Annotated in this window: 105 protein-coding genes, 1 tRNA gene and 2 pseudogenes (1 of these 108 running past the window's edge); 53 read left to right on the top strand and 55 right to left on the bottom strand. The window is 63.4% G+C overall.

The genetic code is table 11. From position 1 onward, the window contains the following. Nucleotides 1–32: 32 nt before the first annotated feature. From paaY to paaA, 16 genes are all read right to left on the bottom strand, one after another. On the bottom strand, nucleotides 33–647 hold the full coding sequence (gene paaY / locus O3301_RS20880) for a phenylacetic acid degradation protein PaaY (protein ID WP_099666450.1): 615 nt from the start codon (nucleotides 645–647) through the stop codon (nucleotides 33–35). 9 nt (nucleotides 648–656) lie between these two features. After that, on the bottom strand, nucleotides 657–1385 hold the full coding sequence (locus O3301_RS20875; RefSeq protein WP_305057475.1) for an ABC transporter ATP-binding protein: 729 nt from the start codon (nucleotides 1383–1385) through the stop codon (nucleotides 657–659). Beyond that, nucleotides 1385–2140, bottom strand: a complete 756-nt coding sequence (locus tag O3301_RS20870; RefSeq protein WP_289903418.1) for an ABC transporter ATP-binding protein — start codon at nucleotides 2138–2140, stop codon at nucleotides 1385–1387. The genes O3301_RS20875 and O3301_RS20870 overlap by 1 nt, the downstream gene beginning before the upstream one ends. Before the next feature lies 1 nt (nucleotide 2141). Beyond that, nucleotides 2142–3125, bottom strand: coding sequence for a branched-chain amino acid ABC transporter permease (locus O3301_RS20865; protein WP_305057380.1), 984 nt, complete (start codon nucleotides 3123–3125; stop codon nucleotides 2142–2144). After that, nucleotides 3122–4000 (bottom strand): branched-chain amino acid ABC transporter permease, encoded by an 879-nt coding sequence (locus O3301_RS20860; protein WP_034780386.1) that lies wholly within the window; start codon nucleotides 3998–4000, stop codon nucleotides 3122–3124. Before O3301_RS20860 ends, O3301_RS20865 begins: the two co-directional genes overlap by 4 nt. An 81-nt stretch (nucleotides 4001–4081) precedes the next feature. Continuing rightward, nucleotides 4082–5233 carry an ABC transporter substrate-binding protein gene (locus O3301_RS20855; RefSeq protein ID WP_289917439.1) on the bottom strand — a complete coding sequence of 384 codons (1152 nt, stop codon included), beginning with the start codon at nucleotides 5231–5233 and terminating at the stop codon, nucleotides 4082–4084. 77 nt (nucleotides 5234–5310) lie between these two features. After that, the gene (pcaF, locus tag O3301_RS20850) at nucleotides 5311–6516 is read right to left on the bottom strand and encodes a 3-oxoadipyl-CoA thiolase (RefSeq protein ID WP_305057379.1); all 1206 of its coding nucleotides are present in this window, start codon (nucleotides 6514–6516) and stop codon (nucleotides 5311–5313) included. 22 nt (nucleotides 6517–6538) lie between these two features. Continuing rightward, on the bottom strand, nucleotides 6539–7867 hold the full coding sequence (gene paaK, locus O3301_RS20845) for a phenylacetate--CoA ligase PaaK (protein ID WP_305057378.1): 1329 nt from the start codon (nucleotides 7865–7867) through the stop codon (nucleotides 6539–6541). Nucleotides 7868–7935: 68 nt separating this feature from the next. Beyond that, nucleotides 7936–8382: a hydroxyphenylacetyl-CoA thioesterase PaaI gene (paaI, locus tag O3301_RS20840; protein ID WP_305057377.1), complete on the bottom strand. Its 447-nt coding sequence runs from the start codon at nucleotides 8380–8382 to the stop codon at nucleotides 7936–7938. Then, the gene (gene paaH, locus O3301_RS20835) at nucleotides 8372–9940 is read right to left on the bottom strand and encodes a 3-hydroxyacyl-CoA dehydrogenase PaaH (RefSeq protein ID WP_305057376.1); all 1569 of its coding nucleotides are present in this window, start codon (nucleotides 9938–9940) and stop codon (nucleotides 8372–8374) included. The genes paaI and paaH overlap by 11 nt, the downstream gene beginning before the upstream one ends. Before the next feature lies 1 nt (nucleotide 9941). Then, entirely contained in the window at nucleotides 9942–10733 is a 792-nt protein-coding gene (paaG, locus tag O3301_RS20830) for a 2-(1,2-epoxy-1,2-dihydrophenyl)acetyl-CoA isomerase PaaG (protein ID WP_305057375.1), read from the bottom strand. A 50-nt stretch (nucleotides 10734–10783) separates the two neighbouring features. Further along, nucleotides 10784–11863: a 1,2-phenylacetyl-CoA epoxidase subunit PaaE gene (paaE, locus tag O3301_RS20825; protein ID WP_305057374.1), complete on the bottom strand. Its 1080-nt coding sequence runs from the start codon at nucleotides 11861–11863 to the stop codon at nucleotides 10784–10786. Between the two features lie 40 nt (nucleotides 11864–11903). Continuing rightward, nucleotides 11904–12431, bottom strand: coding sequence for a 1,2-phenylacetyl-CoA epoxidase subunit PaaD (paaD, locus tag O3301_RS20820; RefSeq protein ID WP_305057373.1), 528 nt, complete (start codon nucleotides 12429–12431; stop codon nucleotides 11904–11906). Further along, nucleotides 12431–13183 (bottom strand): 1,2-phenylacetyl-CoA epoxidase subunit PaaC, encoded by a 753-nt coding sequence (gene paaC, locus O3301_RS20815; protein ID WP_369812222.1) that lies wholly within the window; start codon nucleotides 13181–13183, stop codon nucleotides 12431–12433. The genes paaD and paaC overlap by 1 nt, the downstream gene beginning before the upstream one ends. 14 nt (nucleotides 13184–13197) lie before the next feature. Further along, nucleotides 13198–13482: a 1,2-phenylacetyl-CoA epoxidase subunit PaaB gene (gene paaB / locus O3301_RS20810; protein WP_034746356.1), complete on the bottom strand. Its 285-nt coding sequence runs from the start codon at nucleotides 13480–13482 to the stop codon at nucleotides 13198–13200. Between the two features lie 26 nt (nucleotides 13483–13508). Next, nucleotides 13509–14498, bottom strand: coding sequence for a 1,2-phenylacetyl-CoA epoxidase subunit PaaA (gene paaA, locus O3301_RS20805; protein ID WP_305057371.1), 990 nt, complete (start codon nucleotides 14496–14498; stop codon nucleotides 13509–13511). Between the two features lie 267 nt (nucleotides 14499–14765). Between paaA and paaX the strand changes: the two genes are divergently transcribed. Continuing rightward, on the top strand, nucleotides 14766–15695 hold the full coding sequence (gene paaX / locus O3301_RS20800) for a phenylacetic acid degradation operon negative regulatory protein PaaX (protein ID WP_289917452.1): 930 nt from the start codon (nucleotides 14766–14768) through the stop codon (nucleotides 15693–15695). A gap of 112 nt (nucleotides 15696–15807) precedes the next feature. On the opposite strand, the gene O3301_RS20795 is transcribed toward paaX, so the two are convergent. Next, nucleotides 15808–16062: a hypothetical protein gene (locus tag O3301_RS20795; protein ID WP_077408596.1), complete on the bottom strand. Its 255-nt coding sequence runs from the start codon at nucleotides 16060–16062 to the stop codon at nucleotides 15808–15810. A 141-nt stretch (nucleotides 16063–16203) separates the two neighbouring features. Between O3301_RS20795 and O3301_RS20790 the strand changes: the two genes are divergently transcribed. Continuing rightward, complete coding sequence (locus tag O3301_RS20790) at nucleotides 16204–17328, top strand: M14-type cytosolic carboxypeptidase (protein ID WP_034746346.1); 1125 nt, start codon at nucleotides 16204–16206, stop codon at nucleotides 17326–17328. Between the two features lie 279 nt (nucleotides 17329–17607). Next, nucleotides 17608–18717 (top strand): cytochrome-c peroxidase, encoded by a 1110-nt coding sequence (locus O3301_RS20785; protein ID WP_305057370.1) that lies wholly within the window; start codon nucleotides 17608–17610, stop codon nucleotides 18715–18717. A gap of 46 nt (nucleotides 18718–18763) precedes the next feature. Here O3301_RS20785 and pmbA read toward each other — a convergent pair whose 3' ends face one another. After that, entirely contained in the window at nucleotides 18764–20116 is a 1353-nt protein-coding gene (pmbA, locus tag O3301_RS20780) for a metalloprotease PmbA (protein WP_305057369.1), read from the bottom strand. A 92-nt stretch (nucleotides 20117–20208) separates the two neighbouring features. Between pmbA and yjgA the strand changes: the two genes are divergently transcribed. From yjgA to O3301_RS20765, 3 genes are all read left to right on the top strand, one after another. Beyond that, nucleotides 20209–20808: a ribosome biogenesis factor YjgA gene (gene yjgA / locus O3301_RS20775; RefSeq protein WP_305057368.1), complete on the top strand. Its 600-nt coding sequence runs from the start codon at nucleotides 20209–20211 to the stop codon at nucleotides 20806–20808. A gap of 90 nt (nucleotides 20809–20898) precedes the next feature. Beyond that, the gene (gene mog / locus O3301_RS20770) at nucleotides 20899–21531 is read left to right on the top strand and encodes a molybdopterin adenylyltransferase (protein WP_099666433.1); all 633 of its coding nucleotides are present in this window, start codon (nucleotides 20899–20901) and stop codon (nucleotides 21529–21531) included. Then, the gene (locus O3301_RS20765; protein WP_289917459.1) at nucleotides 21528–22196 is read left to right on the top strand and encodes an alpha/beta hydrolase; all 669 of its coding nucleotides are present in this window, start codon (nucleotides 21528–21530) and stop codon (nucleotides 22194–22196) included. Before mog ends, O3301_RS20765 begins: the two co-directional genes overlap by 4 nt. A gap of 56 nt (nucleotides 22197–22252) precedes the next feature. Here O3301_RS20765 and O3301_RS20760 read toward each other — a convergent pair whose 3' ends face one another. The 5 genes from O3301_RS20760 to O3301_RS20740 all read right to left on the bottom strand — a co-directional run bounded on the left by O3301_RS20760 (nucleotide 22253) and on the right by O3301_RS20740 (nucleotide 27974). After that, complete coding sequence (locus O3301_RS20760) at nucleotides 22253–23812, bottom strand: S1C family serine protease (protein WP_289903398.1); 1560 nt, start codon at nucleotides 23810–23812, stop codon at nucleotides 22253–22255. Nucleotides 23813–23907: 95 nt separating this feature from the next. Next, nucleotides 23908–24474 (bottom strand): carboxymuconolactone decarboxylase family protein, encoded by a 567-nt coding sequence (locus O3301_RS20755; protein ID WP_289917464.1) that lies wholly within the window; start codon nucleotides 24472–24474, stop codon nucleotides 23908–23910. Beyond that, nucleotides 24474–25322 (bottom strand): fumarylacetoacetate hydrolase family protein, encoded by an 849-nt coding sequence (locus tag O3301_RS20750; RefSeq protein WP_305057367.1) that lies wholly within the window; start codon nucleotides 25320–25322, stop codon nucleotides 24474–24476. The genes O3301_RS20755 and O3301_RS20750 overlap by 1 nt, the downstream gene beginning before the upstream one ends. Next, nucleotides 25267–26607, bottom strand: a complete 1341-nt coding sequence (locus O3301_RS20745) for an MFS transporter (RefSeq protein WP_305057366.1) — start codon at nucleotides 26605–26607, stop codon at nucleotides 25267–25269. The genes O3301_RS20750 and O3301_RS20745 overlap by 56 nt, the downstream gene beginning before the upstream one ends. A 2-nt stretch (nucleotides 26608–26609) precedes the next feature. After that, complete coding sequence (locus O3301_RS20740) at nucleotides 26610–27974, bottom strand: KamA family radical SAM protein (RefSeq protein ID WP_305057365.1); 1365 nt, start codon at nucleotides 27972–27974, stop codon at nucleotides 26610–26612. 282 nt (nucleotides 27975–28256) lie between these two features. On the opposite strand from O3301_RS20740, the gene O3301_RS20735 reads away from it, so the two are divergent. Both O3301_RS20735 and O3301_RS20730 read left to right on the top strand, forming a co-directional pair. Then, on the top strand, nucleotides 28257–28715 hold the full coding sequence (locus tag O3301_RS20735) for a cache domain-containing protein (protein WP_099666427.1): 459 nt from the start codon (nucleotides 28257–28259) through the stop codon (nucleotides 28713–28715). 68 nt (nucleotides 28716–28783) lie between these two features. After that, entirely contained in the window at nucleotides 28784–30490 is a 1707-nt protein-coding gene (locus O3301_RS20730) for a methyl-accepting chemotaxis protein (protein WP_305057364.1), read from the top strand. Here O3301_RS20730 and O3301_RS20725 read toward each other — a convergent pair. Further along, nucleotides 30487–31065 (bottom strand): DNA-3-methyladenine glycosylase, encoded by a 579-nt coding sequence (locus tag O3301_RS20725; protein WP_305057363.1) that lies wholly within the window; start codon nucleotides 31063–31065, stop codon nucleotides 30487–30489. The genes O3301_RS20730 and O3301_RS20725 overlap by 4 nt on opposite strands. A 290-nt stretch (nucleotides 31066–31355) precedes the next feature. Here O3301_RS20725 and O3301_RS20720 point away from each other — a divergent pair, with 290 nt between their 5' ends. Together O3301_RS20720 and O3301_RS20715 are read left to right on the top strand one after the other, a co-directional pair. Next, nucleotides 31356–32222 (top strand): HDOD domain-containing protein, encoded by an 867-nt coding sequence (locus O3301_RS20720; RefSeq protein ID WP_099666424.1) that lies wholly within the window; start codon nucleotides 31356–31358, stop codon nucleotides 32220–32222. A 107-nt stretch (nucleotides 32223–32329) separates the two neighbouring features. Beyond that, complete coding sequence (locus O3301_RS20715; protein ID WP_305057362.1) at nucleotides 32330–33538, top strand: hypothetical protein; 1209 nt, start codon at nucleotides 32330–32332, stop codon at nucleotides 33536–33538. Nucleotides 33539–33569: 31 nt separating this feature from the next. On the opposite strand, the gene O3301_RS20710 is transcribed toward O3301_RS20715, so the two are convergent. Continuing rightward, nucleotides 33570–34094, bottom strand: a complete 525-nt coding sequence (locus O3301_RS20710) for a DNA-deoxyinosine glycosylase (RefSeq protein ID WP_305057361.1) — start codon at nucleotides 34092–34094, stop codon at nucleotides 33570–33572. Between the two features lie 95 nt (nucleotides 34095–34189). Here O3301_RS20710 and O3301_RS20705 point away from each other — a divergent pair, with 95 nt between their 5' ends. Both O3301_RS20705 and O3301_RS20700 read left to right on the top strand, forming a co-directional pair. Next, nucleotides 34190–34618, top strand: a complete 429-nt coding sequence (locus O3301_RS20705) for a DUF962 domain-containing protein (RefSeq protein WP_305057360.1) — start codon at nucleotides 34190–34192, stop codon at nucleotides 34616–34618. A gap of 135 nt (nucleotides 34619–34753) precedes the next feature. Next, nucleotides 34754–35203 (top strand): glycine zipper 2TM domain-containing protein, encoded by a 450-nt coding sequence (locus tag O3301_RS20700; RefSeq protein ID WP_034780449.1) that lies wholly within the window; start codon nucleotides 34754–34756, stop codon nucleotides 35201–35203. Between the two features lie 22 nt (nucleotides 35204–35225). Here the strand turns inward: O3301_RS20700 and O3301_RS20695 are convergent, their stop codons facing one another. Continuing rightward, a complete protein-coding gene (locus tag O3301_RS20695) occupies nucleotides 35226–35357 on the bottom strand; it encodes a hypothetical protein (RefSeq protein ID WP_257218848.1) in 132 nt (43 codons plus the stop codon). A gap of 182 nt (nucleotides 35358–35539) precedes the next feature. Between O3301_RS20695 and O3301_RS20690 the strand changes: the two genes are divergently transcribed. Then, nucleotides 35540–36484 carry a DMT family transporter gene (locus O3301_RS20690; protein ID WP_305057359.1) on the top strand — a complete coding sequence of 315 codons (945 nt, stop codon included), beginning with the start codon at nucleotides 35540–35542 and terminating at the stop codon, nucleotides 36482–36484. Beyond that, nucleotides 36481–36987 carry a GNAT family N-acetyltransferase gene (locus O3301_RS20685; RefSeq protein ID WP_305057358.1) on the top strand — a complete coding sequence of 169 codons (507 nt, stop codon included), beginning with the start codon at nucleotides 36481–36483 and terminating at the stop codon, nucleotides 36985–36987. The genes O3301_RS20690 and O3301_RS20685 overlap by 4 nt, the downstream gene beginning before the upstream one ends. A gap of 225 nt (nucleotides 36988–37212) precedes the next feature. On the opposite strand, the gene O3301_RS20680 is transcribed toward O3301_RS20685, so the two are convergent. Further along, nucleotides 37213–37350 (bottom strand): hypothetical protein, encoded by a 138-nt coding sequence (locus O3301_RS20680; RefSeq protein WP_289900206.1) that lies wholly within the window; start codon nucleotides 37348–37350, stop codon nucleotides 37213–37215. 218 nt (nucleotides 37351–37568) lie between these two features. On the opposite strand from O3301_RS20680, the gene O3301_RS20675 reads away from it, so the two are divergent. Continuing rightward, on the top strand, nucleotides 37569–37748 hold the full coding sequence (locus O3301_RS20675; RefSeq protein ID WP_034746290.1) for a hypothetical protein: 180 nt from the start codon (nucleotides 37569–37571) through the stop codon (nucleotides 37746–37748). Nucleotides 37749–37759: 11 nt separating this feature from the next. Here the strand turns inward: O3301_RS20675 and O3301_RS20670 are convergent, their stop codons facing one another. The 9 genes from O3301_RS20670 to O3301_RS20630 all read right to left on the bottom strand — a co-directional run bounded on the left by O3301_RS20670 (nucleotide 37760) and on the right by O3301_RS20630 (nucleotide 49002). Next, on the bottom strand, nucleotides 37760–39190 hold the full coding sequence (locus O3301_RS20670) for a glycine betaine ABC transporter substrate-binding protein (protein ID WP_305057474.1): 1431 nt from the start codon (nucleotides 39188–39190) through the stop codon (nucleotides 37760–37762). Between the two features lie 84 nt (nucleotides 39191–39274). Next, complete coding sequence (hutI, locus tag O3301_RS20665) at nucleotides 39275–40501, bottom strand: imidazolonepropionase (RefSeq protein ID WP_305057357.1); 1227 nt, start codon at nucleotides 40499–40501, stop codon at nucleotides 39275–39277. Nucleotides 40502–40513: 12 nt separating this feature from the next. Then, nucleotides 40514–41089, bottom strand: coding sequence for a HutD family protein (locus O3301_RS20660; RefSeq protein ID WP_289917490.1), 576 nt, complete (start codon nucleotides 41087–41089; stop codon nucleotides 40514–40516). Then, complete coding sequence (locus O3301_RS20655; RefSeq protein ID WP_305057356.1) at nucleotides 41089–42465, bottom strand: formimidoylglutamate deiminase; 1377 nt, start codon at nucleotides 42463–42465, stop codon at nucleotides 41089–41091. Before O3301_RS20655 ends, O3301_RS20660 begins: the two co-directional genes overlap by 1 nt. After that, nucleotides 42450–43238, bottom strand: coding sequence for an N-formylglutamate deformylase (hutG, locus tag O3301_RS20650; protein ID WP_305057355.1), 789 nt, complete (start codon nucleotides 43236–43238; stop codon nucleotides 42450–42452). The genes O3301_RS20655 and hutG overlap by 16 nt, the downstream gene beginning before the upstream one ends. A gap of 20 nt (nucleotides 43239–43258) precedes the next feature. Further along, nucleotides 43259–44818, bottom strand: a complete 1560-nt coding sequence (hutH, locus tag O3301_RS20645; RefSeq protein ID WP_289900202.1) for a histidine ammonia-lyase — start codon at nucleotides 44816–44818, stop codon at nucleotides 43259–43261. Between the two features lie 19 nt (nucleotides 44819–44837). Then, on the bottom strand, nucleotides 44838–46541 hold the full coding sequence (gene hutU / locus O3301_RS20640) for a urocanate hydratase (RefSeq protein WP_305057354.1): 1704 nt from the start codon (nucleotides 46539–46541) through the stop codon (nucleotides 44838–44840). Nucleotides 46542–46647: 106 nt separating this feature from the next. Next, nucleotides 46648–48321 (bottom strand): amidohydrolase, encoded by a 1674-nt coding sequence (locus O3301_RS20635; protein ID WP_305057353.1) that lies wholly within the window; start codon nucleotides 48319–48321, stop codon nucleotides 46648–46650. Between the two features lie 66 nt (nucleotides 48322–48387). After that, nucleotides 48388–49002 carry an N-acetyltransferase gene (locus tag O3301_RS20630; protein ID WP_305057352.1) on the bottom strand — a complete coding sequence of 205 codons (615 nt, stop codon included), beginning with the start codon at nucleotides 49000–49002 and terminating at the stop codon, nucleotides 48388–48390. 118 nt (nucleotides 49003–49120) lie between these two features. On the opposite strand from O3301_RS20630, the gene O3301_RS20625 reads away from it, so the two are divergent. Together O3301_RS20625 and O3301_RS20620 are read left to right on the top strand one after the other, a co-directional pair. Further along, nucleotides 49121–50191 (top strand): hypothetical protein, encoded by a 1071-nt coding sequence (locus O3301_RS20625; RefSeq protein ID WP_305057351.1) that lies wholly within the window; start codon nucleotides 49121–49123, stop codon nucleotides 50189–50191. 19 nt (nucleotides 50192–50210) lie between these two features. Next, the gene (locus O3301_RS20620) at nucleotides 50211–50645 is read left to right on the top strand and encodes a hypothetical protein (protein WP_305057350.1); all 435 of its coding nucleotides are present in this window, start codon (nucleotides 50211–50213) and stop codon (nucleotides 50643–50645) included. 7 nt (nucleotides 50646–50652) lie between these two features. Here O3301_RS20620 and O3301_RS20615 read toward each other — a convergent pair whose 3' ends face one another. The 3 genes from O3301_RS20615 to ada all read right to left on the bottom strand — a co-directional run bounded on the left by O3301_RS20615 (nucleotide 50653) and on the right by ada (nucleotide 54125). Beyond that, nucleotides 50653–52308, bottom strand: coding sequence for a mechanosensitive ion channel family protein (locus O3301_RS20615; protein ID WP_305057349.1), 1656 nt, complete (start codon nucleotides 52306–52308; stop codon nucleotides 50653–50655). 75 nt (nucleotides 52309–52383) lie between these two features. Then, entirely contained in the window at nucleotides 52384–53073 is a 690-nt protein-coding gene (locus O3301_RS20610) for a 2OG-Fe(II) oxygenase (RefSeq protein WP_305057348.1), read from the bottom strand. Next, the gene (gene ada, locus O3301_RS20605) at nucleotides 53070–54125 is read right to left on the bottom strand and encodes a bifunctional DNA-binding transcriptional regulator/O6-methylguanine-DNA methyltransferase Ada (protein ID WP_305057347.1); all 1056 of its coding nucleotides are present in this window, start codon (nucleotides 54123–54125) and stop codon (nucleotides 53070–53072) included. The genes O3301_RS20610 and ada overlap by 4 nt, the downstream gene beginning before the upstream one ends. A 180-nt stretch (nucleotides 54126–54305) precedes the next feature. On the opposite strand from ada, the gene hutC reads away from it, so the two are divergent. The 8 genes from hutC (at nucleotide 54306) to O3301_RS20565 (ending at nucleotide 64876) form a co-directional block, all read left to right on the top strand. After that, nucleotides 54306–55025 (top strand): histidine utilization repressor, encoded by a 720-nt coding sequence (gene hutC / locus O3301_RS20600; protein WP_099666405.1) that lies wholly within the window; start codon nucleotides 54306–54308, stop codon nucleotides 55023–55025. Nucleotides 55026–55355: 330 nt separating this feature from the next. Next, complete coding sequence (locus tag O3301_RS20595; RefSeq protein WP_305057346.1) at nucleotides 55356–58679, top strand: PAS domain-containing hybrid sensor histidine kinase/response regulator; 3324 nt, start codon at nucleotides 55356–55358, stop codon at nucleotides 58677–58679. Nucleotides 58680–58749: 70 nt separating this feature from the next. Then, nucleotides 58750–59208 (top strand): response regulator, encoded by a 459-nt coding sequence (locus O3301_RS20590; RefSeq protein WP_251350167.1) that lies wholly within the window; start codon nucleotides 58750–58752, stop codon nucleotides 59206–59208. A gap of 302 nt (nucleotides 59209–59510) precedes the next feature. Further along, a complete protein-coding gene (gene trxA / locus O3301_RS20585; protein ID WP_077408631.1) occupies nucleotides 59511–59837 on the top strand; it encodes a thioredoxin TrxA in 327 nt (108 codons plus the stop codon). A gap of 156 nt (nucleotides 59838–59993) precedes the next feature. Further along, nucleotides 59994–61256, top strand: coding sequence for a transcription termination factor Rho (rho, locus tag O3301_RS20580; RefSeq protein WP_034746249.1), 1263 nt, complete (start codon nucleotides 59994–59996; stop codon nucleotides 61254–61256). 293 nt (nucleotides 61257–61549) lie between these two features. Continuing rightward, nucleotides 61550–61819, top strand: coding sequence for a type B 50S ribosomal protein L31 (locus O3301_RS20575; RefSeq protein ID WP_034746247.1), 270 nt, complete (start codon nucleotides 61550–61552; stop codon nucleotides 61817–61819). A gap of 152 nt (nucleotides 61820–61971) precedes the next feature. Further along, the gene (locus O3301_RS20570) at nucleotides 61972–63696 is read left to right on the top strand and encodes a glycosyltransferase family 39 protein (protein ID WP_305057345.1); all 1725 of its coding nucleotides are present in this window, start codon (nucleotides 61972–61974) and stop codon (nucleotides 63694–63696) included. Nucleotides 63697–63895: 199 nt separating this feature from the next. After that, entirely contained in the window at nucleotides 63896–64876 is a 981-nt protein-coding gene (locus O3301_RS20565; protein WP_251350165.1) for a choice-of-anchor A family protein, read from the top strand. Between the two features lie 73 nt (nucleotides 64877–64949). Here O3301_RS20565 and O3301_RS20560 read toward each other — a convergent pair whose 3' ends face one another. Then, nucleotides 64950–66629, bottom strand: coding sequence for an AMP-binding protein (locus tag O3301_RS20560; protein WP_305057344.1), 1680 nt, complete (start codon nucleotides 66627–66629; stop codon nucleotides 64950–64952). Nucleotides 66630–66761: 132 nt separating this feature from the next. Here O3301_RS20560 and O3301_RS20555 point away from each other — a divergent pair, with 132 nt between their 5' ends. The 14 genes and pseudogenes from O3301_RS20555 (at nucleotide 66762) to O3301_RS20500 (ending at nucleotide 81387) form a co-directional block, all read left to right on the top strand. Next, a complete protein-coding gene (locus tag O3301_RS20555; RefSeq protein ID WP_305057343.1) occupies nucleotides 66762–69125 on the top strand; it encodes a DNA polymerase II in 2364 nt (787 codons plus the stop codon). Nucleotides 69126–69399: 274 nt separating this feature from the next. Next, nucleotides 69400–70716: a hypothetical protein gene (locus tag O3301_RS20550; RefSeq protein ID WP_152282894.1), complete on the top strand. Its 1317-nt coding sequence runs from the start codon at nucleotides 69400–69402 to the stop codon at nucleotides 70714–70716. A gap of 154 nt (nucleotides 70717–70870) precedes the next feature. Continuing rightward, nucleotides 70871–70957: transfer RNA gene (locus tag O3301_RS20545), tRNA-Leu, on the top strand. A 173-nt stretch (nucleotides 70958–71130) separates the two neighbouring features. Then, entirely contained in the window at nucleotides 71131–72339 is a 1209-nt protein-coding gene (locus O3301_RS20540) for an integrase arm-type DNA-binding domain-containing protein (protein WP_305057342.1), read from the top strand. A gap of 319 nt (nucleotides 72340–72658) precedes the next feature. Beyond that, nucleotides 72659–73051: a plasmid mobilization relaxosome protein MobC gene (gene mobC, locus O3301_RS20535; protein WP_152257874.1), complete on the top strand. Its 393-nt coding sequence runs from the start codon at nucleotides 72659–72661 to the stop codon at nucleotides 73049–73051. Further along, nucleotides 73041–73760 (top strand): annotated as a pseudogene (locus O3301_RS28610) (relaxase/mobilization nuclease domain-containing protein); the annotation flags it as partial. The gene mobC and the pseudogene O3301_RS28610, both read left to right, overlap by 11 nt. Nucleotides 73761–73782: 22 nt before the next feature. Next, nucleotides 73783–74283: an IncQ-type mobilization protein MobB gene (locus tag O3301_RS28605; protein ID WP_369812221.1), complete on the top strand. Its 501-nt coding sequence runs from the start codon at nucleotides 73783–73785 to the stop codon at nucleotides 74281–74283. Continuing rightward, entirely contained in the window at nucleotides 74280–74879 is a 600-nt protein-coding gene (locus O3301_RS28600) for a DNA-primase RepB domain-containing protein (RefSeq protein ID WP_369812220.1), read from the top strand. The genes O3301_RS28605 and O3301_RS28600 overlap by 4 nt, the downstream gene beginning before the upstream one ends. 598 nt (nucleotides 74880–75477) lie before the next feature. Next, nucleotides 75478–75786, top strand: a complete 309-nt coding sequence (locus O3301_RS20525; protein WP_305057340.1) for a hypothetical protein — start codon at nucleotides 75478–75480, stop codon at nucleotides 75784–75786. Nucleotides 75787–76186: 400 nt separating this feature from the next. Further along, complete coding sequence (locus tag O3301_RS20520) at nucleotides 76187–76591, top strand: hypothetical protein (RefSeq protein WP_305057339.1); 405 nt, start codon at nucleotides 76187–76189, stop codon at nucleotides 76589–76591. A 76-nt stretch (nucleotides 76592–76667) separates the two neighbouring features. Further along, nucleotides 76668–77090, top strand: coding sequence for a hypothetical protein (locus tag O3301_RS20515; RefSeq protein WP_099667459.1), 423 nt, complete (start codon nucleotides 76668–76670; stop codon nucleotides 77088–77090). Nucleotides 77091–77848: 758 nt separating this feature from the next. Further along, the gene (locus O3301_RS20510) at nucleotides 77849–78910 is read left to right on the top strand and encodes a radical SAM protein (RefSeq protein WP_305057338.1); all 1062 of its coding nucleotides are present in this window, start codon (nucleotides 77849–77851) and stop codon (nucleotides 78908–78910) included. Nucleotides 78911–78914: 4 nt separating this feature from the next. Beyond that, the gene (locus tag O3301_RS20505) at nucleotides 78915–80345 is read left to right on the top strand and encodes an MBOAT family protein (RefSeq protein ID WP_289913021.1); all 1431 of its coding nucleotides are present in this window, start codon (nucleotides 78915–78917) and stop codon (nucleotides 80343–80345) included. After that, a complete protein-coding gene (locus tag O3301_RS20500; protein ID WP_305057337.1) occupies nucleotides 80332–81387 on the top strand; it encodes a hypothetical protein in 1056 nt (351 codons plus the stop codon). The genes O3301_RS20505 and O3301_RS20500 overlap by 14 nt, the downstream gene beginning before the upstream one ends. Here O3301_RS20500 and O3301_RS28595 read toward each other — a convergent pair. The 3 genes and pseudogenes from O3301_RS28595 to O3301_RS20490 all read right to left on the bottom strand — a co-directional run. Continuing rightward, nucleotides 81384–81470, bottom strand: a pseudogene (locus O3301_RS28595) (GNAT family N-acetyltransferase); the annotation flags it as partial. The gene O3301_RS20500 and the pseudogene O3301_RS28595 overlap by 4 nt on opposite strands. Nucleotides 81471–81478: 8 nt before the next feature. After that, nucleotides 81479–82057 carry an NnrU family protein gene (locus O3301_RS20495; RefSeq protein ID WP_305057336.1) on the bottom strand — a complete coding sequence of 193 codons (579 nt, stop codon included), beginning with the start codon at nucleotides 82055–82057 and terminating at the stop codon, nucleotides 81479–81481. A gap of 68 nt (nucleotides 82058–82125) precedes the next feature. Next, a complete protein-coding gene (locus O3301_RS20490) occupies nucleotides 82126–82518 on the bottom strand; it encodes an Imm10 family immunity protein (protein ID WP_289917520.1) in 393 nt (130 codons plus the stop codon). Between the two features lie 147 nt (nucleotides 82519–82665). Between O3301_RS20490 and O3301_RS20485 the strand changes: the two genes are divergently transcribed. From O3301_RS20485 to O3301_RS20475, 3 genes are all read left to right on the top strand, one after another. Then, nucleotides 82666–83082: a GNAT family N-acetyltransferase gene (locus O3301_RS20485; RefSeq protein ID WP_289917522.1), complete on the top strand. Its 417-nt coding sequence runs from the start codon at nucleotides 82666–82668 to the stop codon at nucleotides 83080–83082. 7 nt (nucleotides 83083–83089) lie between these two features. Continuing rightward, a complete protein-coding gene (locus O3301_RS20480; protein WP_305057335.1) occupies nucleotides 83090–83836 on the top strand; it encodes a M56 family metallopeptidase in 747 nt (248 codons plus the stop codon). A gap of 64 nt (nucleotides 83837–83900) precedes the next feature. Further along, the gene (locus O3301_RS20475) at nucleotides 83901–84401 is read left to right on the top strand and encodes a hypothetical protein (RefSeq protein ID WP_034780522.1); all 501 of its coding nucleotides are present in this window, start codon (nucleotides 83901–83903) and stop codon (nucleotides 84399–84401) included. A 3-nt stretch (nucleotides 84402–84404) separates the two neighbouring features. On the opposite strand, the gene O3301_RS20470 is transcribed toward O3301_RS20475, so the two are convergent. Continuing rightward, on the bottom strand, nucleotides 84405–85211 hold the full coding sequence (locus O3301_RS20470; RefSeq protein ID WP_305054108.1) for a class I SAM-dependent methyltransferase: 807 nt from the start codon (nucleotides 85209–85211) through the stop codon (nucleotides 84405–84407). 297 nt (nucleotides 85212–85508) lie between these two features. On the opposite strand from O3301_RS20470, the gene O3301_RS20465 reads away from it, so the two are divergent. The 4 genes from O3301_RS20465 (at nucleotide 85509) to O3301_RS20450 (ending at nucleotide 91960) form a co-directional block, all read left to right on the top strand. After that, the gene (locus tag O3301_RS20465; RefSeq protein ID WP_305054109.1) at nucleotides 85509–88862 is read left to right on the top strand and encodes an MHYT domain-containing protein; all 3354 of its coding nucleotides are present in this window, start codon (nucleotides 85509–85511) and stop codon (nucleotides 88860–88862) included. Then, nucleotides 88859–89872, top strand: coding sequence for a two-component system response regulator (locus O3301_RS20460; RefSeq protein ID WP_305054110.1), 1014 nt, complete (start codon nucleotides 88859–88861; stop codon nucleotides 89870–89872). The genes O3301_RS20465 and O3301_RS20460 overlap by 4 nt, the downstream gene beginning before the upstream one ends. Before the next feature lie 312 nt (nucleotides 89873–90184). Next, entirely contained in the window at nucleotides 90185–91021 is an 837-nt protein-coding gene (locus O3301_RS20455; protein ID WP_305057334.1) for a universal stress protein, read from the top strand. Between the two features lie 69 nt (nucleotides 91022–91090). After that, nucleotides 91091–91960, top strand: a complete 870-nt coding sequence (locus O3301_RS20450) for a hypothetical protein (protein ID WP_305057333.1) — start codon at nucleotides 91091–91093, stop codon at nucleotides 91958–91960. A 53-nt stretch (nucleotides 91961–92013) separates the two neighbouring features. Here the strand turns inward: O3301_RS20450 and O3301_RS20445 are convergent, their stop codons facing one another. From O3301_RS20445 to O3301_RS20430, 4 genes are all read right to left on the bottom strand, one after another. Further along, the gene (locus O3301_RS20445; RefSeq protein WP_099666388.1) at nucleotides 92014–94332 is read right to left on the bottom strand and encodes an NADP-dependent malic enzyme; all 2319 of its coding nucleotides are present in this window, start codon (nucleotides 94330–94332) and stop codon (nucleotides 92014–92016) included. 192 nt (nucleotides 94333–94524) lie between these two features. Beyond that, nucleotides 94525–94893: a hypothetical protein gene (locus tag O3301_RS20440; RefSeq protein WP_305057332.1), complete on the bottom strand. Its 369-nt coding sequence runs from the start codon at nucleotides 94891–94893 to the stop codon at nucleotides 94525–94527. Then, nucleotides 94877–95470, bottom strand: a complete 594-nt coding sequence (locus O3301_RS20435; protein ID WP_305057331.1) for an SMI1/KNR4 family protein — start codon at nucleotides 95468–95470, stop codon at nucleotides 94877–94879. The genes O3301_RS20440 and O3301_RS20435 overlap by 17 nt, the downstream gene beginning before the upstream one ends. Nucleotides 95471–95510: 40 nt before the next feature. Beyond that, on the bottom strand, nucleotides 95511–96698 hold the full coding sequence (locus O3301_RS20430; RefSeq protein ID WP_305057330.1) for an MFS transporter: 1188 nt from the start codon (nucleotides 96696–96698) through the stop codon (nucleotides 95511–95513). A gap of 125 nt (nucleotides 96699–96823) precedes the next feature. On the opposite strand from O3301_RS20430, the gene O3301_RS20425 reads away from it, so the two are divergent. Further along, a complete protein-coding gene (locus O3301_RS20425; RefSeq protein WP_099668348.1) occupies nucleotides 96824–97345 on the top strand; it encodes a MarR family winged helix-turn-helix transcriptional regulator in 522 nt (173 codons plus the stop codon). A 2-nt stretch (nucleotides 97346–97347) separates the two neighbouring features. On the opposite strand, the gene O3301_RS20420 is transcribed toward O3301_RS20425, so the two are convergent. Then, a complete protein-coding gene (locus O3301_RS20420; protein ID WP_305057329.1) occupies nucleotides 97348–97941 on the bottom strand; it encodes a hypothetical protein in 594 nt (197 codons plus the stop codon). A gap of 88 nt (nucleotides 97942–98029) precedes the next feature. Between O3301_RS20420 and thiL the strand changes: the two genes are divergently transcribed. Further along, nucleotides 98030–99010: a thiamine-phosphate kinase gene (gene thiL / locus O3301_RS20415; RefSeq protein WP_305057328.1), complete on the top strand. Its 981-nt coding sequence runs from the start codon at nucleotides 98030–98032 to the stop codon at nucleotides 99008–99010. A 3-nt stretch (nucleotides 99011–99013) separates the two neighbouring features. Here thiL and O3301_RS20410 read toward each other — a convergent pair whose 3' ends face one another. Genes O3301_RS20410 through O3301_RS20400 form a run of 3 tightly spaced genes read right to left on the bottom strand, consistent with a single transcriptional unit; the run spans nucleotide 99014 to nucleotide 104235 of the window. Next, nucleotides 99014–101590 (bottom strand): EAL domain-containing protein, encoded by a 2577-nt coding sequence (locus tag O3301_RS20410; RefSeq protein WP_305057327.1) that lies wholly within the window; start codon nucleotides 101588–101590, stop codon nucleotides 99014–99016. Beyond that, complete coding sequence (locus O3301_RS20405; RefSeq protein ID WP_289900163.1) at nucleotides 101587–103617, bottom strand: ATP-binding protein; 2031 nt, start codon at nucleotides 103615–103617, stop codon at nucleotides 101587–101589. The genes O3301_RS20410 and O3301_RS20405 overlap by 4 nt, the downstream gene beginning before the upstream one ends. Continuing rightward, nucleotides 103618–104235, bottom strand: coding sequence for a YfiR family protein (locus O3301_RS20400; RefSeq protein WP_305057326.1), 618 nt, complete (start codon nucleotides 104233–104235; stop codon nucleotides 103618–103620). 223 nt (nucleotides 104236–104458) lie between these two features. Between O3301_RS20400 and O3301_RS20395 the strand changes: the two genes are divergently transcribed. After that, nucleotides 104459–104941 carry a CinA family protein gene (locus O3301_RS20395; protein ID WP_305054120.1) on the top strand — a complete coding sequence of 161 codons (483 nt, stop codon included), beginning with the start codon at nucleotides 104459–104461 and terminating at the stop codon, nucleotides 104939–104941. Here the strand turns inward: O3301_RS20395 and O3301_RS20390 are convergent. Further along, nucleotides 104931–106703: a diguanylate cyclase gene (locus O3301_RS20390; protein WP_251350145.1), complete on the bottom strand. Its 1773-nt coding sequence runs from the start codon at nucleotides 106701–106703 to the stop codon at nucleotides 104931–104933. The genes O3301_RS20395 and O3301_RS20390 overlap by 11 nt on opposite strands. Nucleotides 106704–106915: 212 nt before the next feature. Here O3301_RS20390 and O3301_RS20385 point away from each other — a divergent pair, with 212 nt between their 5' ends. From O3301_RS20385 to O3301_RS20375, 3 genes are all read left to right on the top strand, one after another. Further along, nucleotides 106916–107644 carry a hypothetical protein gene (locus O3301_RS20385; protein WP_077408658.1) on the top strand — a complete coding sequence of 243 codons (729 nt, stop codon included), beginning with the start codon at nucleotides 106916–106918 and terminating at the stop codon, nucleotides 107642–107644. Further along, nucleotides 107645–107995 carry a hypothetical protein gene (locus tag O3301_RS20380; RefSeq protein ID WP_305054121.1) on the top strand — a complete coding sequence of 117 codons (351 nt, stop codon included), beginning with the start codon at nucleotides 107645–107647 and terminating at the stop codon, nucleotides 107993–107995. Between the two features lie 78 nt (nucleotides 107996–108073). Continuing rightward, nucleotides 108074–110908 (top strand): pitrilysin family protein, encoded by a 2835-nt coding sequence (locus O3301_RS20375; protein ID WP_305057325.1) that lies wholly within the window; start codon nucleotides 108074–108076, stop codon nucleotides 110906–110908. 2 nt (nucleotides 110909–110910) lie between these two features. Here the strand turns inward: O3301_RS20375 and O3301_RS20370 are convergent, their stop codons facing one another. Next, on the bottom strand, nucleotides 110911–111312 hold the full coding sequence (locus tag O3301_RS20370; RefSeq protein ID WP_289903329.1) for a DUF2809 domain-containing protein: 402 nt from the start codon (nucleotides 111310–111312) through the stop codon (nucleotides 110911–110913). A 100-nt stretch (nucleotides 111313–111412) separates the two neighbouring features. Beyond that, complete coding sequence (locus O3301_RS20365; RefSeq protein WP_305057324.1) at nucleotides 111413–112318, bottom strand: LysR family transcriptional regulator; 906 nt, start codon at nucleotides 112316–112318, stop codon at nucleotides 111413–111415. A 99-nt stretch (nucleotides 112319–112417) separates the two neighbouring features. On the opposite strand from O3301_RS20365, the gene O3301_RS20360 reads away from it, so the two are divergent. After that, nucleotides 112418–113350: the 5' portion of an SGNH/GDSL hydrolase family protein gene (locus tag O3301_RS20360; protein ID WP_305057323.1), read on the top strand. 360 nt of this gene lie beyond the right edge of the window; 933 of the gene's 1293 nt are visible here — the first part of the coding sequence; its start codon is at nucleotides 112418–112420; its stop codon lies off the right edge, out of view.

Raw genomic sequence — 113350 nt, 5'->3', positions numbered from 1 at the left:
CCCCACGCAATCCGACCTAGGCCCATGCTGGCTTACTGCGCTGCTGCGTTCTTGTGCAGATGCAGCGGCAAGGCCGATTCGAAATTCAGGCGCTGGCGGTTTGCCTCGACTTCCGTCAGGGCTTCCACTTCGCGCATCGTGTGCATGGAGCGCACGGCCAGTTCGTGGTACTGGCCCGTGCCCGAGCTTTTCCATTTGATTTCATCGTCGGTGAGCGCGCGCATCACCTTGGCCGGCGTGCCCACCACCATGCTGCGCGGCGCGACGATCATGCCCGCCTTGACGAAACTCATGGCCGCGACGATGGACTCCTCGCCGATGATGGCGTTGTCCATCACCACCGCATTCATGCCGACGAGCGCATTGCGACCGATGCGGCAGCCGTGCAGCACGGCGCCATGGCCGATATGGCCATCGACTTCGACCACCGTGTCGCAGCCGGGAAAACCGTGCATGACGCAGGTGTCCTGCAGGTTCGCGCCCTCTTCCAGGATCAGGCGGCCGAAGTCGCCGCGGATCGAGGCCAGCGGGCCGATATAGCAGCGCGGGCCGACGATCACGTCGCCGATCAGCACGGCCGACGGGTGCACATAGGCGCTGGGGTGGACGACGGGGGTGACGCCGTTGATTTCATACACTTTGACCATACAGACTCCTTACATGCCCAGATAGGCGCTTTGTACCTGTTCGTTATGCAGCAATTCAGGGCCTGGACCGGACAGCGTGATGGCGCCCGTCTCGATCACGTAGCCCACGTCGGCGATCGACAGGGCCGCATGCGCGTTCTGCTCGACGAGGAAGATTGTGATGCCCTGGTCGCGCAATTCGGCCACGATGCGGAAGATTTCCGCGATCAGGAGCGGCGCCAGGCCCATGCTCGGTTCGTCGAGCAGCAGTAGTTGCGGGCGGCCCATCAGCGCGCGCGCCATGGCCAGCATCTGCTGCTGTCCGCCGGAGAGCGTTCCGGCCAACAGCAGACGCTTTTCCTTCAGGATCGGGAACAGGCCATACATGCGCTCCATGTCGCCCGCCACGTCCTGCGCAGGGCGGGTAAAGGCGCCCAGGCGCAGATTGTCTTCCACCGTCATGGGGCCGAACACTTGCCGCCCTTCCGGCACCTGGCAAATACCGCTGCGCACGCGCTTGTCCGCGCTCATGCGGCTCACGTCCTGGCCCGCGAAGGCGATGCTGCCGGCGCTGATCGGCTGCACGCCGGAGATGGCGCGCAGCAGGGTCGTCTTGCCGGCGCCATTGGCGCCCACCAGCGCCACCAATTGGCCCTGGCGCACCTGCAGGTCGATGCCGTGCAGGGCCTGGATGCGGCCATAGTGGCTGGTCAATCCCTGGATGTCGAGCACCAGCGGAGCCTGAATTTCATTTTGCATCATGCCGCCACTCCCAGATATGCCGCCACCACGTCGGGATTCGCGCGCACTTCGGCGGCAGTCCCTTCGGCCAGCTTCTTGCCATAGTCGAGCACTAGGATATGGTCCGACAGATTCATCACCAGTTTCATGTCATGCTCGACCAGCACCACCGTCACCCCCGATTGCGCCACCTTGCGGATCAGGGCTTCGATTTCGCCCGTTTCCGTGTGGTTCAGGCCCGCGGCCGGTTCATCGAGCAACAGCACTTTCGGCTTGGCCGCCAACGCGCGCGCGATTTCCAGGCGTTTCAAGGCGCCATACGACATCTGCCCTGCCTCGTCGTCGATATGCCGGCCCACGCCGACAAACTCCATCAGGCCGGCCGCCTCGTCGCGGCAAGCCGCGTCCGCGCGGCGCACGGACGGCAGGCGCAGCATGGAGGCGAACAGGTTCTGGTTCAGGCGCAAATGCGCACCCACCATCACGTTGTCGATGGCCGTCATGTTCATGCACACTTGCAGATTCTGGAAGGTGCGGCTCATGCCGCGCCGCGCCAGCGCATCGGGCGGCATGGCAGCCACGTTCTCGCCATTGAGCAATATCTCGCCCTTGCTCGGCGTGTAGACGCCCGTGATCAGGTTGAACAGGGTCGTCTTGCCGGCGCCATTCGGCCCGATCACGGAGTGGATATTGCCTTCCTTGACCGTGAAACTGACATCCTGCACCGCGTGCACGCCACCGAAGCTTTTGCTCAAGTTCTTAATCGTCAGCATCTCACACCTCCTGCGCGGATTTGACGGGCGCCTTCGGCACGGCTGCCCGCTTGCGCGAACGGCTGGCCAGGCTGGGTACCAGGCCTTTTGGCATGAAGATCATGGTCGCCATCAGGATCACGCCAAACACCACCGTTTCCCAGCCTTCAAAACTGGACAGCAATTGCGGCAAGATAGTCAGCAACGCTGCGCCGATGATGGAACCGAAGATCGATGCCATGCCGCCCACCACCACCATCGTCACCAGTTCGATCGAGTGGAAGAAACCGGCCAGGTTGGGGGTGATGAAACCGATGTAGTGGGCACTGATGCTGCCCGCGATGCTGGCAATCACCGCCGACAGCACGAACACGCGCACCTTGAAGCGCGTCGTGTCGACGCCGACCACACGGGCCGCCACTTCCGAGCCGTGAATGGCCTGCAACGCTCGGCCGACGGGAGAATCGATCAGGTTCAGGGCCAGCCACGTCACCAGCAACAGCAGCACGGCGCACACCAGGTACCACGATTTCTCGCCGGCGATTTCCAGGCCGGCGACCGTGAAGGCGGAGACGCCGATACCGTCCGGGCCGCCCGTCCACTGCGTCTCGTTGTTGATAACGATGGAAATGATGATGCCCAGTCCCAGGGTCGCCATGGCCAGGGTATGGCCCTTGAGTTTCAGCACGGGACGGGCCAGCAGCAGCGCCAGCAAACCCGTGGCGACGGCGCCCGCCGCCAGCGCGGCCAGCGGCGGCCAGTTGTAGTGCGTGGTCAGCACGGCCGACGCATACGCGCCCAGGCCATAGAAACCCGCGTGGCCCAGGCTGATCTGGCCCGTGTAGCCCATCAGGAGGTTCAGGCCGATGACGACGATGGCGTTCAGGGCGATGCGGATCGCCACGTCATAATAGAACGCGTTGCTCAGGAACAGGGGCAGGATGGCCAGCACCAGGGCCAGCACCAGCAAGCCTCCGTGGCGCGAGCGTGTGAAAAAGTTGGTCATACACGCTCCGAATTTTTAGCGCCAAACAAGCCTTGCGGCAGGAAGAACAGGATCAATAAAATCAGCACAAAGGGCACCGCGTCCTTGTAGGCCGACGAGATGTAGCCGGCCGTCATGGCTTCGGCGATGCCGAGGATCAGGCCACCGGCAATCGCACCGGCGCCGCCGCCCAGGCCACCGAGGACAGCGGCGACAAAGCCTTTCAGGCCCAGCATGATGCCAGCGTCATATGAAGTGTAGGTGATCGGTGCAACGAGGATGCCGCCGGCAGCACCCAGCAAGGCCGACAGGCCGAACGAGAACAGCAGCACCTTGCGCGTGTTGATGCCCACCAGTTGTGCCGCCAGCTTGTTGTGCGAAGTGGCCAGCATGGCCTTGCCCATCAGGGTGCGGCCAAAGAACCAGCCCAGCACCAGCACGATGACCACCGTGACGCCCAGCACCCACAGGCTTTGCGGTAGCAGGCTGGCGCCCAGGAATTCGATCGGCGCATCGCCGGAAAAGGCCGGCAGCGAATGCGTATCCTTGCCCAGCCAGATTTGCACCAGGCCGCGCAGCACGAGGGAGGCGCCGATGGTGATGATCAGGAGCGTGATGACCTGCGCATTTTGCGCCGGTTCGATCACGGTCTTTTCCATCAACAGGCCCACGATACCGGTGGCGATGACGGCCAGGATGATGGCCAGCGGCAGCGGCACGCCGGCAGCCGACATCACGGCGGCCAGCATCCCGCCCAGCATGATGAATTCGCCCTGGGCGAAATTGATCACGCCGCTGGTGTTGTAGATGATGGTAAAGCCCAGCGCCGCCAGCGCGTAGGCGGAACCGACCGTCATCCCGGAATACAGAAATTGTAGAAATTGAGCGACTTCCATGGTGTCTCCATTATGTTCGGCTGCGCGCGAACCGCCTTCGAGGGTGGCCCGCGCGGGTACTTCTGGCTTACCTTCTCGAACTTATTTAGACAATTGCCATTCGCCATTCTTCACTTCGACCATGCGGAAAGCCGACAGGTCCAGGCCCATGTGGTCCTTGGCCGACATGTTAAACACGCCGGTGGTACCGACAAAACCCTTGGTCTGCTCCAGCGCTGCCCGCACTTTTTCGCGGTCCGTGCCGCCGGCGCGCTTGATGGCGTCCACCGACAGGTTCAGGGCGTCGAGCGCATAGCCGCCAAAGGTCGACGGGTCGATCTTGTAGCGGTCTTTATACGTCTTGTCGTAGCCGACGACGACGGCCTTCTGCGCGTCGCTGTCGGGCAGCATGGCGCCGATCAGCAGGGCCGGCGTCGGCAGGCGCACGCCTTCGGCGGCCTTGCCCGACAATTTCAGGTATTCGTCCGACGCCACGCCGTGCGACTGGTACAGCGGCAGCGCGGCCATGCCCAGCTGGCCATAGTTCTTGGTCACGACGGCCGGGCCCTGGCCCAAGCCGAAGACGAACACGGCTTGCACGCCGGCGGTGTTCTTGATGCGCGTGAGCTGCGCCGTGATGTCCGTGTCTTTCGGGCCGTAGGTTTCATCGGCCACCAGGGTGATGCCGTATTTGGAGGCGACGATCTGCGATTCCTTGCGGCCCGAGGCGCCAAAGCCGCTCGTTTCCGACAGCAGGCCCACCTTGCTGATGCCGCGCTTCTTCATGTCCTCGAACACCTTCTCGGCCGCCATGCGATCCGTGTGCGGCGTCTTGAACACCCATTTCTTGACCGGATCGATGATGACAACGGCACCGGCCAGCGAAATGAACGGCATGCTGGCGCGATCCACCAGCGGCGCCATCGCCATCGTCGCGCCCGTGGTGGTGCCGCCGATCAACACGTCGACCTTGTCCGATTCGATCAGGCGCTTGGTAAAACCGTTGGCCTTGGCCGCGTCGCTGCCGTCATCGTAATGCACCAGTTCCAGCTTGCGTCCCAGGACCCCGCCGGCCGCGTTGATCTTCTCGATATACAGCTGCAGGGTTTTCAGCTCCGGGTCGCCCAGGAAGGCGGCAGGACCCGTAACGGACAGCACGGAGCCGATCTTGATGTTATCGGCCGCATACGCGCCCGCAGCGGACATGGCCAGCACGCCGGCGATCAGGGTTTTCTTGAAGATATTGGCAATCATTGTGGTCTCCACCAGGTTGGCACTACGGTCTATGTATGGTTGGCGCTTTTTTAACAGCCTGCGCCTTTTTTGCTTTTTTATACGCGTTCAATCACTACAGCTATACCCTGCCCCACGCCGATGCACATGGTGCACAAAGCATAGCGCCCGCCCGTGCGTTCGAGCTGGTTCAGGGCGGCCATCACCAGGCGCGCACCCGATGCGCCCAGCGGATGGCCGATGGCGATGGCGCCGCCATTCGGGTTCACGTGCGCGGCATCGTCCGCCAGGCCCAGGTCGCGCGTGACGGCCAGCGCCTGCGCGGCAAACGCTTCATTGAGTTCGATGACGTCCATCTGCTCGATGGTCAATCCCGTCTGCGCCAGCACCTTGCGCGAAGCAGGCGAAGGGCCGAAGCCCATGATGCGCGGCGCCAGCCCGGCCGTGGCCATGCCCAGCACCTTTGCGCGCGGCGTCAGTTTGTATTTATCGATGGCGGCGGCGGACGCCAGCAAGATGGCGCAGGCGCCATCGTTCAAGCCCGAGGCATTGCCGGCCGTGACCGTGCCGTCCGGCTTGACCACGCCCTTGAGCTTTGCCAGCATTTCCAGCGAGGTGTCCGGACGCGGATGTTCGTCGCTGGTGACCATCTTCGGATCACCCTTTTTTTGCGGCACGGCGACGGGCACGATTTCGCGCTCGAACACGCCGGCCGCGTGGGCGGCGGCCCAGCGCTGCTGGCTGCGCAAGGCCAGTGCATCCTGGTCGGCGCGGCTGATGCCAAATTCCACGGCCACGTTTTCCGCCGTTTCCGGCATGGTGTCGATGCCGTACTGCGCCTTCATCTTGCCGTTCACAAAACGCCAGCCCAGGGTCGTGTCCTCGATCTTTGCCGCGCGCGAGAACGCGCTATCGGCCTTGCCCATCACGAAAGGCGCGCGCGTCATGCTTTCCACGCCACCGGCGATGATCAGTTCCGCCTCACCCGCCTTGATAGAGCGGGCAGCCATGCCGACGGCGTCCAGGCTGGAACCGCACAGACGGTTGATGGTGTTGGCCGGTACTGCCGCCGGCAAACCGGCCAGCAGCGCAGCCATGCGGCCCACGTTGCGGTTGTCTTCGCCCGCCTGGTTGGCGCAGCCGTAAAATACGTCGTCGATGGCGGTCCAGTCGACGGAAGGGTTGCGGGCGATCAGCGCGGCAATCGGCAGTGCGCCCAGGTCGTCCGCGCGCACGCTGGCCAAGGCGCCACCATAGCGGCCAAAGGGAGTGCGCACGGCGTCACAGATAAAAGCGTCGTTCATGTCTGGTTCCTTGTTCGGGCTATCAGGAGAAGATCTTCGGGCGCTGGTCAACCACGCGGCGGGCCTTGCCCGTCAGGGTGCGTTCGATGCCGGCGGCGGCCACCAGGCGCACGCGCGTGCTCACACCCACGTGCGTCTTGATACGGTGTTCCAGCTCGCGCGCCACCGCGTCCGTTTCGCTGGCCGAGATCGTGGACGTCAGGTCGATGCGCAATTCAGCCACCACTTCCAGCTTGTCGAGGTGGCCGTCGCGCGTGACCACCAGCTGGTATTGCGGCGCCAGCTTCGGCATTTTCAGGATCAGCTCTTCGATCTGCGTGGGGAAGACGTTCACGCCGCGAATGATCAGCATGTCGTCCGAGCGGCCCGTGATCTTGCCGATGCGACGCATCGAGCGCGAGGTCGGCGGCAGCAAGCGGGTCAGGTCGCGCGTGCGGTAGCGGATGATGGGCAGCGCTTCCTTCGACAGCGAGGTAAACACCAGCTCGCCCTCTTCGCCGTCCGGCAGCACTTCACCCGTTTCCGGATCGATGATCTCCGGATAAAAATGGTCTTCCCAGATGACGGGACCGTCCTTGCTCTCGATGCATTCGGACGCCACGCCAGGGCCCATCACTTCGGACAGGCCGTAGATATCGACGGCGTCGATGCCGGCGCGCGCTTCGATTTCCGAGCGCATCGCATCTGTCCACGGCTCGGCGCCGAAGATGCCCACCTTCAGCGAGGACTCGGCCGGATCGAGACCCTGGCGCGTGAATTCCTCGATGATGTTGAGCATGTACGATGGCGTAACCATGATGATCGACGGCTTGAAATCCTGGATCAGTTGCACCTGCTTTTCCGTCTGCCCGCCGGACATCGGAATGACCGTGCAACCCAGGCGCTCGGCGCCATAATGCGCGCCGAGGCCGCCCGTGAACAGGCCGTAGCCGTAGGAGATATGCACCATGTCGCCCGCGCGGCCGCCGCCGGCGCGGATCGAGCGCGCCACCACGTTGGCCCAGGTATCGATATCGTTCTGCGTGTAGCCGACCACCGTGGCCTTGCCCGTGGTGCCGCTGGACGCGTGGATGCGCACCACTTGCTCGCGCGGCACGGCGAACAGGCCGAACGGGTAATTGTCGCGCAAGACCTTTTTATCGGTGAACGGGAATTTGGCCAGGTCGGACAGGGATTTCAGGTCGTCCGGATGCACGCCCGCTTCGTCAAAAGCGGCGCGGTAATGGGGCACGTTGTCATACGCGTGCTTGAGCGTCCATTTCATGCGTTCGAGCTGCAGCGCCTGCAGTTCATCCTTGCTGGCGCGCTCGATCGGCTCGAGGTCATTCGGTGCTGGGGTTCTCTGGACCATCTCTGTCTCCTGATTCGGTTCTATAACTATGTAATTCGTTCCGGCAGTTCAAGCCTGCTCTTGTAACTTCAATTGCTGATGACTTCACCCGCCACGCGAATCGACTTGCCGCGGAAGAGCGCGATGGCGCGCCCGTCCTGGTTGCTGACCTTGACGTCATAGACACCACTCTTGCCGGCCAGCGCCTGTTCGACGGCGTGCGCCGTCAGCACGTCGCCTTCGCGACCCGGCGCCAGGTAATCGATGGTGCAGCCGGCGCCCACGGTGTTCATGTTGTAGCTGTTGCAGGCAAACGCGAAGGCGCTGTCGGCCAAGGCAAAGATAAAACCGCCATGGCAGGTCTGGTGGCCATTGAGCATGTCTGCGCGCACCGTCATCGTCATGCGGGCATGACCGGGGCCCACGTCGGCCAGGGCGATGCCCATGGCGGCGGTGGCGTTATCGCGCGACAGCATGGAGGCAGCGGCCGCTTCGGCCAGGGCTTGTGCGGTCATGTTGTAGTCTTCATTCGGCATGGAAGCGATCTCCATTGGCAAGTTTGCGGCGCAGCAGCGGCGAGACCCTGTAGCGGTCTTCGCCATAGCCTTGCGCCAGGTGGTGCAGCACGGTCACGATGTGCTGGACGCCGACGGCATCGGCCCAGGCCAGCGGTCCGCACGGATAGTTGACGCCCTTCTGCATGGCGATATCGACGGCAGCCACCGTGCACACGCCCTGGTTGACGGCGTCGGCCGCTTCGTTGGCCAGCATGGCCACCGTGCGCATGACGGCCAGGCCAGGCACGTCGTCCAGGCGCGTGACGATGAAACCGGCCTGCTGGAAGAGGCCAACGACGGCCGCGTAGGCGGCGTCGCTGCACTGGTCGGCGCGGGCCACGGCGATGCGCTTGGCACCGGCGTAATCGAGCGCCAGGTCGAACAGCACCGTGTCCGGATGCTGGTTGTCGTGCGCACGCTGGGTGGCACTGCGGCCATCGGTCAGGTAAATCGCGGCGCCATGGCAATGCAGGGCGGGCGCCTCGTCGTGGGCCTGGCCTTCCTGCGTCACGCGGCGGCTGACGGTGATGCCGGCCTGCTCCAGGCGCTGCACCAGACTGCGGATGATGCCGCTGTGGCCACGGCCATCGCCGCCGATGGCGGCCGACAGGGCAACGAATTCCGGCTTCGCTTGCGCGCCTTCCGCCTGCGCCACGGGGGCAGCGGCCCCTTCGCCGTACAGGTAAAAACCCCGGCCCGATTTACGGCCGAGGAAACCGGCGTTGACCATTTCCTGCTGCAGCACGGACGGCGTAAAGCGCGGATCGTTGAAATAGGCGCTGAACACGGATTGCGTGACGGAGAAATTGACGTCATGGCCGATCAGGTCCATCAGCTCGAATGGGCCCATGCGGAAACCGCCCGCTTCGCGCAGCACGGCGTCGATGGTGGCGGCGTCGCCCGCCTGTTCATTCAACAGGCGCCAACCTTCCGCGTAAAACGGACGGGCGACACGGTTGACGATAAAGCCGGGCGTCGATTTCGCATGCACGGGATTCTTGCCCCAGGCGATGGACGTATCGTAGATGGTGGCGGCGACTTGCTCGCTGGTGGCCAGCCCGCTGATCACTTCCACCAGCGCCATCAGGGGCACGGGATTAAAGAAGTGCATACCGACCAGGCGTTCCGGGCGGCGCAGCTTGGCGGCAATCGCCGTGACGGAAATCGACGAGGTGTTCGTCGCCAGGATGCAGTCGTCGCCAACCAGCGCTTCGAGTTCGGCGAACAGGCCGCGCTTGACGTCGAGGTTTTCCACGATGGCTTCCACCACCAGGGCAGCATCTGCCACATCAGCCAGGCTGCCGGCCGCCTGCAGGCGCGCCGTGGCGGCCGCGGCTTCGTCGGGCGTCATACGTCCCTTTTCAGCCAGCTTCGCATACATCTTGCCAATGTCGGCCAACGCCTTGCTGACGGCTTCCGTGCGCGTATCGTACAGTTTGACGCGGTAACCGGCGGCTGCGGCCACCTGCGCGATGCCGGCGCCCATGGCGCCGCTGCCGATGACGGCGACGATACTGTTGTTGTCCAGAGCTGCCATATCAATGTCCCTTGAATTGCGGTGCGCGCTTTTCCATGAAGGCGGCCACGCCTTCGCGGTAATCGTCGCTGTTACCGAGATCGCTCATCATGCGCGCTTCCAGCGTCAGCTGCTGCGGCAGAGTATTCGCGCCGCTGGCGGCCAGCGCCTGCTTGGTATAGGCCAGGCCCTTGGTGGGGGCTGTGGAAAAGTGCACGGCCAGCTTGCGCGTTTCGTCGGCCAGCTGGGCATCCTCGACGCATTTCCAGATCAAACCCCAATCTTCCGCTTTTTCCGCCGTCAGTTTTTCGCCGAGCATGGCCAGGCCCATGGCGCGCGCGGAACCGATCAGGCGCGGCAGGAAGAAGGTGCCGCCCGTGTCCGGGATCAGGCCCAGCTTGCAGAATACTTCCACGAAACTGGCCGACTTGCCGGCAATGACGATGTCGCACGCCAGCGCCAGGTTGGCGCCCGCGCCGGCAGCCACGCCATTGACGGCGCAGATCACGGGCATCGGCAGCGCTTTCAGGGCCAGCACCAGCGGCGCATAGTTCTTTTCCACGGACTCGCCCAGGTCCACGCCCTTCGAGCCCGGTTCCACGGCGCGGTCGGACAAGTCCTGGCCCGCGCAAAAACCGCGGCCTGCCCCTGTCAGCACGAACACGCGCACGGAACTGTCGGCATTGACTTTCGCAATCGCGTCGCGCACTTCCTCGTGCATGGCTTGCGTAAAACTATTGAGTTTTTCGGGACGGTTCAGGGTGAGCGTGGCAATGCCCTGCTCGATGGTAAAGAGGATGTTTTGGTAGCTCATGGCGTCTCGCTTGTGTAATAGGTAAGGCAGGGCCCGTGCCCTGCACCGGCTTATTCAGCCTGGTCGAAGTCGACCACGACCTTGTCTGTGAGAGGGAAACTCTGGCAGCTAAGGATGAAGCCGCGCGCCACTTCATAGTCTTCCAGCGCGTAGTTGACGTCCATTTCAACCTTGCCGTCGAGGATCTTGCAGCGGCAAGTCGAGCATACGCCGCCCTTGCACGAGTAGCGCATGTCGATGCCCTGCCGCAGGCCCGCGTCGAGGATGGATTCCTTGTCCTTGTCCATCGTGAAGGTGGTGTGGTTGCCATCCAGGATGACGGTCACTTCCGTTTCCTGCACGGCATCGGCGGCCAGCTGGGCGCGCGGCTTGTGGGCGTTTTTCGGGATGCTGGCGGCGAACAGCTCGATCTTGATATTCTGCTTGGGCATGCCGGCTGCCTGCAGGGCAGCGGAGACGCCCAGCATCATGTCTTCCGGACCGCAGATGAAGGCATTGTCGTAGTCTTCGATCTTGATCCAGTGCTGCAGGAACTGCTCGCATTTTTCCTGCGTGATGCGGCCGTTGAACAGTTCGATGTCCTGCTGTTCGCGGCTCATCACGTAGACCAGGTTCAAACGCTCCAGGTACACGTCCTTCAAGTCCGTCAATTCTTCCTTGAAGATGACGGACGACGAGGCGCGGTTGCCGTAGAACAGGGTAAAGCGGCTCAGGGGTTCCGTCAGCAGGGTCGTCTTGATGATGGAGAGGATGGGCGTGATGCCGCTGCCGGCCGCAAACGCCAGGTAGTGCTTGCGGTTGACGCAGTCGAGCGGCACGTTGAAGTGGCCCATGGGCGGCATCACCTCGATGGTGGCGCCGGCTTTCAAAGTGTCGTTGGCCCAGGTGGAAAAGGCGCCGCCCGGCGTGCGCTTGATGGCCACGCGCAGGATGCCGTCCTGCACCGCCGAACAGATGGAATACGAGCGGCGCACGTCTTCCGCATTGATATGGGCGCGCAGGGTCAGGTGCTGGCCCTGCTGGAAGCGGAACTGCTGCTGCAGTTCGGCTGGCACGTCGAACGTGACGGCGATGGTGTCGCGCGTTTCATTGCGCACGTTCGCCACGCACAGCGGATAAAATTTACTCATGCTTCATCTCCAGTTTCTTCGGAACGTGTGCCTGATTTTTTTAGTGGCACTTGAAGTAGTCAAACGGTTCGCGGCAAGCCAGGCATTTGTACAGGGCCTTGCACGGCGTGGAGCCGAACTGGCTGGTCAGCTGCGTATGCGTGGAACCGCAGTTCGGACAGATCACGTCCAGTTTCGGCATGGCCTGGCGCTTGACGCCGCCGCGCAAACCGCTGATGTCGATCACCTGCTGCTGCGGCGGGGCGATGCCATAGCCTTTCAGCTTGGCCTTGCCCGTCTCGCTCATCCAGTCCGTGGTCCAGGCGGGCGCCAGCTGGTTCACCAGCGTCACCTTCGCTACGCCATGGCTGCGCAAGGCATCCGTGACGGCGTCGGCGATCACCTGCATGGCCGGACAGCCCGAATACGTGGGCGTGATCGTCACGGTGCAGGCGTCGCCGCCGGTGACTTCGACGGCGCGCACGATGCCCAGGTCCACCACCGAAATGACGGGAATTTCCGGGTCCGGCACGTCGCCCAGCCAGGCCCAGACCTGGGCGGCGTCCAGCGCTGCCGCAGCCGTGTTCATTACCACTCCGCCCCGGGATAGGCGCGCTGCAGGAACTGCATCTCGGCCAGGATAAAACCCAGGTGTTCCGTGTGCGTGCCCTGCTTGCCGCCCTTTTGCATCCAGGCGTCGGGCGCCGGCATGACCAGCGTCGCTTCGGCGAAGATCTCGGCCACGTGTTCGAGGAAAGCCTGGCGCAGGATGTCCGATGGGGGCGCGATGCCGGCGGCGACCATGGCCTGGTCGACGGCGTCGTACCGGAACATCTCGCCCGTGTACATCCACAGCTTGTCGGCCGCGGCCTGCGTTTTCGCATGGCTTTCCGCCGTGCCGTCGCCGAGGCGCACGATCAGGTCACCGCTGCGGCGCAGGTGATACGTCACTTCCTTGATCGATTTTTGCGCCACCTCGACGATGCGCGCATCCGTCGATTTCGCCAGTTCCAGCAGCTGGAAGTAGTGCCAGCTGTCGAAGAAGAACTGGCGCATCATGGTGTCGGCGTAATTGCCGTTCGGCTGTTCGACCAGCAGGCAATTCTTGAAATCGTGGGCATCGCGCAAAAAGGCGATGTCGTCTTCGTCGCGGCCCGCATTTTCCAGTTCGGCCGCATAGCTGAACCACAAACGCGTCTGGCCCAGCAGGTCCAGCGCCACGTTGGTCAGCGCCATGTCCTCTTCCAGCGCGGGACCCTTGCCGCACAGCTGCGACAGCTGCTGGCTGAGGATCAGGGCGTTGTCGCCCAGGCGCAGCAAGTAGTTAACCTTGTCATCCATTGCCGGTGCTCCCATCACAGGTTCTTGACTTCTTCCGGCATCGGGAAGAAGGTGGGATGGCGGTACACCTTGCTGTTCGACGGTTCGAACAGGGCGCCCTTGTCGCCGGGGCTGCTGGCGACGATATCGGCCGCGCGCACCACCCAGATGCTCACGCCTTCATTGCGGCGCGTATAGACGTCGCGCGCATGGTTGACCGCCATGGTGGCGTCGGAAGCGTGCAGGCTGCCCACATGCTTGTGCGCCAAGCCGTGCTGGCTGCGGATGAAAACTTCCCACAAAGGCCATTCTTTGCTCATGTTGCTATCCCCTTTTATAGATGTTTTCAGGCTGCCGCTTTGCTAGCGGCTTGCTTGTCGGCGTAGGCGACCAAGGCATCGCGGAACCATTCGCCGTCTTCATACGCTTTCACGCGCGTTTGCAGGCGTTCGCGGTTGCACGGGCCATTGCCCTTCAAGACATTGTTGAACTCGGACCAGTCGATCTCGCCGAATTCATAGTGGCCCGTTTCCGCATTGAACTTCAGGTCGGGATCGGGCACGGTCAGACCCAGGTATTCGATTTGCGGCACGGTCTGGTCGACCATGCGCTGGCGCAATTCATCGTTCGAGAACAGCTTGATGCGCCATTGCGCCGACTGGGCGCTGTTGACGGAAGCGGCGTCCGATGGACCGAACATCATCAGCGACGGCCACCACCAGCGGTTCAAGGCATCCTGCGCCATGGCTTTCTGTGCCGGGGTGCCCTTGCACAGCGACATCATGATGTCGTAACCCTGGCGCGCATGGAACGATTCTTCCTTGCAGACGCGGATCATGGCGCGCGCATACGGACCGTACGAGCAGCGGCACAGGGGAATCTGGTTGATGATGGCGGAACCGTCGACCAGCCAGCCGATGGCGCCCATGTCGGCCCACGACAGCGTGGGATAGTTGAAGATGCTGGAATACTTGGCTTTGCCCGAGTGCAAGGCGGCCAGCAAGTCGTCGCGCGACACGCCCAGGGTTTCCGCGGCGCTGTACAGGTACAGGCCGTGACCGGCTTCGTCCTGGATCTTGGCCAGCAGGATCGACTTGCGTTTCAGGGTGGGGGCGCGCGTGACCCAGTTACCTTCGGGCAACTGGCCGACGATTTCCGAGTGCGCATGCTGCGAAATCTGGCGGATCAGGGTCTTGCGGTAGGCGTCCGGCATCCAGTCCTTGGCCTCGATCTTGATGCCTTCGTCGATGCGGGCCTGGAAAGCGCGCTCGTCTTGACCCATGTCATCGATGGAGCGGACGTTTTTGAGGCCGGTTTCAACCATTTGTGCGTACATGATCTGTCTCCCATGTCTTTGATTTTGCGCAGCAACGCGGTGCGATGAACAGATAATACGATACAAAAAACGATTTGCATACACTTGATATGAATCATTTTAAAAAATCGTATCTTGTGCAGCTTTTTTGTGCGTATGATATTGCTTATGAGAAAACACTGCGAAGCGCCACCAGCGCTTCCGGCAAATTATTGCCGCGCTACCCGCGCAGCCAAGTAAACTGCTGCTTTTATTGAACCGACCGCAACACGGCCAGACCGGAACCACATGAAGAACACCCGCTGCACGGCATGGATAGCCGATTTCCTGGAAAGCGACCCACCGCGCTCGAAGTCCCTGGTGATGACCATCTTTGGCGACGCCATCGTGCCGCGCGGCGGCGCCATCTGGCTGGGCAGCCTGATCGAACTGCTGGCGCCGTTTGGCGTGAATGACCGTTTATTGCGCACCAGCGTGTTCCGCCTGGCGCAGGAAGGCTGGCTCAGCTCGCAGCGCGACGGCCGCCGCAGCGCCTATACGATACGTCCGGAGGCGCTGGCCCGCTTCGAGCGCGCCTATCGCCGCATCTATGCACCGCTGGTCGTGCACTGGGATGGCAGCTGGACCCTGGTGATCGGGCCGGCCGGCAGCATCGGCGCCGCCGAGCGGGGGGCGCTGCGCAAGGAATTATTGTGGGCTGGCTATGGCTTGATCTCGCCTGGCATCTTTGGCCACCCGGCCAGCAATACGGAGGCGCTGGAAGATATCCTCGTACGCAATGAAGTGCAGGGCAAGCTGTATGTCTGCCACACCACGGAATTGCCGGGCGTCAGCACGCGCCCCCTGCGCGACATGGTGGGCGACTGCTGGGACTTGTCGGAAGTCATGGCCGGCTACCAGAAATTCATCGCCAGCTTCCAGCCCCTGCTGACCTTGCTGCAAGAAGCGCCCGTGTTCGATGCGGAGCAAGCGTTCGTCATCCGCTCGCTGCTGACGCACGCCTACCGCCGCGTGCAATTGCACGACCCGCAACTGCCCGTCGAACTGCTGCCCGAACCGTGGCCCGGCACGCAGGCGTATGCGCTGGCCCGCGACCTGTACCGCATCACGTACGCGGCGGCCGAGGAACATATCCTGACCACCTTGCGGCGCGAAGATGCGCAGGCGCCCGATGTGGAACCGTGGTTCTACGAACGTTTCGGCGGCCTGAACACCTGACAACACGTCCATGACGATGTTGCAGGGTCTGGGCGTCCGTTCGTACCGCCTGCGGCCCTGCGCCAGGCCCTGGCCATTTTTCAGGCGCTCAGGAATACGTCCGAGCCTGCGCTCACTGTTTTGCTACCACCTGTTTCGCCCCTGCCAATAAATCCTGTCCCAGCTTTTCCAGCGCATTGGCCTGTACCAGCATGGTGTCGAGGATGGCGACGTTGAAGGTGAATTCGGCCGGCGTCGTATAGCCGGGGAAACGTATGATGCGCAGCAATTCCTGCAAGGTCGTGCCCTTGCCCAGGTGCGCCAGGGCGTCGCTGAGGGCGCTGATTTTCTTTTCCAGTTCGCGTATGTGTTTGCCGTTGTCATCCATGATGGCCTCCCCGTGTCGGAGCTATCACGTTAGCAAAGCGCGTCCGTCATCGTTTGCGCCAGCACAAAGTCCACCGCAAAACAGGTATCATCGCGCCATTGCACACGATGCAAAACCCATACGTTTTTATCAGGAACACTCATGACCATTAAAATCAGCCAGCAATTCGACGCCGGCGCGATCGAGGTGCTGCGCGCCGACGATGCCCAATCCATCGAGCTGAACATCCGCAAGGATTCCCACGCCGACATCACGCAGTGGTTTTACTTCCGCCTGCAAGGCGCGCAAGGCGAGGCGTGCACGATCCGCTTCATGAACGCAGGCAAGTCGGCCTACCCGGACGGCTGGAAAGATTACCAGGCCGTGGCCAGCTACGACCGCGAAACCTGGTTCCGCGTACCGACCAGCTTTGACGGCACGGTGATGACCATCGAACACACGCCGGAAGAGGAAAGCGTGTACTACGCCTACTTCGAGCCGTACCCATGGGACCGCCACCTGGCCCTGATCGACAGCGCGCAAGCGTCGCCGCTGGTGCGCTTGATCGACCTGGGTAGCACCGTGGAAGGCCGCGACATGAATCTGCTGGTGGTCGGCGACGCCGATGCCGAAAAGAAAGTCTGGGTCATCGCGCGCCAGCATCCAGGTGAAACGATGGCCGAATGGTTTGTCGAAGGCATGCTCGAAGCCTTGCTGGACCAGGCCAATCCATTTGCCCGCCAGTGCCTGCAAGACGCCGTCTTCTACGTGGTGCCGAACATGAACCCGGACGGTTCCGTGCATGGCAACCTGCGCACCAACGCAGCCGGCGCCAACCTGAACCGCGAATGGATGACGCCGACGATGGAGCGCAGCCCGGAAGTGTTCCTGGTAAAACAGAAAATGCATGAAATCGGCTGCGACCTGTTCCTCGACGTGCATGGCGACGAAGGTTTGCCTTACGTCTTCGTGGCCGGCAGCGATGCGCTGGAAAATTTCACGCCAGCACAGAAGGCCGAACAAGACCGCTTCATCGCCGACTTCAAGGTGGCCAGCCCTGACTTCCAGGATGAGCACGGCTACGAAGACGGCCCGTTCACGCCGGAAGTACTGACCATGGGTTCGCCCCACATCACCCACGCCTTCGGCTGCCTGTCGCTGACCCTGGAATTGCCGTTCAAGGACAATGCCAACGATCCCGACCCGCAAACGGGCTGGAGCGGCGCCCGCAGCGCCGCCCTGGGCGCGGCCGTGCTGCAGCCTATCCTGTCCACCTTGCGCGCCTGAGCCGCGCATGAAACTGGCCCGCCACGCATGACGTGACGGGCTTGGCCGGCGGTTACTCTGCCGCCGGCTGTTTTCCGCTCCCCGTCTTGCGCAGCGCAGCATCGCTAATCGTTGCCACGCCAGCCATTGCTGCCTATACTGGGCGCAGCATTGCCTGTCTCTCCCTTGTCGACAACCATCCCGCATATGACCATCAAAGACCAGCCACGCGCCGAGGCGCGATTTTCACCGACCCGATTTGCACACGTGTGCATATTCTTGTTTCTTGGCTTGCACGGCATGCCAGGCACGGCGGCCGAACTCAGCCCTGCCGCGCAGCTGGGGCGGCGCATCTTCTACGATGCCAGCCTGTCCGCCTCGGGCAGGCAGTCGTGCGCCAGCTGCCATGACCCGGCCCACGCCTACGCGCCCGGCAACAAGCTGGCCGTGCAACTGGGCGGCGCCGATGGCCAGGCGCACGGCTACCGCGCCACGCCATCGCTGCGCTACCTGGAACACACGCCGCCCTTCCGCTTTGATGAAGAAGGGGCGCCCAACGGCGGCATCAACCGCGACGGCCGCGCCGCCAGCCTGGCAGAACAGGCGGAACGGCCGTTCCTGGCAGCGCACGAAATGGCGAATGCCAGCACGGATGAAGTGGTGGAACGGTTGCGCAACGGCAACTATGCGGACGCATTCCGGCGCGTCTTTGGCGACGCCATCTTTGCGCAACCACAACAGGCATTCAGCCGCATCACGTATGCTTTGCAGCAATTCCAGCAGGAAGAGCTGGATTTTCACCGATACGATTCCAAATATGACCTCTACCTGGCCAACAAGGTTCCCCTGGAGCTGGCCGAATTACGGGGCCTGGCCCTGTTCAACGATGAACGCAAGGGCAATTGCGCCGGGTGCCACCCCAGCGTGCGGGGCGAGCATGGCGCGCCGCCCCTGTTTACGGACTTCAGTTTCGACAATCTGGGCGTGCCGCGCAATATGCGCATTCCCGCCACGGCCGACCCGGCCTATTTCGACCTGGGCTTGTGCGGTCCCGACCGTACGGACCTGGCGGCGAAAGACGAGCTATGCGGCGCCTTCAAGGTACCCAGCCTGCGCAATGTGGCCACGCGCCAAGTGTTTTTTCATAACGGCGTGTTCGACAACCTGACGGAGGCCCTGCGTTTTTATGTGCGGCGCGATACGCATCCGCAAGAATGGTATCCGCGCGACAAGCGGAGAAAAGTGCAGAAATTCAATGACATACCCGCCAGATACCGCGCCAACGTGAACGTCAAGGAAGCGCCGTTCGACCGCAAGCGCGGCATGGCGCCGGCGCTGACGGCGGGCGAGATCGAGGATATGGTGAAGTTCCTGGCCACCCTGACGGATGGCTATCAAGTCCAGCAGTAAAGCGTGGCGCGCCCGCCCGGCGTTGTCGCGCTTGCCATGCAGGCGCTCAGCCGCCCGCCACCACCATGCTCTCGATGAGAATGGAACCCGTCTGTTTGGTGCCGCGGCGCAATTCGTCGGCGCCCACGGCAACGATGTTGCGCAGCATGTCCTTCATGTTGCCGGCGATGGTGATTTCTTCCACCGGGTACTGGATCACGCCATTTTCCACCCAGAAACCGGATGCGCCGCGCGAATAGTCGCCCGTCACGTAATTGGTTCCTTGTCCCATCAGCTCCGTCACCAGCAAACCCGTGCCCAGCTTTTTCAGCATGGCACTAAAATCGTCGCTGGCGGCCGTCAGGTTCGAGGTCAGGTACAGATTGTGCGAACCGCCCGCGTTGCCCGTCGTCTGCATGCCCAGCTTGCGGGCCGTGTAGGTCGACAGGAAATAGCCTTGCACCACGCCATCCTTGACGACGTCGCGGCTGACGGTTTTCACGCCCTCTTCGTCGAACGGCGCCGAACCGACGCCGCCGATCACGTGCGGGTCTTCGAAGATCTGCACGTGCGACGGCAGCACGTGCGTGCCCAGGGAATCGTTCAGGAAAGTGGATTTGCGGTACAGGGCGCCGCCCGAAGTCGCTTGCACATAGGTACCCAGCAAACCGGCCGCCAGCGGCGCCTCGAACAGCACGGGACAAGTGCGCGTGCCCAGTTTGCGCGCGTTCAGGCGCGACAGGGCGCGCTCGGCGGCGTAGCGCCCGATGGCTTCCGGGCTCGACATTTTGGCGGCGTCGCGCACGGACGAATACCAATCGTCGCGCTGCATCTTCGCCCCTTTGCCGGCAATGGGCGCCACGGACAGGGTGTGGCGCGAGAACGGGTAGCCGCCGATGAAGCCGCGCGAATTGGCGGAAACAAAGTGCGATTGCTGCACGTGCACGCTGGCCCCCTCGCTGTTCGTGATGCGCGGGTCGACGGCAAACGCGGCCGCTTCGGCCCGCTGGGCCAGCGCAACGGCTTCCTCGGTGGAAATGAGCCAGGGATAGAACAATTGCAAGTCGCGGGGCGACATTTCCAGCATGTCCGTGTCGGCCAGGCCCGCGCAATCGTCCTCGGCCGTGAAGCGGGCGATGTTGTAGGCGGCGTCCACCGTGGCGCGCAGGGCGGACGGCGAGAAATCGGAGGTGCTGGCATTGCCGCGCTTCTTGCCGACAAACACGGTCACGCCCATGCCCTTGTCCTTGTTTTGCTCGATCGTCTCGATCTTGCCTTTTCGGACAGAAACGGACAAGCCGCCGCCTTCGCTGACTTCGACGGCTGCGTCGGTGCCGCCCGCTTCCCGCGCAAAAGACAACACATCACGGGCTAGTTGCTGCAATTGCTCTTGACTATGGGTAAATACGGAGTCGTTCATGCGCTGTTTTCTTCGGAAAGCCGCTAAAAAGGTTATCATAGCAGTCGTTTACAGTTTACAGGTGCGGCCTACGCGGCCAATCCCGCCTTATCATGCCAAATCCAAACCGGGGAGCTTGCGGCTTCCAATCCACCGAATTCGAACAGGAATATGAACGTCCTTCGAAGTCGGAACTCAAGCGCCAGATGACCGTCCTGCAAAAGCTGGGCGAAGAACTCGTCAATGAGGCACGCGACCGCGTCAAGCGCGTCCCGATGCCGGAAGACGTACGCGACGCCATTCTCGAATGCCAGCAAATCAAGGATCACGAAGGCCGCCGCCGCCAGCTGCAATACGTGGGCAAGAAGATGCGCACCCTGGATGAAGACGAAGTTGCCGCCATCCAACGCACCATCGATAGCTGGAAAGGCTTGTCGAAAGCCGACACGGCCAATATGCACGCGATGGAACGCCGCCGCGACAAACTCTTGACGGACGACAAGGCCCTGACCGTCTTGCTGTCGGAAAATCCGGAACTGGACGTGCAGCACCTGCGCACCCTGATCCGCAATGCCCGCAAGGAGCAAGCCGAGAACAAGCCGCCGAAGGCCTACCGTGAAATCTTCCAGATCTTGAAAGAGATCGCCAAGAAGCAAAATGGCGGCAAGAAAGATGCCGATGAAGATGACGCAGAAGTGGAAGACGACGAGTAATTGACCGTCCCAAACGCAAGGATGGACAAAAAACCGGGATAATCCCGGTTTTATTGTTTTTAAGACACTCCAGACTTTTATAGGTGACCGATGTCCACCACTCTCGAAGACGAATTGATTATCGGCCTCGTGTCGATCTCGGACCGCGCCAGCGGCGGCGTGTATGAAGACCTGGGCATCCCCGCCCTGGAAAGCTGGCTGTCCGCCGCCATCCGCACGCCTTTCCGCCTGGAAAAACGCCTGATCCCGGACGAGCGCTCGCAAATTGAAAACACCCTGATCGACATGGTCGACCTGAGTCACTGCCATCTGATCCTGACGACGGGCGGCACGGGTCCGGCGCGGCGCGATGTGACGCCGGACGCCACCTTGTCCGTCGGGACCAAGGAAATGCCCGGTTTCGGCGAACAGATGCGCCAGATCAGCCTGCAATTCGTGCCGACGGCCATTTTGTCGCGCCAAGTGGCCGTGATCCGCGAGACGCCCGAGCGCGCCGCCCTGATCATGAACTTGCCGGGCCAGCCGAAAGCCATCAAGGAAACCCTGGAAGGCTTGAAGGATGTTGATGGAAATCAATTGGTAAACGGCATCTTTGCCGCCGTGCCCTATTGCATCGACCTCATCGGAGGCCCTTACATGGAAACCGACCCGGCCATCTGCAAGGCCTTCCGTCCCAAATCGGCGCTGCGTCCGGCGCAACCACTACCAGAGGAAAATACATGAGCACTTTGCTGGAAACCATCGAACTCGACAGCGCACCGAACCCCACCGTCTCCATCATCTGGATGCATGGCCTGGGCGCCGACGGCAACGACTTCGTTCCCCTGGTGAAAGAACTCGACCTGCGCGGCTGCCCCGCCATCCGCTTCATCTTCCCCAGCGCCGGCACCATGCCCGTCACCATCAACAACGGCTATGTGATGCGCGCCTGGTACGACATCCTCGTGAGCGACCTCGTGCGCCGCGAAGATGAGGGCGGCCTGCGCGCCTCTCAGCTGCAGATCGAAGCGCTGATCGCGCGCGAAAAGGCGCGCGGCATTCCTGCCAGCCGCATCATCCTGGCCGGCTTCTCGCAAGGCTGCGCCATGACCTTGCAAACGGGCTTGCGCCATGCGGAACCGCTGGCCGGCCTGATGTGCCTGTCCGGCTATCTGCCGCTGGCCGACAAGACGGCTCTGGAACGCACGCCGGCCAGCCTGCAGACGCCCATCTTCATGGCGCATGGCACGGCCGACCCCGTGGTGCAGATCAACCGCGCGCAACAGTCGCGCGACTTGCTCACCGGCATGGGTTACAAGGTGGAATGGCACGAGTACATGATGCAGCACTCGCTGTGCCAGGAAGAAATCGACGCCATCGGCGCGTGGCTGAAGAAAGTATTGGCTTAAAGTAAAACAGGCGCGGTCTGCGCCGCGCCTGTTGTCTTGCGGAACGCCGGGAACGATCAGTTTACCGGCGTTTTTTCATTCCAGATTTTCAGCATGTCGGGCGACGCTTCCGAGCGGATGCCATTGTCCGTCAGCACCGATTCCGTCGCTGCCAGCATGTCCTTGCGGGGCACGACGACCATTTCCGCATCGCGCTGCTGGAAGCGGAACGTCAGCAATTCATCCGTCTGGTCGCGCAGCAAGGCCACCAGGTGCGCCAGGCTGCGCACGCGCACGCCATTGACGGAATCGACGACCGAGAAGAAACGGGTACTGTAGCCATTCATCAGCTTGTGCGGGAAGAACGGCGCGGCGATCACCACCAGTTCCTCGCGTTCGCTGTCGGGCGCATCGCCGCGCCGCGTGGCCAGCGGATTGCCGGCAAACGCCATGCCGCCCAACATCGCCGGGTTGCCATTCGGCGCCGCCATGAATTCCGTGCTGGCGCGCGAAAACACCATCGGACCGAAGATGAAATAGGATGGGTAATTGCCCTGCAAGCCGCTGATGAGCATCGGGTGCGCCGCCGAGACGGGCACCTTGATTTTCAGGGGCGCGCCCTGGCGCACCACCGTCAACGGCAACTGGCCGTCTTTCGCCAGCTGCTGTACCCGGTACTGGAAGCGCACGCGGCTGTTGGCATTCAGCTTGACCATGCCCTGATTGTCGATGGGGAAATCGCCGATATGCGTGATGACATCCCACTCCTTGAGCGGATAGGCGGCATCCTTGCTGGCCGGCGTCATCACGACGGCGCCTTCGACACCCTTGGCCAGCTTCAGATACGTGCGCAGCGCGGGATTTTCCAGCGTTTGCGTCACGTCGCGCATGGCTGGCTTGCCCTTGGGCGCGCCACTGTCCTGGTCGCGCAGAAACAGTTCGATTTCCTCGTTGGGGATGATGTAGCCGATGTTTTGCGCATTGAGCATGCCGGCAAAGGCCAGGCCGATCATCTTGTCGCCGGCAATCACGGGGCCGCCGCTATTGCCCGGATTGATGGCCGCATCGATCTGGATGCGCAGGCCGGACACGGGGAAGTTGTAGCGCACGAATTCGATGCGCGAAACGATGCCCTTGGTGATCGACAGCGAGGTGCCGCCCGTCGGATAGCCATACGCCAGCACGGCATCGCGCACGTCCGGCAAGACATTGGCGCGCGGCACCGCTTTATGGCTGGCAAAAAAACTGTCATCGTCAATTTTCAGCAAGGCCAGGTCCATGCCGCGCGAGATGGCCAGCACGGTCGCCGGTATCTTGTCGCCGGCGCCATTCGCCTGGATCTGCACCTGGCTGGCATAGCCGACCACATGCGCATTGGTGAGGATGCGGCGGCCTTCGATGACGACGCCGGAACCCGTCACCTCTTGCGGCGCAGCCTTGCTCCACGGTTTATAGGGATCCGGCCCGCGCAGGGTGGAAAACACCTTGACGACTGAATTTTCCAGGGCGGAAGCGCCGGGGCTGGCGGTTGCAGCGGTCTCGGCGGCAAGCGCGCGCACCGTCATCAGGGGGCAAAAAGAAAGGGCCAGCGCCAGGAAGGCGCGGCCCATCAGGGTGAAGCACGGACGAGTTTTCATTGAGCTTGTTGGCAATGGCAGGGAAGTAAAATTATATATTGAATAATTTCAACTTCATTACACTTTGTCCATCTTTGCCCGAAAAACACCTGTCATCAGGCGGGCATGGGCGGCACACCCAAGGCCGGCACCGCCGTCTGCGCGCCATTCATCACCATGGCCAGGAAAGTGTAGTAGCCATTGATGCCCATCAAGTCGACCACGCCGTGCTCGCCGAACAGCGCCAGCGCCCGCGCATACGTGGCATCGCTGACGCGCTTGTTCTGCTGCAACTCGATGCAAAAGTCGTGCACGGCTTGCTCATCTTCCTTCAGGGCAAGCGGTACGCGCCGCGCAGCGATGGCGTCCACGGCCGCTTGCGCAATGCCGTTCTGCACGGCCAGCGGCGCGTGGATGGCCCACTCGACTTGCTGGTCCCACTGGCGCGCCGTCACCAGGATCGCCAATTCCGACAGCCGCGTGCCGATGGCGCTGCGGTAGCGCAAGTATTCGCCCATGCGCTGCGCCGTTTCCATCAGCTCGGGGCTGCGGATCAGCGGCACGAAGGGGCCGTACAGCGCCCCGCGCGGACCGTCGATGATGGCTTGCGCGGCCGCGCGCTGCTGGACATCGAGCTGGTCCAGCGGCAACGGCGGCAAACGGTCGATATCGCTACCGGCCATCAGGCAGTCCAGGCAACCACGTCCTGCTGCTGTTCACCGAGGCCGGCGATACCCAGGCGCATGCTGTCGCCTTTTTTGAGGAAACGCTGCGGCTTGCGGCCCTGGCCCACGCCCGGCGGCGTGCCCGTGGCGATGACGTCGCCCGGTTCCAGGGTCATGAATTGCGACAGGTAGCTGACGATCTGCGCGACAGTAAAAATCATGGTTTGCGTATTGCCGGTCTGCATGCGCTTGCCGTTGACTTCCAGGTACAGGTCCAGATCCTGCTCGTCGATGACTTCATCGCGCGTCACCAGCCATGGGCCGACGGGGCCGAAGGTGTCGCAGCCCTTGCCCTTGTCCCACTGGCCGCCCCGCTCCAGTTGGAACGAGCGCTCGGAGATATCGTTGACGACACAATAGCCGGCCACGTATTTCAGGGCATCCTCTTCGCTCACGTATTGCGCGCGCGTGCCGATGATCACGCCCAGCTCCACTTCCCAATCCGTCTTTTTCGAGCCTTTCGGCAGCACGACATTGTCGTCCGGGCCATTCAGGCAAGTAATGGCCTTCATGAAGACGATGGGTTCGGCCGGGATAGCCATGCCGGCCTCGGCCGCGTGATCCGCGTAATTGAGGCCGATGCCGATGAACTTGCCGACTTTCGCCAGCGGCACGCCGAAGCGTGGATTGCCGCGCACCAAAGGCAAGGTCTTTTCGTCCAGCTTGGCCAGCTTGCGCAGGGCCTTGTCGGACAGTTGCGCGCCATCAATATCGGCGATCACGCCGGACAGGTCGCGCAGTTTGCCTTCTTCATCGATCAGGCCCGGTTTTTCCTTGCCTGGACGTCCATAACGAACGAGTTTCATAGTCTTCCTTGGAGTTGATCATTGCCGCTGTGCAGGCTGCCATTTTACCGGATGGCCCGGCACGCCTGCAGCGGTGAATGAAAAACATCGCAAGTCCCGGCAATTGCAAGGCCGCCAGCACGCCAAACGCCGCCTGGTACGCCTGCGGCGGATACTGCTGCTGGCTGTTCAGGGGCCAGCAGCCGAGGATCAAGCCAAAGCCCGCCTGCACCAGGAAGGCGCCTGTGAAAATGAGCAAATTCAAACAGGTGGCCGCCCTGCCCGTCAAGCTGGCCGGCATGCTTTGCGCAACGATCGCATACTCGAGGCCCGTCACCGTGCCCAGCAGGGTAAACAGCACGGACAGCAAAGGCAGGCTGGGCACCACATTGCACGCCATCGCCACTTGCACGGCGACAAACAGGACGATACCGGCGGCCGCCACTTGCATGGGTGCAATACCGCGCCGCCCCGCCCACTCCGTCAGCATGCCCATGCCGATGGCGCCGAAGATGACGGCCGCCATGCCCAGATACAACAAATACGCGACATTGTCGTCGGACAAGCCGCCCACATCGGCCAGCCAGCGCCCCACCCACAAGCCCTGCACGCCAAAGAACACCGTGTGCGGCAGCAAGATCAAGGCAATGGTGCGGCGAAAGGCCCTGTCGCGATACACGCTCCAGACGCTGACCTTGTTCGTCGCAGCGGCGGGCGCAGGCAGGGCCGGCGACAGCAGGCGGATCAGCAAGCCGATGGCCAGCGCCGCCAGCGCCAGGCCCAGGAACACGCTGCGCCAATCCGTGTAGTGCAGGGCCAGCTTGACGGGCATGGTGGCCGTGGCCGCCCCCAGGCCGCCCACGGCGATCAGATAGCCATGCACGGACGGCAGGCGAGCTGGCGCGATGGCGCACGAGATCGCTTTCACGGCGGCCATGAAACAGCCGCCCAGGCCCGCCCCCATCAAGGCGCGTGCCCACATCAGTCCGGCAAAGCTGTGGCCCCGGCTGAACAGCCACACGCCCAGGGCCGCCAGCGCCAGCAGCCACAGTTGCACCGTGCGGGGGCCGTAGCGGTCCAGCGCCATGCCGACCGGCAATTGCACCAGCGCAAAGGCGAGAAAAAAGGCGCTGGTCAGCAGGCCCAGCTGGGCCGGCGTCAGGGCGATGGCGCCCAGCAATTCTGCCGTCAGCACGGCATTCACGCCGCGCAGCAGGCAGGACAGGTAATGACCGAGCGCGAACGGCAGGAACACCAGGCAAAACACGGCCGCATCGGAACGGGCAGGCGCGCCGTGGCCGTGCATGCTCAGGCGGCCTGTGCCAGGCGGATGATTTTATGCGGCACCTGCGGCACCGGGTCATCCGTTTCAAAGAAAAACTTGTCCTGGCCAAAGGCCGGCTTCAAATCGTCCATCCACGTCGCTTCCGCATCGAACTTGGCATAAAACGGCCGGCGCACCCAGTCCGGGTTGCGCGCCTGCAAAAATTGCAGGGCAAATAGTTTTTCGCCATGGATGGTGACGATGCCATCGATGACGATCTTGCCGGGAAACGCGCTCATGGAAGGCCCGCGCACCGTGCGCGACAAGCCGGACACCATCTGGTAGGCGGCCTGGAAAATCTCGTGCGCCTTCGCCAGGGGCAACTCGAAATAGCTGCGCGGGCCCGTGTCCCGTTCGACAAACATGTAATACGGAATCGCCCCCAGGCGCGTACCCGTCTGCCACAGCTCGGCCCAGCTAGCGGGGTCTTCGTTGATGTGGCGGATCAGCGGCCCCTGCATGCGCAAGGTCGCGCCCGTGGAAATGATGCGCTTCACCGCTTGCTGGGCGATGTCCTGGCGTAACTCGACTGCATGGCTGTAATGGCCCATCACGGCCAGGTTCTTGCCCGCCTTGACGATGCGCTCGAACAGGCGCATCAAGTCGTCCGCATCGCGGTCCGAGACAAAGCGCTGCGGCCAATACGCCACCGCCTTGGTGCCGATGCGGATGTTCTGGATATGTTCCAGGCCCGGCGCCAGCAGCGGCTCCAGGTAGGCAGCCAGTTGCCGCGTATTCATGATCATCGGGTCGCCGCCCGTGATCAGCACGTCCGTCACTTCCGGATGCAGTTTCAGGTAAGCGACCAGCTCATGCGACTCGTGCGCATCGAACTTCATGTTGTCCATGCCGACAAACTGGGGCCAGCGGAAACAGAAGGTGCAATACGCGTGGCACGTCTGTCCTGCACTGGGGAAAAACAGCACCGTTTGCGCATATTTATGCTGCAAGCCGCGCACGGGCGCATCGTTGACCCGGGGCACGTTGTGCGTCATCTGCCCGGCCGGATGAGGATTCATGCCCAGGCGCAAGCCATGCACATAGGCATCGATAGCGGCCTTGTCCCGTTGCACCAGCACCAGCTCGCGCAGGTGCGCGTACTGCTCGGGCGCCAGCATGTCGCGGTGGGGAAAGACGAGGCGATAGATGGGGTCGTCAGGGATGTTGTTCCAGTCGATCAACTGATCGAGCACATAGGCATTTGTGCGAAACGGCAAGACGTGCGACACCACTTGCACGGCTTCACGCTGCTCTTCCGGCAGCCATTCCCACTGCCGCGCCTGTTGTATGGTGTGCCGCGTATACGGCTTGAACTTGGGTGAAAACGGCTCGGTAATGGGTGCGGACACGATCGGCTCCTTGCCAGTAAACAGCGATAACTTCCTTGAAACCAGCCCTATCCCGGCCAATTCCAGCCTCTTCCTCTGCCATGCCTTGCCAGCTTGGCATGCTGTGAAAGTCATCATAGTTCTTGCCGCTCGGAACCAAATTGTTACATATCAACAAGCCGTCGATACGTTGCAAGCTACCGACAAGCAACACCTTAGTTTGTGCCATCGCAATTTGCGGGAAGCGCCGGCGACGTAAATTACGACTTGGCAACATATCCCTCGATATCACAAGGAGCTTTCATGAAACGCTTATTCACGGGTAGCCTGCTGTGCCTGGCATTTGCCGGTGGCAACGTCAGCGCCGCGGTCGAACCAACGGAAAAAGACGCCATCGCCATGGCCGAACGGGGCGCCGCCTTCATGAAGGCGCATGGCAAGGAAGAAATGATGAAGAAAATCACGGCGAAAGACCCGGACTTCGTGCAGGGCTCGCTGTATGTGGACATGCGCGACATCAAGACGGGCATCGTGCTGGCCCACCCCATCAATCCTTCCATCGTCGGCAAGGATTTGACGGATGTGCCCGATGCGAATGGCAAGAAATATCGCCGTGAAATCATTGAGTTGGCGCAAAAACAGGGCAAGGGCTGGGTCGATTATCAATACAAGAATCCCACCACCGGCAAGATCGAGCCGAAGACCACCTACATCCTGCGCGTCAACGATGTGGTGCTGGAAGCGGGGATCTACAAAAAATAGGGCAAGGGCGGCGCGCATGCACACCGCGCGCCGCCTGCGGTTTGAACGGCCATCGCCAGGAGTCGAGCATGCTCAATCAATTACGCATAGGGCCAAAATTATTGCTGGCGCCCACCCTGGTCCTGCTGTTGCTGATACTCAGCTCGACCGGCGCCTGGTACGGCATGGTGCGGCAAAATGCCTCGCTGGAAAACATGGTGCGGGTACGCATCACGCACCTGAAAGCAGCCGCCGACGTACTAGGGGAGGCCAAGCATGTGCACGGCAATATGTACCAGTTGCTGTCGTGGACGAATGGCAGCTTCGCCAAGGCCCGTCTCGATACACTGGAGCAACAGATCAAGGCGCGCCACGCGGCCATCGGCACCCAGCTGGCCTCGCTGCGCGCCACGGCCACGGGCGCCGAACTCACCCTGGTCGATGCGGCCATCACGGCACTGGCCGGCTATCGCAAGGCCGTGCTGGAAACCATGGAAATGGCGCAGATGGACCAGTCGATCGCCACCAATTCCATGCTCAAGGCGGAAACGCAGTTCGGCCAGTTCAATACGCAGTTGGCGCAACTGTCCGCGCTGGAAACGACGCTCAGCAGCCAGGCCCATGCGACGGCCAGCGCCGAGTTTCGCACCCTGTGCTGGAGCTTGCTGCTGACCGTCCTGCTCTCCATCCTCGTCTCCATCGTGGTGACCATGCTGGTGCGGCGCGCCATGCTGGTGGAAATCCGCGGCATTGCCGATGCCGTGCAAGACTTGGCGGCGGGCAAGCTGATGGCGGGCGCGCCCAAACAGGGCAATGATGAAATCGCCGCCACCTCGCGCGTGCTGGACCAGACCATCGCCCACTTGAACCAGACCTTGCGCACCATCATGGGCGCCGTGCAATCGATCGACACGGCCTCGCATGAAATTGCCACCGGCAACCTGGATCTGTCGGCGCGCACGGAAATGCAAGCCAGTTCGCTGGAAGAAACGTCGAGCGCCATGGAAGCGCTGACGCAAGCCGTCAATGACAACGCCGACAACGCCCAACTGGCCTGCGAGCTGGCGGGGCAGGCATCCACCCTGGCCGTGCAAGGGGGCGTGTCGATGCAGCAAGCCGTGACGACGATGGCGACAATTCGCGCCAATTCGCGCCAGATCGTGGATATTATCGGCGTGATCGACGGCATTTCCTTCCAGACCAATATCCTCGCGCTGAATGCGGCGGTGGAAGCGGCGCGCGCGGGAGAACAGGGCCGCGGCTTTGCCGTGGTGGCGTCGGAAGTGCGCACCCTGGCGCAGCGCTCGGCGCAAGCCGCCAAGGAAATCAAGACCCTGATCGCCACGTCCGTCACCACCATCGATGGCGGCAGCGTGGCCGTGCAGCAAGCGGGCGACAGCATGGGCGCCATCGTGGCCTCGGTGCAGCAAGTCAATGAGATCATCCAGCGCGTGAAACAGGCCAGCGCGGAGCAGGCGTCGGGCATCACGGAAGTGAACCAAGCCGTCACGCAAATGGATGACGTCACCCAGCAAAATGCAGCCCTGGTGGAACAGGCGGCAGCGGCGGCGGCCAGTTTGCAGGACCAGGCCGTCAAATTGTCGGCGGCCGTGGCCGTGTTCACCCTGGATGAGCGCCCCGCCTCACCGGCTGGCCACACCGAAGACGAAGCATTCCAGCATCCGGCCAGCCCCGCCAACGGAGAAGGCAAGGACCGGCGCGCATTGCACAGCCCGCTGCGCGGCATGCCAGGCCGGCATAGCGCCAACGATGCATCGCGGCGCCGGCGCAGCTAGACGGCGGGCGCGCGCAGCGGTTTACTCAGATAGGGCGAGCCGGCCAGAACGAAGCGCCACGGCGTGTCCATCGCTTTGGAAATGCCGATGCGCGTCCCCGTTTGCACCGTGACATCGCCTTCGCGGGCCAGCAACAGGAACGGCGGCGCGTCCAGTGCCAGCCGGTTGTGCAGGTGGCTCACGCCCAGCGCCTGGCACACCTTGCCCGGTCCCGAGCACAGCAGCCGTTCCCCCGCGACGCCGCGCCGTTCGCGCATCGCATCGAGTCCCTCCACGGGTTCGATCGCGCGGATCAGCACGCCCGCGCCATGCCCCGCTTCGCGGCACACAAAGTTCAGGCACCAGTGGATGCCGTACGAACGGTAGACATAGGCGTGCCCGGGCGGGCCGAACATGGCCGCATTGCGCGGCGTCATGCCCCCATACGTGTGCGAGGCAGGGTCCAGCCTGTCATACGCTTCCGTTTCCACGATGCGCCCGCCCACGCCGTCGACCAGCACGGTCACGCCGATCAGCTGGCGCGCCACGCTGCTGGAATCGTCCGAAAAATCGATACCCGCAAGGATTTTTTTCATCAGGCAATTGTACTGCCGCACATCCCGCCGCACGCCTGGCCCCGCCTTGAAAACAAATAAAACTTGGTTTTTTCATCATGGATACCGGGACGGGCAAGGTCGTGAAATGACGAAAATCACGGCTGGACCGGGCCAAAATGGGGATTTTTTCCAGAATATATTGCAGATATGAACTATTGCTATGCATAAACAGCGATAATCGTCGGGCACTGCGCCAGACGCTCATGAAGCGGGCAGCGGCAGCGCGCGACAGAATAAGCACCGGGCACAAAAATGATGATGAAAGCGTGATGATGAGAGCGGCAGCGCAAAAGCAGATAGAGCAGGAAGATCCGGTTGACGCCTTGATGCGTTCCATCCGTATCCCGCCGCGTCCCAGCCTGCTGGTCGACTTGCAGCGCGAACTGGCGGAACAGGACCCGTCGCCGCGCCGCATCGCGCGCATCATCGCCGACGACGTCGGCATGTCGGGCGCCCTGCTGAAATTGGCCAATTCGCCGTTCTATGGCGCCGCGCGCAAGGCCAAGTCCGTCGAGCAAGGCATCAATTTCCTCGGCATCAACCAGTGCAGCGCCATGATGACGGGCTTGCTGGCGCGCCAGGCGCTGGAAGCGGAAGGCGTGGAACTGACCAACTTCTGGGATGTGTCGGCCAAGCGCGCGCGCGCCCTGGTATTTACCTCACGCAAGTTGCGCATCGCCCCGCCCGACATCGCCCACACCTTCGGCCTGTTCTGCGACATCGGCGTGCCCTTGCTGATGAACCGCTTTCCCGACTACGTCAACACGTACGCGGCGGCCGCCAACGATGCGCACAATTGTTTTACAGCACTGGAAGACGCGCGCCACCAGACCAACCACGCGGCCATCGGCTGCTTGCTTGCGCGCAACTGGGGCTTGTCTTCCGACGTCTCGTGGGCGATTCTGCACCACCACGACTACACGGTGCTGGCCGACCCGTCCACGGACGACGCCATCCGCTCGCTCGTCGCCCTGTCGCTGCTGGCCGAAAAGGGCATTCAGCGCTACCATGGCAACAGTACCTCGCTGGAGTGGGACAAGGGCGGCGAACTTGCTTGCCAGCATCTTGGCCTGTCGCAGGAAGAAGCCGCCGACCTGCTCGACGAATTGCACGAGATGTTCGATACCGACCATTGAGGTATCAGGCGGCCGCGTCCGCCTGTATGATCCGTCCCGGCGCCTGGCATAAGCCCTGGCGCCTGTTTCCGTTTGCCTGACCCGTCTTTCTTAACCTGTTGATCGCCATGCCCAAAAATAAGCGCCCTGTCCCCCGTAAATCCGCCAACACGCCTGAAGACAAGGATGAATCCGTCACGCGCATGCTGTGCACGATGGCCCTCAACCTGGCGGAGCAGGAAGACAGCGAATCGCAGGGCACGGTGCTGGCCGAGCAAGCCGTCGAGTTCGGCCGCCTGATCCGCAAGGCCTTGAATCAAAAGAAGGATGAAATCCTGTACGACGCCATCGAGCGGGCGAAATACGAAGACGTGGGCGCCTATCAGTACCTGCGCAGCCATATCGAGGAAGCGGCGTCCATTTCCGTGATCCGCCGCGAAAATGCCCCGGCCATGGAAATCAACGCCTTCGTCGTGCCCCTGCTGGTGCAAAGCACGGGCGGCCTGAAGGAAGCGGACAGCTTCCAGGACCAGGACGCGTTCGAAGCGCTGGTGAAAAGTTTCCAGCAGGCAGAGCTGGAAAGCGCCAAGGCCAAGGTAGTCCTGATGAGCCACGCCTACGACCTCGATGAAATCGACCGCATCACCTACAGCCACCTGCACGAAATGGTGCGCGATGCGTACTCGTCGATGACGGACAAGAAAATCGTCGCCACGCCGGGTCTGGAAAGCAGCATCGTCGGCTGGAGCGAGACGGCCTTCGGTCCGCAGGACACGGCCGTCGAGCTGCGCTTCCTGCTGGGCTTTGCCCTCAAGCGCGTGGACGACCCGTTCTATGCGGAACCGAAGGACGAAGCGGCGCTCGACGCCTGGTTCGATGCGCGCATGGCCCGCTACCAGCAGTGGACGACGGAAGTGGGCGATCTGGTGAAACGCTGCCTGGCGCCGGCCGGCAGCGCCCTGGAAGTGAGCTTCCTCTACCAAGATCTGTTCCACGGCGGCAAGGAACAAGGCATGAGCGAGTATGCGATGCTGCAGATGATGTCCGGCATCAACCATGCATTGGCGGAAAACAACGTGGACGCGGGCGACGTCTCGGTGGTCGTCGGCCCGGCCGATGAGCATGGCGAAATGCTGCTGCGCGTCAACGTCAGCACGGCAGACGGCCAACTGCTGCACAGCGCCGACAAGCCGCTGGACCTGGCCGCCGACCTGCAGGACGAAGTCGACGACATCTGCGACGCGCTGGCCACCATCGGCGTCACCCGCTTGTCAGTGGCGCTGAAATTCGACGCCAAGGGACAACCGCTGGAAGCGCAGCCGTACGCGCCGGCCTAAAGCCGGCAAACTGATCAACTGACTCCCCGCATTACAACGGCTGCAATGTTTTCCATTGCAGCAACTTGGCACCATACGCGAGCGTGTAAGCGGGGCTGCTCGACGGCAAGCTGACGATGCGGTAGCGCTGCGCGTGCTCGCCCAGCACCTTGATGCCCAGCTTGGCGGCCGTGCCGCCGTTGAAGGCGATCGTGTGCAATTGCGGCAGGCTGGCGGCCAGGGCCGCCAGGTCGTTATCGTCGCGGGCGCGGATATTGCTGTCCAGGCTGCCCGTGCGCTGCGCCTGCGCCACCACATCCCACAGGCCCACGCCGTGCGCCAGCAAGGTGCTCAAGCGCGCGTCATAGGGCTGGCTCGTCAAGTCCACGCCCAGTACCTCTCCCAGTAGCCGCCAGAACTTGTTTTGCGGATGCGCATAATACTGGCTGTGCGCCAGCGATTTTTCGCCGGGCAAGCTGCCCAGTATCAGCAAGCGCGTATCGGCGTCGACGACGGGATCGAAACAGCGCTTGCGCGGGTCGGCGGCAGTGTCTGCCAAGAAGGCTGGGCTATTCAAATGAGCGGTCCGGAGGGGGAAATGAAGGGCCATTTTACCCGGCCACGCGACGGTGTAGAATTCCCGGACAACCATCCCGACACAAGAGACCGCCCATGCGCACCATCGACACCCTGCTGGCCCAGTATGGCGAAAGCCACCGCAACCACGTCAATGAATGGGTGCACATCGTGTGCGTGCCGCTGATCGTTTTCAGCCTGCTGGGGCTGCTTTGGAGCATGCATCCCAGCGTGGCGCTGCTCGGCAGTATTCTGGCTTTATACTATTACTACAAGCTGTCGCGCCCGTTTGCGGCAGGCATGCTGGCCATGCTGTCCGCCATGCTGGGCCTGCTGCTGCTGATGCCGGCGCTGACCGTCCTGCCCGTGTCGCTGGCGCTGTTCGTGCTGGCCTGGATAGGCCAGTTCATCGGCCACCAGATCGAAGGCAAGAAACCGTCGTTCCTGGACGACTTGCGCTTCTTGCTGGTGGGACCGCTGTTCGTGCTGGGATTTTTGTACCGGCGTCTGCGGCTGGCGTATTGAGCGGCAGCGGTCACGCGGGGCCGTAACAGATTTTTACTATTCGCAACTAGTTATATGAGGCAAGTGTCCTTATGATAAGTCATCATCTGTCGGTCAATGTAATCGGCAACTAACTTTTGTCCAAGGGAGTCCCACATGAAAGCACCAATTATTGCAGTGGCATTGCTCGCCACCCTGGCCGGCTGCGCCGTACAACCGAACTCGGCGAATGTGTACAACGCGCGCCAGGCGCAGAATGAACAATCGGTTCGCATGGGCACGGTTGAATCCGTGCGCCAGGTCACCATCGACAAGGGTGAAACGGGCACGGGCGTGCTGGCTGGCGCGGCGCTGGGCGGCGTGGCCGGCTCGACAGTCGGTGGCGGCAAGGGCGCCATCGCTGCCAGCATCCTGGGCGCCGTCGCCGGCGGCATGGCGGGCAAAAGCATCGAAGCGAACGCTTCCAACAAACCCGGCCTGGAAATCACCGTACGCCTGGACAATGGCGACATGCGCGCCATCGTGCAAGACGCGGACGAACTGTTCCGTCCGGGCGAACGCGTGCGCCTGCTGTCCGATGGCCGCAAGACCCGCGTCACCCACTGATCTGCTTGCCGGCGCATGCGCTTTAGCCGAATGCGCCGGCTGCCATCAACAAGGCCGAGGGCGACATGCCCTCATGCAGCCAGATGGCAACCAAGGTTGCCACCACGACATATACAAGCACGCTCCATACTTTGATCTGCAGTGAGGCTGGCATGGCGGTCCCCTTCAAAGATGCAATTCAGAAAATGTTTACTTGATAATAAAGTAAATATTTTCATAAATTCAACATTTTCCAGAAGCACTGCGCTGGCTCAATGCCTCGTTGTCTCCTGACCACTCTTTGAGCAAGCCCGGCCAAGACTCGCCATCCCCGCGCGATGCCCGTATACTTGCGCGATGTCCTCTCCTCTCCTGTTCATCATTGCCTGCCTGATCTGGGGCTCCACCTTTTGGGCCATCACCTTGCAGCTGGGCGATGTCGCCCCCGCCGTTTCCGTGGTCTACCGCTTCGGCCTCGCGTCCGCCACCCTGTTTGCCTGGTGCGCCTTGCGCGGCGACCGCTTGCGCCTGCCCTGGCGCGCGCAGAAATGGATGCTGCTGCAGGGCCTGGCCTCGTTCGCCCTCAGCTATGTGTGCACGTATAGTTCCGAACAGTACCTCGTCTCGGCCCTCGTCAGCGTGCTGTTTGCGCTGATGGTGTTCTGGACGCCATTGCTCAACCGCATCGCTTTCGGCACGCCCATCACCTGGAGCACCTGCTGCGCGGCCTTCGTCGCCATCTGCGGCATCGTGCTGCTGTTTTACCAATCCATCGGCGCGGCACTGCAAGATATCCTGGGCGGCGGCAATGGCCATTTCCTGCTCGGTTTCATGCTGGCCCTGGTGGCCACCGTGTCCAGCACGGCGGGCAATGCCCTCGTCATGAAAGTGCGCGAGCATTCCGGCAACGTGATGTTGACCATGGCCTGGACCATGCTGTGGGGCACCTTGATGGTGGCCGCCTGGGCCGTCGCCACGGGCCAGTCCTGGCAATTTCCCGCGCGCCCCAGTTACTGGATGGGCTTGCTGTACCTGGCCATCTTCGGTTCGGTGATCGCCTTCAGCGCCTATTTCACGTTAATCGCCCGCATCGGCACGCAAAAGACCGTGTATATCGGCGTCGTCACGCCCGTCATTTCCGTGCTGCTGTCGGTGCAGTTCGAACACTACCGGCCCGCCGCCATCGAATGGGTGGGCATGGTGCTGTGCCTGTCCAGCGTGGCCTGGGCCCTGACCTCGGGCGCGCGCAAGACGGCTGCCGTTTCCTCTATTTCCACCACTCCATCCACAAAGGCAACATGAGCACCTCTTCCTCCCTCGCCATCCGTCCCGCGACCGTATCCGACGTGGCCGCCATCTTTGGCATGATCCATGAACTGGCCGTGTTTGAAAAACTCGAACACATGATGATCGCCCGGGAATCCATGCTGCACGACAGCCTGTTCGGCGCCCATCCCGCGTGCGAAGCGCTGGTGGGCGAGGAAGATGGCGAGGTGGTGACGTTCGCCCTGTTCTTCCACAACTTTTCCACCTTCCTGTGCCGCAAGGGCTTGTACCTGGAAGACCTGTATGTGAAGCAATCGGTGCGCGGCAAGGGCTATGGCAAGCAGATGCTGGTGGCGCTGGCGCAACTGGCCGTCGCACGCGATTGCGGCCGTTTCGAATGGTCGGTGCTGGACTGGAATGAAAACGCGATCAATTTCTACAAGGGCATGGGCGCGGACGTGATGCCGGACTGGCGCATCTGCCGGGTCGCTGGCGATGCCTTGACGCAATTGTCGGCGGGTACGCCAAAGCCGGCCTGACTGGAGCGGGAACTGCAAACGCAAGCTCCAAAAAAAATCCCCGCGGGCTAGCGGCACCGCGGGGTGAACCCATTGTCAAGTGGGAGGGGGAGAATGCAATCAACGGTTATCAATATAAACGCTGCCGCTTGCCGCCGCGCAGACCTTTACATTTGCTTACCGGGCCTTACATTTGACTTAAATCCGCTAACCAAGTGTCACCAAGTGTCGCTCGGATGACACTGATTATTTCCGTGGTTCAATCAATGTGCCGTGCAAACCGATATGTTGTTGCGCAACCCCACTGCCGCCCTGCGTATTTGTATAGATTTGGTACACTGTCAGGCAGGCGATGCAGCCAGCAACCACGGCGAAAATGACCATGCGACGCTCCTTGAGTATGCTTGAGGGAATCAGGACCCGCGGCGCCTGATGATGACCAGGCGAGCAGGGAAGATTCAGTGTGGCATCTTCGGTCTGGGGAGCCTTGCGCAATCTCAAACGCGCCAATTTGACGGGGTCATGGCATTTGATATGGCGCAAAGTGGCGGCATTCCGCTCACACAAAATGAACGCATCGTTACGCACCTGGGAGCCACATCATGAATGTCTCTGCCAAACCGCTCGTCATGAAAATCTACCGCGCCTACCTGCGCTCCCGCCTGGAGCGCTATACGCGCGACTTGCAAGCCATCGCCGAACAGCGCGAGAACGACTTCCAGGCTGAACGCATCCTGCACCAGGCCGTCGTCTCGGTGCGCTCCAAACTGCACTCGCTGTAACCGTGATGCCGTCAGTGCTGCCGGCCGGCCACGGCCCAGCGCTCCACCAGCTCGAACAAGCCTTGCGTCAGCAGGGCCAGCACGGCTGCGGGGATCGCGCCGGCCAGCAGCATGTCGTTGTCATTCAGCGCCAGGCCGATGGTGATGCGTTCGCCATAACCGCCCGCGCCGATGAAGGCGGCGATGGTGGCCGTGCCCACGCTCATCACGGCCGCCGTTTTGATGCCCGCCAGCATCACCGGCAAGGCCAGCGGCAAGTCCACGTGCAGCAGGCGGTCGCGCTTGCTCAAGCCCAGCGCCAGCGCCGCCATGCGCAAACCTTGCGGCACCTGCAAGATGCCCGTGCACGTGTTGCGCACGATGGGCAGCAAGGCGTACACGAATAGCGCGACCAGCGCCGGCACGGTGCCTATCATGCCCAGCAGCGGGATCAATATCGCCAGCAGGGCCAGCGACGGCAACGTCTGCAGCACGCCGACGAAGGCCAGCACCGTTTGCCGCAGCGGCGCCGACAACGCCGCCAGCACGCCCAGCGGAATGCCGATCAGGCACGCCAGCGCCACCGACAGCAGCACCAGGGTCAGGTGCTGGCGCGTCAGGGTCCACAGATCGTCGCCGACGAGTTTATCGAGCAGCTTGCTGCGCGCGGCGGCCGGTTTTTTCGCCGACGTGCCGGAGGCCAGCCACTGGTGCGCCACGCCGGAAAAAGTCTTGCCATCGATTTCCACGGCCGCATTCATGGCGATCATGTCGCTCTCGCTGATGCGCCCCTGCAAGCCTTGCAGCGCGAGCCAGGCTGCAGGAAAACGCCGCGGCACGTCGAGCCGGTACAGGAGCATGGCGTCGTAGCGGGGAAAATACTGCTGCGTGTCGGCCAGCACGCGCAAGCCGTACTGGCGTATCTTCGCGTCCGTCGAATAAATGTCGATCACATCCACCTGGCGCTGCGCCAGCGCCTCGTAGGCGATGCCGTGATCGAGCCCGCGCGGGCGCTGCGGCAAGCCATAGCGCGCGGCCAGGCCAGGCCAGCCATCGACCCGGCCGATGAATTCATGCGACAGACCGAATTTCAGGGCGGGATGCTGCGCCAGCTGCGCCAGGCTGGCGATGCGCGTTTCATCGCCGCGCATGGCCAGCGCATACGTATTGTTAAAGCCCAGCGGCACGGCCACGCCCAGGCCCAGCGCCGCCAGCTCGCGCCGCATCTGCGCCAGATCAATGGCCTTGTCGTGCTTGAGGATTTCGCTGGCGATGGTGCCCATGTATTCGGCATACACGTCGATGCTGCCCGCCTGCAGCGCGGCCAGCACGATGGCCGTGTTGCCCAGGCCCTGGCGGTGCAACGCCCTGACGTGCGGCGCGGCGCTCTGTTTGACGATCTCGCCGAGAATATACGATTCCGTGAAGCGCTTCGAACCCACCTTCAGGGTGCCGCCGTCCATGGCAAGGGAGGATATGGGCGCGGCGGCGAAGACAAGTAACAACAGCAAGTAAGCAAGACGCACGCGGCGCTCCAGGACGGATGATCAATCCGGCAAGCTTACCACCGGCGCGCGCCAGACACCGCCATGCACCACGCCCGCGCACGGGTTCAGGCCCAGCGCATACGCCAGGTCGGCCGGGCGCGCGATGCGCCACAGGACAAAATCGGCGCGCTTGCCCACCGCCAGGCTACCCGTTTCCTGCTGCAAGCCCAGCGCGCGCGCCGCATGGATCGTGCAGCCGGCCAGCGCTTCCTGCGGCGTCAAGCGCCACAGGGTGCAGGCCATGTTCATCGCCAGCAGCAGGGACGTCAGCGGCGACGTGCCCGGGTTGCAATCGGTGGACACGGCCATGGGCACGCCCGCCGCGCGCAAGGCCGCCACTGGCGGCGGCTGCGTCTCGCGCAAAAAGTAATACGCGCCCGGCAGCAGCACGGCCACCGTGCCATGCTGCGCCATGGCGGCGACGCCCTCTGCCGACAGGAATTCCAGGTGGTCGGCCGACAGGCCGCCGTAGCGCGCCACCAGCGCCGCGCCGCCCAGGTCCGACAGCTGCTCGGCATGGAGTTTCACAGGTAGCCCCAGCGCTTTCGCTGCCTCGAACACGAACTCCGTTTGCGCCGGCGTAAAGCCGATGCGCTCGCAAAAGGCGTCGACGGCGTCCACCAGGCCGTCGCCGGCCAGCTGGGGCAGCATCTGCCCGCACAGCAGCCCGATATACGCATCGGCCTGGCCTGCATACTCGGGCGGCAGCGCGTGCGCGCCAAGGAAGGTGGTGCGCACGGATACGGGCAGTGTTTGCCCTATCCTGCGCGCCACGCGCAGCATCTTCGCCTCGCTGGCCGCGTCGAGGCCATAGCCGGACTTGATTTCCAGCGTCGTCACGCCCTCGGCCAGCAGCGCCAGCACGCGGGGCAGACTTTGCCGCAGCAATTCGTCGTCGCTGGCCGCGCGCGTGGCGCGCACGGTGGACATGATGCCGCCGCCGGCACGGCTGATGTCTTCATAGCTGGCGCCATTCAGGCGCGCCTCGAATTCGTCGCTGCGGTTGCCCGCGTGGACGATATGCGTGTGGCAGTCGATCAGGCCGGGCGTGAGCCAGCAACCCTGGCCATCGTGCAGCACCGCGCCGCTGGCCGGCAATTCGTCGCCGGGACCGAACCAGGCGATGCGGCCATCCTTGACGGCGATGGCCGCATCGAGCAGCTCGCCATAACCGTACTCCATGGTGGCCAGGTGGACGTTGTGGATGACCAGGTCCCAGTCTTGCATCGCTTTTTCTCCCTAGGTAAACAGGTCGACGCACAAGACGGGCGAACGCTGCAAGGCGTCGAGCCGCCATTCCTGCGCATCGTCGGCGTCCAGCAGCAGCGCGTCATGGCGGGCCAGCGCGAACTGCTGCTCGCCACCGCGCGCCAGCACGTGGCCTTCGCCGGCGACAAACAGCAAGGTCGCCGCGCTGCGCCGCACCAGCCGGCACGGGGCCGTGATTTTTTCCAGCTGGTGGCGGCAGCGGTCGCGCCGCGTCATCACATTGAAATCCGTCGTCGTTCCCCTGACTTGCGCCTCCACGGCCGCTTCGCCGGGAAACCACAGCATCGGTTGCGCCGCGCTCAAGGTCACCTTGCGCGCGCCATCGAGCGTCAGCTGCACGCTCTCGCCATCGACCAGCATCAGGCTGCGGTCGATGCCGGGAAAACTGGAAAACGGCCCGCTGGCCGTGATCGTCGCCAGGCTGATACGCCAGTCGAATTCCATCAGGCTGGCGCCGGGCGGAGAAATGGCGATTTCCATCGTGCTGCCGCCGCCATTTTTCCACGGCGCGGCGCGCAGGCATTCCTGCGGGATGAAGGTCGCCATCAGAGCGCCCTCAGTTGCGCCAGCGTGCGCTTGTAGGCGGCGGCGATGGCGTCCTGCGCCACGTGGCGCCCATCGCGCACCTGCCATTGGCCGCCGCACAGCACGTCGCGCACCAGGTTATCGTTGCCGCAGAAAAGTACGCTGCCCAGCACATTTTCGATGGCCACGCCGCACAGGTTCACATGCGCCTCGTCGAGCACCAGCAAGTCGGCGCGGCAGCCGGGCGCCAAGGCACCGAGCTTGCGCCCGGCCGCCTGCGCGCCCCCTTGCAGGGCCGCCTGCCACAGGTAGTCGCCCACATGGCGCTCCTCCGGCGTGGCGGCGACATTGCGCTGCTGCCGCTGCAGGCGCTGGCCATATTCGAGCCAGCGCAATTCCTCGACGGGCGATTGCGATACATGGCTGTCGCTGCCGACGCCAAAGCGCCCGCCGGCAGCGATGAATTCGGCCAGCGGGAACAGGCCGTCGCCCAGGTTCGCTTCCGTCGTCGGGCACAGGCCCGCCACGGCGCCGCTGGCGGCCATCAACGCCACCTCATCGGGCTGCACATGCGTGGCATGCACGAGGCACCAGCGCGCGTCGACGTCGACCTGCTCGTACAAATACTGCACCGGGCGCCGGCCGCTGTAGTCCAGGCACTGGCGCACCTCGCCCTGCTGTTCGGCGATGTGGATGTGGATGGGGCGGCCCGCGGGCAGTGCCTGCGCCACCTGTTTGATCTGCGCTACGCCGGCCGCGCGCAGCGAATGGGGCGCAAAGCCCACCTCCACCTGCCCGCCGCGCTGCGGCGCCAGCGCCTCGACGACGCGCAAGACATCGTCCGCACCGGTGCGGAAGCGCGCCTGCTCCGGCTTCAGGGGTTGCTCGCCAAAACCCGCATGGCTGTACAGCACGGGCAGCATGGTCAGGCCGATGCCGCTGAGGCGCGCCGCCGCCAGCACTCTTTCCGCCGTTTCCGCAGGACGCGCATACAGCGCGCCGGCCGCATCGCGCTGCAGGTAGTGGAATTCGCACACGGCCGTGTAGCCATGGCGCAGGCATTCCGCAAACAGCTGCGCGGCGATGCTTTCCATCTGTTCCGGCGTGATGTGGCGCGCGAAGCGGTACATCAGGTCGCGCCAGGTCCAGAAGCTGTCCGGTCCGTCACCCGCAATCTCCGTCATGCCGCCCAGCGCCCGCTGAAACGCGTGCGAATGCAGGTTGACCATGCCGGGCAAGACATATTCGGCCACTTCGGCGCCGGCAGGCGGCGCGGCGTTTTCCGCCACCGCCGTCAAATCCCCATTCTTGTCCCATTCCAGCAGCACGTCGCGGCGCCAGCCTTGCGGCAGCAGCGCATGGCGCGCAAACAGGGACGCACTCAACGCGCCACCCATGCCACGGCCGCTTCCATCATCTGGCGCAGCAGCGGCTGCACTTGCGCCGCCAGGTCGGGCCGGTAGCCAAACGGCGCCGCTTCATCCATGTACAGGCACTGGCACATCTCCAGCTGGATCGCATGCACGCGACCTTCCGGCTGGCCGTAGCGGCGCGTGATATGGCCGCCCTTGAAGCGGGCATTCAAGGCCACGGTAAATGCATCCTGCGCGCGCGCGATATCGACCACGGCGGACGTCAGGCCCGCATCGCAGCTGGCGCCATCGGCCGTGCCGAAGTTCAGGTCGGGCAGCTTGCCGTCAAAGAAGCGCGGCACGCGCGAGGCGATCGAATGAGCATCCCACAGCACCACGGCGCCATGCACGCGCAGCAGCCGGTCCAGTTCCGCGCGCAGCTGCGCATGATACGGCGCCCAGTAACTCTGCAGCCGCTGCCGCACGTCCTGCGCATCCGGTTCGCGACCGGCCAGGTACAGCGGCTCGCGATGAAAGGTATCGTTGGGCAGCAAGCCCGTCGTATCCTGCCCCGGATACAGATTCGTGTCTTCCTGCGGGCGGTTCAAGTCGATGGTGTAGCGCGACCAACGCGCCGACAGCACGGACGCATCCATCTCCTGCAAAAAGCCATACAGCTCGCGCAGATGCCAATCCGTGTCGGCCTTGACCAGGGCCTGCGGCGTCATGCGCGCGGCGATATCGTCCGGTATGTCGGTGCCCACGTGGGGCATCGACACGAGCAGCGGGATGCTGCCTTCATTAAAGCGGAAATCCATGCTTGTCTCCTTGCTCCAGCTCAAGCGTACAGCGGGGCGAACAAATTCTTGCACGTGCTGCTCAACTCACCCTGCAGAACCATCTGCTTGGCCGCTTCGATGTCGGGCGCGAAGAAGCGGTCGGCGTCGAAGAACGGCACTTTCTGGCGCAACTGGTGATGCACATGTTCCAGGTGCGGCGAGGTTTTCAGCGGACGGTGGAAATCGATGCCCTGCGCGGCGGCCAGCAGCTCGATGCCGACGATGACGGCCGTGTTGTGCGCCATGTCGTCCAGGCGGCGCCCGGCGAACGTGGCCATGCTCACATGGTCTTCCTGGTTGGCGGACGTCGGCAGGCTGTCAACGCTGGCCGGATGCGCGAGCGACTTGTTTTCCGACGCCAGCGCGGCAGCCGTCACGTGGGCGATCATGAAGCCGGAATTGACGCCGGGATCGCGCACGAGGAAGGGCGGCAGGCCGGACAAGGTGGCATCGATCAGCAGCGCGATGCGGCGCTCGGCCAGCGCGCCGATTTCGGAAATCGCCAGCGCCAAGGTGTCGGCCGCAAAGGCGACAGGCTCCGCATGGAAATTACCGCCCGAGACGATTTCCGCCTGCCCGTTGGGGCCATCCTGGAAGATCAGCGGATTGTCCGTGACGGCATTGGCTTCGATCAGCAGCGTGCGGCCCACATTGCCGATCAAATCGAGGCAGGCGCCCATGACCTGCGGCTGGCAGCGCAGGCTGTACGGGTCTTGCACGCGCTCGTCGCCTTCCAGGTGCGAGGCGCGAATCGCGCTGTGCGCCACCAGCTGGCGGTACATCTGCGCGGCCAGGATCTGGCCCGGCTGTCCGCGCACGGCGTGCACGCGCGCGTCGAACGGCGAGTCGCTGCCCTTGGCCGCGTCGAGCGACAGCGCGCCCGTGACCATGGCCGCTTCCAGCAGGCGCTCGGCCATGAACAGGCCATGCAGCGCCAGCGCGTTCGACACTTGCGTACCGTTGATCAGGGCCAGGCCCTCTTTCGCCGCCAGCACCACGGGCGCGATGCCCGCCTGCGCCAGCGCCTCGGGGGCCGCCATCAATTCGCCGTTGACGCGCACGTCGCCCACGCCCAGCATGGCCAGGGTCATGTGCGACAGCGGCGCCAGATCGCCCGAGGCGCCGACGGAACCCTTGGCGGGAATGGCCGGCATGATGCCCGCGTTGTACAGCGCGATCAGGGTATCGACGATCAGCGGGCGCACGCCGGAAAAGCCGCGCGCCAGGCTGCCGATCTTCATCAGCATGATCAGGCGCACGACGGCGTCCGACAGCAGTTCGCCCGTGCCGACGGAATGCGACAGGATCAGGTTGCGCTGCAATTGCTCCAGCTTTTCATCGGGGATGCGCGTCTTGGCGAGCAGGCCGAAGCCCGTGTTGATGCCGTACGCCGCGTCGCCCTTGGCGACGATGGCCTGCACGGCGGCGGCCGACGCCTCGATGACGGGATAGGCCTCGGCAGCGAGGGTCAATTTTGCCGGCGCGGCCCAGACGGCGCGCAGGTCGGCCAGGGTCATCGCGCCCGGTTTCAGGGTCCAACTTTTGGCATGCTGTGTCATAGTCATTCGAATCGAGGTCTCAAGGAATCATGGGAAGAATCAGGCCGTTGCGCTTGGCGCAGGCGGCCGCCGTTTCGTAGCCGGCATCGGCATGGCGCATCACGCCCGAGGCGCTGTCGTTGACCAGCACGCGTGCCAGGCGTTTCGCCGCCGCTTCGCTGCCATCGGCCACGATGACCATGCCCGCATGCTGAGAATACCCCATTCCCACGCCGCCGCCATGGTGCAGCGAGACCCAGGTGGCGCCGCCGGCCGTATTAAGCATGGCGTTGAGCAGCGGCCAGTCGGAGACGGCGTCCGTGCCATCCTTCATGCTTTCCGTCTCGCGGTTCGGGCTGGCGACGGACCCCGTATCGAGGTGGTCGCGGCCGATGACGATGGGCGCCTTCAGTTCGCCCGTGCGCACCATCTCGTTGAAGGCCAGGCCCGCGATGTGGCGCTCGCCCAGTCCCAGCCAGCAGATGCGCGCCGGCAGTCCCTGGAAGGCGATGCGCTCGCGCGCCATGTCCAGCCAGTGGTGTACCTGCGCGTGGTGCGGGAACAGCTCCTTGATCTTCGCATCCGTTTTATAGATGTCTTCCGGGTCGCCCGACAGGGCCACCCAGCGGAACGGGCCGCGGCCTTCGCAGAACTGCGGGCGGATGTAGGCGGGCACGAAGCCGGGGAAGTCGAAGGCGTTCTGCACGCCCTGATCGAACGCCACCTGGCGGATGTTGTTGCCGTAATCGACGGTGTGCACGCCCATGGCGTGGAAATCAAGCATGGCTTGCACGTGGGCGGCGCAGGAATCGGCGGCGGCCACCGTCAGGCGCGCATGGCGCTGCGGGTCTTGCTGCGCCGCCTTCCAGTCCGACACGCTCCAGCCGCGCGGCAGATAGCCGTTGACCAGGTCATGCGCGGACGTCTGGTCCGTCACCAGGTCCGGCACCAGGCCGCCCGCCTTGGCGCGGCGCACCAGCTCCGGCAGCACTTCGGCCGCGTTGCCCAGCAAGCCGATGGAAATGGCTTCCTTGCGCTCCGTGTGGTATTTGACCAGTTCCAGGGCTTCGTCCAGGCTGGCCGCCTGCTTGTCCAGGTAGCGCGTGCGCAGGCGGAAGTCGATGCTGCTTTGCTGGCATTCGATATTGAGCGAGACGGCGCCCGCCATGGTGGCGGCCAGCGGCTGCGCGCCGCCCATGCCGCCCAGACCCGCCGTCAAAATCCAGCGCCCGGCCAAGTCGCCGCCGAAATGCTGGCGGCCCGCTTCGGCGAAGGTTTCATACGTGCCCTGCACGATGCCCTGCGTGCCGATGTAAATCCAGCTGCCGGCCGTCATCTGGCCGTACATGAACAGGCCCTGGCGATCGAGTTCGTTGAAATGTTCCCAGTTGGCCCATTTCGGCACCAGGTTGGAATTGGCGATCAGTACGCGCGGCGCATCCGCGTGGGTCTGGAACACGCCCACCGGCTTGCCGGACTGGATCAGGAGGGTCTGGTCGTCTTCCAGTTCGCGCAGCGAGGCGAGGATCTGGTCGAAACAGGCCCAGTTGCGGGCCGCGCGGCCGATGCCGCCATAGACGACCAGGTGCTGCGGATTTTCCGCCACTTCCGGGTCCAGATTGTTTTGCAACATGCGGTAGGCCGCCTCGGCCTGCCAACTCTTGCAAGCCATGACCGTGCCGCGCGGGGCGCGGATGGTACGGCTGGCATCAAAGCGTGGATCGGTGTCCATTGTGCTGTTCATGCTGTCTCCTCGTAGGGTGCGAGCGGACATACGTGGCCCGCTCTGGTACTCCCAGCATAGGTTGTCTATACAACCAAGTCAACAGGTTTTTGCAGGCGTCAAATCCTTATTTTTTCTCGAACACGCGCTTGCCCGCCACCCACGTCTGCAGCACCTGCGTCTTGCCGATGGCCTTTGGTTCCACGCTGAACAGGTCCTGGTCGACGACGATGAAGTCCGCCCATTTGCCCGCTTCCAGGGTGCCGATGGCCTTTTCCTGGTGCGCCGCCCAAGCCGCGTCGAGGGTGAAGCAGCGCAGCGCCTGCGTCACCGTCATGGCTTGCTGCGGATACCAGCCGCCGGCCGGGAAGCCCTCGCTGTTTTGCCGCGTGACGGCCGCGTGGATGCCCTCGAACGGGTTCGGCGACTCGATGGGGAAGTCGGAACCGCAGGCGATGCGCGAGCCTTGCGCAAGGAAGGTGCGCCACGCATACGCGCCCTTGATGCGCTCATGGCCCACGCGCTGCTCCGCCATGTTCTGGTCGGACGTGGCGTGCGTCGGCTGCATCGACGGCACGATGCCCAGGGCCTTGAAACGGGGGATGTCGCTCAATTGCACCACCTGCGCATGTTCCATGCGGTGGCGCAGGCCCGCGCCGCGGTATTGCACAATCAAGGCTGCATAGCCGTCGAGGATCTGGTGATTGCCCGCGTCGCCGATGGCGTGCACATTCACCTGGTAGCCGGCGCGCATGGCTTTTTCCATCTTCGCGCGCATGGCGGCGTCCGGGTAGAACAGCAGGCCACGGGTAGAGGGATCGTCGCTGTACGGCGCCAGCAGGGCCGCGCCGCGGCTGCCCAGGGCGCCGTCGGACACCAGTTTGACGGCGCGCAAGGCGTACATGTCGCGCGCATAGCTATTCAAGGGGCCGTTTTTCGACAGTGCGTCGAAGTCTTCCGTCGTGTCAAAAATCATGCCGTAAACGCGCACCGTCAGCTTGCCGTGGTCCGCGTAATCGCGGAACAGCCGGTCCTGCATCTGGCCGATGCCCGCATCGTGCACGCTGGTCAGGCCCACTTGCGACAGCTGCGCCAGTGCGCCATCGAGGGCGGCGCGGTTTTCCACGTCGCCCGGCTTGAGCAGCACGGCGTCCATCAAGTCCATGGCGCTGTCGACCAGCACGCCGGTGGCATTGCCATCTGCATCGCGTTCGATCTTGCCGCCCGCCGGGTCTTGTGTGGCGCGCGTGATGCCGGCCAGCGCCAGCGCGCGGCTGTTGGCCCAGCCCGCGTGGCCATCGACCCGGCGCAGCCACACGGGCCGCGCGCTTTCCGCCGCATCGAGTTCCGCTGCCGTGGGAAAGCGTCCCAGCTTCCAGATTTCCTGGTTCCAGCCATTGCCGACGACCCAGCTGCGCTCGGGATGCGCTTTGGCGAAGTCGCCCACGGCCTGCACGGCGGCCGGCAGCGAGGCAGAACCGTACAGCATCACGCCGCTGGCGATCGTCCCCAGGCCGAAGACGTGACCGTGCGCGTCGATCAGGCCAGGCAGCACGGTTTTTCCCTGCACGTCGACATGGATGGCGCCCTTGGCCGCCTTGCGTTTCACCTGCGCGGCGCTGCCGACGGCGAGCAGCTTGCCCCCGTCGTCAAAGGCCAGCGCCGTGAAACGCACCACCTTGCCGGCAGCATTGAGGGTGTAGCCGTTGGCATTGTCGATGACGGTATCGGCATGCGCGTGGCCGATGGCCCCCAGGCAGGCGAGCGTGAGCAGGGTGCGGCGCAGTGGCAAGGTCGGCATTTCCATCTCCAGGTCTGTTAGTCGTTAGCAAAAAGACGAGTGTATAGAAATTGGCAAAATGGTCAATCAGGCAGCGCGGGGCGCTCGTACCATCAGCCAGTAGTCGCAGCCCGTGACGACTTCCGCGTAGCGGCCCGCCGCCACGAAGCCAAGACGGCCATAGAACGGCAGGCTGCGCTCGTTGTAAGTCTCCAGGAAGCATGCGGCACGCGCCGCATCGACGGCCGCCAGGCCCGGCGCCAGCACGGACGCGCCCAGCCCCTGCCCTTGCGCGGCCGGAGCGATGCCGGCGATCGACAGGTACCAGGCGTCTTGCAGGCCATGCGGCGCCAGCGCGTGCTCCATGTTCGCGACGATGGCCGTGAAATACGCAAAGCCCCGCTCCCCCAGCAGTGCGCGCAAGGCGGCTTCGCGCTGCGCATACGCGGCCTGGCGCAGGGCCGCCGGCGTATCCGTCGTCCAGATGGCGGCGCCATTGCCCGCCGCATCGGCCAGGTCGACGCGGCCCGCCTGGCGGCCTTCTTCCAGCGCCAGCGCGAAGTAGGCTTCCAGCATGGCCAGCCGCGCCGCCTCGTCGTCGCCGCACGCCACCGTGACGGTGCGGTAGAACGGATCGCCGGTCAGGGCGGCGGCGAGGCTGCGGGCGGTGCGGGAGACTTCGGTGTGGGATGGGCTGGACATGGTTCTCTTTCTTCTCATTGAAACGCCCGGCATCTTAACGCAAGCGCGTAGGCTTTGCGCCCAGTCAATACTTGCAGACGCCACAGGTCTACGCTGAGGTTTTCAGGTGGAATACCCCATGGCCAGGCACCATGTCATCAGCACCACCGCGTGCGACGTGTTCTTCAAGCTCGTAGCGCACCAGAAGAGCAGCCTGGGCGCGCGCTTCGACAGCATGATCGTCACCTTCAGCGCCGATGGCCTGCCCGTGCTGGGCGCCGCCCTGCGCAACGCGACAAGCGGCTGCGAACTGCACCGCCTGGCCGGCCAGCCCGACGAATGCTGGTGCTGCGATTATGACGAGCAGCTGGAATTCGTCTCGCAAGCCAACGTGCCGCTGGCGCACGCCGACTACCGGCTCACCTTGAGCAATGGCGAAACGTGGACGGGGACGACGGATGCGAAGGGGCGCACGGGGCGTATCGCCAGCAAGCGGGAGGAACAAATCACCCAGGCCGAATTCCTGCCGCACGCGGATAAATCACCATGCTGCGCCGCCGCGCCAAAACACGCTGCGCCTGCCGTCAAGGTCGTCCAGCTCGATGGCATCAAGACGACCGACAAGGATGTCGGCTCGTCCGTGAAACAGGTCAAAGTCAAGGGCAAGGTTCGCCCGCTGACCAAGGGCGAGATCGACATGGCGTGGATGCTGTTCCAGGATGCGATCGACTACGGCAAGGTCAAGGTGCATGGCGAACCGTATCTATGGTTTGGCTTGCAGCCGAAGGATGTGGCCATGACGCCGGATGGGGAGATTTATTTTCATGAGTCTGAGTATCGAGAGGATTTTTCCATAGCTCAGCCAATAGACAAAAATTGGTTCATGCATGAAATGGTTCACGTCTGGCAGTATCAATTGGGCTACCCGGTTGCATTGCGTGGGGCTATCCGTTTCGGATTGAGTTACACGTATTTTCTAAAGCGAGGAAAAAAACTATCTGACTTCAACATGGAGGCGCAGGGTAACTTACTAGCAGATTATTTCGGACTAAGGTATTTGAAAACACCAAAAGCTATGAATCAAAAAGAATACCGAAACTCCCTGACTCTCTACGAAGAGGTGATCAATGAATTTCTTAAAAATAGAAAAAGCAAGACCAATCTTCCTGGAAATGACATTGATCATGAGCCTCTGTTTGACATACCGTGATGCGTACCCAGTGTCACGCATGGCTGAAGCCGAAATTAGCGCATTCAAAGGTATGCCTTGCTTCACCATCTCAAAAAGAGAAGAACACCGCAATGGAACGCCGATGCTTGGCGCCCTCATGGTTTACGATATATCAATAAAACCGCCTGTGGAGGTCTGGTCCTTCATTCTCCCTGGAGCGACGACCCTCCCCATGCATGCCAAAACCTGCTATTTGTATGGCCAAGTACCGACAGGAGCCGAATCGACTGCCGCGACGATGCTGAAAACAGACAGGATGTACAGCGTCTTTTTGAATGGAAGACCGGATGACCCCTCTGATTCGACCCGCGGCTATAGAGGGAAATTTTGCCTGATCATTGACACAGCGGGCCGGCAAAAAATCATTGCTATCACCAAAGACATGCAGGAGTGGCGCACTGAAATCTGCCCACCCCATCTATCACGCCCATAATTCGACGTTATTTATCTTCCTCCCCCCGCTGCGCCGGCGCCCTGAACCATTCACCGGGCGGCACCACGTGCGACTCTTTCGGGTCATCGATGTAGTGCGGCGAGGTGATCTGCACGTCGAATTCGTTGAAGACGTCGATGATGTTCTGGTGCAAGCGGTTCAGCACTTCGGCGCGCTGGCGGGGGACTTCGGCGCTGGCGTAGGCGACGAGGCGGTATTGCACGTAATAATCTTGCAGAGCCAGTTGCATCACGTACGGTTTCGGCGTGGTGGACAGTTCCGTCGTGCGCGACGCGGCCAGTTCCAGCATGGCGTGCACTTGCCGCCACGGCGTGGCGTAGCCGATGGTAACGGTGGAGTCGAGCACGAAGCCGCCGCCGGGCTGGGCGCGCGAATAGTTCTTTGTCGTTTGCGACATCACCCAGGCGTTCGGCAAGGCCACTTCTTCCCCCAGGCCCGTGCGCAGCCGCGTCTCGAACATGCCCACGTCGACCACCGTGCCTTCGCTGTCGCCCACGCGCACATATTCGCCCTTGCGCAGGGCGCGCGTGTACATCAGGATCAGGCCGCTGGCGCCCTGCCCCACGATGCTCGACGCGCCGATCGACACCATCAGGCCCACCAGCACGGACAGGCCCTGGAAGGCGGCCGTGTGCGAGCCGGGCAGGTACGGGTAGGCCATGGCCAGCGCGAACAGCCAGATCACCACGCTGGCGATGCGGCGCGTCGGCAGGGCTGTGTCCTTGTCCAGCCAGCCGATTTGCAATTCCCCGCTTTCCACGCGCTTGAACAGCGAGGCGGCTGTGGCGGCGATCAGGCGCGCGATGGCGAAGATCACGCACACCAGCACCAGCCCCGGCAAGGCGCCGATGATGGCGTGGAAGACGTCAGCGGCCACGTCGAACAGATAACCGCTCAGGCTTTCGCCCCACGAACGCGTGTAGGGCAAGCGGCCCAGCACGAAGGCGGCCCACAGGTACGTGGCCATCAGGCGCAAGCCCCACAGCACGGCGCTCAGCAGTTGATACGCGAAGGCGATGTAATGTTCGGCGTCGAGCACGCGCACATTCTTCAGGCGCACGTCGCGCAGGCGCGAGGCCAGCAGGATGCCGCTGCGGCGCTTGGCCCAGTGATACAGACGCGTCAGCCCCATCCACACGAGCCAGAACACGAGGGTGGCGGCCGCGCACACGGCGGCGGCGATGGCCAGGTAACGCCAGCTGCCCTGTTCGCGGTAATCGAGCACGGCCTTGCTCAACTCGCCGGCCGCCGTTTTCGCCACGCTTTCCGTCGTGTCGCCGGCCAACTGGTTGACGTCGCCAGGTACGACGACGAACAGTTGCACGCCGTCGAGCAGCACTTGCGTGCCTTCGGGAATCATGCGCGTGCTCGTCTGCAAGGGGCCATTCTTGGCCAGCACGCCTTCCAGGCGGCGCTGCGCGCCCGTGGCCCGCTCATCGGGCGGATAGCCGGCCAGCGCGGTGCGGAAGACGAACACCTTGCGGTTGGCAAACATCAGCGGCGCCGTCCTGGCCGCCCCGGCCTGCGACGGCGCCACGACGGACGCGGCCTCCGCAACGAGCGCGGGCACGCCATCGTCCGCATGGGCTGCGGGCAGCAGGAAAATGGTCAACAGGCACAACAGGCGGAGCAGCGCGGACATGGCAGAAATGAAAGAGTGACAAGAAGCAGCCATCATGCCATGTAATCCTGGAAACTCAAGCGCCGCAGGTACCGTTCAGCTCGCATCGTGGAAAATGATGCCCAGGGTGTGGCGCAAGCCCGAACGCAGGCGCGACACGCCGTGCCGCATGTTCACGCGGTAACTGCCCCGCGTGCCATTCACGGGGCGCTGCGCGACGGGAAAGAGCACGGCGTCGCCCTGCGCCAGCGGCACCACTTCGGCGCGCGACTGCATGCGCGGGCGCTGCTCCGTCAGCACGAACTCGCCGCCCGTGAAATCGTCTTGCGGGCGCGACAACAATACGGCCAGTTGCAGCGGAAACACGTGCTCGCCATACAAGTCCTGGTGCAGGCAGTTGTAATCGCCTTTGCGGTAGCGCAACAACAACGGTGTGGGCCGGGTTTGCCCCGCCGCATGGCAGCGCGCGAGGAAATCGGCGTGCGCCACGGGAAAGCGGCTATCGAGGCCCATGCTGGCGTGCCAGCGGTTGGCGATGGCTGCCAACGGCGGATACAGCTCCGTGCGCAAGGCGGCTACCGTGTCGGGCAGCGGATGCGCCCAATACTGGTACTCGCCTTGCCCAAAACCATGGCGCTGCATCACCACCTTGCTGCGAAAGCGCGACGCATCGTCATACTGCGCCGCCAGCGCAGCGCATTGCGCGCGATTCAGCAAGCCCGGCACGACAGCGCAGCCGTATTGATTCAGATCATCCTCGATCTGGCGCCAGTCCGGCACCCTCACCGTTCGCCCTCGCGTTCCAGCAGCGTCTGCTTGCGCTCCACGCCCCAGCGGTAGCCGGACAGCGCGCCATCGTTGCGCACCACGCGGTGGCAGGGAATGGCGACGGCCAGCGCATTGGCGGCGCAGGCGCCCGCCACGGCACGCGCGCCTTGCGGGGAGCCGATGCGCCGCGCCAGCTCGGCATAGCTGACCGTGCTGCCGGCAGGAATCTCGCGCAAGGCTTGCCACACGCGCTGCTGGAACACGGTGCCGCGCACGTCGAGCGGCAAGTCCAGGCCCAGGCCAGGCGCCTCGACCAGGCCCACCACCTGCGCCACCGTCTGTTCATAGTCGGCTTCCGCGCCGCGCAGCTCCGCTTGCGGAAAGCGGTCCTGCAAGTCGCGCAGCAGCACTTCCGGGTCGTCATCGATCAAAATCGCGCAAATGCCCTTGTCCGTGCTGGCCACGAGGATGGCGCCCAGCGAGCAGGCGCCGATGGCAAAGCGGATCACGGCGCCGCTGCCGCCGGCGCGAAACGCGCCCGGCGTCATGCCCAGCAAGCCCGGCGTGGCGGCATACAGGCGGCCACTGGAATTGAAACCGGCCGCGTACAAGGTCTCGGTGACGTTGCCCGTCCCCTGCAAGCCGGCCTTCAGGCGCTCGCCGCGCCGCGCCGCCGCATACGCTTTCGGCGTGATGCCCGTGTGCGCCTTGAAGACGCGATGAAAGTGAAAGCGGCTCAGGCCGGCGGCCTGTGCCAGGCTGTCCAGGTCGGGCAGCTCGTCGCTGGCGTCGATCAAACGGCAGATATCGGCCACGATGGCCGCCTGGCGCTGGGCCAGCGGCGGCAAGTTGGGCTTGCAGCGCAGGCAGGGACGAAAACCGGCCGCCTCCGCCTGCTCGCATGTGGCGTGGAAAGCCACGTTGCGGCGCAAGGCGGGGCGCGCCGCACAGGAGGGGCGGCAATACACGCCCGTCGTGCGCACCGAATAATAAAAGACGCCGTCGGCGTCGGCGGCGCGGCGCTGCAGGGCGTCCCAGCGCTCGTCGTCGGTCAGGTATGAGTGAGGCATGTCGGACTCCGTGCTTGTGATTGGCAAGTCTCCAGCATAGCCAGCGCCTGGGCGCACCACACTCCGGCGCTTGCTTTTGAATTCAAAAAAGGCTGGCGGCGCCTGCCTTGCTCGGTGCTAAAATCGGCCATCGCGCCTCCAGCCGGCGGCGCGCCCTGCCCGTGCCCCGGAGAAACCGCATTGGACGACCACAATACACAAGAAAATACGCCCATTTTCCAGCGCATCAAGGATTTTCTGTTGGCCGGCATCGCCGCCGGACGCTGGAAGGAAGGCGACGTGATTCCCTCCGAGCAAGCCTTGGTCAAACAATTCGGCGTCTCGCGCATGACGGTCAACCGCGCCGTGCGCGAACTGACCAGCGAGCAGGTGCTGACGCGGCGTCAGGGTTCCGGCACCTATGTGGCACAGCAAAAATATCAGGCGACCTTGTTGGAAATCAAGAGTATCGCCGATGAAGTGCGGGCGCGCGGACATATCCACCGGAGCAGCTTGCAATTGCTGGAACGCACCAGGGCGTCCGACTTGCTGGCCAAGCAATTCGGCCTGCCGCCGGAACACCCGCTGTTTCATTCGCTGATCGTGCATTTTGAAAACGGCGTGCCGATCCAGGTGGAAGACCGCTGGGTCAATCCCGAATGCGCGCCCGACTACATGACGCAGGATTTTTCCAGCATCACGCCAAACGAATACCTGATGGCCGCCGCGCCCCTGCAAGGGGCCACCTACAGCATCGAAGCGCTGTCGGCGCCGCGCGACATCGCCGAAATGCTGGCCATCGACACCAAACAGCCGTGCCTGGTGCTGCGCCGCCAGACGCGTTCGGGCGGCAAGATCGCCTCGATCGCCACCATGTGGCATCCCGGACACCGCTATCAATTCGCCGGCAGCTTTAGCTAAGGCTATCACCTCGATTCAGTAGCACGAATTCGCGCCAACTTTCTCACGAATTCTCACCAAATCGCGAAAAAAACGGCCATTTCGGGGCAAAAAAAATCCCGTTTTGGCCGTTTCTGAACTTAAATACTCCGAGTAAATATTCGATGCTATAGTTGCCGCCAGAAAGCGCCGCAGGCGTTTATTTGAGCGCGCCTCATGTACTGCCAGCCTAGTCCAATCACGCCCCAGAAAGGGATGCATTTGTCGTATTGCAGCCACACGAGTTTCGGCGCACCACGCCCACGGCGCCCTGCGCTGCGCCGGCTCGCTCGTACGATGCTGGCGGCAGGCATGACACTTTCGCTGCCGGCGCAGGCGGCGGCAGCCGCCATGGCGCCGGCATTGCTGTGGCCGTATGCGGCTGCCAGCGCTACCGCCCTGGCGGGACTGGCTTGCTGGCAAGCCTGGCGCCTGCGCCAGCAGTTGCACCGTCAGCCCCAACCGGCACAAGCCCAGGCCGAACAGGATGCCGTGCAAGCCTTGCGCGGCGCCACCATGGCCGGCTGGACCTGGCGGCCCCAGTCCGACCGGCTGCAGTTCGCGCCCCAGTACCAGGATGTCCTGGGCGACAAGAATGCCAAACTCGAGCATGCGCTGGCCGACTGGCTGGCCGAAGTCCACCGGGACGACCGCGCGCGCCTGAGCCTTGCCTTCCGCCAACACCTGGATGGCCAGGCGCCCGGCACCTTCAATTGCGAATTTCGTTTGCGCCACAGCGACGGCCACTGGCGCTGGCTGCTGGCGCGCGGCGCCGTCCTGTCGCGCTCATCGAACGGCGGCGCCACGCAGGCCAGCGGCATCGTCTGCGATATCAGCGAGCGCAAGCAGGACGAACAATCGCGCATGCGCTCGATGCTGGAAGCGGCGCCCGAAGCCATGCTGGTGGCCGATGTCGAAGGCAAGGTGCATTACGCCAACCAGATCGGCGCGCGCTGCTTCGGCTATCCGCTGGCCGAATTGACAGGTATGTCGCTGGAGCAATTGGTGCCGGAAAGCACGGCCAGCCACTCCGCGGGCGACCCGCAAGGGCGGCACAGCCTGCCAGGCCGGGTGATGATGGCGCGCCGCCGCGACGGCACGCACTTCCCCGCCAAGGTCAGCCTGTCGCCGCTGCGCATGGCCGGCCAGGTGTTTTCCATCGTCTCGCTGCGCGACATGACGCAACGGCAACGCGCCGAAGAGGCGCTGCACGCCAGTTCGGAACGCTACCGCCTGATCGTGCAGACGGCCGCCGAAGGCATCTGGATGACGGATGCGAACGGCAAGACCACGTTCGTCAATCCGAAGATGGCGCACATGCTGGGCTACACGGTGCAGGAAATGCTGGGCCGTCCCCTGCTCGACTTCATGGACCGCGACAGCCAGCTGCTGATGCAGCGGCGCCTGGCCAGCCACGGCAGTCAGGCCAGCCAGCCGGACCAGGTCGATTTCCGCTTCTTCCGCAAGGACCAGTCCAGCCTGTGGGGCTTGCTGTCGAGCACCAGCATCCAGTCGGACAATGGCGAGCCGGGCGGCACGCTGGCGATGATCACCGACATCACGGAACGGCGCCAGGCGTCGATCGCCCTGTCGAACTCGAGCCAGCGCATGGCGTCCGTGTTCGGCGCCGTGACGAATGGCCTGGTGGTGCAGGACAGCCACGGCCACATATTGGAAAGCAATGCCGCCGCCGAACGCATGCTGGCGGCCAGTCCGGCCGGCAACAGCCTGTGGCAAGCCATCCGCGAAGACGGGTCCGCCTTCGACCAGCGCAGCCATCCCGTGCACATCACCCTGTCGACGGGCGAAGCCATGCGCGACGTGCTGATGGGCGTGCAGCAGCCCGACGGCAGCCTGTCGTGGCTGTCCGTGAATACGGAAGCGATCCGCGATGAATACGGCAAGGTGGGCATGGTGGTAGCCAGCCTGACGGACATCACGTATCACAAGCGCAGCGAGAGCGCCTTGCGCGAGCTCAATGAACATCTGGAAGAACGCGTAGCGCAGCGCACGGAACAACTGGACCAGGCCAAGCAGGTGGCCGAAGAAGCGAGCCTGGCGAAGGGACAATTTCTGGCCAACATGAGCCATGAAATCCGCACGCCGATGAATGGCGTGATCGGCATGGCCTACCTGGCCCTCAAAACGGACCTGGAACCGCGCCAGCGCGACTACCTGGAAAAAATCCGCTTTGCGGGCGAGCACTTGCTGGGCATCATCGACGATATCCTCGACATCTCGAAGATCGAGGCGGGCAAGCTGGAAATCGAGCATGTCAACTTCAGTTTCGACCACGTCGTGCAAACCCTGATGACGGTGGTGGCGCCGCGCGCCGCCGGCAAGAACCTGGAACTGCTGTTCGAGATCGACCCGCAATTGCCGGCCGTGCTCGTGGGCGACCCGCTGCGCCTGGGGCAAGTGCTGATCAACTACGCCAATAACGCCATCAAGTTCAGCGAACAGGGCAGTATTACCGTGAAAGTGCGCAGGGTGGTGGCGGACGCGAAACACTGCCTCGTGCGCTTTGAAGTGTGCGACCACGGCATCGGCCTGTCGCAGGATGAAATGAGCAAGCTCTTCCAATCCTTCCAGCAAGCCGACACCTCCACCACGCGCGAATATGGCGGCACGGGCCTGGGCCTGGCCATCTGCAAGCAGCTGGCGCAGCTGATGGGCGGCGACGTGGGCGTCGACAGCCGTCCCGGCGCCGGCAGCACCTTCTGGTTCACGGCCAACCTGGGCATTTCCGACCAGGCCGCGCCCGCCATGCTCGACAGCATGGTGCAGACGGCGGCCGCCATGCGCGCCAGCGCCGACGCGGCCCTGGTGATGCGCACGCTCAAGCATGCGCGCATCCTGCTGGTGGAAGACAATACGTTCAACCAGCAAGTGGCGCTGGAATTGCTGGAGGAAGCGGGCGCTTCCGTCTGCCTGGCCAACAATGGCGAGGAAGCGCTCGACCTGCTGCGCCAGACGCAGTTCGACTGCGTGCTGATGGACGTGCAGATGCCGCTGATGGATGGCTTGCAGGCGACGCGCCACATCCGCGCCGACCCGCAACTGGCGCACCTGCGCGTGCTGGCCATGACGGCCACGGCCACCAGCGAAGACCGCGTGCGCTGCCTGGAGGCGGGCATGGATGATTTCATTTCCAAGCCCATCCAGCCAGCCATGATGTACCAGACCATCGCCAGCTGGCTGCCGGCGCACGAAACACCGCCGCCGCCGGCGCGCAGCCGCGCCGCGCCCGCCTTCAAGACCACCCTGGCAGGCGACCCGCAAGTGATCGACTTGTCCATCCTGGCCAAGTTGCTGGGCTACAACCCGGAAAAGGTGCGCAAGTTCGCCTTCAAGTTCCTGCAGACCACGCAGGATGGCTTCGGCGACATCGATGCGGCCCTGGCGCGCGGCGACGTGCACCAGGTGCGCGAACTGGGTCACCGCATCAAGTCGTCGGCGCGCACCGTGGGCGCCCTGGGGCTGGCCGAGCTGTGCCACAACCTGGAAACCCTGGCGCCGGGCGAACCGGCCGACGAGGCGGAGCGGGCACGGCGCATCGTCACGCGCCTGTGGCCCCTGCTGGAACAGATTACCGAACAAATCATGAATAACACCAGCTTTGCCAATGACGATTAGCTACCGCCAAATTGGATTGCGGCAAGGTATCGGCATCGACAACGATGCATATCAACAGAAAGACATGACGATGAACACTGTATCAAACCAAGCAAGCCGGGAACACAACGAAGCAGGCCTGGCGCCATTGCGCGTGCTGCTGCTGGACGACGACGTCTTCATGCTCGACGTGCTCAGCGACATGCTCGAGCAAATGGGCCAGTTCGATATCCGCTGCGAGTCGCACAGCGAACAGGCGCTGTCGACCCTGAAGCAGCACCAGCCCGACCTGCTGATCTGCGACCTGTCGATGCCCGACATCGACGGCATCGAATTTTTGCGCATGGCGGCGGAAAACGGCTTCCGCGGCGGCGTGGTCCTGCTGTCGGGCCTGCATTCGGCCGTGCGCCTGGCGGCCGAGCGCCTGGCCATGGCCAACGGCCTGCATATCCTGGGCACTTTCCGCAAGCCGATGGAAAGCGCGGAATTGCAGCTGATGGTGAACTTGCAACTGCAGCACTCGGCGCGTCTGGCCAGCGTGCAAGCCTGAGCGCGCAGGCCGGCCGGGAGGGAGGACACGGCGCTGCGGGCCAGCAGGCATGCGGCTTTGCCGCCATGCCGGCACGCATGGGGACGATATGCCTCAAGTTTTTCTGCAATAATCGCCACGCTTTGAAAAAATGGGTTATTATTTCAGCCATCCCCGCCTGCATACCTCTGGTCGCACCTTCCAAGACATTGAAGTCGTGCCCATTGTCCCCATCTTCTAACTGCATTCCAGGAAGCATGGATGGCGAACCAGCGTATGGTTAATTCCAGGCATTATTGATCCCACCCTCATTTGAGGAAAATATGAGCGAAAATATCAAACACATTAGCGATGCATCTTTTGAAGCAGACGTCCTGAAATCCGATTTGCCAGTCCTGGTCGACTTCTGGGCAGAATGGTGCGGTCCCTGCAAGGCCATCGCCCCGATCCTGGAAGAAGTGGCTAAGGAATACGCCGGCCGCATCCAGATCGCCAAGATGGACGTGGACGCGAACCAGGCAGTGCCTGCCAAGTTCGGCATCCGCGGCATCCCGACCCTGATCCTGTTCAAGGATGGTGTTGCAGCTGCTCAAAAAGTGGGCGCCATGGCCAAGGGCCAGTTGACCGCTTTCGTCGACAGCAACATTTAATGTATGATGGGCAGCGCTGCGCCCGCAGCGCCGCCTGACTGGAACGACCGGGAAGCGGCTTTGCCCTCATTCGTGCACAGCCTTCCCCAATAATTAATCAACGCCACGCAGTCCCCTCCCCTACCTTTACATCCCGTCTCGGGACACTCAACACATATGCATTTATCCGAACTAAAGGCCCTACACGTATCCGCCCTGCTTGAGATGGCGATCGGTCTTGACATTGACAACGCAGCCCGCTTGCGCAAACAGGAGCTGATGTTCGCTATCCTGAAAAAACGCGCCAAGTCCGGCGAACAGATTTTTGGCGACGGCGCCCTGGAAGTGCTGCCTGACGGCTTCGGCTTCCTGCGCTCGCCCGACGCCAGCTACATGGCGTCCACCGACGACATTTACATCTCCCCTTCGCAAATCCGCCGCTTCAATCTGCACACCGGCGATTCGATCGAAGGCGAGGTACGGACCCCGAAAGATGGCGAACGCTATTTCGCATTGGTCAAAGTCGACAAGGTCAACGGCGAATCGCCGGAGATGTCGAAACACCGCATCCTGTTTGAAAACCTGACGCCGCTGCACCCGAACGAGCCGCTGCGCCTGGAACGTGAAATGAATGGCCAGGAAAACATCACCGGCCGCATCATCGACCTGATCGCCCCGATCGGCAAAGGCCAGCGCGGCTTGCTGGTGGCGTCGCCGAAATCCGGTAAATCCGTGATCCTGCAGCACATCGCCCATGCGATCACGGCCAACCACCCGGACATCACCCTGATCGTGCTGCTGATCGACGAACGTCCGGAAGAAGTTACCGAAATGCAACGTTCGGTACGCGGCGAAGTCGTCGCCTCGACCTTCGACGAGCCGGCCACGCGCCACGTGCAAGTGGCCGAGATGGTGCTGGAAAAAGCCAAGCGCCTGGTCGAAATGAAAAAAGACGTCGTGATCCTGCTGGACTCGATCACCCGCCTGGCACGCGCCTACAACACCGTGATCCCTGCCTCGGGCAAGGTCCTGACCGGTGGTGTCGACGCGAATGCGCTGCAACGTCCAAAACGCTTCTTCGGCGCCGCGCGCAATATCGAAGAAGGCGGCTCGCTGACCATCATCGCCACGGCGCTGATCGAAACGGGTTCGCGCATGGATGACGTGATCTTTGAAGAATTCAAGGGTACCGGCAACATGGAAGTGCATCTGGAACGCCGTTTGGCTGAAAAACGTGTCTATCCGGCAATTAACCTGAACAAATCGGGTACCCGCCGCGAAGAATTGCTGATCAAGCCGAACGAATTGCAAAAAATCTGGATTTTGCGCAAGTTGCTGTACTCGATGGACGAGATCGAGGCGATGGAGTTCATTCTGGACAAGATGAAAGCGACGAAAAACAACGCCGAATTCTTCGACATGATGCGCCGAGGGGGGTAAACCTACTGCGCGTCCCGCTCTACGGCCTGTGTTGCTCGCTGTACCTTCGTACAGCTGCGCTACTCGGCCGTATATCGGGCCTGCTCGCTACGGTTTCCCTCCCCTCGGTGGCACATATCCGTGCACTACCGGCCCAAGCCGCTCATCGAGCGGCTTTTTTATTGCCGTCCGCCGGAAAGCGCTATATAATCGACGGTTGCATTATTTTAAACCCTGGCAAGTGATCGGCAATCGGGTCAAGAAGCAGGACGACCGACGAAGTGCTGTTTGGCTACCAAACTAGAGAGAAGACCATGAAAGTCGATACCCATCCAGAATACCGCGAAGTTGTTTTCCACGATCTGTCGTGCGATTTCAAATTCGTTACCCGCTCGACCATCCAAACCCGCGAAAAAATCACCCACGACGGTAAAGAATACCCACTGGTGAAGATCGAGGTTTCGGCTGAATCGCACCCATTCTTCACGGGCAAGCACAAAATCGTCGATACCGCCGGTCGCGTCGAGAAGTTCCGTCAGAAGTTCGGTTCGGTTGGTTCGAAAACCGCAGTCGCAGCAGGCTAATTTTTGCCGCTTTGCGGCAAAAAAGGGCAGCTTCGGCTACCAGAGAAAAGGCAGCTACGGCTGCCTTTTTTGTCTTTGGCCGCTTTACTTTATACTCGCGCATACCCGACGCCATTCGTCGCGTCTTGCCACTATTCTGATACCGATTATCGATGAAGCCAGTCCGCCTTCCCGCCGCCGCCACACTCGCGCTGCCACGATGGGCCTTGTTTGCGCTTGGCCTGCTGTACATCCTGCCTGGCCTGATTGGCCGCGAACCGTGGAAGAACGATGATGCCGCCAGTTTCGGCATCATGTGGACCATGGCGCATGGCGGCCTGAACGACTGGCTGTGGCCCAACGTGGCCGGCCTGTCGCTGCCCGATGAAGGCCCGCTGGCCTTCTGGCTGGGCGCCATTTTCATCAAGCTGTTCGGCTGGGTCGACGGCGACGTCTTTGGCGCGCGCATGTCGACCATCGGCATCTTCGTCGTCAGCACCCTGTCCGTCTGGTACACCGCCTTCAACCTGGGACGCCGCAGCGATGCCCAGCCGCTGCGCCTGGCCTTTGGCGGCCAGCCCGAGCCGGACGACTTCGGCCGCACCCTGGCCGATGCCGCCGTGCTCATCTACCTGGGTTGCCTGGGCCTGCTGCAGCACAGCCACGACATCACGGCCGAAGCGCTGTACGTGTCCCTGATGGCCTACTTGCTGTACCGCGCCGTGCGCTACATGGAAGGCCCGTCCGTGCGCAATGCGGCCCTGCTGGGCCTGGCGATGGGCGGCCTGACCCTGGCGCGCGGCTGGATCACACCGGCGGCGCTGAGCATCGCCTTGCTGCTGTGCACTATCTTCCTGCGCCTGCCGTTGCTGCGCAGCATACGCCACCTGGCGCTGGCCATCCTGATCGGCATCGCGCTGACCCTCGTCTGGCTGCTGCCGGGCGAATGGCTGCTGCCGTACGGCCATTCGCCGCTGCACGCCTGGATGGAGTGGAATTGCCGCCAGTTCAGCGCTCCGAGTCTGAAAAGCGTGCAGTATTTCTTGCGTGTCGGCATCTGGTTCTTCTGGCCCGCATGGCCTTTCGCCGCCTGGGCCGTGTACGCCTGGCGCCGCCAGCACCACGTGCTGCACATCGTCGTGCCGCTGACTTTTGTTGCTATGTTGGCAATATTGGGCCTGTGCCATCCCGATCCCGACCCGAGCCAGTTGCTGCCCCTGCTGCCGCCGCTGGCCGTCATGGCCGCGTTTGGCTTGCTGACCATGAAGCGGGGCGCCATCAACGCCATCGACTGGTTCTCCGTAATGGTGCTGACCATCTGCGCCCTCGCGCTGTGGCTGTTCTGGTTTGCCATCCTGACCGGCTGGCCGCCAAAACTGGCGCACAACGCCCTGAAACTCATGCCAGGCTTCAAGCCCGAGCTGGACTTGCTGGCCTTTTTCGTGGCCGCCTGCGCCAGCGCGGGCTGGGTGGCGCTGGTGCACTGGCGCATCTCGCGCCAGCCGGCCGTGCTGTGGCGCGCCGTGGTGCTGTCGTCCGGCGGCCTGATCCTGATCTGGGTGCTGATCATGACCCTGTTCCTGCCGCCGCTGAACTACAGCAAGAGCTACGCCAGCGTGGCGCACCAGATTTCCGTCCACCTGCCGCCAGGCAGCAAGTGCATCAACAGCAACGTCGGCGCTGCCCAGCGCGCCTCGTTCGCCTACTTCGGCCACTTGCCGTTTGCCAGCGTGGGGCAGCAGGAATGCGATGTGTTCCTGTTGCAAGACAGCATCAAGGTTCCCGACAGCAAGGAACAATTGCCCGAGCACCACGGCGCGGACTGGATCAAGCTGTGGGAAGGGCGCCGCCCCACGGATGACGTGGAACGCTTCCGCCTGTACCAGCGCGTCAGGTAAGCAGCAAAAAAACCGGGCCTGGCCCGGTTTTTTTATGTCCGCAAGCCAAACACTGCCGACAGCAAAAGTGTTGCTTTTAAATATAGTTAATTACCTAAATTGAACTAGAATTGCTTTTTATATTATAATGATGGCTTGCGCGATGGCGGTGTCTTGCTTTCCCGCCCTATTCGTCCCCCAATTCACCATAAGGCTGTCCATGAAAAAATTTGCCACACGTACCTTGCCGCTCATCAGCGCCGCCCTGTTCGCCTTCTCCTTCAGCGCCTCGGCCCAGGCCACCGTGATTGACCTCGGCGTCGCCAACGGCTACTCGGCCTTCATCTTCGGCAACATCGGCAGCAGCAACGCCAGCGGCTTTACCAGCGTCAGCGGCAGCCTGGCCGCCGGCGGCAATATCTATCTGGAAGGCTACAGCGTCGGCACGAACAAGAAGCCGGGCAGCGCCGCCAACACACTGGTCGCAGGTAACAACCTGAACATCGGCGGCGGCAGCATCAACGGTACGGGCGTATATGGCGTGAGCAATGCCAACGGCACCGTGACGGCCCCATCGTGGTACCCAACGGGCACCTTCAGCAAGGGCAATGCTTCCACCCTGGACTTTGCAGCTGCCCAGCAGCAACTGACGACCCTGTCGGGCGATGTGGCCAAGCTGCAATCGAACGGCACCGTGATTTCGCAATACGGCGGCTTCAAGCTGGTAGGCGACATCAACGCCGACGTCAACGTCTTCACGATCAATGCAAACGACCTGCATAACCTGAGCCTGGACGTCTCGTCGCTGAAAAGCACGGCCAGCATCATCATCAACGGCACCGCCACCAACATCACCATGAGCGGCGGCTTCGACAATTTCGGCAGCTTTGCCGACCGTACGCTGCTGAACTTCGCCAATGCCACCACCACCAGCCTGAACAACGTTGGCATCAACGGCAGCATCCTGGCGCCGAACAGCGCGTTTTCCGGTTCGGGCAGCATGAACGGCACCCTGGTCGCCAATTCGGTCAGCTCGATCAATTATGGCCACGTCTCGATGAACGGCGCCGGCTTCAACACGGTGAACGTCTCGGCCGTGCCGGAACCAGGCACCTACGCCATGCTGCTGGCCGGCCTGGGCTTGCTGGCCTTCGTGCGCCGCCGCACGCCAGCGCGCGCACCGCAAGCCGCGATGGCCTGAGCTTTACGCTGAATCCATAAAAAACACCGGGCCGCGCGAGCGTCCCGGTGTTTTTTATGCGCTGGCGAAAGACTTAGTCCCCGCTCAGCCCCAGATCCGTCGCCACCTGCTTGCGCAGCAGGTATTTCTGGATCTTGCCCGTCACCGTCATGGGGAATTCCTCGACGAAGCGCACATAGCGGGGAATCTTGTAATAGGCGATCTGCCCATCGCAAAAGGCGCGGATGTCGTCGCTGGTGGCCTGCGTTCCCGGACGCAAGATGATGCAGGCGCATAACTCTTCACCATACTTGGCATCCGGCACGCCCACGCATTGCACGTCGAGCACGCTGGGGTGGCGGTACAGGAATTCCTCGACTTCGCGCGGATAGATGTTTTCGCCGCCGCGGATGACCATGTCCTTCGAACGGCCGACGATGCTGCAAAAGCCGTTGGCGTCGATCACGGCCAGGTCGCCCGTGTGCATCCAGCGCGCCGCATCGATGGCCTCACTGGTTTTTTCAGGATCGCCCCAGTAACCCTGCATCACGGAATAGCCGCGCGTGAGCAATTCGCCCTTTTCGCCGCGCGGCACGATGCGCCCTTCCGCATCGACGATTTTCACTTCCAGGTGCGGATGGACGCGGCCGATGGACGACACGCGCATTTCGCGCGGGTCTTCGATCGCCGTCTGGAAACTGACGGGCGACGTTTCCGTCATGCCATACGCGATGGTGATCTCCGCCATGTGCATCAATTCGATGACCCGCGTCATGACTTCCATCGGGCACGGCGAACCGGCCATGATGCCGGTGCGCAGCCTGGACAGGTCGTATTGCTTGAAGTCGGGATGGTCGAGGATGGCGATGAACATGGTCGGCACGCCGTGCAGCCCCGTGCAGCGCTCGGCCTGCACGGTTTCCAGCACGGCTTTCGGGTCGAAACCTTCGCCGGGAAACACCATGGCCGCGCCATGCGTGACGCAGGCCAGGTTGCCCAGCACCATGCCGAAGCAGTGGTACAGGGGCACGGGAATGCACAAGCGGTCCTGTTGCGTCAGGCGCATGGCTTCGCCGATGAAGAAACCGTTGTTCAGGATATTGTGATGCGTCAAGGTGGCACCCTTCGGCGCGCCCGTGGTGCCGGACGTGAACTGAATGTTGACGGCGTCGTCAAACTGCAAGGTCGCGCTCACTTCTTCCAGGTGCGCCAGGTCGGCGTCGGTAATGCCGTCCATCAAGGCATCGAAGTTGTGCATGCCGGGGGTGGCGGCCGCGCCCAGGCGGATGACATGGCGCAATTGCGGCAAGCGCGGCGACTGCAGGGCGCCGGCGCGCGAACGGGCGATTTCCGGCACCACGTCTTGCACGATGGCCAGGTAATCGCTGGACTTGAAGCTGGGTGACAGGATCAGCGCGCTGCATTGCACCTTGTCGAGCACGTATTCGAGTTCCGAACGCCGGTAGGCGGGGTTGATGTTGACCATGATCAAGCCAGCTTTCGCCGTGGCAAACTGCGTCAGCACCCATTCGGCGCAGTTTTGCGACCAGATGCCGACCCGGTCGCCCGGCTGCAAGCCCAGCTTCAGCAAGCCGGCGGCCAGGCGGTGCACGCGCTGCTGGAATTCCAGATACGTCCAGCGCACGTTCTGGTGCGCCACGATCAGGGCGTCGTGCTGGCCGTAGCGGGCGGCGATGCCGTCCAGGTAAGCGCCTATCGTTTCGCCGATCAACGGCGTCTCGTGGGCGCCATGTACATAACTCATTGCTTGCATGCTGTCTCCAGGGTAATGGCGCGACGCGCTCTTCTTATGGTCATCGACTACAAAAATTATAGCCGCAACCGCCCCCGCCCTGCACCGGCTTGCTGTAATGTGCAGGCCAGCACACCCGACATTCACGGCACCATGACAGGCAACACGCAGCACCCGCCCGAACAGGGCTTCATCCTGACCCGCCACTGGCGCGACACGCCCGCCGGCACGGAGGTCGATTTCTGGCTGGCAACGGATGCCGGGCCCCGCCACGTGCGCCTGCCCGTGCAGACGGCCGTCGCCTTCCTTCCCATGGAGCAACAGGAACAGGCGCAACAGCTGCTGCGCGGCGAGCGCCACGCGGAACTGCGTCCCCTGTCGCTGTGCGATTTCCACCATCGCCCCGTGCTGGGACTGTACTGCAAGCAATACCGGCATTTGCTGAAGCTGGAAAAGCAGCTGCGCGCGCACGGCATCGATGTGTATGAAGCGGACATCCGCCCGCCCGAGCGCTATCTGATGGAGCGTTTTATTACGGCGCCGGTGACATTCAGCGGAGAAACACTGCAGGAAGTGCAGCTGAAACCGGCGCCCGGCTACCGCCCCGCATTAAAACTGGTATCGCTCGATATCGAGACGACGGCCCACGGCGAGCTGTATTCGCTGGCCCTGGAAGGCTGCGGCCAGCGCCAGGTCTACATGCTGGGCCCGCCAAACGGCGTCGACGGGGAACGCGACTTCGACCTCGAATACTGCGACTCGCGCGCACAGATCCTCGAACGCCTGAACACGTGGATGGAGCGCCACGATCCGGACGCCATCATCGGCTGGAACCTGGTGCAGTTCGACTTGCGCGTGCTCAAGCAACATGCTGAGCGTTATCAAGTCCCGTTGAGGCTGGGACGGGGCGGCGCCGTGATGGAATGGCGCGAACATGGCGGCAAGCAGGAGCATTATTTTGCGGCCGCCGCGGGCCGGCTGATCATCGACGGCATCGAAGCGTTAAAATCGGCGACGTGGAATTTCTCCTCGTTCAGCCTGGAAAACGTGGCACAGACCTTGTTGGGCGAAGGCAAGTCCATCGACAATCCCTACCAGCGCATGGCCGAGATCGACCGGCGTTTCCGCGAAGACAAGCCGGCGCTGGCCCGCTACAACCTCAAGGATTGCGAGCTGGTCACGCGCATCTTCGCCAAGACCGAGCTGCTGACCTTCTTGCTGGAACGGGCCAGCGTGACGGGCCTGGCGGCCGACCGCAGCGGCGGCTCCGTGGCCGCCTTCGAACATTTGTACTTGCCGCTGATGCACCGGCAGGGTTACGTGGCGCCCAACCTGGGCGATATTTCCGGCGAAAACAGCCCCGGCGGCTTCGTCATGGATTCACAGTCGGGCCTGTACGATTCCGTGCTCGTGCTCGACTACAAAAGCCTGTACCCGTCCATCATCCGCACTTTCCTCATCGACCCCGTCGGCCTGGTGGTGGGCACCAGCGGCGATGAAGCCGACACCGTGCCCGGCTACCGGGGCGCGCAGTTTTCGCGTGTGAAACATTGCCTGCCGGCCATCGTGAAACAGGTGTGGCAGGGCCGCGAGATAGCCAAGCGCGAGCGTAACGCGCCGCTGTCGCAAGCCTTGAAAATCATCATGAACGCGTTTTACGGCGTGCTGGGCTCCAGCGGCTGCCGCTTTTTCGACCCGCGCCTCGCTTCGTCGATCACCCTGCGCGGCCACGACATCATGCACCGCACGCGGGAACTGATCACCGAACAAGGATATCAAGTCATCTACGGCGACACGGATTCCACCTTCGTGTGGCTGAAAACGGCACATACGGATGAAGAGGCGGGCAAGATCGGCCGCGCCCTCGTGACGCATGTGAACGCCTGGTGGGACCAGCATCTGCGCGAGGAATTCGGCCTGGAAAATGCGCTGGAACTGGAATTCGAGACGCATTACCGGCGTTTCCTGATGCCCACCATCCGCGGCTCGGAGGAAGGCAGCAAGAAGCGCTACGCGGGCCTGGTGGGCAAGCCCGACGGCAGCGAGCAGATGGTCTACAAGGGCCTGGAAACGGTGCGCAGCGACTGGACGCCGCTGGCGCAGCAATTCCAGCAAGCCTTGTACCTGCGCATCTTCCAGCGCGACGCCTACCAGGACTATGTGCGCGACTACGTGGCGCGCACGGTGCGCGGCGAATTCGATGCTTTATTGGTCTACCGCAAGCGCCTGCGCCGCCCGCTCGACGATTACCAGCGCAACGTGCCGCCCCACGTGCGCGCGGCGCGCACGGCCGACGCCTACAACCTGGCGCAGGGCCGGCCGCTGCAGTACCAGAACGGCGGCTGGATCAGCTATGTCATCACGGTGGCCGGGCCGGAACCGCTGGAAACGCAGCGCTCGCCCATCGACTACCACCATTACCTGACGCGCCAGCTGCAGCCGGTGGCCGACGCGATATTGCCCTTCCTGGGCGATGATTTTTCGCGCCTCGTGTCCGGCCAGCAGGATTTGTTTTAGATCAATTTTACTGACCAGCATGACAAAGCTGAGGTAATATCGGCGCCTGCCGGGCTTATCTGCCCCTGCCCAACAGGCGCTGTGCGCCGCGGCAGCGTAAAATACGCCATGGCGAAAGAATAAGAACTGCACGAAGAAGAAGATGCCATTCCAGACGAGAATCGTTCGCAACAGGATTTTCCACGCTGAAATGGCGCATAATTTCACACTATGTTGAACCAGCGGGCAGCGCGTTTAGCCGTCTGCCCCGCTAATTTTTGAATGAATTGATACCATGACCGAGATCACGTCCTTAAGAGACATCCCGCAAAAAAATATCTTCCGCAAGGGCGACACCTTTGTGCTGTTCGGCGAGCTGTTCGGCCGCGGCTATGTGAATGGCTTGCTGGACGAAGCGCGCAAGGCGGGCATGAATATCGTCGGCATGACGGTGGGCCGCCGCGATGAAAACATGGCGCTGCGCCCGCTGAACGCGGAAGAGCTGGCCGAAGCGGAAGCCAACCTGGGCGGCCGCATCATCAATGTGCCGCTGATGGCCGGTTTCGACCTGGACGCGCCTGCCGGCGAACCGACCCCGACGGCCCTGCTGGCCGACATGACCCTGAAAAGCTGGCAAGAAGACAAGCTGGACTGGGCACAGATCGAACGCTGCCGCGAAGCCGGCATCGCCCGCTTCAGCGCTTCCGTGGCGAAAGCCATGGCCGAACTGGACAGTCTGATTCCTGACGGCAGCAATGTGTATTTCGCCCACACCATGGCTGGCGGCATTCCGAAGGTCAAGGTCTTCCTGGCGATTGCCAACCGCATCTACAAAGGCCGCGGCGAGCGCTTCATGTCCTCGCGCGCCCTGCTCGACAGCGACCTGGGCAAGCTGATCCTGATGAACTTCGACGAAGTCACGGCCAACACGCTGCAACACCTGATCGACGGCAGCGCTGCCATCCGCGCCCGCATCGAGCAGACGGGCGGCCAGGTGCGCTACAGCGCCTATGGCTACCACGGCACGGAGATCTTGATCGACGGCAAGTACCAGTGGCAAACGTACAGCAACTACACGCAAGGCCTGGCCAAGATGCGCCTGGAAAACGTGGCCAAGGCTGCGTGGGAAAAAGGCATCAAGGCGACCGTCTTCAATTGCCCGGAAATCCGCACGAATTCGTCCGACATTTTCGTCGGCGTGGAACTGTCGCTGTTCCCCCTGCTCGACGCGCTGAAAAAAGAAGGCGGCGCAGCCTGGGCCGAAGAGCAATGGAAAATCTGCCAGGGCTTGCTGGAAGACGGCGTTTCGCTGCAAGACTTGCTCGACCGTATCGCCGCCTACAACGGCGACGCCACCAGCGTGCAATTCCGCAACTTCGCCGCCTGGCCGATGGACAACACGCCAGAGCTGGCCGAGGTCATGATCGGCACCTCGGACGACATCACCAAGCTGCACAAGGACCGCAAGGAACTGATCACCGACCACCTGAGCTCGCTGGTCCTGGAAGGCACGGGCCCGCTGATGTTCCACGCCATGTCGGAGCCGCAAGCGCCCGTCGTCTGGCTCAACCACGACATCATCGCGCGCCAGCTGAACTCCGTGCATAACTGATTCCAGCATCGCCGCAGCCTGACCACGCCGTCCCCGGTTCGCGCCCGGGACGGCGTTTTTCATGCAAGGATAGTGCCCGATAAATGGGCTAAACCGTTTGCCAAGCAAAAAACTTGCCGGATCACGATAAATCAGTGATAATGCGTCTCGCGTTGCCGGGATGGCGGAATAGGTAGACGCACGGGACTCAAAATCCCGCGCTGGAAACAGCGTGCCGGTTCGATTCCGGCTCCCGGCACCAGAACACAGCAGTAAAAGCTCGAAAAACATCCAGAAACCCGCCTTCGTCATAGGAGAGCGGGTTTTTTGTTGTCCGTATTTGTCCATCGGCGTACATTCAAAGCCATGAATTTTGTTGGTACTTTTTGCTGGATTTAGGATTTTCTCTAAAAAAATACCATCAGGGAGTGCGCCATGCCACTGTCCGATCTGCTTATCCGCCATGCCGTCTACAAGGGCACGCCCAGCGGCGACAAGTATCCCGACCTGTACGGCATGTACCTGCTGGTCACCCGTACCGGCAAGTACTGGCGGTTGAATTACCGCCATGCCGGCAAGCAAAAAACACTGGCCCTGGGCGTCTACCCCCGCGTGAGCCTGGCCCAGGCGCGGCGCAAGGCTGAGGACGCGCGCAAGGCGCTGGCCGAAGGGATCGATCCGAACGGCGTCAAGCGCGCGCAGAAGGCCGAGCAGCGCAGCGCTGCCTTGAATACCTTCGACAAGCTGGCGCGCCAGTGGCTGCTCACCATCCAGCGCAACGGCAGCGCCAGCACGCAAAAGAAAGTCGGCAACTGGCTCGAAGGCGACGTCATCCCCTACCTGGGCAAGATGCCGCTCAACACCATCCGCCCGCGCGATGTGCTGCGCGTGGTGCAGCGCGTCGAGGCGCGCGGCGCGATCGATTCGGCGCACCGCATCAAGCAGCTGTGCGGCCAGGTGCTGCGCTTCGGCGTGGCGATGGACCTCGTCGAGCGCGACGTCACGGCAGACCTGAAAGGCGCATTGACGCCGGTGCCAAGAACGCACTACCCGGCACTGACGGAACCGGGCGATGTCGCGCCGCTGCTGCGCGCCATTTATGGCTACCACGGCCATGTCACGGCGGTGGCGGCGCTGAAACTGGCGCCCATGCTGTTCGTGCGTCCCGGCGAATTGCGCGCCGCCGAATGGAGCGAAATCCATCTCGATGCCGCCGAGTGGCGCATCCCGGCCAAGAAAATGAAAATGCAGCTCGAACACCTGGTGCCGCTGCCGACACAGGCCGTGGCGATCCTGCGCGCGCTGCAGCCTGTCACCGGTGAAGGCCGCTACGTGTTTCCCGGCCTGCGCAGCGGCCAGCGCTGCATGAGCGAAAACACCATCAACGCGGCACTGCGGTCCCTGGGCTATGCCAAGGAAGTCATGACCGGCCACGGTTTCCGCGCCATGGCCCGCACCATCCTCGACGAAGTGCTGCAGGAGCGCGTGGACCTGATCGAGCACCAGCTGGCGCACAGCGTCATCGACCCGAACGGGCGCGCCTACAACCGCACGGCGCACCTGCCTGCGCGCCGCGCCATGATGCAGCGCTGGGCCGACTATCTCGACGCCCTGCGCGACGGCGTCGCCACGCCGCCAGCCTGACGGCGACGCCCGCCTGGAGAAAGAAAACCAGCGGCGGCGCTGGCCCGTACAGGTGCGGCGAGACGCATGCCTGTCGCCACCGCGCCACGATAGGCGACACGGCGTGCGTCCACCCGCATCCGCCGTCGTCCTGTTTCGCGACAGCGCCCGCGCTGTTTGATATCGCATAAGGAAAGCGGCGGGCACGCGCCTACATTAAAGACCGGGGAGCCGCGGGCGCGTGGGCTGGCGAGGAGCAAGCCATGTTTTCGCTTCGCTCAAACCGGCTTGCCCTGCGGGGCCATCCTCGCTGCGCTCGCCCACCACGCCAGGAGCATCGATGCACGCCGAGACCACGCCACGCAAGCGACAAGGCGGCCGCCCGAAGGGCGACCCGGCCGCCGTGCGCGGCGCCACCATCGGCGTGCGCGTCTCGGCCGCCGAACATGCGGCGCTGCTGGAACGCGCCGCCCGCATGCAGATGCGTCCCGCGCAATGGCTGCGCGCCGCAGCGCTGGCGCGCGCCTTGCCCTCGCCGCCCGTCGCCGCCATCAACCGCGAACACTACGTGGAACTGGCCCGCCTGGCGTCCAACCTGAATCAGTTGACCCATCTCGCCAACGAGGGCGGCCGCGTCGCCGTGGCCGACGCCCTGCTGCAGCGGCTGATCGCGGAAACGCGCCGCCTGCGGCTGGCACTGCTGGGCGTGAAGGAGCAGGACGATGATCGCTAAGGCCATCAAGGGACGCGGCTTTCGCGGCGTGCTGGCGTATGACCTGGGCAAGGAGCAGGCGCGCGTGATCGACACCAACATGACCGGCCGCACGCCGCGCGAACTGGCGCAGGAATTCGGCGCCGTGCGCAAGCTGCGCCCAGGCCTGGGCAAGGCGGTGCTGCACGTGTCGCTGTCGGCCGCGCCGGGAGAGCAGCTGTCCGACACCCAGTGGACGCAGATCGCGGGCCGCTATCTGGCGGGCATGGGCCTGGACGACAACCAGTACCTGCTGACGCGCCATGCCGACACCCGGCATGAGCACGTGCACCTGCTGGTCAACCGCGTCCGCTGCGATGGCGGCGTGACCAGCGACAGCCACGACTACCGGCGCCAGGAAAGCATCATGCGCGCCGTCGAACGCGACTTCGGCCTGCAGCAGCTGCGCCCCTCCGTCGAGGCGCCGCGCCGCGCGGCGAGCCGGGGCGAGATCGAGGCAGGACTGCGCACCGGCATCGCCTCGACACGGCAACGGCTGCAGCAACTGTGCGACGCCGCCATCACCGGCTGCGCCAGTTTCACCGCTTTCATGCAGCGCCTGGCGGCGGCGGGCGTGGCCCTGGTGCCGGTAACGCAGCGCAATGACAGCACCCTGGCGGGCCTGTCCTACCGCCTCGATGGCGTGCTGATGAAGGGCAGCGACCTGGGACGCGGATACAGCCCGATGGGGCTGGCGAAACGAGGAGTCCACTATGACAAAGAGCGAGACCTTGCGGCAGTTGGCCACTGCCGAGAACACGGCGCAGCTGGACGCGCTGGCGTACAACATGGCGCAGCTGCACCAGGCGAAGCTGGCCAGCGCCGAGGAGCTGGCGGCGACCCTGGAGCCGCTGGCGCAGGCGATGGCGGCCCTGACGGACGAGACGCGCCAGACGATGCAGCAGCTGGGCCTCGACGGCACGCGCCAGGGGGAACAGTTCCGGCGCCAGATCGAGGCGGCGACGAGCGCCTGGCGCAGCGCGGAACAGGCGGCGCGAGAGAGAGCCCAGGCAATCGACTGCAGCAGCCGTACGCTGTCGCAGCGCCAGTATCTGCTGGCCGCGCTGGTGGGCATGATGACGGGGCTGCTCGCCAGCGCATTGTGGCTCTGTCTGGCACCTGCCCCCAGGCTGCAGAACGTGCTGGACGCGCGGCAGCTGGCCGCGCTGATCCGGCCCGCGACCGCAGCCTGGAAGCCGTGCGCGGACAAATGACGGCACTGGGCTGCGCGCAGTTCGTCGTCAGGCTGGTGCAGGCAAGGGACGGCAAAGAAGAGATGCGGCAGTGGAGCGAACTGGAACTGCTGCGCAGCCTGGCCTGGCTCAAGCGCATGAATGCGCGCGGCTACGACGTCACCCTGCGCCCCGCAGGCCCCCATGGCCTGCTGCTGCTCGACGGCTTGCAAGAGGCAGACTTGCAGCGCCTGGACGCGCGCGGCTGGCACAGCGCCGCCGTGGTGGAAGTGCAGCATGGCCGCTTGCAGGCCTGGATCAAACTGTCCGGCCAGCCAGTCGCCGACGCCTTGCGCCACCAGGCGGCATCCCGCCTGGCGTCCGACCTTTTCCGCAGTGGCAGCGCCATCACGGTCGCCGAATTTGGCGTGCTGGCCGGATTGACCTGCCACGCGCCGGGCATGGCCGAAGGGCCAGCGGCACGCTATGCGCTGCTGCAGGCATCGAGCGGAACAGTGGCAACCGCGGCAGCGCCCTGCCTGGAGCGCATGGCGCACCTGCCGGACCCATCGCCACCGCCCAGGCTGGCCGTGCCGCAGGGCGTAGCCCGGAAGCGCTCAAGCGGGCGCGCCAGATAATCAGCATGCCGGTGCTGGCGGCCCCAGCAGCCGCGTTACCGATTGCATTTCGGCATGGATTCGATCGTCTGGCGCATGGGAAAGGCATTTGCCCGGGCGTGACAATGCGTGTAGTTTTCCGTTTGGCAATTTGCTATTCTCGGGGGCGCTTGTCGGCTACGGCTTTAATTAGTTAATGACGGCAAGCGGCCAAAAGCAGCCTTTCGATTGAAAATTCGAGATAGAGAGCTATGAGTAGTATTGGATTGATTTTTCGAGAATCGCGGCAGCTGGATACAGTGCCGAACAACTGGATTCCGGAGCCGCTTGGCGTACGTTCTAATGTCACTGAGATTGTAGAGGGCATCTTACGAGCGGTTCCGATGGACAGCCTGGCCTTAACTGTGGCAGTTGAAAGCGAAGATGAAAATGCAGACCCGAGAACTATATCGGTATCGGGAGTATGGGGGGATGACGAGAGGTCGGTACTCCGAGCACTATGTTTAGCATTAGACGCTAAATTTTATGATGCGGAAGCAGCTGATTTCATCGAGCTGTGAGCCTGCAATCGGCCAGGAGCAGACTGTCATTTTTATAGCCGGAAAACAGGATAGTATTGATGGTTAGCATCGAGATAGAGAAGAGAAAGGCTGTTCGACTACAGTATCGTGAGCTCTTCGATGCGCTATCAAAGCTACTGTTCGAGGCTGACCCAATTGGTATTAATTTTGAAACGAACACTGACGAATACGAACCAGAGGTCGGGACAATTATTCCCCGACTGAGGCATGCCAAATCTGAAGCCGATGTGCAACTTATAGTTCACGAGGAATTTTGTAGATGGTTCGACAGCGAGACTGCCGGGCCGATAACCGATTATCGTGACCTCGCTTCTCAAATTTGGGATGAATGGCTACGATGCAAATAATTGCAGTAGGGCTGACGGCGGCCTTCGGCCAGAAGCGGACGACTGACATGACCCTTCATTACTCAATTTAAGTATGCCAAGTTACGTAAAAAGACACTGGGACGAGACTAGAGGCGACAGGTACGAAGCATGGGGCACGTCCTGGTGGTACTTTGAAGTCGATGGTGCAGGCTGGGTTACCCGACAAATTGAACAGTACGATTCTGGTCCGCTACTTTGCTATAGTGCCGAGCATGAGAGCGACGAATTTGGCGGAATCTCAGAAAAGCCTCTCGATTTAACGGAGCCAGGGTACAGTGCGATCTCCCATCAAGAGTTCGAATCAATTTGGAGAGCCGCGTAGTGCTTCCGTTATCGGCCAAGAGCAGACGGCCTCGCAATTTTTATCTCATAGGAATAAATGAAGCACTTTATTAATGCGCAACTAGGGAGCGACGACTTTCGTCAGCAGTTTGCTGCAATACGGAACGCGTTTCTCTTGCGAATTGAAGAGGCCGCATCCTTGATGCCAAGCTGTGAGTTTCGTGCTTGCGACATTTCTGGGGAGCCGATCGCTTGGATATGGAATGCAGAAGTATTTCAAAATACTGGCGTGGCGGGCTCACTGGTAGACGCAAAGGGCTTCGCTGCAAACATGATTAACTCCGGGATGAAGTTTGCTTTTGGTACTTGCCAGCACGACGGCAAGGAAATCATTTGGCTGACAACTTGGGAAGAACCTGAACAAGGCCCATTGTGGCCGAGCGGAGTGAAGATTCTGAAAAGTGAAGCGCACGACGGAGTTCAGATCGGGATACGCAAGTAGCGAAGGCCGGCGACTAAAAACGGCCAGAAGCGGACAGTCGGCAATTGACCAATAAAGCTTTACTCAGAAAGTCAGCATGTCTCACCGTGATCCTTTTGATGTTATTTCATCCACCGTTGATCTGGATGATCCGGTAGAGCACGGTGATGCTCAACGCTTTATGGTTAACGCCCTGGCTCGGGTGATCGAATGTCTACCCGTTACCGCGCAGTCTTCTGTTTTGGCTGCTAAACGATATCTTGAGGGCGCGGCAACGGATAGCGAGGCCATAGCTGTCCGGGTGAGGCTTTGGGAGACCATCCGAGGACGCGATATGTCGGATGACCCTGAGGTGTTGCGTATCAGAACCACGATTTGTGCGCTGCACGGCATGGACGCTGAAGCACCTTACGACAAGTTGGAATACTTTCTGTTTTTTTGGGAGCGCAGCGGCTTAAGCATGGTCGAACTAGCTGGAGCTATGTTCGACACATACGGCGTTGTTTATCACGACGCTTAATCGGCTGCGGTGGCATATGTCGAATGCGTCAGATCTATGTCTGCTTCGGGGCGTAAGCGGACACCGCAATAGAGAGGCCGCCGCCTCAAAAAAATCGCAGCAATTTTCGGCCATGCTTTTCAAGAAAGCGTTCCCTCGCTGCCGATGCTTGCTGGGAAGAAAATACAAAATCAAAAAAATTCATCGGGAGTGCTAGCATTTGACTTTTTTGTACTAAACTATTTGTCTGAAGTCACCAGCAACCGCTCCAAATGGAATGGTAACGAAGAACTTTTTCTCCAATGATGGTATTTATGATGGTATTTTTGGATATTTGCTGAATTCTCATAGCAGTTTTCGATTCCGGCTCCCGCACCACCAGACATCGCAACACCAGAAAACAACCACTCATTCTCAGAATCGGGTGGTTTTTTTTCGCCTGATTTTCCACGCTTTCGCCGCCCCCTCCGTGTCAAATGCGCACCCTGTGCACCCAACTTGCTAGTCACGCGCCGCAGCACCGGCCGCGCAGGCCCTGCAAACGGCGGAAATGGAGTATTTCATGCTGTCAAGAAAATCTTGCATTGCAATAAAAAGATGTGGCTTAAAAGTAAATTAATTTATAGCCAATATTTCATTTTGCCGGAGCAAGCGGCATACTAAGGCCTCAGGCCCTCGCCCATTTTACGGCTCACGCCTGGGCATGCAAGCTGCCATCATGCCTCGCTGTACAGGATGTTCAATGTCCATAAATTTTTCGATCTTACCTTCCGGTGCCTATGAACTCCCTCTCTGAACTTGCGTCCGCCACGAAGCACAATGACTTCGCCTATTTTCGTGAACTCAATGCGCGGCTGGGAACCCTCAAGGCGGCCAACTATGATGTGGCGTCAAAATGCAATTTGCGTTGCGAGGGCTGCCTCTTCTTCGAAGGCGAGGAGAACGAAGGACACGAAGATAGCCGTTCGCTTGCCGAATGGGATGCCCTGTTTGCCGCCGATGCGGCGCGTGGCGTCACGCTGGCCTACATGGCGGGCGCGGAACCGAGCCTGGTGCCCGACAGGCTGCGTGCGGCCCAAAAATACATCCCGCATGGCATTGTGTTTACCAATGGCACGATACGCTTGCCGGACGATATCTTTTATCGCATCCATATCTCTTCCTGGGGGGTCGATGAAATCGGCAGTTCATTGCGTGCCGGCGACGTGCTGACCAAGGCGATGAACAACTACCGCGACGACCCGCGTGCCGTTTGCGTGTTTACCATTACCTCCCTGAATATCAATCAGATCATGATCATGGCAGAGCTTGCCAACAGTCACGGCTTGCCGCTCACCTTCAGCTATTTCAGCCCCACCACCCGCTATCTGGACAAGCTGGAAAACAAGGCCGATAACGACAAGGCGTATTTCCGCATCAGCAGTGCCACGCAAAGCCTGGCCCTGACGCAAGCCGATTTTGCCCATGCACGCGCGGAAATTGTGCGCGCCATGCTGGCCTATCCGGAAACGGTGCAATACTCCCTGCACTATGACGACTGGGTCACGGGCGACAAGCTCTATGACATCGATCCCGTCACCAAGATCGCCAGGAACTGCGGTTTCCGCGTCACCAAGCAAGTGCATGTGCATGTCGATCATCAACCGGGCAAGGGCAAGTGCTGCAGTTCGAATATCGATTGCAGCAACTGCCGCGCATATGCGATGGGACAATCGACCTATCTGTCACGTATCCGTGAAGCCGTCAGAAAACCGGAAGAGCTCGCCAAATGGCTGGAAGTGCGGGAAATCTGGGCCAAGCTGTTTTTGAACGCCAACAACTCGGCCAAGGCCCCCCTGTAATACGATGAGTTTTACCTCGTACTGGTTTGCCTTCGCCTTCCTGCCCCTGTCCGCGTATGGCTATCGCCAATTGCTGTCGACAAGCCATTTCAAGCTGCTGCTGCCGCTGCTGATCTCGCTGGCCTTTTATTACCTCAACGATGCGCACAACCTGCTGCTGTTTTGTGCGTCGATGGGCGCCAACTGGCTGCTTGCGGGCGTCATCGGCAGGAGCCGCGGGAAAACCCGCTACCTGGCGCTGGCCATTGCGGGCAATTTATGTTTTCTCGCGTTTTATAAATATGCGACATTCTTCACCGTGCCCGGCACGGCGATTCCCGCTTTGCCACTGGGCATCTCGTATTTTACATTTACGCAAATCGCCTTCCTGGTCGATACGGCGCGGGGGCAGGCCCGCGGCACCAATCCGCTCGAATACGCGCTCTTCGTGGCCTGGTTTCCCCACTTGCCTGCCGGCCCCCTGCTGTCGCACAAGGACATGCTGCCGCAATTCCTGGGCGCGCCGGGCACGTCGTCGGCCTTGCATCCGGCGCCGCGCGACTATGCCGTCGGCCTCACCCTGTTTGCCATGGGCCTGTTCAAGAAATCCTGCGTCGCACCCATTTTTCACCACGCCCAGGGCGACGTTTTCCTACGCGCGGGACAAGGCGACCCCATCGGCCTCGTCGAGACCTGGATCGCCTGCCTGGGTTTCCTGTTTGAAACATACTATGATTTTTGCGGCTATTCGGAAATGGCCATGGGCATCAGCCGCATGTTCGGCATCCACCTGCCCGTCAATTTCCATGCCCCGTTCAAGTCGTCCAGCCCGGTCGAATTCTGGACGCGCTGGCATGTGACCCTGGGTGCCTTCATGCGCGACTACCTGTATCGGCCCCTGACCAGGAAACGCCAGGTATGGCGGCATTACGCAGCCCTGTTCGTGGTGATGATGGCTGTCGCCATCTGGCATGGCGCCACCATTCCACTGCTGATCTTTGGCGTTTACCAAGGACTGCTCGTCACGGGCAACCACGCCTTGCGGCGCTGGAATCTGGTGTCGCGCAAGGGCGGCAAGCTGCAGCACTGGGCTGGCAGGACCTTCACGCTGGCGGCCATCGGCTTTTCCGTCAGCCTGTGGGCCACGCCCGACTGGCAGGAGGCACGGCACGTCATTCTCGGCTTGCTGGGTGCCGGACAGGCAAGCGCCTGGCCTGGAGGTTTTTTCGGCATCACCGCCATCCTCGCCGCCGTGGCATTTAACTGGTCTGCCCCCTCCCTGATCGACCTGATGGCGAAAGAACTCCCCGCCTGGAGCGTGCAACTGAAAAAATCCACGACCAGCTCGTTGGCCTGGAAACCCAGCCTGGCGTGGGCGGTAGCAGTCGCAGTCGCGCTGTGCCTGGCGCTCATCAATTTGTCCGCTGTCAAAGAGTTCAAATATGCAGGGTTTTAATCAAGACATCCCCATCGCGCGCTTTTTCGCCTGCGTTTTTTTCATTGCGCTCGGATTCGCGCTCCTTATTGCCGGACTCGTTTTTATCGTCGATCCCTATGCCATCTGGCGGCACCAGTCGAGCCATAAGATCAATACCATCAGACTGGAGATTCCTAACAGCAGCCAGACAAGCGCGGCTGTATTGCGCAGCACGCTGAACCCGCCTGACGTGTTGATTCTTGGTTCTTCCCGGGTACGGCGTGGTTTCAACGAAACGCTCGCCTCCAGCTTATACGGCGGCAACGTTCAAGTGGCTGGCATCGATGCCCTGCCGCTATCAACAGCCAAGGATCTGTTTTTCATCCTTAGCCAAGAGGCACACATTCGAAGGCTGTATTTGGAAGTCAATTACCTCACATCCAATGCCTGCGAAACGAAAAATGAAAATGCGGTGACAAAAAATGAGCTCGACTTGCCGTTTCATTATCTGTCGCCCGAGAATGCCGTCATATACAGCCTAAGAACGCTGAAAATAAATCTGTTCCCTCCGCGCTCCTTCGACAGCTATTTTGACAAACAAGGACGTTACTATGACGATCCTGCCAAAGGGGCTACACGTGCAGGGGGAGCGCAGGCACATGAGTCGCGCTTTAAGCAGCTATTCAAGACGATTGCAAGCGCTTGTCAAAATCATGCAAACAATGCCGCCGATGCCAGGGATTTGACGGCCATCTTCCATCTCGCGCAAACCAGGCAGATAGAAGTTATTTTGCTGATTTTGCCTGTTAGCGAAAAATGGCAAACACGTATCCACCAGGCCGGACTCGTGCCTCAAGCCGCGCAGTGGAAAAGAGAGGTTTCCCTGCTCGCATCGCAATTCCATGTGCCTTTGCTTGACTATGAGCTGCGCAACGATGAAAGTGACCAATCTGACAATGCCCCTCCTTCCATGCCCATGTTTTGGGATGAAACGCACTTCTCAAACCGCCTGGGCGACCAGCTGTTACACGATATGCTGGACGCCAGCGGCCGCTCTTCCATCCGGTCAAAAATCCCTTAACACCCCAGCCTGCCCTCCAGCCCCGCTTTCACCGCCTCCCACTCCGTATCGATAATGCTGAAACGCACGGAATTGCGCTTGCGCCATCCGCCTATCCAAACGGCCGTACGCCAAACAGCACGCCGTGCAGCCAGAACGCCAGCAGCAGCCACAGCGCACAGCCCGCGCCGACCGCGATCAGGGTGCCTGCCATGGTGCCGCCCTCGTACGCCACGCCGGCCGCGCGGTCGCGTTGCACGGCGGCATACAGATCGACTGACGACCAGACGAGAAAGCCGCCGAACAGCAGCACGTCGGCCACGTTGCCGTTGGCCAGCAGATGCGCCACGGCCCAGAATTGCGTGCCCAGCAGCATGGGGTGGTGCACCAGGGTCTTGATTCGGTTGCGCGGCACATTGGCCGCCGCCAATAAAATCAGCGAGAACAGCATCAGCAGGGCACTGATGTGGCGCAAGCCCACGGGCGGCGACCACAGCACTTGCGGCTGCTGGCGCGCCAGGGCGTAGCCCCAGATGATCAGGCCCAGCCCCACGAACGCCACGAGCGAATACAGGCCCTTCCAGCGCTTTTCGCCAAGGCGCGCCAGCTGGGCGCTGCGCCAGCCGTCGGCGACGATGCGCACCGAGTGCAAGCCCAGGAACAGCAGCAAACCGAGTATCAGCACCGTCATCGTCCACTCCCCAGTCCATATCCTCTATCCAGAATACCCGACATCATGGCCGGTGCCGTCCACGCAGATCAACGTTCTTCGCGATAGTAGTCGCAGCCCTCGAACGTGGTCCGCAGCGCCTGCTGCAGCTGGGCGTAGCGCTCGGGCGTCAAATTGAAACGCACGTCGATCTGGCCGTCGTCGTCCATCTGCATGGCGGCCTCGGCATCCATCTGCACGGACAGGCGGTTCGGATGCAGGATCACGGCGTGCATGTGGCCGTACCAGGCAAATTCCTGGCCGCCATATTCGATGTAGGGCTCGTCCATGCCCATGGCCACGTCCTGCTCGTCATACTGGTCGGCGCGCTGCAGCATCAGGTAGACGGGCTCGCCTTTGCCGACTGGCGCGGCCAGGGTGGTGATCAGGGCGTCGTCTTCATTGATGACGGACAACTCGGTGGCGGTAAATCCTGCGGACATGGCGTGCTTTCAACAAATATGGGGATGGCGCCACCATAGCGCAAAAGCGGCACGGACGACATAGGGCGCGATGAATAAAGCCTGCCGTCACGAAAATCCATCGCCGCCTATAATTGCCGCTCCAAACTATTTCTACAGGAGACCGCCTTGACCGCAGCATCGCCCTACACCACCCGCCTGGCCATCCCGTCCATCGCCACCTACCAGCACCTGCGCGTCGCCGCCGGCCTGAGCGCGAAAACCACGGATGCCGCGGCCCGGGGCTTGCCGAATTCCCTGTTTGCTGTGCAAGTGCTGCATGGCGATGAGGTGGTGGGCATGGGCCGCATCATCGGCGATGGCGGCTGTTTCTTCCAGGTCGTCGATATCGCCGTGCTGCCGGCCCACCAGGGCAAGGGATTGGGCAAGCTGATCATGCGCGAAATCCGCCAGTTCATCGATCGCGACGTGCCGGAAAGCGCGTATGTCAGCCTGATCGCCGATGGCCAGGCGCAAGACCTGTATGCGCAGTTCGGTTTCAAGCACACGGCGCCCGCCTCCGTCGGCATGGCGCTGAAGCGCTAGGCGCCCGATGCCGGCCTGGTTGCTGTGCACCATGACGCTGGCGCTGCTGTTGAGCGCCGCCGCCTGGCGCGCCGAGCGCGCGCAGCAAAGGCGCGGGCGCGCGACGCGCTGGCTGTGGCTGGCGGCCATCGCCGCGTCCGCCATCGTGCCCCTGGCATGGCTGCCCGGCGTGCTGGCGGCCATGCCGGCGGAACAGGCGCAGCTGAAACTGGGCTGGTTCATGCTATCGAGCGGCATGTTGCTGCTGCTGGCGCTGCGCAGCGTCTGGCTGCTGTCGCACCAGCGCCGCTGGCAGAAAACATCGTTGCTGGGCACGCCCGTATACTTGAGTGGCGGCATCGGTCCCTGCGTGGCGGGACTGCTGCGGCCGCGCATCGTGATGCCCGTCTGGCTGCGACTGATTTCGTCCCAGCAACAGGCGCTGCTGCTGGCGCACGCCCAATGCCGGCTGGCCGCGCGCGACCCGCAGCTGCTGGCCCTGGCGTACGCCTTGATTATTCTCATGCCGTGGAATGTGCCCCTGTGGTGGCAGCTGCACCGGCTGCGCTTTGCCATCGAAGTCGATTGCGACGCGCGCATGCTGGCGCAGGGCCACGCGCTGCGCGACTATGCCATCGTGCTGCGCCAGCACGGCCAGTATTATTCGGGGCTGACGGGCGCCTCGCCCATCGTGCTGAACGACCCGCGCGCACTGCGCCGGCGCCGCCGCCTGATGGCCAGATTTACCCGGAACCGGGCGGCGAACTTGCTATAGTAGCGGCAACGCCGCGCAATGCGCCCGCGCCACCGGCTTCCCCTTCAGAAATCAGAGAGATACCATGCTTTACCTGCTTGCCATCGTGATCGTCATCGCCCTGCTGTACTACGTCTTCAGCGGCCGCACGCCCGCCAAACCGCTGCACAAGCCGCTCATGTCGGTGCGCCAGTACGTGCCGGCGATTCCTGCGGGCGCACCCGCGCATCACTGGACCGATGAGGGGCGCTTTGCGTCGGAAGTGGAAAACGAATCGATGTACCAGCCCGCCATCGCCAAACTGGCCGGCGAGCATGGTCCCGGCAATGCGGAAGAGAAATGCCTGGCCCTGCTCGTCTGCGACGATGCCAACCCGTTCCAGGACAAGGCCATCGCCGTCTTCATCGATGGCCAGCTGGTCGGCTACCTGTCGCACAACGACGCGCTGCGCCTGCGCCGCAACCTGGGCCGCATGGACCTGGTGGGCCAGCTGACCTCGTGCGACGCCGTCATCCGCGGCGGCGGACTGTGGAATGGCAAGCGCCTGTCATACGCCGTCTGGCTGGACTTGCAGCCCTACAACTAAACGCTATCCCGCGCGCGCCAGCCTGACGGCGCGCGTGGCGATAAAGCTGGGCAGGTATTTTTCAATTTCAAAGCGCGGGTGGGGATGCATTTCCTCGTGGTAACCCGCCAGCACGAAGCCCGCCGCCAGCTGGCCGCCGATCTGGCTGTCCAGGCCGTGGCCGAAGATCAGTGCCTCGCCCCTTTCCATGCGCGCCGCCAGCGCATCGGCATCCATATCCGCCACGTCCGAATACGGCAGCACGAAACGCGGCCGTATCAAGCCCTGTTTTGCCCATTGCGGGTCGCGGTCGCCGATGAACACGGCCGGGTTGAAGAAGCTGCTCAACAGCACGCCAGCGTCCGCCAGCACGCGCGCGCATTCGCGCCACACGGAGGCGATATCGGGCACGTACTGGTTCGACACGGGATGGACGATGACATCGAAGCTGGCGTCGGCGAAGCAGGCCAGGTCGCGCATGTCGCCCTGCACGGTGGCCAGTTGCAAGCCGTCGCGCTCGGCCACCATGCGGTCTTGCGCCAGTTGCTGCTCAGACAGATCAAAGACGGTCACATGCGCGCCGGCGGCCGCCAGCACGGGCGCCTGTTGCCCGCCGGCGCCGGCCAGGCACAGGATGCGCTTGCCACGCACGTCATCCAGCCAACCGGCCGGCAAGGGGCCGGGCGTCAGGTGGATGAGCCACTGTCCGGCGCGCGCCGCCGCGATGGTGGCGCTGTCGACGGGCTGCGACCACGGACTGTTCCGGGCCGCCTGGGCATCCCAGGCTTGCTGATTATGCCGCAAGAAGTTGTTACCTAAAGGCATCGTCATCCTTTCAGAAAAAAGCAGGACGCGAATGTAGCATGACACAAGGCAAGGCGTCGCACTTTGCAAAAAAACCACACAATTCCTGATGGAAACTTCTTCGCCCGCACCGCCATTCCCTTGGTGCGGCGAGGCCTGCGCCCCGCTTTTCCGCCTGCGCACGGCTTGCACGACAGAGAAAATAATTACAAATAAGATATTTGTTTCCAGAAATCTGGTAAGGTCATTTGCATCGGCCACCCGCAGCGATGGCCGGCCCCGATCCTGTTTTCAGCGCCACGACGCTCTATTTGCCTGCCCACGATGATACCTGCCAGCGTCCAGCACCTTTTCCACCTGCCCGCCGATCCGGCCCAGCTGCACCACGGCCAGCATGCGCCGGGCCTGGTGCTGCTGTCGCTCGTGATCGCCATTTTCACGTCGTGGATGGCCTTCCAGATGACGGCGTACAGCCGCGCGCAGGCGAGCATCAGCCGCCGCTTGCACTTGCTGTGCCTGCTGGCCGGCAGCCTGGCGCTGGGCTGCGGCGTGTGGGCCATGCATTTCATCGGCATGCTGGCCTTCGAGCTGGGCACCAGCGTCGCCTACGATCCGGGCCTGACCTTGCTGTCCATCGTGCCCAGCGTGGCGGCCTCGTTCGTGGCCCTGGCCACCATCAGCCGGCGCGCCGTCACGGCGCCGCTGCTGCTCAGGAGCGGCTTGCTGGTGGGCCTGGGCATCGGCGCCATGCATTACACGGGCATGCACGCCATGCGCATGGGCCTGTCGCTGCGCTACGAGCCGCTGCTGTTCGCGCTGTCGCTCGTCGTTGCCGTGGCGCTGGCCACCGTGGCCCTGTGGATACGCTTCGGCCTGCGCGGCTGGAGCGGCCGCGTGTCTGCCTCGCGGCGCACCTTGATCAGCGCCGGCGTCATGGGTTGCGCGATTGCCGGGATGCATTACATGGGCATGCAAGCCGCCCGCTTCGTGGGGACGATTCCCCCAGGCAATGATGCCGATGCCAACCGGCCCATGCTGGTGATCAGCGTGACCCTGCTGACCATCGCCCTGACGATCCTCGTCGCTTCGGCCGTGGGCATCTTGCGCTACCGCGAACTGTTTCGCCACCTGAACCAGAGCGAACACTGGACGCGCTCGCTGTTGACGAGCACGGTCGACGGCGTCATCACCATCGACCGGCATGGCGGCATCGTCGACTTCAACGGCGCCGCCGAGCGCATCCTCGGCTGGCGGGCGGCGGAAATTGTCGGCCGCCACGTCAGCCTGCTGGTCAGCGACGTGCGCCAGTCGGAACAGCAGGGCCTGCTGCACTACCTGCGCACGGGCGAAGGCGAGGCGGTCCACACCAGCGAGGAAATCGTCTACCTGCGCAAGGATGGGGTGCCGGTCGCCGTGCAGCGCTCGATGGCCAGCGCGCGCCTGGCCGACCAGGATTTATATGTGCTGTTCATTACGGACATCAGCGAACGGCGCGCCATGCTGGCCGCCCTGCGCGAAAGCGAGCAGCAGTTGCGCTCGCTGATCGGCAATCTGCCCGGCATCGCCTTTCGCTGCACCACGGCGGAAAACCAGCCCATGCTGTTCATCAGCGATGGCGTGGAAGGGGTCACCGGCTATCCGCCCGCCGACTTTCTCGGCGCCGCTCCGCGCCGCACCATCACGGGCCTGATCGCCAGCGAAGAGCGCGCCTACGTCATCGACGTCTTCAACCGCAGCGTCGCCAGCGGCGAGCCCTACCTGCTCGAATACCGGCTGCTGCATGCGGACGGCACGGCGCGCTGGCTGTGGGAGCGGGGCACCGTCGTGCACGACGCGGCAGGCGCCGTGCGCTGGGTCGACGGCGTCATCCTCGACATCAGCGAACGGCGGCAAATGGAGGAAGACTTGCGCATGGCCAAGGAAAAAGCGGAGCTGGCGGCCGCCACGCGGGCCAGCTTCGTCGCCAACATGAGCCATGAAATCCGCACGCCGATGAATTCCATCCTCGGCTTTACCGATGTGCTGCTCGACTCGCCGCTGGCGCCCGAGCAGCGGCGCCACCTCGATACCGTACGCCAGTCCGGCCGCTCGCTGTTGCGCCTGCTCAACGAAGTGCTCGATACTGCCAAGCTGGACAAGGGCGCCGTGGCGCTGGAATTGCGCGACTACAGCCTGCTGGCGCTGGTCGACGAACTGGCGTCCACGTATGGCATCCATGCGCGCGCCAAGGGTTTGCGCATGGAGGTGCAGTACGACCCGCAACTGCCGGCCATGCTGCATGGCGACGAATTGCGCATGCGGCAAGTGCTGGGCAACCTGCTCGACAACGCCATCAAGTTCACGCCCGGCGGCGTCGTCAGCCTGGCGGCGCGCCGCGACGATGGCCAGCTGCACCTGCTGGTGCAGGACAGCGGCATCGGCATCCCCGCGGAACGGCGCGACGCCATTTTTGATCCCTTCGTGCAAGCGGACGCCTCGACCACGCGGCGCTTCGGCGGCACGGGCCTGGGCACCACCATCAGCCGGCAGCTGGTGACCCTGATGCAGGGGCGCATCTGGGCCGATGCCGCCTTGCCGCACGGCAGCGTGTTCCACGTCATGCTGCCCTTGCTGCCGGCGCGCCAGGCGGCGCTGCCCGCCAGCGAACGGCGCAGCGTGCGCCTGCCGCCCCTGCGCGTGCTGGCCGCCGACGACGTGCCGCAAAACCTGGAACTGCTGAGCTTACTGCTGGGCAAGCGTGGCCACACGGTGGTCACGGCCGGCGATGGCGCGCAAGCCTTGCAACTGGCGCAGCAGGATGACTTCGACGTGCTGCTGCTGGACTTGCAAATGCCACACATGGATGGCCTGGCCGCCACGCAAGCCATCCGTGCCGCCGCCCTGCGCGACGGACGCCCGCGCGTGCCCGTGATCGCCATGACGGCCAGCGTGCTCGAAGCGCACCGCAAGGCGGCGCGGGCGGCCGGCATGGACGGTTTTGCCACCAAGCCCGTCGAATGGCAGGCGCTGGCGCTGGAAATCGCGCGCGTGCTGGGCCTGGCGGCGGACCCGGCCGACGATAGCCTCGCACCGCCGCCCGCTGGCGGACGGGTGCTGCACCATGCGGGCGCCCTGCAGCGCTGGGCCGGCAACGACAGCGCCTACCGCGCGGCGCTGGCCCGTTTCGGACGCGAGCATCCGCGCCTGCCGCCCGCCCTGCTGGCCGCCATCGAAGCGCGCGACCACGCGGCGCTCTTGTCGCACAGCCACCAACTGCGCGGCGTGGCCGCCAACCTGGGACTGGAGCAACTGGCCGCCAGCCTGGCGGCGCTGGAGCAATGCTGCGCCGGTCCCGGTCCCGCCACGGCGCAGCAGCTCGACGAAATCCTGGGCGCCCTGCTGACGCAATGGCCGGCGGCCTTGGCTGCCATCGCCCGGCTGGCGCCGCCTGCCTTGCCGGCGGCAACGGCGGCGGCGGCCATCGACGTGCCCGCCGTCCGGCAAGCGGCCAGTGCCCTGTTAAGCGCCTTGCGGCGCGGCGAACTCGATGACGCGGCGCAAGCACAGTTGCAGCACGCCATGGGCGCGCAAGCGGACGAGCTGACGCCGCTGCTGCATGCCATCGACGACTTTGATTTCCCCCTGGCACAGTCGCTGCTGCACGACTTGCTGCACACCTACGCCCCGGAGTCCCCATGAATGCACCAGCCAGGCCCGTGATTCTCATCGTCGACGATGAGGCGGCCAATTTGCAATTGCTGCGCCAGATCTTGCAGAACGACTATGCGCTGCTGTTCGCCAAGGATGGCGCGCGGGCGCTGGCACTGGCGCAGCAGGAGCGCCCGGCCCTGATCCTGCTCGACGTGATGATGCCCGGCATGAGCGGCCACGACGCCTGCCGCCAGCTGAAGGCCGCGCCGCTGACGGCCGCCATCCCCGTCATTTTCGTCACGGCCCTGAACGACATGCGCGACGAACTGAGCGGTTTTGAGGCGGGTGCCGTCGATTACATCACCAAGCCGCTCAGCCCCGCCATCGTGCGCGCCCGCGTGCGCACGCACCTGTCGCTGGTGCGCATCGATGAATTGAAGGAAACGCGGCTGCAGATCGTCCAGCGCCTGGGCCTGGCGGCCGAATACAAGGACAATGAAACAGGCTTGCACGTGATCCGCATGAGCCATTACGCGCGCCTGCTGGGCGTGGCCGCCGGCATGGACGAGGCCGCCGCGGACGACCTGCTGCACGCGGCGCCCATGCACGACGTGGGCAAGATCGGCATCCCCGACCGCATCCTGCAAAAGCCGGGCAAGCTCGACGCGGACGAGTGGAGCATCATGCAGACGCACGCGCGCATCGGCGGCGACATCATCGGCGAACATGCGGAAGGCGGCATGCTGGCGCTGGCGCGCGCCATCGCCGTGTCGCACCATGAAAAATGGGATGGCAGCGGTTACCCGAACGGCTTGGCAGGCGAAGCGATCCCGCTGGCGGGGCGCATCGTCGCCGTGGCGGACGTGTTCGACGCGCTGACCTCGGTGCGCCCGTACAAGCGCGCGTGGTCGGTGACGGACGCCGTGGGCTATCTGCAAGCGCAACAAGGCAGCCATTTCGATGCGCGGCTGGTCGACCTGTTTGTCGGGGAATTGCCCGCCATCGACGCCATCCGGCTGCGCTGGGCAGAGAAAGCGGAACACCACGCGCCCGCTTGAAGAGTGAACTCCCGCCACGGCCAGCGTTGTTGCGTCACACAAGCAAGTGCCGGACAGATGGCGCCGGCGCCGATGCAGACCACTGGAGGGGCCAGGAGTTCAATGCCATTATGGCTGGCGGCGGGGCAGGCATTTTGATGCACATCAAACAGCTTGCACTTTCCTGGCTGCGCACTTGCAGATGGCCCTGGCCTCTCTTTTTTTGACTTACATCAAGCCCAGCATAAGAAAAGCCCCGGCCAGCACGGCAATGCTGGACTTGCCCGTGTTGCCGTTCTAGCCTTGTTGCCATCCTGACTACCGAGTGACAACATGGCTTACAAATCCATCCTCGTCCACGCCGACCTGTCGCGCCATGCGCCGCAGCGCATCGCCATCGCGGCGCGGCTGGCGCACGCGCACCAGGCGCACCTGATCGGCGCCGCCATGACGGGCATGTCGCGCTTTACCCTGGAAAACAACCGCGGCATGCGCGGCGGCGCCGTGGCGGCGCAGATTTCAGCCTTGCATGGGCAGGCGGAACAGGCGCTGGACCAGTTCGAGACGCTGGCGCGCCAGGCCGGCGGCGCCTCGCTCGAGCGCCGCCTGATCGAAGACGATGAGGATGGCGGCATGGCCGTCAGCGCCCGCTACAGCGATCTGACCGTGCTGAGCCAGCACGACGCCAGCGAAGCCTTGCCCGGCGCCATGAGCGACCTGGTGCCCTACGTGATGCTGAACGCGGCCCGTCCCGTGCTGATCGTGCCGCGCAGCGGCCAGTTCGCACAGGTGGACAACACGGTCGTGGTGGCCTGGGATGGCGGCATGGAAGCGACGCGCGCCATCGGCCACGCCTTGCCCCTCTTGCGCGCGGCGCGCCTGGTGGTGCTGGCCCTGCTGCATCCGCCGGTCGGCCACGCGCAGCCGGCGCGCCATCCGGGCGCCGACATCGCCGCCTACCTGAGCCGCCATGGCGTGCCCGTCGAAGTGCGCCCCGCCGTCGCCACGGGCGACATCGGCGCGGCGCTGCTGGCCATGGCCGCCGAAGTGCATGCGGACTTGCTGGTGATGGGCGGCTACGGCCACGCGCGCTTCCGCGAAATCCTGCTGGGCGGCGTGACGGAAACCGTGCTGCGCCAGATGACCTTGCCGGTGCTGATGGCGCACTGACACCAAGCGCGCTCCATGTCGTTGCACAATGGGTATACTTGCCTGTTTATCCATATCAAAGCAATGTACATGAACCAACAACTCGTCAATTGGGGCAATAGCCTGGCGCCGTTCGGCGGCGAACTGCTGTGGACCGCCCTGCCGTGGATGCTGCTGTGCAGCGCGGCCGGCTTCGTGCTGGCGCTCGGCATCTGCTACCAGCTGGCCAGAAAATGCCTGCTGGTGCGCCGTCCCCGCGCCTGGCATGTGGCCGCCAAGCTCAGCTATGTGCTGATCCTGCTCGCGCTGCCGCTCCTCGGTGCCGGGTTTGGCGCCGTGCACAGCGTGCACCGCGTGGTCAACCAGGCCCTCGAGCGCGACTTGCAGCCTGTGGTCGAAGCGCAGATGCCGGCGCTGCGCGTCTACCTGGAACAGCAGGTCAAGCTGATCGCCCCGGGCCAGCCCATCAGCGTGCGCAGCCTGCTCGAACCGTTCGTGCAAGGCATGTATTACCAGCCCACATCGAGCAGCTACTGGGAACGCAGCAAGGCGCGCTGGATCAATGAATTCATTCTGCGCCGCGGCAGCGTGCTGCTGACGCAGGTGCTGCAGGAACAGCTGATCGCCAGGGTCGGCCTGCTCGGCGAAGCGCTCAAGGGCGCCAACTTCCGTGGCCAGGCGACTGGCGAGCTGGCCGCGCTGGGCACCGACCTGGCCGTGCGCCTGACCACCGACGTGGCGCGCCATGCCGACTTCAGCAAACTCGACAAGTCAGTGCCGATGATTTTCATCGACGCCATCAAACGGCAAGCCGGCGCCTATTTCAATTCGCTCAAGATCACGCTGGGCCTGTTCGCGCTGGCGGCGCTGCTGCTGGTATGGGGCGAGATCATGCTGTACCGCCATTACTACCTGCGCCGCCATCCGCCCGCCGCGGCCCTGCCCGTGTCGCCCATGTAAAAAAAGCCGCGCCTCCTTGCGGATGGCGCGGCTTTCAGGCGGCAGCTAAACCCTTAGGCTTTGCGCTGCGCCACGGCGTCGACGACGCACAGGGCCGTCATGTTGACGATGCGGCGCACGGTGGCCGATGGCGTCAGGATGTGCACGGGCTTGGCGCAACCGAGCAGGATCGGACCGACGGCGATGCCGTTGCCGGCGGCCGTCTTCACCAGGTTGTAGGCGATGTTGGCCGATTCGATGTTCGGCATGACGAGCAGGTTGGCGTCGTTCTTCAGTGCCGAATTCGGCATGATTTTTTGACGCAGCTTGCTGTCGAGGGCCGTATCGCCGTGCATTTCGCCGTCGATTTCCAGGTCCGGCGCGCGTTCCTTGATGATGGCCAGCGCGGCGCGCATCTTTTGCGCCGAGGCGCTGTCGCTGGAACCGAAGTTCGAGTGCGACAGCAGGGCCGCGCGCGGCGACAGGCCGAAACGGGTCATCTCTTCGGCGGCCATGATGGTGATCTCGGCCAACTGGTCCGCGTCCGGGTTTTCATTGACGTGCGTGTCGACCATCACCAGCTGGCGTTCCGGCATGATCAGCACGTTCATGGCAGCGTAGACATTGCTGCCGGCGCGCTTGCCCAGCACCTGGTCGATGTATTTCAGGTGCAGCTGGGTGGTGCCGAAGGTGCCGCAGATCATGCCGTCGGCGTCGCCCTTGTGGATCATCATCGAACCGATCAGGGTGTGACGGCGGCGCATTTCCAGTTTAGCGTATTCCTCGGTGACGCCTTTGCGGCTCGTCATGGCGTAGTACGTATTCCAGTAATCGCGATAGCGCTCGTCGAAGTCCGGGTTGATGACGTCGAAGTCGACGCCTTGCTTGAGGCGCAGGCCGAACTTCTGGATGCGCGCTTCGAGCACCGGTGGGCGGCCGACCAGGATGGGACGCGCCAGTTTTTCATCGACCACCACTTGCACGGCGCGCAGCACGCGCTCTTCTTCGCCTTCGGCGTAGACGATGCGTTTGAGTTCGGCCGGCGTGGATTTGGCCATCAGGAACAGCGGCTTCATGAAGGTGCCGCTGCGGTAGACGAATTGCTGCAGACTGTCCGCGTACGCTTGCAAGTCCTTGATCGGACGCGTGGCCACGCCCGAATCCTCGGCCGCCTTGGCGACCGCCGGCGCGATCTTGATCAGCAAACGCGGATCGAACGGCATCGGAATCAGGTATTCAGGACCGAACGACAGGTTGCTGATGCCGTAGGTGGTGGCCACGATGTCGGACTGCTCGGCATGCGCCAGGTCGGCGATCGCGTGCACGACGGCGATTTCCATCTCGCGCGTGATGGTGGTGGCGCCGCAATCGAGGGCGCCGCGGAAGATGTACGGGAAGCACAGCACGTTGTTGACCTGGTTCGGATAGTCCGAACGGCCCGTGGCGATGATGGCGTCGCTGCGCACGGCCTTGACTTCTTCCGGCAGGATTTCCGGATTCGGGTTGGCCAGCGCCAGGATCAGCGGGTTCGGCGCCATCTTGCGCACCATGTCTTGCTTCAGCACGCCGCCGGCGGACACACCGAGGAAGATGTCCGCGTCCGGGATGATCTCGGCCAGCGTGCGCAGCGGCGTATCTTGCGCGAAGCGTTCCTTGTCCGGGTCCATCAGTTCCGTGCGGCCCTTGTAGACGACGCCGGCCAGGTCGGTGACGTAGATGTTTTTCAGCGGGAAGCCCAGGTCGACGATCAGGTCCAGGCAGGCCAGCGCCGCAGCGCCCGCGCCCGACACGACCAGCTTGCAATCCTCGATTTTCTTGCCGACGGCTTTCAAGCCGTTCAGGATGGCCGCGCCGACGATGATGGCGGTGCCGTGCTGGTCGTCATGGAAGACGGGAATCTTCATGCGGTCGCGCAGCTGGCGCTCGATGTAGAAGCACTCGGGCGCCTTGATGTCTTCCAGGTTCACGCCGCCGAAGGTCGGTTCCAGCGAAGCGATGATGTCGACCAGCTTGTCCGGGTCCATCTCGTTGATCTCGATGTCGAAGACGTCGATACCGGCGAACTTCTTGAACAGCACGCCCTTGCCTTCCATCACCGGCTTGGCGGCCAGCGGGCCGATATTGCCCAGTCCCAGCACGGCCGTGCCGTTGGTGATGACGGCCACCAGGTTGCCGCGCGCCGTATATTTATAGGCATTCGCCGGATCGATGACGATTTCTTCGCAGGGAGCGGCCACGCCTGGCGAGTAGGCCAGCGCCAGGTCGCGCTGGTTGGTCAGTTGTTTGGTCGGCGTCACGCTGATTTTGCCGGGGCGCGGGCACTCGTGATACTCGAGTGCGGCCAAGCGCAATTGTTGACGCAATTCTTCTTTTTTATCAGATGACGAATCCATGCTGTGCTGCCTTCCTGTTTGGTCGATCGGGTGTTCCGGATTTTATCAGACCGATTCTTTCAATTAGCTAGGTATTTTCCGCTAGCCACAGTCTGATATCACGAAAACGCATAACCTAGCATTGTAAGGCCGTGCGGCGGCACAAACGTCCTGAACAGGAAAAACTATCAAATTTTAGATTTCAATTAGTTTTTATGATGGAATATCGGCGGCGCACCAAAGCGGCAGCGCGGCGACGGCGCGCTCGATATCGTCCATGTCGTCCGCGCCCAGGGTGCCGTCGAACGGCGCGGACAAAATGCGGCGCATCAGCGCCAGGCGCGTCGTCGCTTGCTGCGCGTCGATGAAGCGCGTTGTCTCCGCGCAATACTGCGCGCGGCGCAGGGCATCGGCGCCGTCATCGTCGCCGTCGGGATAATAATGGCGGCCGATGTGATGCAGCGACTGCAGCAGGAATTCGATCTCGCGCAGGATGCGCAGCGCATCCTCGCCGGACAGCACGATGCGGCGGTTGGCGGGCAGCAGGGACGGCGGCGCGGCCCGGTTATTCAAAATTTTCATCGGTCAGGAAGGCATACTCGTCATCGATCAGCATCTGCAGATAAGCGTCGAAGCTGTCGGCGATGACCACGTAGCTGTCGGGATCGTGCAGGAAGCGCACCACCTGCCCCACATTGCCCGACGCCGTGGGCGTGAAATCGATATACAGCCGGGACGAGCCGCCATTGTTCATGCAATGCGAAAAACACAGGCGCTGGCCCTGCCGGATGCCGGCGTCGATGCGGGCGTCGACGATGCCGGGATCGTCGTCCAGATAATGGCCGTAGATGTCGGCGATGCTGCGCTGGTTCGCCTGCCCATCCTTGAGGATCTGCTCGACGGAGCTCAGGTAATACGGATACTCGAACACGTCCGACCCCAGCATGTACACCAGCACCATGCCGCCCGCATACTCCTGATAATAGGTGCCGTTGTACTGGCCCAGCAAGCGCAGCAGGCTGTCCGGGCACAGCGGATACGTTTCGCGCAGGCTGGCCAGTTGCGCCGCGCTGGCGCCGCTGGCCAGCGCCAGCTCCGCCAGCGGCTCGGGCGGCATGGCCTGGCGCAAGCCTGCCAAATAATGGTCGACGATGTTCATGGGCGAAATATAGCAGCTGCCGGCACCCGGCAAGCGCACGCTAACGCGACGGGGCCAGATGAGCACCGGGCGCGAAGCGCACGGCGATCAGCAGCAAGACCACGACGCCGGCGGCCATCACCATCCACGCCTGCGCCAGGCTGGACGAATGCTGGCGGATCAGGCCGGCAATGAAGGGCATGCTGCTGGCGATGATGTAGCCGCCGCCCTGCACGAATCCCAGCAGGGCACCGGCGCCGGCCGGGTCCGTCACATGGTCCATGCTGACGATCAGCGACAGGGGGAACAGGGCGCCGATGCCGCAGCCCAGGAATATCACGGCGGGCAGCGCCAGTTGCGCGGGCGCCACGATCAGGCAAGCCAGGCCGGCCAGCACGGCCAGCAGGACGGACAGCAGCAGGATGCGGCGGTCGGGAAAGCGGTGGATGACGCTGGAAAGCACCAGTCCCGCCAGCACTTCCACCAGGGTCAGGGCGCCCAGCAGCAAGCCGCTGTCGGCCGCGCTCCAGCCCAGTTCCGTATAAAACGGCGGCAGCCAGGCCAGCACCAGCGTGTAGGCGCCCGTGCCGATGCCGAAAAACACCATCAGCAGCCAGGCGCGGCCACTGCCCACGGGCAGGCTGGCGCCGCCGCCGCCGGCCACGTCCACGCGCGAAGCCGATGCGCGGCGCCACAGCAGCGCGGCCGCCACGGCGGGCAGCGCCCACAGGGCCAGCAGCGCCTGCCACCCCAGCGACTGCGCCAGGGGCGAAGCGGAGGCGGCGGCAATGGCCGCGCCGCCCATGATGCCCGTCGTATAAAAGCCCATCAGCTGCCCTGCCCGCGCGGGGAAATGGCGCTTGATGAAGGCGGGCAGCAGCGCCTGCACCAGCGCGATGCCCAGGCCGCCCAGGGCCGCCGTGGCGATCAGGCCGCCGCTGCCGTGCAGGGGCCAGCGCAGCGCGCAGGCGCAGGCGATGATGGCGATGCCGATGCCGATGCCGCGCGCCACGCCCAGGCGCCGCTGCAGCTGCGCGCCCAGCAAGGCGCACACGCCCATGGCGAACACGGGCACGGTGGTGAGCAAGCCCGCGTCAGCATTGCTGAGGCCCGTGCCGGCCTGGATGCTGTCCAGCAAGGGGCCGATGGCGGCCAGGATGGGCCGCAGGTTCAGGCCCAGCAGGATGATGGCGGCCACCACCAGGGCGGACGAGGGAAGCGGGGAAGAGACGGGGCGTTCGGATGGCATGGGAGAGTAGTCCTTGCCTCGCTGGGAGGCACATGGTTTAATGCGTCATATAAAATAACTCGATGAAAAGTATCTTAACATAAAGATAGAAATGTATCTTGATGTCGAGATAAATGGATGGCACCATGACAGATACCCCGCAAGAACACACGCGCGCGCAATTTGCCGCCGCACAATGGCAGCGCGAACTGCCGCAGATGGATACGAACGCCATGCAGCTGGTGGGCCAGCTGGGCACGGTGGCGCAGCTGATGGCGCGCGACTGGCTCAACCCCCTGTTTGCGGAACACGGCTTGCAGCCGGGCGAATTCGACGTGCTGGCCACCCTGCGCCGCTCCGGCGCGCCATATGCGCTGACGCCGACGGCCCTGTATGAGGCGGCCATGCTGTCCTCGGGCGGCATGACCAACCGCATCGACCGCCTGGAAGCGGCCGGCCTGATCGAACGCCGGAAGCATCCGACGGACCGGCGCGGCGTGCTGGTGGCCCTGACGCAAAGGGGATTGGAATTGATTGAAAGGCTGGTGCTGTTGCACGTGGACAACGAGCGCGCGATGCTCTCGGCTTTGAACTCGGACGAGCAGCGCCAGCTCGACCAGTTGCTGGCCAAGCTGCTGCACGGCATGGCGCAGGCGAAGAAAGTTTAAGTTTAGGAAAGCAGGCGCGCCAGCTCGCGCAGGGCCGCATGGCCGCGCCGGGCTTGGCGCTGCAATTCTTCCGGCGCACAGTGTCCATACAGGGCCTGGACGTGGCCCTCGCTGGCGGCGCGCAGGTCGAGTTCGCCCGCACCGGGATCGGGCAACTGCCCCTCGACCAGGGTCAGGAAATAATGGCGGGGCGCGCCATGCAGGTTGGTCGCGAACTGCAGCACCAGGCCGCTGTCGAACAGCAGCGCCCCGCTGTGGGCGCCACTTTCCAGCAGCAGCCGGAACGGCGGCAGGGGGCGCCGCGCCGCGCGCAGCACGCTGGCCAGGCGCACTTGATAGCCGAGCTCCAGCCCGTTCGCGTGCAAGCGGCCCTGCTGCAGATACACCTTGAAAGAGGCCTGCACGGCGCGGCCGGCACGGCGGAAGTAACGTTCGTCCTCATACAGGCACAGCTGGCCGCCGTCGCACAGTTCATCAAAGCCGCGCGCCAGCAGTTCCGGCGCCGTAAACGTGTCCAGGCCGACGGCCTGCGGTTCGCGCAGCCAGCCGTCGTCAAGATACGACTGCAGCACGGTGTGGATATCGTGTAGGGGCATAGAAAAATGAACAAGGCTGGCAAAGACGGGCATTGTAGGCCAGCCTATAATAGTGGCGCCACACCCTTACTCAACCTGCAGACGAACCATGGCCCCACACGACGCGCTTTCCGAATTCGACCTGATCAAACAATATTTCGTGCGCCAGCGACCCGGCCGCGCCACCCTGGGCATCGGCGACGATTGCGCGCTGCTCACGCCCGGCGCGGGCAAGCAGATCGCCATCTCCTCGGACATGCTGGTCGAGGACCGGCACTTCTTTGCCGGCGCCGACGCGCGCATGCTCGGCCACAAAAGCCTGGCCGTGAATTTGTCCGACCTGGCCGCCATGGGCGCGCGTCCCGTCGCATTTACTTTGGCCCTGGCCCTGCCGCAGGCGGAACGCGCCTGGCTGGCCGGCTTTGCCGACGGTCTGTTCGCGCTGGCCGACGCCTTTGATTGCGAACTCATCGGCGGCGACACCACCAAGGGCCCCTTAAATATCTGCATCACCGTGTTTGGCGAACTGGCGCCGGGGCAGGCCCTGCGCCGCGGCGCGGCCGTGGCGGGCGACGATATCTGGGTCAGCGGCACCGTGGGCGACGCGCGTCTGGCGCTGGCCGGCTACCGCATGGAACAGGAACTGGCGCCCGCCGACCTGCTGACAGCGGCCGCGCGCATGCACACGCCCACGCCCCGCGTGGCGCTGGGCTGCGCCCTGGCCGAGGCGGGCCTGGCGCATGCGGCCATCGACATCTCGGACGGCCTGGCGGGAGACCTGGGCCACATCTTGAAAGCGTCGCAAGTGGGCGCCACCCTCGACGTCGACGCCCTGCCCGCCGGCCCCGTGCTGGCGCGGCAAGCGGCCAGCGTGCGCCGCCGCTACACGGCCGCCGGCGGCGACGACTATGAACTGTGCTTTACGGCGCCGACATCATCGCGCGAGGCCATCGCCGCCCTGGCGGCAAGCTGCGGCACGCCCGTCACGCGCGTGGGCAGCGTCGAGGCGCAGGCGGGCCTGCGGCTGGTGGATGCAAGGGGGCAGCCGCTCGACCTGCGCTTATCGTCTTTCGACCACTTCAGCGACTAAGTTCTACCGCACCGCCACCCGCGCCAGCCCCGGCTGGTTCACCATCCAGTAGTGCTGGAAGGCCAGGCGGATGTTGTCGCGCAGCTGGGTGTCGTCCCACGGCTTCGTATAAAAACGGTAGATGGCGCCGCGGTTGATCGAATCGAGCACGGCTTCCAGGCCCGTGTAACCGGACAGGATGATGCGGATGGTTTCCGGGTACAGCTCCTTGACCTTACTGAGGAATTCCGTGCCGCTCATGCTGGGCATGCGCTGGTCACAGACGATGACGTGCACGCGGTGCAGGGCCAGCATCTCGAAACCTTCGGCCGGCGTGCTGGCCGTGAGGATGTGATAGCCCTCGGGACGGAACAGGCGGTGCAGCGATGACAGCACGTTGACGTCGTCGTCGACGATGAGCAGGGTTTGCGCCGGCTGCGCGGCCGGGTCGTGGCCGGGCGGCAGGCCGGCGCCGGCCACGATCATCTGCCCCAGTTCCAGCGCCGGCAGGGCGCGGCTGAAATAGAAGCCCTGGATTTCATCGCAGCGGTTGCGCCGCAGGTATTCCAGCTGCGGGCGCGATTCCACGCCCTCGGCCACCACGCTCAGTTTCAGGCTGTGCGCCATGCTGACGATGGCCAGCGCGATGGCCGCGTCGTTCGGGTTGCTGGTGATGTTGCGCACGAAGGCGATGTCGATCTTCAGCTTGTCGATGGGGAAGCGCTGCAGGTAGGCCAGGCTCGAGTAACCGGTGCCGAAATCGTCGATGGCCACCTTCACGCCGATTTTCTTCAGTTTGCCCAGCACGACGATGGTGCGCTCGGCGTTCGACATCAGCGCCGTTTCCGTCAGTTCCAGCTCCAGCAATTCCGGCGCCACGCCGTGCAGCGCCAGCGCCCGCGTCACCTCGCCTTCCAGGTCGCCTTCGGCAAACTGGCGGCTCGACACGTTCACGGCCACGTGCACGGGCCCCACCTCGCTGTCGCGCCACTCGGCGATCTGGCGGCAGGCGGCCTGGATCACCCAGGCGCCCACGCGCACGATCAGGCCCGTGTCTTCCAGCACCGGCACGAATTCGGCCGGCGCCACCAGGCCGTAGCCGGGACGGCGCCAGCGCAGCAGCGCTTCCACGCCGCTGATGCGGCCCGTGCGCAAATCCACCTTGGGCTGGTAGTACAGGATGAACTGCTCGTGTTCGAGCGCATGGCGCAGCGCCAGTTCCAGGTCCAGCCGCGCCAGCACCTGCACGTTCATGCCGGCCGTGAAAAAGCGGTAGCCGTCGCGGCCCGCCTGCTTGGCGCCGCCCATGGCCGTATTCGCGTATTTGATCAGGGTTTCCGGGTCGGTGGCGTCGTCCGGATACATGGCGATGCCGATGCTGGCCGTCAGGGTGGCCGCATGGCCGCGCAAGTCGAATGGCGCGCGCAAGGCTTCGCGCACCTGGTTCGCCACGGCCACGGCTTCCTGCTGGTTGCGGCTCATGGTCAAAATCAACGCGAATTCGTCGTTGCCCAGGCGGCCCACCGTGTCGCGCAGGCGCACGCATTCGACCAGGCGGTTGCTGAACTGGCGCAGCAGTTCGTCGCCCAGCGCCGCGCCCAGGGTGTCGTTGATGCTTTTGAAGCGGTCGAGTGCGATGAACAGCACCACGATGCGCCAGCTTTTTTCCTGCGCCAGTTCGACGGCCTGGGCCAGGGTCTGGTAAAACAGGCTGCGGTTCGGCAGCCCCGTCAAGCCATCGTAATGGGCCAGGTGCTTCAGGCGCTCCTGCGCCTGGCGCCGTTCGCTGATGTCGCGCGCCACGGCGATCAGCAGCAGGCCGCCCGCGCCCTGCCCGCCCGCCACGGGCGCCTGCGCATACCAGTGCCAGCCCAGTTCCACGGGTATCAGGCTCAGGTCGCGCCGCACCAGTTCGCATTCCGTCACTTCCGTGGCCAGGTGCGCCGGGCCGCCCGGCAGCCCGGCCAGCGGCGGGGCCGGCGGCGACGGCAGCAAGGTGCCGGGCGCCAGCGCCAGCAGTTCGGCGCGCGCATAGCCGAGCAGGCGGCACGCGCCATCGTTGACGTCGACCAGGGTCATGCCCAGCACGTCGACGAGGAAGATGGCGTCGGTGGTGGCGTCCATGGCGCCGCGAAAGCGCTGCAGTTCGGCCGTGCGCTGGCTCACCGTGCGTTCGAGCAAGGTGTTGTAGTGGCGCGCGGCGCGGTGCAGCAGCCGCACTTCGAGCATGTTGCGGATGCGCGTGAGCACCTCGAGCGCGTCGAACGGCTTGCTGATGAAGTCGCGCGCCCCCGCTTCCAGCGCCGCCAGCTTGGCGTCCGGGTCGGCGGCGATCACCAGCACGGGCAGATAACCTTCCAGTTCCAGCGGGCGCAAGGCATCCATCACCTCGTAGCCGCTCATGCCGGGCATCGCCAGGTCGAGGATGATCAGGTCGAACTGCTGGCGCTGGTGCAGGCCGGCCACGGCGCGCGCGTCGAGGGTGCTGGTGACGGCCGTGTAGCCGCCGCTCTGCAGCAAATGCTCGAGCAGGCGCAGATTGACTTCCTGGTCGTCGACGATGAGAATTTTCGCCGCGTAGATATCGGCCTGGCTGATCATGGCGCGCCTGTTCCCTTCTGCCGGCGCTGCTGCGCCACGTAAGCCAGGGTGCTGTTGATCGCCTCGGTAAATTCATCGAGGTTGATCGGCTTGGTCAGATAGCGGTAAAAGCCCAGCGCCAGGCTGCGCTCCACGTCGCCCGGCATAGCGTTGGCCGTCAGGGCGATGACGGGAATGTGCGCCGTGCGGGGATCGGCGCGCAGCAGTTTCAGCGCGTCCGTGCCGTTCACGTGCGGCAGGTTGATATCCATCAAAATCAGCTGCGGCAGGTGCGTGCGCGCCATTTCCACGCCCAGGCGGCCATCCGTGGCCGTCAGCAGCTGCAATTGCGGGCAATAGCGCACGATTTCCTCGACCAGGGTCAGGTTGGCGGGATTGTCTTCCACGTACAGCAAGGTCACGGGGGCGCTGTGCTCGAGCAGCGCGCCGGCCAGGTCCGGCCGCGGCAAGGCCAGGGTGGCGGGCGCGGGCAAGGCATCGACCACGCGCAGCTCGATCCAGAACGTGCTGCCCTCGCCGGGCGCGCTGGTCACGCCGATGCTGCCATCCATCAGCTCCACCAGGCGCTTGGTGACCACCAGGCCGATGCCGCTGCCCTCTTCCGTGCCGCCCTCCTGTCCCAGCCGGTTGAAGGGCTGGAACAGCAGCGCCACCTGTTCGCCGTCGAGGCCCACGCCCGTGTCGCGCACGCTGATGCGCACCCGCCCGCCCGCCTGCGGTGCGCAAGCGATGCTCACCTCGCCATGCTCGCGGTTGTACTTGAGCGCATTCGACAGCAGGTTCAACAAGATCTGCTTGAGGCGCGTGCGGTCGGCCAGCACGTTCAGGGGGCAGGCGTCGGGGAAAGCCATGCCGATGCCGCGCTGGCTGGCCAGCGGCGCTATCATGTCGCGGCATTCCTGCAAGATGGCGTCCAGGCCCACCGGTTCGAGCGACAGGCTGACCGTGCCCGATTCCACCTTCGCCAGGTCGAGGATTTCATTGATCAAGGTCAACAGGTGGCGCCCCGATTTCAGGATATGGCCGGCGAACTCCTTCTTTTGCTCCAGGGTCGACGGCAGGCGGTCGGAACTGAGGATTTGCGCGAAGCCAAGGATGGCGTTGAGCGGCGTGCGCAATTCATGGCTCATCGACGACAAAAACGCCGATTTCGCATAGTTGGCGCTGCGTGCCTCTTCCATCGCCATGGCCAGTTCGCCATTCGTCATTTCCAGCTGCACCGTGCGCTCGTGCACGCGCACTTCGAGCTCCTGGTTCAGGCGCATGACTTCCTGCTGCGCCTGGGTGCGCTGCTCGCCTTCGCGCGCCAGCTCGCCGTTCGAGCGCTCCAGCGCCTGCGTGCGCAGCTCGATCTCGGCCAGCATCTTGTTGAAGGAATCGACCAGCTGCGCCACTTCGTCGACGCTGAGCTTGCGCGCGCGGCGCGAATAGTCGCCCGTCTCGATCACTTCGCGCGCCACGTCGGCGATATCGAGGATCGGTTGCGTGATGACGAAATCGAGGCGGCGCAGCAGCAGCAAGGCCACCAGCAGCGCCAGCACCGTCACGCCCAGCGCGATGGCCAGGTAATCGGCCGTGCGGCCGGCCAGCTCGTAGTCGGCGCGCAGATACACGGTGCCCAGCAGTTCGCCATTGTCGACGATGGGCTTGAACAGCTCCACCGAGGTGCCCTGGATGCTTTCGCCTTCCTTGCCCACCTTCGCCGGCAGCTCGCCCACATTCTGGTTCGCGCGGTAGCTGGCGAACAGGCTGCCGTCGGCCTTGTACAGGGCGCCGGCCGTCACGCGCGGGCGGATGCGCATCAGGTTGAGGTTTTCCAGCGCCAGGCGTTCGTCGTCGAAGGCCAGCGCAGCCGAGCTCATGTGCCCCAGCAGCTCGGCCTGGGTACTGATATCGGCCACCAGGTTGCGGTGGTAGGCGCGCAAGTCGTAGACGACGATGGTGCCCAGCGAAATGACGAGGGCCACCAGGGTGGTCAGCAAGACCACCGACATCAGCTTGTGGCGGATGGAGCGCAGTCGTATCATCTAGGCGCCTCCCGTCTGCACGCGGTAAGCGGCCAGCAGCATGCGCGCGCTGATGCGGATATGCGCCTGCGCCACGGGTTTCAGGGCCACGTCGAAGCGCACCTTGTCCTCGGCCATCACAAAATTGATCATGCTGCCCATCGCGTAGACCTCATCCGAATCGGACACCGTCAACAACGCCAGGCCACGGCTGGCGGCCAGCATCTCCTGCAGCGCCGCCTTCTCCAGCGCGCCCAGGTACAGCACGTGCAGCCCGGCCAGCGTTTCGCCGCGGCGCACTTTTTTCACCTGCACGGCGCGGCCGTTGACGCTATGCCCGGCCACGCTCTGTTCGAGCTGCTCGGCCAGCGCATCGGCGCCCGCCACGCCGATCACCAGCGGCGCGTCGGGCCGGGCAAAGCTGCCGTCGGGCCATTCGACAAAGCCGGCAAACTTGTACAGATACGCGGCCTTGACCTGCCGCTCCAGCTCCCCCGGCACCTGTGCCCGCGCCTCCGCGCACAGCACGCCCAACAGCAGCAATAGCCAGCTCCAGCGGTGAGCGCGGCGGCCGGCGCCGCGCGCGGGGTGGCGCAGGGGGCCGGGATGACGCCACCAGGTCCAGTTCAGAATTGCCATGACAACCGAGTAAAGATAATGCATACGAAGGCGCGGCACCATGCCGCTGGCCTGTTCGAGCGATGCGCACCAGGGTGGCGCAGCGACAGATCGCCTGCCGGCCCGAAGTGGTAGCAAATGTATAAAAGAGTGTACGCATTTTCGCTGTGACCGGGGAAAGTTTCTTTTACCGTTGGCCATGCTACAGTCTTGCCACCATTTTCACCGCCTGCAGGAGTCATCCATGAGCAACGAACTCGTCCCCCTCTCCACCGCGCTCGGCCAGGCCTTGCAAGCGAAGGGCTTGCTGCTGGCCACGGCCGAATCGTGCACGGGCGGCGGCGTGGCGCAAGCCGTCACCGATATCTCCGGCTCGAGCGCCTGGTTCGAACGGGGCTTCGTCACCTATTCCAACGGGGCCAAGACCGGCATGCTGGGCGTGCCCGCCGCGCTGATCGCCGCACACGGCGCCGTCAGCGAGGAAGTGGCCGCCGCCATGGCGCAAGGCACCCTGCGCCACAGCGAAGCCCAGGTGGCCGTCTCGACCACGGGCATCGCCGGCCCCACGGGCGGCGTACCGGGCAAGCCCGTCGGCACCGTCTGCTTCGGCTGGGCCATGTCCGGGCGCGTGCAGACAGAGCGCCGGGTCTTCGCCGGCGACCGCCAGGCCGTGCGCGAGCAGGCCGTGGCGCACGCCCTGCGGGAACTGCTGCGCTTTATCCAGTAGCATCGGCGATGCAGGCGCGGTCGCGGCCCGCCTGCTTGGCCGCGTACAGGGCGCTGTCGGCGCGCATCAGCAATTCGTGGCGGCCGGCGCCGTGGCGCGGATATTCGGCGATGCCGGCCGAAAAGGTGCAGCCGGACAAGCTGTGCGGCGCCTGCTGGATCAGCAGCTGGCGGTAGCGCGCGGCGATATCGTCGATCTTGTGCGCCGCGATGAGGCTGTCGGCTTCGCGCAACAGCAGGCAGAATTCCTCGCCGCCATAGCGGCACAGCATGTCGCTGCCGCGCAACTGGCCTTCCACCAGGCGCGCGAACTGGATCAGCACTTCATCGCCAAAGTTATGCCCGTAGGTGTCGTTGACGCGCTTGAAAAAATCCAGGTCGATGATGGCGATGGCCACGGGCGCATCCGCATCGGCTTCGTGCAGGATGGCATTGAGGCAAGTTTCAAAATGGCGGCGGTTGTACAGGCCCGTCAGGTGGTCGCGCATGGCCTGCTCCTTCAGGCTGTCCTGCAGGGAATTGACGTGCAGGATCTGGTGCGCCAGTTCGCGGTTCAGGTGCTCGAGCTTGGCGTTTTCCGTCTCGCGCGCCGCCTGCAGCTCCAGCGCCTTGTCGCGCTCCGCTTTCAGGCTGTGCATTTCCTTTTCCAGGTTGCGCATCAGGCTGCGCGAGGCGCGCGCCGACTTGCTGCTGGCCTCGTACGCGGCCTGGTATTGCTGCAGGAAACCATACGCGGCTTGCCACTCGCCCAGCTGGGCATTGATATCGGACAAACCGCGCAAGATCTGCTGCTGGTGAAACGGGTTGCGCGTCCAGCTCAGCAGGCTGTGCGCCTGCGTCAGCGACGCCAGCGCCTGCGCCGTCTGGCCCGCGTGCAAGTCCAGCTTGCCGCGCACCAGCCACGCATGCATCTGCTCTTCCAGGTCCTGGCCGCGGCGCGCATATTCTTCCGCCCGCAACAGCAATTGCAGGGCGCTGGCCGGCTGTTGCAGCAGGATGGCGGCGTGGGCGGCGATGCAGAACAAAAAGGCGCGCACGGCCAGGTCTTCTTCCGGCCACTCGTAAAACGGCTCCACCAGCGCCAGCGCCTCGGCCGGCTTGCCCGTGGCTAATAAACACATGGCCAGGTTGGCCGAAACGATGGTTTGCTGGTATTTGAGCTTTTGCGCGCCGATGATGTCGAGCGCCTCGACCAGCAGGGGAATGGCGTCTTCATCGTTGCCCAGGTCATGCTGCGACGAGGCCAGGTTCGACAGGCTGTTGACCCGGTGCGCGGGGCTGCCGAAACGCTCGGCGATGTCCAGTGCCAGCAGAAAATTGCGCGGACCGTCCTGCGTATCGCCACGGTTCAGGGCATCGACGCCCAGGCGCGCGTACAGCATGAACTTGTGCAGCGAGTCGGGTATCTGCGCGGCCTGGCTGCGCGCCTGCAGGAAATGCTGCTCGGCATCGGCAAAATCGCCGCGCCGGCTCGCATACGCGCCCTGCAGGGCGGCCACTTCCATGCCCCCTTCCAGGTCGCCGCTGTGCTGGAAATACGCGTCCAGGCGTTCGCACGACGGTTCGGCCTCGCCCGCGTAATACGCCAGCCAGCAATGATTGAGTTCCGCATACGCGCCGCCGCGCGCATACTGTTGCCGTTGCGCCGCCGCCAGCGCCATCTGCGCCAGCCGGCGCGCCTGGCGGCGGTTGCCGACCAGGCAAGACAGGGCTTGCTGATTCAGACGGTCAATGTCGGCTTTATCGAGACTGGAGATCGGCACTGCGTCCTCGTTCACACTCTGGGGTGGATTTTTCACACAAAACTTGCTCTGTATCAATGGTATCCTGATTAACATCATAACCAGATTCGCTGTTCCGCATGGCATATTTGCAAAGGATTGTGGTAAAAATGCCAGTCGTGGCCTGGCCGGGCGCCTGCGCCGCTGTCACGGATCTTTGATTGTCACTGACGCAACAACTTGGAGTAGTCGCAATGCAAAACACGGTACATTTCATCCTGCAGGGCAAGGGCGGCATCGGCAAGACCCTCGTCTCGACCCTGCTGGCCCAGTGGATAGGCGGCAAGGACGGCACGCCTTTGCGCTGCTATGACACCGATCAGGAAAACGCCACGTTCTCGCGCTACAAGGCGATGAACGTCAAGCATGTGCCCGTGATGACGGATGCGCGCAACATCGACCCGAAACGCTTCGACGCGCTGATGATCGACATCCTCGAAGAAGACGGCAACTGCGTGGTCGACAATGGCGCGAACACATTTTCGCCGCTGATGGGCTACCTGCTGGAAAACGATTGTTTTTCGCTGCTGCAGGAATCGGGCCGCAAGGTCTACATCCACACCATCGTCGGCGGCGGCGATACCCTGCACGACACGGCCACGGGTTTTGTGGCCACGGCGCAAGCGACGACCGTGCCGCTGGTGCTGTGGCAAAACGAACACTTCGGCCTGCTGCAATCGGCGTCCGGCAAGCAATTCGTCGAATCGCAGTCGTACAGCGACAACCGCGCGCGCGTCAAAGGCAGCATCACCTTGAGCCAGCGCAATCCCGACACCTTTGGCGCGGACGTCAAGAAAATGAACACGGCGCGCCTGACGATGCAGGAAGTGTTGCAGAACGACAAGTTCAACATCATGGAAAAGCAGCGCATCAAGGTCGTCTACCGCGACATCTTCGAACAGCTCGACAAGGTGCAGTGGTAGATGGACCAGCACAAACTGCGCAGCCACGTATTCGACAAGACGGGCATCAAGATCGACGTCGATGACCCGATATTCGCCCTCGTGGCGCTGAACGAAGCCGTGCTGGCGGAAACCGTCGAGCGCCAGCTGACCCTGCTGGATGCCGCCACGCAGGCGCTGGCGGCCCAGGCGCGCGCGGCGGGCGGCTTGCCTGAGCTGCCGCCGGCGTCCCTGGCCAGCCTTGCCGACAAGGCGACGCCAGCCGCAGGCTTCACGCCGCGCGAATGGCGTTTGCTGGGCGCCGCGGCCATCGTCTCCATCGCCAGCGCGCTGCTGGTGCTGGGCGGCGCGGCCCTGTTGTATAAACTGTAGCACCGACCGTAGCACCGTCGCGCTGCGCCAGCCACGAGCGAGCCGCAGCGTCTTCTCCACCTATCCCTGGAAGCATGCATGAAACCGATCAAATTGCTGGCCCTCCCCGCCCTGCTGCTGTCGCTGTACGGCGCTCCCCTGAGCCTGACCCACGCCGCCGATGCCGCCAAGGCCGCCACGACGGCGCCCCTGGGCGCGACGGCCGTGCCGCATATCGCCTACGAAAAATACACCTTGCCGAACGGCCTGGACGTCATTCTCGTGGAAGACCATAAATTGCCCGTCACGGCCGTCAATATCTGGTACCACGTGGGACCGGCCAATGAAGCGCCGGGCTTGACGGGCTTTGCGCATTTGTTCGAGCACATGATGTTTGCCGCCACCAAGCACGTGCCGCGCGGCATGGCCGACCAGTTGCTCGAAGGCGCGGGCGCCACGGATTCGAACGGCAGCACGGATTTCGACCGCACCAATTATTTCGACACGGTGCCGTCGAACCAGCTGGAACTGGCCCTGTGGACGCATTCCGACCGCATGGGCTACCTGCTGGACGTGCTCGACCAGACGGCCCTGACGAACCAGCAGGATGTGGTGCGCAACGAGCGCCGCCAGAGCGTGGAAAATGCGCCGTACGGCATCGTGCAGGAAGCCCTGTACCACCAGCTGTTTCCCAAGACCCATCCGTATTACGCCAGCGTCATCGGTTCGCACGCGGACATCCAGAACGCGAAACTGGCCGACATCAAGGATTTCTTCACCAAATACTATGGCCCCAACAACGCCAGCCTGGTGATCGCCGGCGATATCGACAAGGCGAAGACCAAGGAACTGGTCAACAAATACTTCGGCAGCTTCAAGAGCGGCCCGGCCGTGCCGAAACCCGCTGTCGTGACGCCGCCCATCACGCAGGAACGCCGCATCGTGGTGCAGGACCGGGTCGAATTGCCGCGCGTCTTCATGGCCTGGCTGACGCCGTCCGCCTACACCAAGGATGACGCGGAACTGTCGATGGCCGCGCACATCCTGGCCGGCGGCAAGTCCAGCCGCCTGTACAAATCGCTCGTGTACGACAAGCAGATCGCCCAGGATGTGGGCGCCAGCCAGGGCTCGAACGCCCTGACGTCCATCTTCACCATCGACGCGACGGCGCGCCCCGGCCACCAGCCAGAGGAAATCGAGCAAGCGCTGCAAGTTGAGCTGGAGCAATTGCGCGCCAAGGGCCCCACCGGGAAGGAGCTGGAACGGGCGCGCAACAGCATCGAGACCACCATGCTGAGCCAGGTGGAAAAAATGGGCGGGCGCGGCGTGGCCAACTTGCTCAACGAATACAACCAGTACCTGGGCGACCCCGGCTACCTGGCCAAGGATATCGAGCGCTACCGCCAGGTGACGGCGGCCGGCGTGCAGCGCGCCGTGGATACCTACCTGAAGAACCAGTCGCGCGTCGTCGTCTACGGCGTGCCGGGCAAGCCGGACCTGGGCGCGGAAGTGCCGACGCCGGCGCCTGGCAAGGTCAAGCCTGCGCCAGGCACGGCCATCAATGCGGACGAGCCATGGCGCAATGCCGTGCCGAAGGCCGGTCCCGCGCCGAAGATTGTGCTACCGCAAGGCAAGTCGTTCACCCTGGCGAACGGCCTGACCGTGATCCACCACTACAATCCGGCCGTGCCGCTCGTTTCCAGCCAGCTGGTGATCAAGAGCGGCTCGGGCGCCAATCCGCCGGCGCAGCCGGGCTTGTCGAGCTTTACGGCGCAATTGCTGCAGGAAGGCACTGCCACGCGCAGCGCGCCGCAGATCGCCGACGATGTGGCGCAACTGGGCGCCATGCTGAGCACCGGCTCCGGCACGGATGCCTCGTTTGCCCAGTTGACATCGCTCAAAGCCACGTTCCCGCAAGCGCTCGACGTGCTGGCCGACGTGGTGCTGCACCCGCAATTCCCGCAAGAAGAGGTGGAGCGCCAGCGCGCCAGCCGCATCGGACAGCTGGCGCAGCAGCGCGAAAACGCGGGTGCCGTGGCGGCCCGCGTGGAAGCGGCGGCCCTGTATGGCCCGCAACATCCGTACGGCTACATCCAGCTGGGCACGGAAGCGGCGCTGAAGGCGGCCAGCCGCGCCGACCTGCAAGCGTTCTGGCAGCAGCATTACCTGCCCAACAATGCGGCGCTGATCGTTTCGGGCGATATCGGCGAAGCGGAATTGAAGGCGCTGGCCGAAACGAAGTTCGGCAGCTGGAAGGCAGGCACGGTGGCGCAGTCCGTGGCCGCCACGCCGCAGACGACGCAGGCAAAACTGATCTTGGTCGACAAGCCGGGCGCGCCGCAAACGGCCGTGCGCCTGTCCGCCATCGCCGTGCCGCGCGCCACGCCCGATTACGCGCCGCTGCAAGTGATGAACGCGGCGCTGGGCGGCTTGTTTACCAGCCGCCTGAACACCAACTTGCGCGAAGAAAAGGGATATACCTATGGCGTGCGCTCGCAATTCCAGTACCGCAATCAGCCTGGACCGTTCTCGATTGCCGCCAGCGTGCGCACCGATGTGACGGGCCCGGCCGTATCGGAAACCGTCAAGGAATTGCGCGCCATGATCGCCAAGCCCCTGAGCAGCAAGGAATTGGCGAATGCGCGCAATTCGCAGGTGCTGTCCTTGCCGGGCCAGTTCGACACGAACGCCAGCATCAGCGCCAGCATGGCGAACGCGTACATCTACGGCCTGGGACTCGACTATTACACGACCTTGCCGCAGCGCTTTGCCAGCGTGACGGACAAGCAGGTGCAGCAGGTGGCGAAAAAATACCTGCAGCCGGAAAAGCTGATCGTCATCGGCGTGGGCGACAAGGTGAAGATCGCCCCGCAATTGAGCAAGCTCAAACTGGCGCCCGTGGAACTGCGCGATGCTGAAGGTAACGTGAAATAAGACTAGCGGCGCTTGAACAGCGCCAGCTTGTCGATGATCGCCGCCACGGCCACCCCGGCCGTGTAGGCGATCAAATCACCCCAGCCGAAGGTGGAACCCAGCGCCAGGTGTCCCAGCGGATGCGCGCGCAGCTCGACGATCCACGGCGCCTGGTACAGCTGGCCGAATTCCACGGCAAAGCAGATCAGCAGAGACCACAAGGCCAGTTGCCACGTACGCATGCGCGTGGCGAGGACGCCCAGCGCAAAGACGATCATCATGGCCCACAGGGCGTCGCCCGGATATTTTCCCAATGCAGCGGGAAGGAATTGGGGATAGGCGCGCGAGGCCAGGCCCAGCGCGATGACAGCCACGGTTGCGCCCACCTGCAGCAGGCGGCGGCGTTCAGGTTTTACCAGGAACATATTTCCATTCAAAGGCACGATACGGGCCGAACCATTGCGGCCCGTCCGATATTGTACTGCGCGGCCGTGTCCGCCTGTAGCCTAATGCGCCTGGATACCCTCAGTCCAGGTCGACGTTCTCCGCCAGGAAATCGAGCAAAGCGCGCACGCGCAGCGGCACATGCCCGCCCTGCCCCACGAAGACGGCATGCACGTCCTCGCTGTCGCCCGGGTTGAACGCTTCCAGCACGGCCTGCAAACGGCCCGCCGCGATATCGCCGCGCACCTGGAAGGCGGCCAGGCGCGCCAATCCCAGTCCCGCCAGCGCCAGTTGCCGCAAGGCTTCGCCATCGCTGGCCTGCGCATTGCCGGTGACCGGCACGACGACGTCGCCCTCAGGCAAGCGCAGCGGCCAGCCCGAGCGGGCGCGCGCGTAATTGGCGTCGAGCAAATTATGCGACGCCAGCTCGGCCGCCAGCAGCGGCGTGCCGCGCCGCGCCAGGTAGGATGGCGCCGCCACGATGACCATGCGCGTCTGGCCCAGCTTGCGCGCCAGCAAGCTGGAACTTTTCAGGGGACCGGCCCGCACGGCCACGTCCGTGCGCTGCTCGAGGATATCGACCACGGCATCCGTGAGCACGATGTCGAGCGTCACCTGCGGATAGCGTTCGAGAAACAGCGGCGCCAGCGGCAACAAAAAATGCTGGCCGAACGGCACGTTCGCATTCACGCGTATTTTGCCGCGCGGCACATCCTGCACGCCCGCGCAGCGCTCGGCCTCGTCCAGGGCCGCCAGCACCTGCATGCCCCGTTCGTACAGGCCGCAGCCCTCGGCCGTCAGCTGCAGCTGGCGCGTGGAGCGGTTCAGCAGGCGCGCGCCCAGGCGCTCTTCCAGCCGCGAGACGAGCTTGCTGACGGCCGATGGCGTCATGCCGCAAACGCGCGCGGCGGCGGAAAAGCCGCCCAGTTCGACCACGCGCACAAATACTTCCAGCTCGCCGGAACGATTCACTTCCAGTCTGGCCATTGTGAATTCAACTCATAAATGTTCTTCGATAAGATAGTCTAGTGCATAAATGGCGTTGCTTGCATCATGCGCACATTCCCCTTGATGAAGCGAGCCGCCATGCAACGATTGTCCATCCTCCCCGCCGCCCTGCTGAGCCTGGCACTCGGCACAAGCCCTGTCCAGGCCGCCAATGCGGACACCGCCTGGCTGGCCAGCTGGACGGCCAGCCCGCAAGCCGTGTGGAGCAGCGACTTCCTGTTCCCCAGCAACGTGCCCGCCGTGCTGCACGGCCACACCGTGCGCCAGGTAGCGCGCCTCAGTGTGGGCGGTCCCCGCGTGCGCATCGTGCTGTCGAATGCGTATGGCAAGGTGCCGCTGCGCATCGGCGCGGCCACCGTGGCCCTGGCCGCTTCCGGTTCGGCCATCGACGCGGGCAGCCTGCGCACGCTCACGTTTTCCGGCCAACCCTCGGCCAGCGTGGCGCCGGGCGCGCCGCTCGTCAGCGACCCCGTCGACCTGTCCGTGCCGGACCTGGCCCGGCTGACGGTGAGCGTCCACCTGCCGCAAGCCAGCCCGACTTCCACGTTTCACTGGGATGGCCGCGAGACGGCGTGGATCGCCCCGCAGGACCAGACGCGGGCCGCGCGCATCGATGATGCACAAGCCGGCGTGCACACCACCACGGCGCGCCTTTTACTCAGCGCCATCCAGGTGGAAGCGGCGCCAGCCGCGCAAGCCGTGGCCATCCTGGGAGATTCGATCACCGATGGCGCCAGCGCCAGCCTGGGGATGGATGCGCGCTGGCCCGATTTCCTGGCCGAACGCCTGGCGCCGCAGGGCGTGGCCGTGATCAATGCGGGCATTTCCGGTGCGAGGCTGTTGTCCGACGGCATGGGAAGCAATGCCCTGGCCCGCTTCGAGCGCGACGTGCTGGCGCAGCCGGGCGTGCGCACGGTCGTCGTCTTGCTGGGGATCAATGACATCAGCTGGCCCGGCACGGCGTTTGCGCCACGGGAGCAACGGCCGACATTGGAGGAACTGAGCAGCGGC

Origin of the sequence: Janthinobacterium sp. SUN211, from assembly GCF_030587315.1 — a bacterium.
In the GTDB taxonomy this organism is placed as follows: domain Bacteria; phylum Pseudomonadota; class Gammaproteobacteria; order Burkholderiales; family Burkholderiaceae_D; genus Janthinobacterium; species Janthinobacterium kumbetense.
Note: the sequence above shows the minus strand (reverse complement) of the source record. Positions and strands in the feature narration are given on the sequence as shown.

Bases quoted from the DNA above. Each gene is read 5' to 3' on its own strand.
- paaY (WP_099666450.1), bottom strand. From the start codon at position 647: ATGGTCAAAGTGTATGAAATCAACGGCGTCACCCCCGTCGTCCACCCC.
- O3301_RS20875 (WP_305057475.1), bottom strand. From the start codon at position 1,385: ATGCAAAATGAAATTCAGGCTCCGCTGGTGCTCGACATCCAGGGATTG.
- O3301_RS20870 (WP_289903418.1), bottom strand. From the start codon at position 2,140: ATGCTGACGATTAAGAACTTGAGCAAAAGCTTCGGTGGCGTGCACGCG.
- O3301_RS20865 (WP_305057380.1), bottom strand. From the start codon at position 3,125: ATGACCAACTTTTTCACACGCTCGCGCCACGGAGGCTTGCTGGTGCTG.
- O3301_RS20860 (WP_034780386.1), bottom strand. From the start codon at position 4,000: ATGGAAGTCGCTCAATTTCTACAATTTCTGTATTCCGGGATGACGGTC.
- O3301_RS20855 (WP_289917439.1), bottom strand. From the start codon at position 5,233: ATGATTGCCAATATCTTCAAGAAAACCCTGATCGCCGGCGTGCTGGCC.
- pcaF (WP_305057379.1), bottom strand. From the start codon at position 6,516: ATGAACGACGCTTTTATCTGTGACGCCGTGCGCACTCCCTTTGGCCGC.
- paaK (WP_305057378.1), bottom strand. From the start codon at position 7,867: ATGGTCCAGAGAACCCCAGCACCGAATGACCTCGAGCCGATCGAGCGC.
- paaI (WP_305057377.1), bottom strand. From the start codon at position 8,382: ATGCCGAATGAAGACTACAACATGACCGCACAAGCCCTGGCCGAAGCG.
- paaH (WP_305057376.1), bottom strand. From the start codon at position 9,940: ATGGCAGCTCTGGACAACAACAGTATCGTCGCCGTCATCGGCAGCGGC.
- paaG (WP_305057375.1), bottom strand. From the start codon at position 10,733: ATGAGCTACCAAAACATCCTCTTTACCATCGAGCAGGGCATTGCCACG.
- paaE (WP_305057374.1), bottom strand. From the start codon at position 11,863: ATGAGTAAATTTTATCCGCTGTGCGTGGCGAACGTGCGCAATGAAACG.
- paaD (WP_305057373.1), bottom strand. From the start codon at position 12,431: ATGAACACGGCTGCGGCAGCGCTGGACGCCGCCCAGGTCTGGGCCTGG.
- paaC (WP_369812222.1), bottom strand. From the start codon at position 13,183: ATGGATGACAAGGTTAACTACTTGCTGCGCCTGGGCGACAACGCCCTG.
- paaB (WP_034746356.1), bottom strand. From the start codon at position 13,482: ATGAGCAAAGAATGGCCTTTGTGGGAAGTTTTCATCCGCAGCCAGCAC.
- paaA (WP_305057371.1), bottom strand. From the start codon at position 14,498: ATGTACGCACAAATGGTTGAAACCGGCCTCAAAAACGTCCGCTCCATC.
- paaX (WP_289917452.1), top strand. From the start codon at position 14,766: ATGAAGAACACCCGCTGCACGGCATGGATAGCCGATTTCCTGGAAAGC.
- O3301_RS20795 (WP_077408596.1), bottom strand. From the start codon at position 16,062: ATGGATGACAACGGCAAACACATACGCGAACTGGAAAAGAAAATCAGC.
- O3301_RS20790 (WP_034746346.1), top strand. From the start codon at position 16,204: ATGACCATTAAAATCAGCCAGCAATTCGACGCCGGCGCGATCGAGGTG.
- O3301_RS20785 (WP_305057370.1), top strand. From the start codon at position 17,608: ATGCCAGGCACGGCGGCCGAACTCAGCCCTGCCGCGCAGCTGGGGCGG.
- pmbA (WP_305057369.1), bottom strand. From the start codon at position 20,116: ATGAACGACTCCGTATTTACCCATAGTCAAGAGCAATTGCAGCAACTA.
- yjgA (WP_305057368.1), top strand. From the start codon at position 20,209: ATGCCAAATCCAAACCGGGGAGCTTGCGGCTTCCAATCCACCGAATTC.
- mog (WP_099666433.1), top strand. From the start codon at position 20,899: ATGTCCACCACTCTCGAAGACGAATTGATTATCGGCCTCGTGTCGATC.
- O3301_RS20765 (WP_289917459.1), top strand. From the start codon at position 21,528: ATGAGCACTTTGCTGGAAACCATCGAACTCGACAGCGCACCGAACCCC.
- O3301_RS20760 (WP_289903398.1), bottom strand. From the start codon at position 23,812: ATGAAAACTCGTCCGTGCTTCACCCTGATGGGCCGCGCCTTCCTGGCG.
- O3301_RS20755 (WP_289917464.1), bottom strand. From the start codon at position 24,474: ATGGCCGGTAGCGATATCGACCGTTTGCCGCCGTTGCCGCTGGACCAG.
- O3301_RS20750 (WP_305057367.1), bottom strand. From the start codon at position 25,322: ATGAAACTCGTTCGTTATGGACGTCCAGGCAAGGAAAAACCGGGCCTG.
- O3301_RS20745 (WP_305057366.1), bottom strand. From the start codon at position 26,607: ATGCACGGCCACGGCGCGCCTGCCCGTTCCGATGCGGCCGTGTTTTGC.
- O3301_RS20735 (WP_099666427.1), top strand. From the start codon at position 28,257: ATGAAACGCTTATTCACGGGTAGCCTGCTGTGCCTGGCATTTGCCGGT.
- O3301_RS20730 (WP_305057364.1), top strand. From the start codon at position 28,784: ATGCTCAATCAATTACGCATAGGGCCAAAATTATTGCTGGCGCCCACC.
- O3301_RS20725 (WP_305057363.1), bottom strand. From the start codon at position 31,065: ATGAAAAAAATCCTTGCGGGTATCGATTTTTCGGACGATTCCAGCAGC.
- O3301_RS20720 (WP_099666424.1), top strand. From the start codon at position 31,356: ATGATGAGAGCGGCAGCGCAAAAGCAGATAGAGCAGGAAGATCCGGTT.
- O3301_RS20715 (WP_305057362.1), top strand. From the start codon at position 32,330: ATGCCCAAAAATAAGCGCCCTGTCCCCCGTAAATCCGCCAACACGCCT.
- O3301_RS20705 (WP_305057360.1), top strand. From the start codon at position 34,190: ATGCGCACCATCGACACCCTGCTGGCCCAGTATGGCGAAAGCCACCGC.
- O3301_RS20700 (WP_034780449.1), top strand. From the start codon at position 34,754: ATGAAAGCACCAATTATTGCAGTGGCATTGCTCGCCACCCTGGCCGGC.
- O3301_RS20695 (WP_257218848.1), bottom strand. From the start codon at position 35,357: ATGCCAGCCTCACTGCAGATCAAAGTATGGAGCGTGCTTGTATATGTC.
- O3301_RS20690 (WP_305057359.1), top strand. From the start codon at position 35,540: ATGTCCTCTCCTCTCCTGTTCATCATTGCCTGCCTGATCTGGGGCTCC.
- O3301_RS20685 (WP_305057358.1), top strand. From the start codon at position 36,481: ATGAGCACCTCTTCCTCCCTCGCCATCCGTCCCGCGACCGTATCCGAC.
- O3301_RS20680 (WP_289900206.1), bottom strand. From the start codon at position 37,350: ATGGTCATTTTCGCCGTGGTTGCTGGCTGCATCGCCTGCCTGACAGTG.
- O3301_RS20675 (WP_034746290.1), top strand. From the start codon at position 37,569: ATGAATGTCTCTGCCAAACCGCTCGTCATGAAAATCTACCGCGCCTAC.
- O3301_RS20670 (WP_305057474.1), bottom strand. From the start codon at position 39,190: ATGGACGGCGGCACCCTGAAGGTGGGTTCGAAGCGCTTCACGGAATCG.
- hutI (WP_305057357.1), bottom strand. From the start codon at position 40,501: ATGCAAGACTGGGACCTGGTCATCCACAACGTCCACCTGGCCACCATG.
- O3301_RS20660 (WP_289917490.1), bottom strand. From the start codon at position 41,089: ATGGCGACCTTCATCCCGCAGGAATGCCTGCGCGCCGCGCCGTGGAAA.
- O3301_RS20655 (WP_305057356.1), bottom strand. From the start codon at position 42,465: ATGGGTGGCGCGTTGAGTGCGTCCCTGTTTGCGCGCCATGCGCTGCTG.
- hutG (WP_305057355.1), bottom strand. From the start codon at position 43,238: ATGGATTTCCGCTTTAATGAAGGCAGCATCCCGCTGCTCGTGTCGATG.
- hutH (WP_289900202.1), bottom strand. From the start codon at position 44,818: ATGACACAGCATGCCAAAAGTTGGACCCTGAAACCGGGCGCGATGACC.
- hutU (WP_305057354.1), bottom strand. From the start codon at position 46,541: ATGAACAGCACAATGGACACCGATCCACGCTTTGATGCCAGCCGTACC.
- O3301_RS20635 (WP_305057353.1), bottom strand. From the start codon at position 48,321: ATGCCGACCTTGCCACTGCGCCGCACCCTGCTCACGCTCGCCTGCCTG.
- O3301_RS20630 (WP_305057352.1), bottom strand. From the start codon at position 49,002: ATGTCCAGCCCATCCCACACCGAAGTCTCCCGCACCGCCCGCAGCCTC.
- O3301_RS20625 (WP_305057351.1), top strand. From the start codon at position 49,121: ATGGCCAGGCACCATGTCATCAGCACCACCGCGTGCGACGTGTTCTTC.
- O3301_RS20620 (WP_305057350.1), top strand. From the start codon at position 50,211: ATGGCTGAAGCCGAAATTAGCGCATTCAAAGGTATGCCTTGCTTCACC.
- O3301_RS20615 (WP_305057349.1), bottom strand. From the start codon at position 52,308: ATGTCCGCGCTGCTCCGCCTGTTGTGCCTGTTGACCATTTTCCTGCTG.
- ada (WP_305057347.1), bottom strand. From the start codon at position 54,125: ATGCCTCACTCATACCTGACCGACGACGAGCGCTGGGACGCCCTGCAG.
- O3301_RS20595 (WP_305057346.1), top strand. From the start codon at position 55,356: ATGACACTTTCGCTGCCGGCGCAGGCGGCGGCAGCCGCCATGGCGCCG.
- O3301_RS20590 (WP_251350167.1), top strand. From the start codon at position 58,750: ATGAACACTGTATCAAACCAAGCAAGCCGGGAACACAACGAAGCAGGC.
- trxA (WP_077408631.1), top strand. From the start codon at position 59,511: ATGAGCGAAAATATCAAACACATTAGCGATGCATCTTTTGAAGCAGAC.
- rho (WP_034746249.1), top strand. From the start codon at position 59,994: ATGCATTTATCCGAACTAAAGGCCCTACACGTATCCGCCCTGCTTGAG.
- O3301_RS20575 (WP_034746247.1), top strand. From the start codon at position 61,550: ATGAAAGTCGATACCCATCCAGAATACCGCGAAGTTGTTTTCCACGAT.
- O3301_RS20570 (WP_305057345.1), top strand. From the start codon at position 61,972: ATGAAGCCAGTCCGCCTTCCCGCCGCCGCCACACTCGCGCTGCCACGA.
- O3301_RS20565 (WP_251350165.1), top strand. From the start codon at position 63,896: ATGAAAAAATTTGCCACACGTACCTTGCCGCTCATCAGCGCCGCCCTG.
- O3301_RS20560 (WP_305057344.1), bottom strand. From the start codon at position 66,629: ATGCAAGCAATGAGTTATGTACATGGCGCCCACGAGACGCCGTTGATC.
- O3301_RS20555 (WP_305057343.1), top strand. From the start codon at position 66,762: ATGACAGGCAACACGCAGCACCCGCCCGAACAGGGCTTCATCCTGACC.
- O3301_RS20550 (WP_152282894.1), top strand. From the start codon at position 69,400: ATGACCGAGATCACGTCCTTAAGAGACATCCCGCAAAAAAATATCTTC.
- O3301_RS20540 (WP_305057342.1), top strand. From the start codon at position 71,131: ATGCCACTGTCCGATCTGCTTATCCGCCATGCCGTCTACAAGGGCACG.
- mobC (WP_152257874.1), top strand. From the start codon at position 72,659: ATGCACGCCGAGACCACGCCACGCAAGCGACAAGGCGGCCGCCCGAAG.
- O3301_RS28605 (WP_369812221.1), top strand. From the start codon at position 73,783: ATGACAAAGAGCGAGACCTTGCGGCAGTTGGCCACTGCCGAGAACACG.
- O3301_RS28600 (WP_369812220.1), top strand. From the start codon at position 74,280: ATGACGGCACTGGGCTGCGCGCAGTTCGTCGTCAGGCTGGTGCAGGCA.
- O3301_RS20525 (WP_305057340.1), top strand. From the start codon at position 75,478: ATGGTTAGCATCGAGATAGAGAAGAGAAAGGCTGTTCGACTACAGTAT.
- O3301_RS20520 (WP_305057339.1), top strand. From the start codon at position 76,187: ATGAAGCACTTTATTAATGCGCAACTAGGGAGCGACGACTTTCGTCAG.
- O3301_RS20515 (WP_099667459.1), top strand. From the start codon at position 76,668: ATGTCTCACCGTGATCCTTTTGATGTTATTTCATCCACCGTTGATCTG.
- O3301_RS20510 (WP_305057338.1), top strand. From the start codon at position 77,849: ATGAACTCCCTCTCTGAACTTGCGTCCGCCACGAAGCACAATGACTTC.
- O3301_RS20505 (WP_289913021.1), top strand. From the start codon at position 78,915: ATGAGTTTTACCTCGTACTGGTTTGCCTTCGCCTTCCTGCCCCTGTCC.
- O3301_RS20500 (WP_305057337.1), top strand. From the start codon at position 80,332: ATGCAGGGTTTTAATCAAGACATCCCCATCGCGCGCTTTTTCGCCTGC.
- O3301_RS20495 (WP_305057336.1), bottom strand. From the start codon at position 82,057: ATGACGGTGCTGATACTCGGTTTGCTGCTGTTCCTGGGCTTGCACTCG.
- O3301_RS20490 (WP_289917520.1), bottom strand. From the start codon at position 82,518: ATGTCCGCAGGATTTACCGCCACCGAGTTGTCCGTCATCAATGAAGAC.
- O3301_RS20480 (WP_305057335.1), top strand. From the start codon at position 83,090: ATGCCGGCCTGGTTGCTGTGCACCATGACGCTGGCGCTGCTGTTGAGC.
- O3301_RS20475 (WP_034780522.1), top strand. From the start codon at position 83,901: ATGCTTTACCTGCTTGCCATCGTGATCGTCATCGCCCTGCTGTACTAC.
- O3301_RS20470 (WP_305054108.1), bottom strand. From the start codon at position 85,211: ATGACGATGCCTTTAGGTAACAACTTCTTGCGGCATAATCAGCAAGCC.
- O3301_RS20465 (WP_305054109.1), top strand. From the start codon at position 85,509: ATGATACCTGCCAGCGTCCAGCACCTTTTCCACCTGCCCGCCGATCCG.
- O3301_RS20460 (WP_305054110.1), top strand. From the start codon at position 88,859: ATGAATGCACCAGCCAGGCCCGTGATTCTCATCGTCGACGATGAGGCG.
- O3301_RS20455 (WP_305057334.1), top strand. From the start codon at position 90,185: ATGGCTTACAAATCCATCCTCGTCCACGCCGACCTGTCGCGCCATGCG.
- O3301_RS20450 (WP_305057333.1), top strand. From the start codon at position 91,091: ATGAACCAACAACTCGTCAATTGGGGCAATAGCCTGGCGCCGTTCGGC.
- O3301_RS20445 (WP_099666388.1), bottom strand. From the start codon at position 94,332: ATGGATTCGTCATCTGATAAAAAAGAAGAATTGCGTCAACAATTGCGC.
- O3301_RS20440 (WP_305057332.1), bottom strand. From the start codon at position 94,893: ATGAAAATTTTGAATAACCGGGCCGCGCCGCCGTCCCTGCTGCCCGCC.
- O3301_RS20435 (WP_305057331.1), bottom strand. From the start codon at position 95,470: ATGAACATCGTCGACCATTATTTGGCAGGCTTGCGCCAGGCCATGCCG.
- O3301_RS20430 (WP_305057330.1), bottom strand. From the start codon at position 96,698: ATGCCATCCGAACGCCCCGTCTCTTCCCCGCTTCCCTCGTCCGCCCTG.
- O3301_RS20425 (WP_099668348.1), top strand. From the start codon at position 96,824: ATGACAGATACCCCGCAAGAACACACGCGCGCGCAATTTGCCGCCGCA.
- O3301_RS20420 (WP_305057329.1), bottom strand. From the start codon at position 97,941: ATGCCCCTACACGATATCCACACCGTGCTGCAGTCGTATCTTGACGAC.
- thiL (WP_305057328.1), top strand. From the start codon at position 98,030: ATGGCCCCACACGACGCGCTTTCCGAATTCGACCTGATCAAACAATAT.
- O3301_RS20410 (WP_305057327.1), bottom strand. From the start codon at position 101,590: ATGATCAGCCAGGCCGATATCTACGCGGCGAAAATTCTCATCGTCGAC.
- O3301_RS20405 (WP_289900163.1), bottom strand. From the start codon at position 103,617: ATGATACGACTGCGCTCCATCCGCCACAAGCTGATGTCGGTGGTCTTG.
- O3301_RS20400 (WP_305057326.1), bottom strand. From the start codon at position 104,235: ATGGCAATTCTGAACTGGACCTGGTGGCGTCATCCCGGCCCCCTGCGC.
- O3301_RS20395 (WP_305054120.1), top strand. From the start codon at position 104,459: ATGAGCAACGAACTCGTCCCCCTCTCCACCGCGCTCGGCCAGGCCTTG.
- O3301_RS20385 (WP_077408658.1), top strand. From the start codon at position 106,916: ATGCAAAACACGGTACATTTCATCCTGCAGGGCAAGGGCGGCATCGGC.
- O3301_RS20380 (WP_305054121.1), top strand. From the start codon at position 107,645: ATGGACCAGCACAAACTGCGCAGCCACGTATTCGACAAGACGGGCATC.
- O3301_RS20375 (WP_305057325.1), top strand. From the start codon at position 108,074: ATGAAACCGATCAAATTGCTGGCCCTCCCCGCCCTGCTGCTGTCGCTG.
- O3301_RS20370 (WP_289903329.1), bottom strand. From the start codon at position 111,312: ATGTTCCTGGTAAAACCTGAACGCCGCCGCCTGCTGCAGGTGGGCGCA.
- O3301_RS20365 (WP_305057324.1), bottom strand. From the start codon at position 112,318: ATGGCCAGACTGGAAGTGAATCGTTCCGGCGAGCTGGAAGTATTTGTG.